A 113,538-nucleotide genomic window follows, 5' to 3' on the forward strand; every position below is an offset into this window, starting at 1 on the left:
CTTGAAACGAATGGTGGGTGATGACGGGATCGAACCGCCGACATTCTGCTTGTAAGGCAGACGCTCTCCCAGCTGAGCTAATCACCCTTCGCTTCGTTACGGGACGCATTATGCCACAAGTTTTCGTAAAGTGTTGATTTAATTGAAGTTTTTTCAAATAAATCCGAAAACCGGTGAAACGACACATTCCGCATGTACAACTCGAGGCAGAAAAAAAACCCGCCTTGGCGGGTTCTTCCGTGGTGACCTGGCGTTCAGTGTTCCAGGTTACCGAATATGGCGCAGCGGACGGGACTCGAACCCGCGACCCCCGGCGTGACAGGCCGGTATTCTAACCGACTGAACTACCGCTGCGCTAAACACTTGAAACGAATGGTGGGTGATGACGGGATCGAACCGCCGACATTCTGCTTGTAAGGCAGACGCTCTCCCAGCTGAGCTAATCACCCTTCGCTTCGGTGTGGCGCGCATTCTACGGAGCGACCCAACCTCTGGCAAGCACTTTTTTAAATAATTTTCTCAGGCCTTCCAAAGGCTTAGAGAAGGGTTGGCCTATGACCCGGCGAAGACAATAATGCCCCCCTTTGTATAAAGGAGAGACTCACCCCATGTGGTTCAAGAACCTGCTTATCTATCGCCTGACCCAAGACCTGCCTGTCGATGCCGAGGCGCTGGAAACTGCACTGGCCACCAAACTGGCGCGTCCATGTGCAAGCCAGGAGTTGACCACCTACGGTTTCGTCGCGCCGTTCGGCAAGGGCGAAGATGCGCCACTGGTGCACGTCAGCGGTGACTTCCTGCTGATCTCCGCCCGTAAGGAAGAACGCATTCTGCCAGGCAGCGTCGTGCGTGACGCCGTAAAGGAAAAGGTCGAAGAGATCGAAGCCGAGCAGATGCGCAAGGTCTATAAGAAGGAACGCGATCAGATCAAGGATGAAATCATCCAGGCGTTCCTGCCGCGCGCCTTTATCCGCCGCTCGTCGACCTTCGCCGCCATCGCGCCGAAACAGGGCCTGATCCTGGTCAACTCGGCCAGCCCGAAACGCGCCGAAGACCTGCTCTCCACCCTGCGCGAAGTGATCGGCACCCTGCCGGTTCGCCCGCTGACCGTGAAAACCGCGCCGACCGCCGTGATGACCGAATGGGTCACCACCCAGCAAGCCGCTCCGGACTTCTTCGTGCTGGACGAGTGCGAACTGCGCGACACCCACGAAGACGGCGGCATCGTGCGTTGCAAGCGTCAGGACCTGACCAGCGAAGAAATCCAGCTGCACCTGAGCACCGGCAAAGTGGTGACTCAACTGTCGCTGGCCTGGCAGGACAAACTGTCGTTCATGCTCGACGACAAGATGACCGTCAAACGCCTGAAGTTCGAAGACCTGCTGCAGGATCAGGCGGAACAGGACGGCGGCGATGAAGCCCTCGGCCAACTCGACGCCAGCTTCACCCTGATGATGCTGACGTTCGGCGACTTCCTGCCGGCGCTGGTTGAAGCACTGGGCGGTGAAGAGACGCCGCAGGGGATCTAAGCCTCTGCGCAGTCTTTGAGTTATCTTCAAACGCCACCGCTTCGGTGGCGTTTTCACATAATAAGGAACAGGCCATGCGCGCACTGGCTGCACTGAGTCGTTTTGTCGGCAACACCTTCGCTTACTGGGTTCTGATTTTCGCCGTGGTCGCCTTTCTGCAACCGGCGTGGTTCCTCAACCTGAAAGGCGCAATCGTGCCGCTGCTCGGGCTGGTGATGTTCGGCATGGGCCTGACCCTCAAACTCGACGACTTCGCCGCCGTCGCCCGCCATCCATGGCGCGTGGCCCTGGGTGTGGTTGCACATTTCGTGATCATGCCGGGGATGGCGTGGTTGCTTTGCCAGATATTTCATCTGCCGCCGGAAATCGCCGTCGGGGTGATTCTGGTCGGTTGCTGCCCGAGCGGCACGTCCTCGAACGTCATGACCTGGCTGGCCCGGGGCGATCTGGCGCTGTCGGTGGCCATCGCCGCCGTCACCACCCTCCTCGCCCCGCTGCTGACGCCGGCGCTGATCTGGCTGCTGGCCTCGGCCTGGTTGCCGGTTTCGTTCATGGAGTTGTTCTGGTCGATTCTGCAAGTGGTGCTGCTGCCGATCGTGCTCGGTGTCGTCGCGCAACGCTTGCTCGGTGACAGGGTTCGTCACGCAGTGGAGGTTTTGCCGCTGGTGTCCGTGGTCAGCATCGTGATCATCGTCGCCGCCGTGGTGGCTGCCAGTCAGGCGAAAATCGCCGAATCCGGCCTGCTGATCATGGCGGTGGTGATGCTGCACAACAGCTTCGGCTACTTGCTGGGTTACTTCACCGGGCGCCTGTTCGGCTTGCCGCTGGCTCAGCGCAAGTCCCTGGCGCTGGAGGTCGGGATGCAGAACTCGGGACTGGGTGCCGCGCTGGCCAGTGCGCACTTTTCGCCATTGGCGGCGGTTCCGAGTGCGCTGTTCAGTGTGTGGCACAACATTTCCGGGGCGCTGCTATCGACCTGGTTCCGGCGCATGAGCGAGAAGGAAGATCGTGAGGCTTTGGCTCAGCAGACTGCCGACTGACTGATCCCCATTGATCCCCGGCGCACATTTTTAGGTAGTATGTGCGCCACGCGGGGACGACCCTGCGGCTCAATCGAGTTTTCAATCAGGGGACGGCCCCGTCAATCGATGGAGGTCTTTCATGTCCTGGATCATTCTGTTTTTCGCCGGTCTGTTCGAAGTCGGCTGGGCCGTCGGCCTGAAATACACCGATGGCTTCACCCGTCCACTTCCGACCGTTCTCACCGTCGCCGCCATGGCGGTCAGTCTTGGCCTGCTGGGGCTGGCGATGAAGGAACTGCCGCTGGGCACGGCTTACGCGATCTGGACCGGCGTCGGTGCCGTGGGCACGGTGATTGCCGGGATCATTCTGTTTGGTGAGTCGATGGCTTTGATTCGGCTGGCCAGCGTTGCACTGATCATCACCGGATTGATCGGGCTCAAGGTCAGCGCCTGAGCCGTTGCCGCCATCCGTCAGGGATGGCGGCTTTCTAAACAACTACCTGACAGTCCCGCGCAACTCCCCGACCAACGCTTGCAACTCGGCAGGCTGCGCCGCCTCGACCGCCACCGGCGACCCCGCCACCAGCGTCACCCGCGACCACATGCGGTGAAACAGCCCCTTATTGGGATCGCGGCTGAAGAAACTCCCCCACAACCCCTGCAACGCCAGCGGAATCACCGGCACCGGTGTCTCTTCGAGAACCCGCGTCAGCCCGCCCTTGAACTCGTTGATCTCACCGTCAGCGGTCAACTTGCCTTCGGGGAAGATGCACACCAGTTCACCGTCCTTCAGATACTGGGCAATCCGGGTGAAGGCCTTTTCGTAGATCTGGATGTCTTCCTGGCGTCCGGCGATAGGAATGGTCCCCGCCGTGCGGAAGATAAAATTCAGCACCGGCAAGTTGTAGATCTTGTAGTACATGACAAAGCGAATCGGCCGACGCACCGCGCCGCCAATCAGCAAGGCATCGACGAACGATACGTGGTTGCACACCAGCAACGCCGCGCCCTCATCGGGAATCGCTTCCAGGTTGCGATGCTCGACGCGGTACATGGAATGGCTGAGCAGCCAGATCATGAAACGCATGCTGAACTCGGGGACGATCTTGAAGATGTAGGCGTTGACGCCGATATTCAGCAGCGATACCGCCAGGAACAACTGCGGAATCGACAGCTTGACCACGCTCAGCAACACGATGGAGACGATGGCCGATATCACCATGAACAGCGCGTTGAGAATGTTGTTGGCCGCGATCACCCGCGCCCGCTCGTTCTCGGCGGTGCGCGACTGGATCAATGCATACAGCGGCACGATGTAGAAACCGCCAAAGATGCCAAGGCCGAGGATGTCGACCAGCACCGCCCAGGCGTGACCGTAACCGAGGACTTCAGTCCAGCTATGGCCAGCGGCGCTCTCTGGGATTCCACCGGAATGCCACCACAGCAACAGCCCGAAGACCGTCAGGCCGAACGAGCCGAACGGCACCAGACCGATCTCGACCTTGCGCCCGGAAAGCTTCTCGCAAAGCATCGAACCGAGGGCGATGCCGACCGAAAACACCGTGAGAATCAGGGTCACCACGGTTTCGTCACCGTGCATCCATTCCTTGGCATAAGCCGGGATCTGCGTCAGATAAATCGCCCCGACAAACCAGAACCACGAGTTGCCGACAATCGAGCGCGACACCGCCGGGGTCTGCCCCAGACCGAGTTTCAGCGTGGCCCAGGACTGGCTGAAAATGTTCCAGTTCAGGCGCATTTCCGGCGATGCTGCTGCCGCCCGGGGAATGCTGCGGCTGGCGAGGTAACCGAGTACGGCGATGCCGACAATCGCGGTCGACACCAGCGGTGCATAGTGCGACGAGGACATGATGACCCCGGCGCCGATGGTGCCGGCGAGGATCGCGAGAAACGTGCCCATTTCCACCAGACCGTTGCCGCCGACCAGCTCATCCTCGTGCAAGGCCTGCGGCAGGATCGAGTACTTCACCGGCCCGAACAGCGCCGAATGTGTGCCCATGGCGAACAGTGCCACCAGCATCAGCGACAGGTGATCGAACAGGAAGCCGACGGATCCCACGGCCATGATGGCGATTTCCGCCAGTTTGATCAGACGGATCAGCGCATCCTTGGCAAACTTTTCGCCGAACTGCCCGGCCAACGCCGAAAACAGGAAGAACGGCAGAATAAACAGCAACGCACACAGGTTGACCCAGATCGAGCGGTCACCTTCGATGGTCAGCCGATAGAGAATGGCGAGGATCAGCGATTGCTTGAACACGTTGTCGTTGAACGCGCCCAGCGACTGGGTGATGAAGAACGGCAGGAAGCGCCGGGTACGCAGCAGGTTGAACTGTGAGGGGTGACTCATCTTCCGTGTGTCCCTGATGTTGGGTAACGAGTGGCCTGGATACGTTTATTGGAATGTCGATCCGCGATCCAGGCCACACCTTACCTAAACTTTTCAGGTTATTTCTTCAAACCTGCAATGCACGGTGAAACAAACAGCTCGCCGCGCCAGGCGCCTTGCAATGTGCGCTTGCCGACGATCAGCCACATCACCGCCAGCAATGTCACCAGCCCACAACCGGCCACGCTGAAGAACGTCAGGTTCAAGGTGCTGCCGAGTTTCAGGGTCGCCAGCGAATACACACCCAACGGGAAGGTAAAACCCCACCAGCCAAGGTTGAACGGGATGCCGTCGCGCAGGTAGCGCACGGTGATCAGCAGTGCCATCAACATCCACCACAGACCAAAGCCCCACAGCGTGATCCCGGCCACCAGGCCCAGGCCCGAAGCGATTTCACCGATCCCCGGCAGGCCGTTGGCCGCGAAGATCGCTGGCGCATCGCCGCCCAGCAGCAACATGCCCAGGGCACCGGTGCCGATCGGCCCCAAAGCGAGCCAGCTCGAAGCGGCCATGTTTTCGTGAGGCAGTTTGTGCAGGGCCATGCGCAACAGCAGGATGGTCAGAATGCTGAACGCCACCGGCAGGGAAAAGGCCCAGAGCACGTAGCTGGTCGTCAGCACTACCAGTTGCGAGTGCGCGTCGGCGAGATGCGGCGCGAGCAATCCACCGCTGGCCGCCGCCACTTCCGCCGCCACCACCGGCAACAACCAGACGGCGGTCATCTGATCGATGCTGTGTTCCTGGCGAGTAAACATCATGTAGGGAATCAGCACACCACAGGCCAGCGACATCGCCACGTCCAGCCACCACAGCACTTCAGCCAGATGAATGACGCCCTCGCCCCAGCGCGGCAGTCCGAACAACAGAAAACCGTTGATGATGGTCGCCAGGCCCATGGGAATGGTGCCGAAGAACATCGAAACCGTGGAGTGGCCGAAGATCCGCCGCGCCTCGTCGAAAAACAGAATCCAGCGCGCGGCATAGGCAGCGGTAAACAGCACGAACAACAGAATGTTGAACATCCACAGCCCTTCGGCCACGGCGTGCAGTCCCGGGATGGCGACGGGCAGTTGCGCCAGCGCCAACGCCAGTACACCGGTCCCCATGGTCGCGGCGAACCAGTTCGGGGTGAATTGACGGATCACTTCACGCGGATGCTGAAGCTGACTGAAAGGCTTGATACCGGGTTTGGCACTGTTGGGGCAAATCATCATGAACTCCTGTCCTCAGGTGAGGTTGAGCCCATGGTAGAATCGAATCGAATATCTATATAACGGGTAATTTCTCTAACTGTTATCTGTTTTGCAGATATAGGCCTAAACGCTGCCCTCAGTCTCGATCACCAGAATCCGCGCGGCGCCTTGCGGGTGGGCAACATGCTCGGTGCCGACGGACGCGTAGAAGATGTCACCGACATCAAGCTGCACCTGCTTTTCTTCGCCCTCCTCGCGGTAGTGCATGAGCACCTGACCGTCGAGCACCACGAACACTTCCTCGCCGTCGTTGACGTGCCATTTGTAAGGCTGGTCGGTCCAGTGCAAGCGCGTGGTGATGCCGTTCATGTTGGCAATGTCGAGCGCGCCCCAGGCACGCTCGGCGGTGAAGGACTTGCTGCGGATAATCTTCATGAATCGATCCGTGAGAAGAATGGGCTGGCCAAGGCTAACCGAATCCGCAGGCTTATGGCGCGCTGCAGGTCTTGGCCGCTTGCGGACGAAAACTCATCAACAGCGCACCGACCGCCAGTACGATCAGTACCGCGCCATACACATCGGTGGTCGCCGGCAGGCCGAGGCTGTGGGTGAAGTGCCCGGCCAGCAACGCCGGCAGACAGAACGCCAGGTAACTCAGTACATAGAATGCCGACATCAACCCTGCGCGCTCATGGGGCAACGCCAGCGGCACCAGACTGCGCACCGCCCCCAGAAACCCGGAGCCGAATCCACACCCGGCGACCAGCGTACCGAAGAAGAACAACGACAGACTGGCGCTGTGCACGCCCAGCAGCATCAGCACGATGCCGGTCGGCAACAGGCTTGCGCCAAGTTGCAGTGCCCGGGAGGCTGGACGATTGCGCAATGTGAAAATCATCAGCGCGCCGGTGACGGTCAACGCCGCCACGGTTGCGCCGCCGATCAGATTGGAGGTCGAACCGGTCGCCGTGCGTACCAGCGACGGAGCGAGCGAGGCATAGAAACCGCCGAGCGCCCAGGTCGCAGTATTCAATGGCAAGACGCGCCACAGTGTGGAACGCGCCTGAACCGGCACATGCAGGGTCGGCCGCAGCGAGGCCCATGCTCCAGCTTGAGGCGAGACACTTTCCGGCAAGCGCCAGACATAAACGCCCTGCAACACAAACAGCACGAGCAGCAGCCAATAGGTCAGTTGCAGTGGTGCAGGCGCGAATTCCACCAGCAAACCGCAGCCCATCGAACCGAGCGCCATGCCAAGCAATGGTGCCACGCTGTTGATCAGCGGCCCTTGTTGACGGTCAGTGTCCAGCAGCGTCGCGCTCAACACGGCGGTAGCCATGCCGGTGGCAAATCCCTGCAGCACTCGCGCGCCGATCAGCCAGCCGACGCTGTCGGCGTAGATAAAAAGCAGCATCGCCAGGGCATTCAGGACAACCGCGGTGAAAATCACCGGCTTGCGCCCTAAATGATCCGACAGCGAACCGACCGTCAGCAACGCGGCCAGCAGACTCAGCGCGTAAACGCCGAAAATCAGGGTCAGCACCGCTGCCGAAAAATGCAGGTGGTCCTGATACAGGTGATACAACGGCGTCGGCGCGGTGGAAGCGGCGAGAAAACTGAGTAAGGTGATCGCCAGAAACCACAGGCTGGAACGGTTGGAAGCAAGGCCGGTCATGAGCACACTCCTTAAAAGCTATTTTTTTGCTTTTGCGGAGTGTGCGCCCGACTTGCGCTTAAAGCAAATTCTTTGTGTTAAGGTCTGACACATGCCTATTAAAGAAAGTAGCCGTCCCGGCGGCCGAAGCGCCCGGGTACAGGAATCGATTCACGGCGCCGTGCGCGCACTCCTCGAAGAACAGGAGCGCTCCAGTGTGACCGTCCCGCAGATTGCCGCGCGGGCCGGGGTCACGCCCTCGACCATTTATCGACGCTGGGGCGATCTGGCGGCGCTGCTCGCCGACGTCGCCCTCGCCCGCCTGCGCCCTGAAAGCGATCCTCTGGAAACCGGCAGCCTGCGCGGCGATATCCGCGCCTGGGCCGAGCAGTATCTGGATGAGATGAGTTCCGAGCCGGGGCGCAATGTCATGCGCGATGTGCAGGCCAGCGCCACACCGGGATTCTGCGTCGCGATCATTGCCGATCAGTTGCAGACCATTGTCGATCGCTTCCCGGATCAGTCGCCACCAAGCGTGGATCACCTGATCAACCTGGTGGTTTCGCCGACGGTGTTCCGCATTCTGTTTGCCGTGGAACCGCTGGAAGTCGAAGAACTGCACCGACTGATCGACATCGCGCTGCGTCAGGACTGACAGCGCAGAACCGCCCGGTTCTGCGCCTGCGACACCCCGCCACGCCACGACCTTGGTCGACACTGACTAACCGCCGCGCACATGCGAGACTGTCTGGCCGGGCGCGAGTCCGGTCGTATTTTGTCGGGAGTGCTCCATGTCGTTGTCCACCGGGCTGATCGCCGCCGTCGCCCTGGCCTATATGGCCATCATGTTCGCCATCGCCTTCTACGGCGACCGTCGCAGCGCGCCTTTGCCGCCACGGATGCGTGCGTGGGTGTACAGCCTGTCACTGGCGGTCTATTGCACCAGCTGGACATTCTTCGGCGCGGTCGGTCAGGCGGCCGAACAACTGTGGTCATTCCTGCCGATTTATCTCGGGCCGATCCTGCTGTTGCTGGGCGCGCCGTGGGTCCTGCAAAAAATGGTGATGATCAGCAAGCAGGAGAACATCACCTCCATCGCCGACTTCATCGCCGCCCGTTATGGCAAATCCCAATCGCTGGCGGTGGTGGTTGCGCTGATCTGTCTGGTCGGCGTTCTGCCTTATATAGCCTTGCAACTCAAAGGCATTGTCCTCGGCGTAAACCTGTTGATCGGTGCCGGTGCCGACGCCATGGGCACCCGCGCCCAGGACACGGCACTGATCGTGTCACTGGTGCTGGCGCTGTTCACCATCGTTTTCGGCACGCGCAACCTCGACGCCACCGAGCACCACCGGGGCATGGTGCTGGCGATTGCGTTCGAGTCGCTGGTGAAACTGTTCGCCTTCCTCGCCGTCGGCGCCTTCGTCACCTATGGCCTGTATGACGGCTTCGACGACCTGTTCAATCAGGCGATGCTCGCCCCGCGCCTTGAGGAATACTGGAAAGAGACCATCAACTGGCCGTCGATGGTGGTGCAGACCGGTGTGGCAATGATGGCGATCATCTGCCTGCCCCGTCAGTTCCACGTCACCGTGGTGGAAAACATCGACCCGCAGGATCTTCGTCTGGCCAAGTGGGTGTTTCCGACTTATCTCGCGTTGGCGGCACTGTTTGTAGTCCCGATTGCGCTGGCCGGTCAGATGATGCTGCCCAGCTCCGTCCTCCCGGATTCTTTCGTCATCAGCTTGCCGCTGGCCCAGGCCCACCCGGCGCTGGCGATGCTGGCGTTCATTGGCGGCGCGTCGGCGGCCACCGGCATGGTGATTGTGGCGAGTGTGGCGCTGTCGACCATGGTCTCCAACGACATGCTGTTGCCGTGGCTGTTGCGGCGCAACAATGCCGAGCGGCCGTTCGAAGTGTTCCGTCAGTGGATGCTCTCGGTACGCCGGGTCAGCATCGTGGTCATTCTGTTGCTGGCTTACGTCAGCTACCGCCTGCTCGGTTCCACCGCGAGCCTGGCGACTATCGGCCAGATCGCCTTCGCCGCCGTGACCCAACTGGCACCGGCCATGCTCGGTGCGCTGTACTGGAAACAGGCCAACCGCCGTGGCGTGTTCGCCGGTCTCGCCGCCGGCACGTTCCTGTGGTTCTACACCTTGATCCTGCCGATTGCCGCTCGCAGCCTCGGCGTGCCGCTGGAGACATTCCCGGGACTTGCCTGGCTGCACAGCAACCCGCTGAACCTGCCGATCACCCCGCTGACCCAAGGCGTGGTGCTGTCGCTGGCGGGTAACTTCACCCTGTTCGCCTGGGTCTCGGTACTGTCGCGGACCCGGGTGTCGGAACACTGGCAGGCCGGGCGCTTTATTGGTCAAGAAATCAGCGCCCGGCCGAGCGCACGTTCGATGCTGGCAGTGCAGATCGACGACTTGCTGCAACTGGCGGCACGGTTTGTCGGTGAAGAGCGTGCGCGGCAGAGCTTCATCCGCTTTGCCTACCGTCAGGGCAAAGGCTTCAACCCGAACCAGAACGCCGACGGTGAATGGATCGCCCACACCGAGCGCTTGCTGGCCGGTGTCCTCGGTGCTTCTTCGACACGGGCTGTAGTAAAAGCCGCCATTGAAGGTCGGGAAATGCAGCTGGAGGACGTCGTCCGGATCGCCGACGAAGCCTCGGAAGTGTTGCAGTTCAACCGCGCGCTGCTGCAAGGCGCCATCGAAAATATCACCCAGGGCATCAGCGTGGTCGACCAGTCGCTGAAACTGGTGGCCTGGAACCGGCGCTACCTGGAGCTGTTCAACTACCCGGACGGTTTGATCAGCGTTGGCCGACCGATCGCCGACATCATCCGCTACAACGCCGAACGCGGCTTGTGCGGCCCCGGAGAAGCGGAAGTCCACGTCGCCCGGCGCCTGCACTGGATGCGTCAGGGCCGCGCCCACACCTCCGAACGACTGTTCCCCAACGGCCGAGTGATCGAGCTGATCGGCAACCCGATGCCCGGTGGCGGTTTCGTCATGAGCTTCACCGACATCACCGCGTTCCGCGAAGCCGAACAGGCACTGACCGAGGCCAACGAAGGGCTGGAGCAACGGGTCAGCGAACGGACTCAGGAACTGTCGCAACTCAACGTCGCGCTGACGGAAGCCAAGGGCAACGCCGAGGCGGCCAACCAGTCGAAAACCCGCTTCCTCGCGGCGGTCAGCCACGACTTGATGCAACCCTTGAACGCCGCACGGCTGTTCTCCGCCGCCCTCTCCCATCAGGACGATGGCTTGAGCGGCGAGGCACAGAAACTGGTACAGCATCTGGACAGTTCGCTGCGTTCGGCCGAAGACCTGATCAGCGACCTTCTTGACATTTCCCGCCTGGAAAACGGCAAAATCAACCCGGATCGCAAGCCGTTCGCGGTCAATGAGCTGTTCGACACCCTCGGTGCCGAATTCAAGGTTCTGGCGCAGGAGCAGGGTTTGAACTTCCGGGTGCGCGGCAGTCACTTGCGCATCGACAGCGACATAAAGCTGCTGCGACGGATCCTGCAAAACTTCCTGACCAATGCCTTCCGCTACGCCAAAGGCCCGGTCTTGCTGGGCGTGCGTCGGCGACAGGGCGAGGTTTGCCTGGAGGTCTGGGATTGCGGGCCGGGGATTCCGGAAGACAAGCAGCAAGTGATTTTCGAAGAGTTCAAACGCCTCGACAGCCACCAGACCCGCGCCGAAAAAGGCCTGGGCCTGGGTCTGGCGATTGCCGACGGCTTGTGCCGGGTGCTCGGGCATACCTTGCGCGTACGCTCATGGCCGGGGCGCGGCAGTGTGTTCAGCGTGCGGGTGCCGCTGGCAAAGACACAAACTGCACAGCCGAACGCGGTAGCCGAACTCAACGGCAAGCTGCACAGCGGCGCGCAGGTGCTGTGCATCGACAACGAAGACAGCATCCTGATCGGCATGAACAGCTTGCTCACGCGTTGGGGTTGTCAGGTGTGGACGGCGCGCAACCGAGAGGAATGTGCAGCGCTGCTTAACGATGGCGTGCGGCCGCAACTGGCGCTGGTGGATTTCCACCTCGATCACGGCGAGACCGGTACCGATCTGATGGCCTGGTTGCGTACGAGCCTGGGCGAACCGGTGCCCGGCGTGGTGATCAGCGCCGACGGGCATCCGGAGACCGTGGCGCAGGTGCACGCGGCGGGGCTGGATTATCTGGCCAAACCGGTGAAACCGGCGGCGTTGCGGGCGTTGTTGAGTCGCTATTTGCCGCTCTAGAAGAGTGGCTTATTCAGGCAGTTCGACCAACCCGTCGGCGTCGGTCATTGCGCGCTCCAGCAGGTCTGCCGGCAGGCTCTTGCTGGCTCGTGCGCCGAGCAGTTTGAGCTGCTCGCTGCGGCTGACCAGGTTGCCGCGCCCTTCTGTCAGTTTGTTTCGCGCTGCGCTGTAGGCTTTGTCCAGTTGCTGCAGACGATTGCCGACTTCATCCAGATCCTGAATGAACAGCACGAACTTGTCGTACAGCCATCCGGCACGCTCGGCGATTTCCCGGGCGTTCTGGCTCTGGCGCTCCTGTTTCCACAGACTGTCGATGACCCGCAGGGTGGCGAGCAGCGTGGTCGGGCTGACGATCACGATATTGCGGTCGAAGGCCTCCTGAAACAGCGTCGGCTCGGCTTGCAGCGCCGCGGAAAACGCCGCTTCGATGGGCACGAACAGCAAGACGAAATCAAGGCTGTGCAGGCCTTCCAGACGTTTGTAGTCCTTGCCGGCCAGGCCTTTGACGTGACTGCGCAACGACAGCACGTGCTGCTTCATGGCGATCTGGCCAATCGCATCGTCGTCGGCCGCCACGTATTGCTGGTACGCCGTGAGGCTGACCTTGGAGTCGACCACCACCTGCTTGTCGCCCGGCAGGTAAATGATCACGTCCGGCTGGAAGCGCTCGCCGTCCGGCCCCTTGAGGTTGACCTGGGTCTGGTACTCGCGACCCTTCTCCAGCCCTGCATGTTCCAGCACTCGCTCGAGGATCAGTTCGCCCCAGTTGCCCTGGGTCTTCTGGCCTTTCAGGGCGCGGGTCAGGTTGGTGGCTTCATCGCTCAGGCGCAGGTTCAGTTGCTGAAGACGCTCCAGTTCCTTGGCCAGAGAGAAGCGCTCACGGGCTTCGGCTTGATAGCTTTCCTCGACCCGTTTTTCGAAGGACTGGATGCGTTCTTTAAGAGGATCAAGTAATTGGCCGAGGCGCTGCTGGCTGGTTTCGGCGAAACGCTGTTCACGCTCGTCGAAGATCTTGCCCGCCAGTTCGGCAAACTGGGCCCGCAACTCGTCGCGGGAGCCTTGCAGGTCATCGAGACGTTGTTGATGGCTTTCCTGCTGCTCGCGCAACTCGGCATTCAATGAAGCCGCCTGAGCGTCCAGGCGCCGCAGTTCGGCTTCCTTGCTGGCGCGCTCGAGGTTCCAGGCATGGGCGGCATCACGGGCGTCGTCACGCTCGATCTGCAACAGTTCGACTTCCCGGCGCACGGCCGCGAGATCGGCTTGTTTGGCGGCATTGGCCTGGCCGAGGTCGGCGATTTCGTCGCGACAGGCTTCGAGCTGGGCGTTGAGGCCATCCTGGGCCATCTGCGCCATGGCCAGTCGCTCTTCGAGCAACGCAACTTCGGACTCGCCATGACTGGCCCGGCGCTGCAGTTGCCAGGCCAGCGCCAGCAGCGGTAACGCCGCGCCTGCCAAGCCGAGCAAGATGCTGGTCAAGTCCATCGCCATAGTGATTCCCGCCGATCCGATAAAGCCTGAAGGTTAACCAAGGCGTCAGGTCTTGGACAGCTCAGTCTTCGATCAGGCCGAGTTCCTGTTGCGCACGTCGATCACCCGCACGGGCAGCCTGACGCAGCAGGTCCTGGCCGATACGACGATCCCTGGCGTTGCCGCACTCACGGCACATCAACTGACCGAGGCGACTTTGCGCCGCGACCACGCCTTCCCGGGCCGGTTGCTTGAGCAGGCGGCCGGCGAGGTGTTTGGCGTTCTGGCTGTCGCCCAGGCGCGGGCTGTCGAGCAGCCATTCGGCCACGCGCACGGAAAATCGCTTGGGAGCGGTAACACGAGGGGGTTGGGAAGTAACAGAATCTGGAGATGAACGAAACTTCATAAAGCACTGTGGGACAGATCGAAGGGCGCGCCACTCTACTCTTTTTTTCGCACAGGTAAAGTCGAAAAAAACCCGGCACGCCCGTGCTAGAGCAAGCGCTCGGGACAATCCACAGAAGCTGTGGATAACTCAGTGGACAACCGCCCCCGACTCGCCGCAAAGCCTTGTGGAATGGGGCCCGCAGTCAAACTGACGATTTTTTCACCAGTAAAAAAAAGCGATGTTTTTCATTGACTTAAACTTTCGTTACAGGCAGCCACCGGGGTCAGGTTCGATGTGACAGCGTCGTTACCGTCCGCGCAACTAATGTGCACAAGTACCTGTTACGCGGTTATATCGGTGCGCTTTTTCGGGTCGTTTTGCCAGCCGGGCTGGGGATAAGCCCTGGCGCTGTGCTTGTCAGGCTTGCCCACCGCGACGACCGACGGTCGGAATGTGAGCCAAATCAGGGCGGAGCCGGGGCTCAAGGAACAGTCCGCCTGTTCTTTTTAAAAATCAGGTTTGCCTTCCTCAACGTGTTCCGTTAGTATCCGCGGCGTTAGTACCAAGCTGAAAGTCAATTCCGGTCGAACAAACCCCACGGTCAGCCTTCTTTCAAAGAAGCCTCCACCGACAAAGCGGGACCGACCCCTCGATGGTTTCCAGGTAAATCTTGCGACGACACAGCCTTTGAATCGAATCAAAGGATGTTGCAAAGACCTCTTACTCTGACCGAACCAACCTGCAAATTGATCAGGATCTTCACCCCGGGCCCAGAACCTCTGCCCTCGATGTGTTGCCTGTCCTCCTAAGTACCTACCTGCCAGCCCAAGCGCGCCAACTTATCAGCGCTTCAAACTGGCTGCTTTGTTCCAGTCGGGTTCTTCGTTCGACCAATGGTGGTCTGCGTTACTGGAACGTTTTAACGTTGCACGGTTCTTATCCGTGTCATTTGTAGGAACACCTAATAACTATGTCTACTCAAATCCAGACTCAGGATGCCATTCGCACCCTAACCAACGCTTTTGCTCCAATGAACTGCCTGATCATGGCCGCTCGCAAAGGCTGCTTCAGCTTCACCGTGGTCAATGAACACGGGATCGCCCGCCACAGCGAGCGTCTGTACCCTGATCAATACTCCAGCGCCGAACCGCTGCAGGCCGTGATTGATCGCACCCGTCAGGCATTGATCGCCTGAGAGGCCGAAATGGCTGCAAAAGCAAAAGCCCCGCCTGAAACGCGGGGCTTTTTATTGCCCGATGTTTCTCTTTTTACCCTTCGCGGTTAAGCACCAACCGATATAACGGTTATAACTGCCTGCCGGAAATATTTTAAAAACAGGCCTTTACGTCGCGAATATGACACTACACTTCAACTCAAGCGGCGTGATCCGCTTCCGGCGGGCCTGATTCGATCCACAGCTGCCAAGCTCCCCTTCAGGTCTCGCCGCCCAATAACAAGATCCGAGGGTTATATGGGTATCGCTGCCAGCGAACTGTGCCGCTATGTGATCCGCCCCACGCTGATTTATCTGGGACGTCACTGCGCCACCGCCGAATCCCTGCTGCTGGGCATCGCCGCCAGCCAGTCCGCCCTGGGTTCAGCCCTGCATGACCGCCGTGGCCACGGCCTGTACCGGATTGCCGAGCACCGCCACCAGGCGCTTTGGGACCATTACCTGGCGCTCGATCCGGAGCGCGCCAGCCTGGTTCGCGGCCTTGCCAGCCAGCATGCCTTTCTCAGCAGCCCGCACCTCGAACTGACCGTCAACCTGCGTTACGCCACTGCCATTGCCTGGCTGCTGGTGGAAGAACAGACCCCCACCCTCCCCGACCCGGACGACCTGCTCGCAATGGCCCGTATCTGGCGTCAGACCTTTCAACCCCAGGGTCGTCTGCGTGACTTCACCTGTGCATGGCAGACCTGTGTTTCACCGCTGAATCAGGTCGCGTGCTGACTCACCGGTTTCGCAAGATCGGCCAACGGGTCGCGAATCTGGTCGGATTGTCCTACAAAACCGCTCTAACTCAAGCCATACGGACTATAGCGCTGGGACGAAAATGTTGGTAATTTTCGCCCCGGTGATCACCAGGAGTTCTAATAATGAAAAAAGTAATGCTCAAAACCACCATCAGCCTCGCCGTTTCCCTGGCATCCACGCAGATTTTCGCCGCTGGCTTTGCCATCAACGAACACAGCATCAGCGGGATGGGGACCGGGTACGCCGGGCGATCTTCTTCTGCCGACGACGCAAGCACTGTTTACGGCAACCCAGCCGGCATGTCGCGCCTCACTCGCGAACAAGTCACCGGTGGCGTTGCATTCCTCGATGCCAAGACCGATATCAGCGACGCCAGCTCCAGCCCCAACGGCGGCAGCAACAAAGGCGACATGGTGCCCTTCACCTCAGTTCCTATGGGTTTCTACGTCAAGCCGATCGATGAGCATTGGGCATTCGGCCTGGGTGTGTACGTACCCTTCGGCCTGATTACCGACTATGAAAAAGGCTTTGCCGGCCGCTACTTCGGCAGCAAGTCCGAAGTACAGGTCATTACTTTCCAGCCAACCGTCAGCTACAAGTTCAACGACGTGGTGTCGATCGGTTTCGGTCCGACCATCAACCGTATCGACGGCACCCTGGAATCCAACCTGTCGATCACCCAGGCCCTGCCGGACGGCAAGGTCAAGATCAAGGGTGATGACACCGCGCTGGGTTACAACATCGGTGTACTGGTACAAGCGACCGACACCACTCGCCTGGGCCTGACCTACCACTCGAAAGTCGACTACAAGCTCGAAGGCAACACCAAGGTCAACTACGGCGCACTGGCCGCAGTCGGCCTGGGCGCCAGCCAGAAGTACGACGCTTCGCTGAAGATCACTACCCCTGAGTCCGTGGACTTCTCGGTAACCCAGGCGATCAACGACCGCTGGAACGTCTACGCCGGTACCACCTGGACCCGCTGGAGCCAGCTGGAAAAGATCACCGTCAAGAACTCCGGTGTACAGCCTCTGCTGGCCGGTCAGTTCGGCGAGATCACCGAAGAGCAGAACTGGCATGACAGCTGGGCTTACGCCGTCGGTACTTCCTACCAGCTGAACAAGGAATGGGTACTGCGTACCGGTCTGACCTTCGACCAGTCGCCGACCAACAACGTCGACCGTTCGCCGCGCATCCCTACCGGCGACCGGACCATCTTCAGCATCGGTGCCGGCTGGAGCCCGACTGACGACCTGACCATCGACGTCGCCTACTCGTACCTGAAGGAAGAAGCCGTCAAGATCCGCAACGAAAACGATCGTGGCCAGACCTACGATGCCAAGTATGAAAACTCGGCAAACGGTTTCGGTGTCGGTGCGACCTACCGCTTCTGATGCTGCACGGCGAGGCTGAGCTCTTTACCATTTGAGGCCTCGCCCACTAAAAAGCCCCGCTCTCTTTGCAGAGGCGGGGCTTTTTAGTGGGCGTCGATCAGGGTTTCAGCGGTTTCGACGCAATGGCCTTCTCGATGGCCGCGAGAAACTCCGGATCATCCGGCTTGGTCAGGCTGGAGAAATTGGCGATCACCTTGCCCTGTCGATCGACCACGTATTTATAGAAATTCCATTTCGGCGCGCTGCTTTGCGCGGCCAGCACCTGGAACAGATGGGTGGCACCGTCACCACGGACTTTCTGCGGCTCGGTCATGGTGAAGGTCACGCCGTAGTTGGCGTAGCAGACCTTGGCGGTCTCGGCGCTGTCCTTGGACTCTTGCTTGAAGTCATTGGAGGGTACGCCGAGCATTTCCAGCCCTTGCGCCTTGTAGCGCTGGTTGAGCGCTTCGAGACCTTCGAACTGCGGGGCGAAACCACAGAAGCTGGCGGTGTTGATCACCACCAGCGGCTTGTCGGCGTAGCGCTGGCACAGGTCGATGGATTCCTTGGCCCGCAATTTGGGCAGCGAACCTTGCAGCAATTCCGGACAGTCCGCAGCCTGGGCCAATCCGGTCAACGCCATCAGCAACGCGGGAACAGCACACCAGCGCTTGAGCATGTCGGGCATCCTTGAGCAGTCGTCAGAACCCGACGTTACTCGCCCTCAGAGCCTACAGGCAAGCGCCCATGCCCAACTGCATCAGCGCCAGGCCGCCCTGATGCCAGCCCCACCACACCAGCGCCAGCAAGACAGCGCCGAGTGCGGTGATGGCGATTCGTGGCCAGATTCGCTTCATGCCGCGCTCGTACGGGCCTGCAGACGCTCGACCGGACGCTCGCGCACCGGCCAGTTCAGCGCGGCCGCCAACAGGCTCAAGAGAATCGCCACTTGCCAGATCAAGTCATAACTCCCGGTTCGGTCATACACCACCCCGCCCAGCCAGCCGCCGAGGAATGAGCCGAGCTGGTGGAAAAGGAACACGATCCCGCCGAGCATGGACAGGTTTCGCACGCCAAACAAGGTCGCCACCGTACCGTTGGTCAACGGCACCGTCGACAGCCACAGGAAACCCATAGCCATACCGAACAGATACGCCGTAGTCGTCGTCACCGGCAGCCACAGAAACAGCACGATCACTACCGCCCGCAGCAGGTACAGCCCGGTCAGCAAACGCGGCTTGGACATGCGCCCGCCGAGCCAGCCGGCGGTGTAGGTGCCGAAGATGTTGAACAGCCCGATCAACGCCAGCACGGTAGTGCCGACGGTAGCCGGCAGATGCTGGTCGACGAGATACGCCGGCAGGTGCACACCGATGAACACCACCTGGAACCCACAGACGAAGAAACCGAACGCCAGTAACCAGAACCCGGAGTGCGAGCAAGCTTCGCGCAGCGCTTCGGACAGGGTTTGTTCATGGCCGAGCACAGGCAGCGGCTTGTCCTTGAGCATGCTCACCAGTGGCACGATCAGCGCCACCAGCAGCCCCAGCACCAGCAACGCGGCTGACCAGCCCAACCAGCCAATCAGTCCGAGGGTGCCCGGCAGCATCACGAATTGGCCGAAAGAACCAGCGGCGCTGGCGATCCCCATGCCCATGCTGCGTTTTTCCGGCGGAACGGCACGACCGACCACACCGAGGATCACCGAGAAAGAAGTGCCGGACAGGCCGATACCGATCAGCAAACCGGCACTCAGGGACAGACCCAAAGCGGTCTCCGACAGCCCCATGAACACCAGGCCCAAGGCGTAAAGCACGCCGCCGATCAGCACCACTTTCGCCGCGCCGAAGCGGTCGGCCAGTGCGCCGGTGAAGGGTTGCGCCAGACCCCAGATCAGGTTCTGCAGGGCGATAGCGAAGGCGAACACCTCGCGCCCCCAACCGAACTGGATACTCATCGGCGACAGGAACAAGCCGAAGCCGTGCCGCACGCCCAATGACAACGCCAGAATCAGCGCACTCCCCAGCAACACCCAACCGCACGTACGCCATATCGAACTCATTGTTATTCTCCAGTCGCGGGTATATACCCGCTTAAATTCGGAAAAAACCGGCCCTCAAGCCAGTTCATCCAACAGCCGCAGCAAGGTTTCACGCTTCTCGGCACCCAGTCGGTCGATCAACCGCTGCTGCGCCGCTTCCCAGGCCGGCAGAGCCGCTGCCAGACGCTGTGCGCCGGTTTCAGTCAGCCGGACGATGCGGTTGCGCATGTCTTCGCCCTCCGCCAGCGCCACCAGCCCTTCGCCTTCCAGCACCCGCAGATTGCGCCCGAGGGTGCTGCGATCCAGCCCCATGGCTTCGGCCAGTTCGGAAATGCTCGGTTGATCCAGGCGCTGCAGATTGCACAGCAGAGAATACTGGGCAACGTTGATCCCGAAGCCGTCGAGAGCGCCGTCGTAATGCCTGCTGACGCCACGGGCGGCGCGACGCAGGTTGGTGCACAAACACTGAGAAGGAAGCATGATGCGTGTATATACCCGCGACTGTGTTAAATCAAGTTACAGATCAAAGTTACTTATCAAAACAAGGCCAGCCCGACCAGCACTGACATCTCCAATAATTCCAGCAACGCACCGGCCGTATCACCGGTGGTTCCGCCCAGTCGCCGCACCATCAAATGCCGCAGCCAGATGAATACGATGACCGCCAGCAGCAACGCCACGACAGCGTTGAACCCGGCGATCAGCACGCACACCACTGAACTCACCACCAGCACCTGCCAACCCGTCTTGCGCGGCAGATGATCGGCCAGCGCCTGCCCCAACCCGCCGGCCCGCACATAGGTCGTGGTGAGGAACAATCCGAGCAGCGCTGCCCGACCAATCAGCGGCACGATGATCAACGCCATTCCTTGGTGCTTTTCGATCAAAGCCAACAACGCGGCATATTTGAGCAGCAACACCAGCACCAGCGTCACCACCGCGATCGGCCCGCTGCGCGGATCCTTCATGATCGTCAGCGTGCGCTCACGATCACCGAAACCACCGAGCCACGCATCGGCGCTGTCCGCCAGCCCATCGAGGTGCAGCGCGCCGCTGAGCAGCACCCACACCGTCAGCAGCAACGCGGCATGCAGCAGCAATGGCGCGCCGGCCAGAGCACTGTTCAGCGCCCAGAGAATCACGCCGAACAGCAAACCCACCAGCGGATAAAACAGCAGCGAGCGCCCGAGTTCTTCAGGCGCCGGCATGCCCGGCAGACGAATCGGCAGGCTGCTGAGAAATTGCAGGGCGATCCACAGGGGCAGCATGTCAGCACACTTCCTTGAGCGAACCATCGGCCTCGACGATCAGCGAAAACAGCGCGCCGTGAGCGACTTCGACATTGAGCAATTGTTCACGAGGCAAACCACGGGCCCGCGCCAGCAACAGACGCATGACGCCACCATGACTGACCAGCAACACCCGCTCCCCCGCATGTGCCGCGTGCAAACGCATGACCGCCGCCAGCACCCGCGCTGAAAACTCGGTCACCGGCTCACCTTGCGGCGGCGTGAACCCATAAGGATTTGCCCAGAACAGTCCAAGCGCTTCGGCGTCGGTCTCCATCAACGCCGAAGCGCTCCGCCCTTCCCAGGCACCGAAATGCAGCTCTTGCAGATCCTTGTCCAGAGACACCGACAGATCCCGTTGCGCGCCCAATTCATCAGTAAACCTTGCACAACGCTGCAACGGCGAACTGACCAGCCGATCCCACGGCCCCTGCCCGATCACCGCCTCACGCATCTGCGCCCAGCCCTTTTCGGTCAGCGCATCGTCGAGACTGCCGCGCAGGCCGCCGCCCAGTTCGGTTTCACCGTGTCGCAGCAGGTCCAGACGCAGCGTCATGCCGGGCGATCCGCCACCGCTGCTTCGGCGAAGGTCGCCATCTGCCCGTGCAGGTCGCAGGCCAGGCGCAGCAACGGCACCGCCAGCGCCGCACCGCTGCCCTCGCCCAGACGCAGGCCCAGTTCCAGCAGCGGTTCGGCGCCAAGGGTTTCCAGCACGTGACGATGACCCGGCTCAGCGCCGCGATGGCCGAACAGCAGCCATTCACGACAGGCCGGATTCAGCCGCACCGCCACCAGCGCCGCAACGGTGCAGATAAAACCGTCCACCAGCACCGCCACACCTTCCTGAGCACACGCCAGATACGCGCCGACCAAAGCCGCAATCTCGAACCCGCCGAGATTGAACAGGGTCTGCAACGCATCCCCATGTTGCGCCGCGTGCAGCGCCAGCGCCCGCTCGATCACCTGCGCCTTGTGGCTGACGCCTTCGGCATTCAGCCCGGTGCCGGGACCGGTCAGGTGCGCCACCGGGCAATCGAGCAGCGCACAGGCCAGCGCACTGGCAGCCGTGGTGTTGCCGATGCCCATTTCGCCGCCGATGAACAATTGCGCACCCGCCGCCTTCGCGCGCAGCACGCTGTCGCGCCCGCCCTGCAAGGCCAGCTCGCCCTGAGCCTGAGTCATCGCCGCACCCTTGGCGAAATTCGCCGTGCCCGGGCCGATGCTCAGGTGACGCACACCCGGCAGGTTCAGCGACGGGGTCACGGTGCCCAGATCCACGACCTCAAGCTGCGCACCGAGTTGCCGCGCCAGCACGCTGATCGCCGCGCCACCGCTGACGAAATTCAGCAGCATCTGCCCGGTGACTTCCTGCGGGAACGCGGAAACGCCTTCGGCGACAACGCCGTGGTCGCCGGCAAAAATCGCGATCCAGACCTGATCGAGTTTTGGCTTGATCTGCCCCTGTAATCCGGCCAGTTGCACTGCTACAGATTCCAGTCGCCCGAGGGAGCCGGCAGGTTTGGTCAATTGCTGCTGACGCGCTGCCGCGTTTTCAACGGCGTCCGTATCCACCGGTTTGCACGGGTTCAGCCACCAGGCTTGGGTCATAACGCAGGTCCTTTCAGAGTCAGGGGCAGGCCGGCGACGGTCAGGACGACTCGCTGACAACGCTCGGCCAGAGCTTGATGCAGCCAACCGGCTTCATCGACGTAGCGGCGAGTCAATTCGCCCAGCGGCACGACACCCATTCCGGTCTCGTTGCTGACAAAAATGATTTCACCCGGCAGCGACGCCAGGCATTCAAGCAGGGATTCGCGTTCGGCGGCGAGACGTTCGGCGTCTTCGAGCATCAGCAGATTGGTCAGCCACAGCGTCAGGCAATCCACCAGCAGGCAACGCTCGGCGCTGGCGGTTTCGCGCAGCACCCGGGACAGTTCCAGCGGCTCTTCGATCAATGCCCATTCGGCAGGACGTCGCGCCCGGTGATGGGCGACGCGTTCATTCATCTCGCCATCCAGCGGCTGGCTGGTGGCGATGTACGTCACGGCCAGCGCGCTGTCAGTGGCGAGTTTTTCGGCCAGGCGACTTTTGCCGGAGCGGGCGCCGCCGAGGATCAACTGGAGCATGGGGACATTCCACAGAGTTCACGTAACAGCCCGGTATCCAGGTGCTTCTCCACCAGATCCGCCAGCCGCTCGATATCGCGCTCGCGCAAGCCGTGGTAATCCACCTCCTGCACATCGTTCAAACCGGCCCAGCGCAGCAACGCCACACTGGCCGCCGGCGATTCAAACAGACCGTGCAGGTAGGTGCCGAATATCTGGCCGTCAGAGCTTTGGGCGCCGTCGCAACGGCCATCGTCCAGATGGACAGCGGCGTTTTCCAGCGCAGATCCGGTCGTCACACCCGCATGAATTTCATAACCGCTGACCTCGGCATCTTCCAGCGCCAGACGCCCGCGCACATTGCGCAATTGCTTCTCGGCTTCGAGCTGTGTTTCGAATGCCAGCAGGCCCAGACCGGCGCTGGAGCCCGGCGCGCCTTCCAGGCCGAGCGGATCATGCACCTGCTCGCCGAGCATTTGCAGACCGCCGCAGATTCCCAGCAGCTTGCCGCCATAACGCAGGTGACGATTGATGGCGGTTTCCCAGCCATTGGCGCGCAGATAAGCCAGATCGCTACGGACGCTTTTCGAGCCCGGCAGAATGATCAGATCGGCTGGCGGAATCGCTTGCCCCGGGCCGATGAATTGCAGGTCAACCTGAGGATGCAGCCGCAGCGGATCGAAATCGGTGTGGTTGCTGATGCGCGGCAGCACCGGCACCACCACTTTCAAGACTTGCTCGGCCTTGTCGGTCTGGCGCTGGTCGATGCCGTCCTCGGCCTCCAGATGCAGATCCATGACGTACGGCAACACGCCCAACACGGGTTTGCCGGTGCGCTGCTCCAGCCAGTCGAGACCCGGTTGCAGCAAGGCGATATCACCGCGAAAACGGTTGATGATGAAGCCTTTGACCCTTGCCTGTTCGCTCGGTGATAGCAGTTCCAGCGTGCCCACCAGATGAGCAAACACGCCGCCTCGATTGATGTCCGCAATCAACAGCACCGGACAGTCCACCGCTTCGGCGAAACCCATGTTGGCGATGTCACCGGCGCGCAGATTGATTTCCGCCGGCGAACCCGCGCCCTCGACCATTACCAGCGGATACGCGGCGCTCAAGCGCTCGTGAGAGGCGAGCACGGCCTGCATGGCGATGGCTTTGTAGTCGTGATAGGCAACGGCGTTCATGCTGGTGACCGCACGGCCATGAATGATGACCTGGGCACCGGTGTCGCTGTTGGGCTTGAGCAGCACCGGGTTCATGTCGGTGTGCGGTTCAAGATGCGAGGCCTGCGCCTGCACCGCTTGCGCCCGGCCGATTTCGCCGCCGTCGGCAGTCACCGCGCTGTTGAGCGCCATGTTCTGCGGTTTGAACGGCACCACGGCGACACCCTGACGGGTCGCCCAGCGGCACAGCGCCGTCACCAGCGTACTTTTGCCGGCATCGGAGGTGGTGCCTTGCACCATTAACGTAGTCATGCGGGTTTCTTGTCCATAGAGCGGTCCACGGCGAACGCTTGCAGGGCCTGCTCAAGACGCGCCTCGTCGGCGGCATTGGCCGGCAGACCAAAACGCAGGCTGCTGTTGTGCGCAAAGAGACGCAGGAGGATGCCGCGACGGGCCATGAATTCGTGAAGTGCGTGAGCATGCTCGGTGATCAGCCACTGGAACAGCGCGCAACCACCCTGAGGCTTGAAGCCATGGCGTTCGAGCAACGCAGCCAGACGTTCGCTGGCTTCGTCGCTGCGGATCCGCTGACGAGTGTGGCCTTCGGTGTCTTGCAGGCAGGCTTGTCCCAATACTCGGGTCGGCCCGCTGACAGCCCAGGGCCCCACCTGCTCGGCCAGTAAACGGAGCAACTTGCGCTCGGCCAGCACGAACCCGAGTCGAACACCGGCCAGACCGAAAAACTTGCCGAACGAACGCAACACGATCAGTCCGACCTGATGGGTATGCGGCGCCAGGCTCAATTGCGGGGTGTTGTCCATGAACGCTTCATCGACCACCAGCCAGCCGCCGCGCTGGGCCAGTCGCGCGTGCCAGTCGAGCAATTTCGCCGGAGTAAGGCTCAGGCCAGTGGGATTGTTCGGATTGACCACCACCAGCACGTCGAGGCTGTCGAGGAAGAAATCGACTTCCTGCTCCAGCACTTCGCGGACGATGTAACCGCTGCGCCGCCAGGCCTCGGCATGCTCGGCATAACACGGCGACAGCACACCGACCTTGCCGGCCCGGCGCAGGCGCGGCAGCAACTGAATGGCCATCTGCGAACCGGCCACCGGCAGCACCTGCGCGGCACCGTAGTAGTCGCAGGCCGCCTGTTCCAAGCCGTCATCGGTTTCCGGCAGACGCGCCCAGGCCCGCAGCGGGATCTCCGGGACCGGAAACGGCCACGGCGCCAGCCCCGTGGACAGGTCGAGCCAGTCTTCTTCGGCGATGCCATACTCCAGCGCCGCCCTGCGCAGCCGGCCACCGTGCTCAAGCATAGAATTCAGCCCCCACGCAGAGAATCAGCAGCCATAACCATACCCCGCGTTGGACCAATTGCCAGCCGCGATCGATGGAATCGGCATCCGCCGGCGCACCCTCGCCCAGTTGCGGACGCTCGTGCAGCTCGCCGTGATAGATCGCCGGCCCGCCCAGCTCGACGCCCAGCGCGCCCGCGCCGGCAGCCATTACCGGCCCCGCGTTCGGGCTGTCCCATTTCGGCGCCTGGGTGCGCCAGCATTTCAGCGCGAGTCGGGTCTTGCCCAGCAGCGCGTAGGTCAACGCCACCAGACGTGCAGGAATGTAGTTGAGGACGTCGTCGATTTTCGCCGCCGCCCAGCCGAAACGCTCGAAGCGTTCGTTGCGATAACCCCACATCGCGTCGAGCGTATTGCTCAGGCGATAGAGCACCACGCCCGGCGCACCGGCCACGACAAACCAGAAGATCGCGGCGAACACTGCATCGCTGCCGTTCTCCAGCACCGATTCGGTGGCGGCGCGGGCGACGGCGGTGCTGTCCAGTTCACTGGTCTGGCGGCTGACCAGATACCCCACGCGTTTGCGCGCCTCCTCCAGATCATCGCTGCGCAGGGCCTTGGCCACCGGCTCGACGTGCTCGCCGAGACTGCGCATGCCGAGGGCGCAATACAGCGCGACGATCTCGACGATCCAGCCCACATAAGGCGCCCAGGACAATGCCGTGGCAAGCAGGGTCAGTGGCAGCACCGCGATCACCCACGCGGTGACACCATGGCTGCGCCAGCCGCGCCCGCCGGTGTTGAATCGTTGCTCGATGCGCGCGGCAAAATTGCCGAACGCCACCAGCGGATGCCAGCGTTTCGGTTCACCCAGCAGCGCGTCCAGCGCAACCGCGGCGACACTCAGCAACGCCACACTCATTGACTCACTCCCCAGAAATTTTCATACAGCAGCTCATTGAGCGGACGCGCCTGCGCCCACCCTTCGAGTACCAGCATCGGCGCCGGATAGAATTCCTTGACCGGCCCCAGACAAAGAACCGCCAGCGGCTTGGCCCCGGCCGGCAGTTGCAGCAGATCGGCCAGCGCCTGCGGTTCGAACAGCGACACCCAGCCCATGCCCAGACCTTCGGCGCGCGCCGCCAGCCACAGGTTCTGGATCGCGCAGGACAATGAGGCCATGTCCATTTCCGGCAGCGTGCGGCGGCCGAAAATGTGCCGCTCGCGATCGTCCATCAAGGCTGCAACCAGCACTTCCGCGCAGTCATTGATGCCTTCGACCTTGAGCTTCATGAACTCGTCGCTGCGTTCGCCGAGGGCTTCGGCGGTGCGTACGCGCTCTTCTTCCACAAGATTCTGGATCTGTCCGCGCAAGGTGCGGTCGCTGATGCGGATGAAGCGCCACGGCTGCATCAGGCCGACGCTCGGTGCCTGATGGGCGGCTTCAAGCAATCGGCGCAGCAATTCAGGGTCGACCGTGCCGCCACTGAAGTGGCGCATGTCGCGGCGTTCGGCGATGGCGCGGTAGACCGCTGCGCGCTCGGTTTCAGTGAAGGCGTTGTCGGTCATGGCACCAACAGTGCGGCAATCGCCGACGGGTTCGACGGAAAATAAAAGTGCACGTACGAGGCAGTCATCCGCCCTTCCCGATACACCGCTTCTGCACCGCGCCCGCCATTGGGGCTGTGGCCTCGGGCAATCGGCGTCAGTTCGGTGGTGGTCAGGGAGTGGTGATAGGTGTGGCCACGCAGCAAGCCTTCCGGCAATTCGACGGATTGCAGGGCCAGGGCTGCCAGACGCTTCTGCATCACCGCATCACCTTTGAGCAACCCGACCAGTTCGGCGCGGGTGCCTTCGACATCGGTCAGCGAATCCAGCAGATAGAGCATGCCGCCACATTCGGCGAGCAGCGGTTTACCGGCGGCGTGATGCGCGCGGATCGCTTTGAGCATGTCGGCATTCTGCGACAAGGCAACGTGGTGCAATTCCGGATAGCCGCCGGGCAGGTACAAGCTGTCGGCTTCGGGCAATTGCGTATCGCGGATCGGCGAGAAGAAACTCAATTCCGCACCCATCGCCCTTAGAAGGTCGAGACTGGCGCCGTAGGTGAAGGCGAAGGCTTCGTCACGGGCGACGGCAATCCGCACGCCTTCGAGCAGTCTTTCGGTCTTCACGACTTCAGGTGCAGCGAACTCCACGGCCGGTGGCAGCGCTACCTCGCAAGTGCCGGCCAGCGCTTCGGCGGCGGCGTCGAGACGTACATCGAGATCATTGAGTTCACTGGCCTGCACCAGGCCGAGATGGCGGCTTGGCAGTTCGATCCCGGTTTCCCGGGACAACGCGCCGTACCAGCGCAAACCTTCGGTGAGACTGCCTTCGAGTAATTGCGCGTGACGCACCGTGCCGACGCGGTTGGCCAGCACGCCGGCGAACGGCAAGTCCGGCTGATAACGCGCCAGGCCCAGCGCCAAGGCACCGAAAGTCTGGGCCATGGCCGTGCCGTCGATCACGCCGAGTACCGGCACGCCGAAATGCCGCGCCAGATCGGCGCTCGACGGCGTGCCATCAAACAGGCCCATCACGCCTTCGATCAGGATCAGATCGGCTTCGGCAGCGGCTTCCCACAACAGACGACGGCTTTCCTGCTCGCCAACCATCCACATGTCCAGTTGGTAGACCGGCGCACCGCTGGCGCGCTCAAGGATCATCGGGTCGAGAAAGTCCGGGCCGCACTTGAACACGCGGACCTTGCGGCCCTGATTGCGGTGCAAACGGGCCAGCGCGGCGGTGACGGTGGTCTTGCCCTGGCCGGAGGCCGGCGCGGCGATCAGTACCGCCGGGCAGTGACGTGGTTGATTCAAAGTTCGACGCCTTTCTGCGCTTTGATACCGGCCTGGAAGGCGTGCTTGATCATGCCCATTTCGGTGACGGTGTCGCCCATCTCGATCATTTCCGGCTTGGCAGCGCGACCAGTGACGATCACATGCTGCATCGGCGGACGGGCCTGCAGATCGCTGAGCACCTGATCCAGATCGAGGTAACCGTGCTTGAGGGCGATGTTCAGCTCATCGAGCACCACCAGACCGATCGACGGATCACGCAGCAGCTCGCGGGAGACTTCCCATGCAGCCTCGGCGGCGGCGATGTCGCGCTGGCGGTCCTGGGTTTCCCAAGTGAAGCCTTCACCCATCACATGAAAACGCACCTGCTCCGGGAAACGGCGGAAAAACAATTCTTCGCCGGTGCTGTTACGGCCCTTGATGAACTGCACCACGCCGCACTGCATGCCATGGCCCATGGCGCGGGCGAGCATGCCGAACGCCGAGCTGCTTTTGCCTTTGCCGTTGCCGGTCAGCACCAGCACCAGGCCGCATTCGTCGGGCGAATTGGCGATGCGCTCGTCGATCACGGCTTTTTTGCGCTGCATGCGCGCCAGGTGGCGCTCGTCGCGTTCGGGGGAATCAGTCATGGGGGAGCTCTCCGTTGAGGCTGGATAACGGCGGGCAGGCACAAGAATAGACGGCAACAAGCCTGGCATCGCCCACCGTGATGCCGCTGGATGGATCAGGCCGGTCTCCGGGCTCATGAGCGGCGTTCGCCTGGCTGCGCGCCTTCCCGCTTTGCAGCAGTGGCATTAGGCGCAGCTTTTACTCATTTACCGTTGCGGGGGCAGCGCCGGGATCGTGATGGTTCTTCGCTTGAAGACAATCCTCACCGGCTTCCCTGTTTCACTCTGTCGACAGCGGTCACAGAGCACCTGAAACAAGCCGCGAAGGTTAGAGGGTTGGGGGTGGAGCGTCAAATGAAGAGGGGGTCGTGCGGCAAATAACTGCCGCCGATCAATTATCTGACGCCAATCTTGTGCCACACTGTCAGCAGTGATATCAAAGAGCCATGCTTTTTGACTGCAGAGAGCACATCACAATAACAAGGGAGAGCACCATGCAAGGCATGATCATCAGCAATCCGCGGCTGGAATTCCTGCGCCCGGTGCTGGAACGATGGTTTGACTGTATCGACCGCTACAACGCCGTGCGCGGCGACAACGACACACCCTACTGGCACGACGAAAAAGCCAACCTCGGCCTGCTGTCCGCCGCCGCATGGATGGCCGAACTGGTGACCCTGCGCGACACCGCCACGCGCAAACAGAACGAGGAAGGCGAGCGCAATGCCCGGGCCGACCTGTTCCTGGCCGGCGCCGAAGATCGCGCCTACATCCAGGCAACCCAGCGCTGGCCGCGCGTCACCAGCCTGAATCTGACTCAGGCCCTGGCCGATATCACCAGCGATGCCAAGCGCATCAGCTACGCCAGCGATCTCAAACTCGGCTGCCTGTTCGTCGCCCCACAGAAAGCCCAGCACAGCGCCAGCCCGGAAGAACTGCAGGACATGGTCGACGACCTGCAAAAGGAACACACCTGCGCCGTCGCCTGGTACTTCCCGTACGCCTATCGCAAATTGCGCAGCGAGGCCGGCAACTATCACCCCGGCATTGCCGTGCTGTTCAAGGAGGCACGCGGCTGAGGGGTTGAACCATCGGGCTGGTGTGCTTCTCTATGATTAGGAATGCATTCATAGGGAAGATCAGTAATGCGCAAGCCCCACCTCGTTTTCGTCATCGCACTCGCCGGAGGGCTCACCGCCTGTGGTGAATCCTCCAGCCTGCAAGTCTCGGACGGCACCGGCCCGTCCCCCAAGCTGCCCGAACCGAACAAGACCCTGATCCCGACGGTGAACATCGCCCCGGCGATCGGCTGGCCGGCCGGCGCGAAACCGACGCCAGCGGCAGGCACTCAGGTGGCGGCGTTTGCCGAGAATCTCGATCACCCGCGCTGGCTCTACGTGCTGCCCAACGGCGATGTGCTGGTGGCGGAAACCAATGCCCCGGCAAAACCGGACGACGGCAAAGGCATACGCGGCTGGGTGATGAAAAAAGTCATGGGCCGCGCCGGTGCCGGCGTACCGAGCCCGAACCGCATCACCCTGCTGCGTGATGCCGATCACGACGGCGTGGCCGAGACGCGCACGGTGTTTCTGCAGAACCTGAATTCGCCGTTCGGCATGACCCTGGTCGGCAACGATCTTTACGTCGCCGACACCGACCGCCTGCTGCGCTTTCACTACGAACCCGGCACGACCGAGATCAAGAGCCAACCGATCAAGGTCGTGGACCTGCCGGGCGGCCCGCTCAACCATCACTGGACCAAGAACGTCATTGCCAGCAAGGATGGCAGCAAGCTGTACGTCACCGTCGGTTCGAACAGCAACGTCGGCGAAAACGGCCTGGATCAGGAAGAAGGTCGCGCGGCGATCTGGGAGGTGGATCGAGCGACCGGCAATCACCGGATCTTCGCTTCGGGCATCCGCAACCCCAACGGCCTGGCCTGGGAGCCGAAAAGCGGCGCGCTGTGGACAGCGGTAAACGAGCGGGACGAGATCGGCAGCGATCTGGTGCCGGACTACATCACCTCGGTCAAGGATGGCGGTTTCTATGGCTGGCCGTTCAGCTATTACGGCCAGCACGTCGATGTCCGCGTCGAGCCACAAAACCTGGACCTGGTGGCCAAGGCCATCGCTCCGGATTACGCCGTCGGCCCGCACACTGCCTCACTGGGCCTGACCTTCGCCGAGGGCAACACGCTGCCGGCGCAATTCAAGGAAGGCGCCTTCATCGGCCAGCACGGCTCGTGGAACCGCAAGCCGCACAGTGGCTACAAGGTGATCTTCGTGCCGTTTGCCGCCGGCAAGCCGAGCGGAACGCCGGTGGATGTGCTGACCGGTTTCCTCGACAAGGACGAAAACGCTTTGGGTCGCCCGGTTGGCGTGGTGATTGATCAGCAAGGCGGATTGCTGGTAGCCGATGACGTGGGGAACAAGGTGTGGCGGGTGTCGGCGGCCAAATAGCCCAAGCCCTGAAACAAAAAAACCGTGGGAGCCAATGTGCTCCCACGGTTTTTTATTGATTCGCAGCTTTACGGGTTGTGCGCCAGGTGCTCCGGCTGCAGAACGCGCTTGGCACTCAGATAGGCTTTCTGCCAATACGCTTTCGAAAGGCTGTCCAGCTTCACCGTACCGCCGGTGGCCGGGGCGTGAACGAAGCGCCCTTCCCCGACGTAGATCCCCGCATGACTGACCTGAGAGCCGCCGTTGGTGGCGAAGAAGATCAGGTCGCCGGTCTGCAGCCCTTCCTTGCCGACATTCGGCGCCTGCATGACGATCATCTCGCGGGTCGAGCGCGGCAGGCTGATGCCCGCAGCGTCGCGGTAAACGAAACCGATCAGACCACTGCAATCGAAGCCCGAGTCCGGCGTGTTGCCGCCCCAGCGATAAGGCGTACCCACCAGCCCGAGCGCGCGGAACAGCACGTCTTCGGCAGCGGGAGAGAAAGCCTGGGAGGATCCGAACACAATCGGCGCGCGAACCACGGGGGCTGGCGGCGGAGTGCGGCTGGCGCAAGCGCTGAGCAGCGCTGCGAAGAACATCAGGGCAAGGCGGGCCGTCATCGTCATAAGCAGAACATCCTGATCTGGCTGCGGCTTTTACTGCCGATTCGACAGAAAACAAAACCGCCTGCGTTGGGACGCAGGCGGTTTGCCATCAATATAGATCAGGATTCTAGCGGCTACGCGGCAAACTTCAAGTAAGACTTTAACTTCACCTTGTAAAGTTTAAGTCTATTGCCTCTGAAGGACCGCCTGTCGCCACGAGCGTGGCGACAAAAGCGTGATTACTTGCGAGCGGTAACCACGGTTGGAGCGTTCGCCAAAGCGCGCTTCGCTTCGATGAAGGTCTTGCTCCAGTAGCTGTCACCCAGGCTGTCGATACGGACACCGCCGCTGCGACGACTGCTGGAGTGAATGAACTGATTGTCGCCCAGGTAGATCCCGGCGTGGCTGACACGACCGCGACGACCATTGGTGGCGAAGAACAGCAGATCGCCCGGCTCGAGGTTGCCGCGCGATACCAGCGGAGCATCCACGTTGATCATTTCGCGGGTGGAGCGCGGCAGGTTCATGCCGGCTTCTTCGCGGAACAGGTAGCCGATGAAACCGCTGCAATCGAACCCGGCTTCAGAGGTGCCGCCAAAACGGTAACGGGTACCGATCAGAGACATGCCGCGTTCAAGAATGCTGTCGGCCAGAACCGGAAGCTGGTAAGGCTTCTTGCCGTTGAAAGCGGCCAGTTCCTTTTCGGTGTCCAGCTCTTCCTGGTAAATAACGGAAGACTGGGCGGTGGCAGAATTTTTAGCCTGTTGTTGCTGCTCTTGAACAGGTGAATGAGCAGCGCAACCGAACAACAGGGTGACGAGTGCGAGAGGCACGAGGGGTGCGAAGCGCTTTAGCATGGGCACGACCGTGGCTGATAGTTGTAAAGAAGCCGAGACTATGCCCGCTATCAGCCTCATTTGCAAATTCAATCGATCTTTTTGTGACTTCCCGGTTTCTCGTTTACATCTAAGCGCTTAAGCCTATTTGAATCGAGACGCGGCCTGCGCAATGCACAGGAAAGCGGATTTTCTGGCGCCTGAAATATGCCGAAACCCGCTGAAAGCCCCGGTTTTACCAGCCCAGGGTTTCTTTCAGGAAGGGAATGGTCAGCTTGCGTTGAGCCTGCAAAGAGGCCTGATCGAGCTGTTCGAGCAGGTCAAAAAGCGCGCTCATGCTGCGGGTGCCGCGAGTCAAAATAAAATGCCCGACTTCGTCGGTCAGATGCAGACCACGACGGGATGCGCGCAATTGCAGGGCACGCAATTTGTCTTCATCGGAGAGAGGACGCATCTGGAAAATCAGCGCAAGGGTCAGGCGCGATTTCAAGTCAGCCAGTTTTACCGGCAATTCACGCGGCGAGGTGGAGGCGGCGATCAGCAATCGACGACCACTGTCGCGCAGACGGTTGAACAGGTGAAACATCGCCTCTTCCCAGTCGGGCTTGCCGGCGATCACCTGCAAGTCGTCCAGGCAGACCAGTTCGTACTGTTCGAGGTTGTCGAGGATTTCGATGCCGCGATCCATCAATTCGGCGAGCGGCAGGTACACCGCCGGTTCGCCCATCTGTTCGAAACGCAGGCACGCGGCCTGCAACAGATGCGTACGCCCTACCCCGTGCTTGCCCCACAGATAGATCAGGCTTTCGGTCCAGCCGGCGTCGGCTTCGCATAGACGCTCGACATAGCCGAGTGCAGCGGCATTGGCGCCTGGGTAGTAGTTGATGAAGGTGGCGTCGTCACGCAGACGCACACCTAGGGGCAGCTGAATCGGTTTCATGCTGACTGAACAGTTCCCAAGGAACCGTTAGTGGCCTCTGTGTAAAGTGTGCGAAGTTTATACCCGTGAAGCGGAGCGCACAATGCGACAGACCCCAAGCAAAATCAAAGGTTTGCGTTAACACACTGGTTTTATGACAGTTTCTTTGGCGCACAGGCGCCAGCATTGCCTGCACGAGACGGGCCAACCCGGCAATCCACCGGGCAGCCCTCCATCGCATCAGAGCTTCGGATCATCGACTCCGCTATACATTTCGGAGTCCTTGTACAAGTCATGGACGTGGCGCACCAACACCATGATCACCGCCGCCACCGGCAAGGCCAGCAGCACACCGGTGAAGCCGAACAGCTCACCACCGGCAAGGATCGCAAAGATCACTGCCACCGGATGCAGACCGATTCGGTCACCCACCAGCAACGGCGTCAGCACCATGCCTTCCAGGGCCTGACCGACCATGAACACTGCAACGATCCCGATCATCGGGTACAGGTCACCGCCAAACTGGAACAGCCCGGCAATCAGCGCCGCGCCGATCCCGATCACAAACCCCATATAAGGCACGATGGCCGCCAGACCGGCGATCAGACCAATCAACAGGCCCAGCTCCAGACCGACAATCATCAGCCCCGCCGCATAGATCACGCCCAGCGCCAGCATCACCAGCAGCTGCCCGCGCACGAAAGCGCCGAGCACTTCGTGACATTCGCCCGCCAGCGCCACCACACGCTCTTCACGATCACGCGGCAACAGGCTGCGGATCTTGGCCATCATCACGTCCCAGTCGCGCAGCAAGTAGAAACTCACCACCGGGATCAGCACCAGATTCGCCAGCCAGCCGATCAGCGCCAGACTGGAAGCGGTGGCCTGGCTCAGCACCACGCCGACGATGTCGGTGGTCTGCCCCATGTGTTCGGTGATCGCGGCCTTGACCTTGTCGAACTTCCAGAAACCATCCGACAACCCCAGCTTCGACTGCGCCCATGGCAACGCCGTGTGCTGCAGCCAGTCGAGCATCTGCGGTGCCAGTTCGTACAGACGCAGCAACTGTTTGGCGAGCATCGGCACCAGCACCAGCAGCAACGTGGTGAAGATCAGGGTGAACAAGGCGAACACCGCAATCACGCCCCAGGTGCGGGACAAGCCGAGCCGCTCAAGACGATCCACCAAAGGGTCGAACAGATAAGCGAGCAACAGCGCCACCAGAAACGGCGTGAGGATCGGATGCAGCAACCAGACAAACGCGCAAAGCAGGAGCACCCCACCGAGCCAGAACCAACGCCGCGTATCGGCCATGTAACACTCCATTGCTTCTATATATGAAAGAAAAACCTACCAGCGGAATCGCAACGACGGTGCCGCAGGTGCCGGTGCCGGCGCAACGACAGGCGCACCGCCTGGCACTGCAGGCTGCGGAGCCACCGGAGCCGGCGCCTCGGCCGGCATTTCCTGCAACTTCGCCAGCGACAACTGCGCCCGCAACTGATCGGCACTGCCATTGACCCGATACACAATGCGATCGGCATCGACACTCTGCAGCCGCACGCCAAAAGGTTCGAGCATCCGCAGCAACGTCGCGTAATGCTCCAGATTCATGCCCTGAACTTCCAGCGTCTGCTGCCCCGAAGCGCCAGGCTTGGCAACAAAGCGCGGCGCCAGCCGCTCGGCCACCGCCAGCATCACGGCATCGGCGACAGCGGCCTGATCAGCCCCCTGCACACTTCCCGCTTCCTTTTGATCACCCAGCCACAAATGCCATTTGGCTTGCCACTGACCACCCTCTTCGCGGGCATGCACAGCAAGCAACGCGTCAGCGTTGTAACGTTCAGACGCTGCATGAAGCGGAGCTGGATCGGTGCCTTCGAGCGTCGGCGCGGTTGCGACCAGTTGCTCACTCAGATCCGCCAGCGGCAGGCGCAACGGCAACCCTCGGTGCTGGGCGGCACGTCGCAAGGGCGCCGCACTGGCCTGACCGTCGCCCACCAGGCTCGAGCCTTCGGTGGAGTCGTTCAGCCACCAGCTCAGAATCGACGGCCGACTCGCGCCCCACAGCGACAACCCGGCACGGCGCAGCGCCTGCTCAGTGGTGGCCGGATCGAAGTCGACCTTCAATACCTCCGGCGGCCCGGCATCGAAACCAAACTGGCTGATGATTTGTTGCGGATCCTTGCGAATCGGCGCCAACCCGGGATTCTGCGGTGCCTTCGGATCCCCCGTGAGACGCAGCACCAGCGTATCCAGCGCCGCTTGCGTGGCACGATCACGCTCCTCCGGTGACTGGCCGTTGACCGGTTCGCGCACCTGATAAAGCCCTTTGACGTTTTCGGCCTGGCTCGCCAGGCTGACCAGAGACAAGCAGCCCACTAACAGCAATTTACACAAACGCATGGAGAATTCCCGTCGACAAGAGCGGCTGGAACAGGCCGCGTGAACCGGATTGAGCAAGCCTGTGACCACTGGCCGTTGCAAAACATTCACACGCTGGCGATAAGTTTTTGCATAGCCCTAACGATAGACGGTTCCTTATACAGGCACCCGTGATGTCACCCACAGCTTCATTTGCAAAAAATTTCGGCCGATATGCCCCTGCCCGTCGGCGTGAGGATGGCCGCTGCCCCTCAAGCCTGATAAAATCGCGCGCCTTCGCAGACCGGCAACAGCCGGGCACCTCGAAACTCGCGTGAGGCCATCGCCCCCTCGATTTCGAAGTTCCCGCTGAACTCGGTCGTTACCCCTGAATCCCCTCCCCTAAAGGCCTGGATCATGAGCAAGCAACCCTCCCTGAGCTACAAGGACGCCGGTGTAGACATCGACGCCGGTGAAGCATTGGTCGAACGCATCAAGAGCGTCGCCAAGCGCACTGCGCGCCCGGAAGTCATGGGCGGCCTGGGCGGTTTCGGCGCCCTCTGCGAAATCCCGGCCGGCTACAAGCAGCCAGTACTGGTTTCCGGCACCGACGGCGTCGGCACCAAGCTGCGTCTGGCGCTGAACCTGAACAAGCACGACAGCATCGGCCAGGACCTGGTCGCCATGTGCGTCAACGATCTGGTGGTGTGCGGCGCCGAGCCACTGTTCTTCCTTGACTACTACGCCACCGGCAAGCTGAACGTCGACGTTGCCGCCACTGTCGTCACCGGTATCGGTGCAGGCTGCGAACTGGCTGGCTGCTCGCTGGTCGGCGGCGAAACCGCTGAAATGCCTGGCATGTACGAAGGCGAAGACTACGATCTGGCCGGTTTCTGCGTCGGCGTCGTGGAAAAAGCGGAAATCATCGACGGCTCGAAAGTCGCCACCGGTGACGCCCTGATCGCCCTGCCATCGTCCGGCCCGCACTCCAACGGCTACTCGCTGATCCGCAAGATCATCGAAGTGTCCGGCGCCGACATCGAAACCGTTCAGCTCGACGGCAAGCCGCTGACCGATCTGCTGATGGCCCCGACCCGCATCTACGTCAAGCCGCTGCTCAAGCTGATCAAGGACACCGGCGCCGTCAAGGCCATGGCCCACATCACCGGTGGCGGCCTGCTGGACAACATCCCGCGCGTTCTGCCAAAAGGCGCTCAAGCCGTGGTTGACGTGGCCAGCTGGAATCGCCCGGCCGTCTTCGACTGGCTGCAAGAGAAAGGCAACGTCGACGAGACCGAAATGCACCGCGTACTAAACTGCGGCGTGGGCATGGTGATCTGCGTGGCTCAGGAGCACGTTGAAACTGCCCTGAACACCCTGCGTGAAGCCGGCGAACAGCCTTGGGTCATCGGCCAGATCGGTGTCGCCGCCGAAGGCGCTGCCCAGGTCGAGCTGAAAAACCTCAAGGCTCACTAATGCCTAATACCTGTGATGTCGTGGTGCTGCTGTCCGGCACCGGCAGTAACTTGCAGGCCCTGATCGACAGCACGCGGACCGGCGACAGCCCGGTCCGCATCGCTGCGGTGATTTCCAACCGCGCCGACGCCTACGGCCTGCAACGCGCCAGTGACGCGGGTATCGCCACCCGCTCGCTGGATCACAAGGGTTTCGAAGGTCGCGAGGCCTTCGACGCCGCCCTGATCGAACTGATCGACGAATTCAATCCGAAACTCGTGGTACTGGCCGGCTTCATGCGCATTCTCAGCGCTGACTTCGTCCGGCACTATCAGGGTCGCCTGCTCAATATCCATCCGTCGCTGCTGCCCAAATACAAAGGGTTACACACTCATCAGCGTGCGCTGGAAGCCGGCGACGCCGAACACGGCTGCTCCGTGCACTTCGTCACCGAGGAACTCGATGGCGGACCACTGGTCGTACAGGCAGTAATACCGGTAGAGTTGCACGATTCGCCGCAGAGTCTGGCGCAACGGGTTCACGTTCAGGAACACCTGATCTACCCGATGGCCGTACGCTGGTTTGCCGAAGGACGGCTGACCCTCGGCGAGCAAGGTGCTTTACTGGATGGCCAGATACTCGGGGCCAGCGGTCACTTGATTCGAAACTAGGAGATTTTATGCGTCGCGCCCTGCTCTTCGCTTGCGCTCTGCTCGCCCTGCCTTTCGCCCAGGCGGCAGACCTTCAACCGTTCTCCGCCAGCTACACCGCCGACTGGAAACAGTTGCCCATGAGCGGTACCGCCGAACGCAGCCTGACCAAGGAAGCCAACGGCGTCTGGAAGCTCAGCTTCAAGGCTTCGATGATGATCGCCAGCCTGTCCGAGGAAAGCACCCTGACCCTGGACAAGGACACCCTGCTTCCACAGTCTTACCACTTCGAACGTGGTGGCCTGGGCAAGGCGAAAAAGGCTGATCTGGACTTCGACTGGAACAACAAACTGGTGACCGGCACCGACCGTGGCGACGCGGTCAAAGTCCCGCTGAACCGTGGCATGGTCGACAAGTCCACCTACCAGCTGGCGCTGCAGCATGATGTCGCCTCCGGCAAAAAGACCATGAGCTATCAGGTGGTCGATGGCGGCGATGTCGATACCTATGACTTCCGCGTCCTGGGTACCGAGAAAGTAGAGACCAAGGCCGGCAAGATCGACGCGATCAAGGTCGAGCGCGTGCGTGATCCGACACAAAGCAAGCGCACCACTGTCATGTGGTTCGCCAAAGACTGGGATTACCTGCTGGTCCGTCTGCAACAGGTCGAGACCGACGGCAAGGAATACAACATCATGCTCCAGGACGGCACGGTCAACGGCAAGACAGTCAAAGGCAGTTGATTCAACGAAAAGCCCCGCAAACGCGGGGCTTTTTTTCGCCTTCGATTCGAGGCTCAGCGCACCAGAAAGCCCAGGATCACTTCGGTGACGTGGGACAGACGCTCATTGAGCGCCTTGGGCGTCACCAGATCGCGACCATGAATGGTCGACAGCGTGTGCTGATTGGCCAGATAGAAATAGGTCAGCCCGACCAGGGTGAAATACAGCTGAACCGGATCGACCCCTCCGCGAAAAACACCCTCGACACGCCCCTGCTCCAGAATCCGCCCGAGATTGTCCACCAGCGGAGACGCCAGCTCCGGCAAACGACTCGACCCCGCCAGGTGCCGCGCCCGGTGCAGGTTTTCATTGTTTACCAGCGCCATGAATTCCGGATGGTCGTTGTAGAAACGCCACGAGAACTCGATCAACCGGCGAATCGCATCCATCGGCGGCAACGCCTCCAGATCGAGTTCACGCTCGGCCTGACGCAACTGCAGATAACCTTCCTCCAGCACACACAGGAACAGCTCTTCCTTGTTGGCGTAGTAGTAATAGATCAGTCGCTTGTCGACGCCGGCACGCTCGGCGATCTCCTCAAAACGCGCGCCCTCCAGCCCCTGCTCGGCAAATACGCCACGGGCAGCCTCGAGGATTGTTTGCTGGGAGCGCTTGGCATTGCGTGAACGCTTGGTTTGCGTCACTTCATTGATAGAGTCGGTCATGGGCGAGTCGGTGGCCGAAATCCTGTGGAGTGAAGCCTTGGAGAATACCCGAAGTCCGCAGCGGCGGTGGAGGCCAAATCCCTGGCCACCCCCTCACAGCCCGGACGGGCCTCAGTCAACGCCTTCCAGAAACACACCCCGTGGTTTCACTTGTGGCTCGTCGCGCGGCGTGTCTCGCCCCAGGTCTTGCATGTCCACATCAAAGGTTTCCCTGGCGCTCCATGTCGCCAGAGCCGCAATTGCACAGGCCAGTAACGTCAGACAGGCCGCCGGCAGCCAGGGACGATGGATCGAGGTCATGAACGCCGCCGCGATGATCGGAGCGAACCCCGACAATGCAAAACCGACCTGAGTGCCGATCGCCATGCCCGACAGCCGCACGCGGGTACTGAACATCTCACCGAAGAACGCCGGCCAGATGCCGTTCGCCGCACTGAAGCAGATCCCGGACATCAGAACGCCAAGCACAAACATCAGCGGCAAATTGTGCTGCTCGATCGACCACAGGTAAGGAAACATCAGCAAACCGCTGGCCAGCACTCCGAACAGATAGACCGGCCGGCGCCCGATCAGGTCGGCAAGCATTGCCCACAGCGGAATGGCGAACAGAGCCACGATATTGGTCATGATCGTCAACCAGAGCATGGTGCTGCGCTCGACACCCGCAATGTTCACCGCATACGACAGGGAAAAGATCCCGAACACGGTACTGACCGTGGACACCATGGCTGCCAGCGCCACCCGCACCACATCACTGCGATAGTCGGCAAACAGGGTTTTCAAGGGCATCCGGGCTGTCTGATTGCGCTCACGCTCCTCCTGAAACACTGGCGTTTCCTCGATGTTGCGACGGATCAGAAAACCCACGACCAACACCACCACGCTCAACCAGAATGGTATGCGCCAGCCCCAGGACAGCAACTGCTCCTCCGGCATCGCCGAAATCGGCAGAAACACCAGGGTCGCCAGGATCAGCCCGGCCTGGGTGCCGCTCAAGGTGAAGCTGGTGAAGAACGCCCGTTGTCGCGACGGTGCATGTTCGAGGGTCATCGAGTTGGCCCCCGCCTGCTCCCCTGATGCCGAGAAGCCCTGACACAGGCGCAGGATCACCAGCATGATCGGCGCCGCGATCCCGATACTGTCGTAGCTTGGCAGGCACCCGACCAGAAAGGTCGAAATACCCATCAACAGCAGGGTCAGCACCAGCACCCGCTTGCGTCCGAAGCGGTCGCCCAGATGCCCCAGAAACAAGGCACCCACCGGGCGCGCGATGTAACCCACGCCAAAGGTGGCCAAGGCCAGAAGAACGCCGGTGGCCGGCTCCGACGCCGGGAAGAAAACCTTGCCGAACACCAGCGCCGCCGCCGTGCCGTAGATGAAAAAGTCGTAGTACTCCATCGCACTGCCAATCCAGCCCGCCAATGCTGCCTTGCCCGGCGTTTTTTTGGTTTTTGTTGCCTGGGTATTCATTGCTACCTCCGCTACCGCTTTATCGACTGCCCGACGGCTGCCGGGAAAAACCGGCGCCGTGGATGCCTTGTTGTTTTTGTTGTTGAGTCTGGTGCGAGCCCGCAAGGCGCACCTGTGCGTCGATCGTCAGGTCAGTGGATGAAACCCTCCCCTTATGATCCGGCGTCTGGTCGTGATCGCGTACATCAGTGACAAACGGCGGGTGCCTCATCCAGATCACCCCAGGCGTCCAGCTCCAGGCTGACGAGCAGTGCCCGCGTCTTCTCCAGCATTCGCCTGGCTCGTTCCACTGCCGGCCATTGAGCGGCGAGACTGCGCATGGGCACCTCCAGGCTCAGCGGGATCTGACGCGGCATCGCCCTGAGCAGACGTTGCAGGTCCAGACCGCCATCCCCAGGCATCAACCGCTCGGCCCGCGCCTGATGCAGCAAGGTGTTCAGATCGACCGGACGCTGTGCCGGCGCGTCGCAAAGCTGCATCAACCGAAAGTACTGCGGTGGCAGCTCGGCAAGCGCCTCGACGCGGTCGCCGGCCCGGTCGAAGTGGATCGGATCGATCAGAATCCCCGCATTGGCACAATCCGCCGCCTCGATCAGACGCGCCGCCGCCGCCACACTGCCGACCGCCACCCAGGGTGTCGGCTCCAGGTTTGCGCTGATGCCATAGCCAGCCGCCATTTCGCAAAAACCGCCGAACAGATCGGTCATTTGCGAAAAATCCGCGACTTGCCCGGACACCACGGCATTTCGCGCACCGAGCAGCGCTCCGGTTTCCAGAGCTGCACGAAACGTCTTGAGATCCGTGGTCGGCTGCAGGCGGAACAGCTCGATGTCCGACACCACGATCCCGGTGTCGCGCAACCGGCGCGCGGTATCCCGGATCAACGCTGTATCGCCGACTGAATCCCACTGGGGTTCCTGATCCGTCGCCGGGATCAGGCGCAGCCCGACGCAGTCGTAACCGGCCACCGCCGCGCACTCGACCATTTCCACCGGCGACAGCTCGAGGTGCGACAGCGGCGCCAGGCCGATCAGGCGCCCCATGATGTCCCTCCTTCCAGGCGTACGACGGCACCGGTGCGAGCGGCGGCATGCACAGCGAGCGTCGCTTCAAGGGTGCGGAAGCCATCCTCGGCGGAGCAAACCGGGCGCTCGTTGCCGGCGATGACCGCACAAAAGTGGCGCATCTGTTCGGCATACGGGCAGCCGATATGTGGAACGGAGCGCTCCATGGTGATCGCGTCATGCCAGCCCTTTTGGCCGTGATAGCGCCACAGTTCCAGTCGCGGCAAGGTGAGCGACCCTTCGGTGCCCGAGAAGAAGTGCGAATTGACGTCATCCTGACGCGGGAAACGCTCGGCTTCGCCCGCCGACAGATCCCAGTTCCATGGCGCCGCCGTGGCATCGGAGACCGATACGGTGCCCAGCGCGCCGTTGCGAAAACGCAGCAGCACCGCCGCAGTGTCCTCTACCTCGAAGCGCCGGACTTTGCTGGACGTGATGGCTTGCAGGCTCTCGATCTCGCCGAACAGAAAGCGCAGCAGGTCGATGTCATGAATCAGGTTGATCAGCACCGGCCCGCCACCGGCCTGCCGGCGCCACGCAGTCTCGAAGTAGTCGTCCGGCTTGAGCCAGGTGCACAACGCCGTCACGCTGACCGGTCGCCCCAGCAACCCGGCATCCACGATCGATTTGGCATGCCGCATGATCGGGTTGTAGCGCCGCTGATGGCCGACCAGTGCGGGTACGCCGTGGGCGGCGGAGGCCGCGCAGATGCGCCGGGCGTTTACCAGTGTGTCGGCGATCGGTTTCTCGACCAGCACCGCCACCTTTCGCTCAAGGCAATCAACCGCCACATCGGCATGGGTGACGTTGGGCGTCGCCACCACTACGCCACGCGGTTTTGCCACTTGCAGCATGGCGTCGTAATGCTCGAACCACGGCACGCCAAGAGAAGCTGCCAGTGTCTGTGCGGCAGGTGTGGGATCGGCAATGCCGACCAGCTCCACGTTTTCCTGGGCCATGGCACGTTCGATGTGGGTCTTGCCAATCAAGCCTGCGCCAATGACGCCGATCGGGATCTTGTTCACGTTGTTTCCTTCATCGGGGAATGTCATATGCCGCTTTATTCACCAATACGTGAAATAAAGCTGATAACTCATCAACAATTGACGAGAAATGACAGACTATTTCCCTCAAAAAGGAATTTCAAATAATTATCTAGCCAGTTAAAAAATGAAAAAATGGAGTATTTTCAGCAATTTGCTGATTTTTTATTCCTATAACTTATTGATTAATTATTTTATAAAATAAAATCGAATAATTTAATTCACAATAAGGTGAAAAAACACGATCTGTCATTCGAAATGAAAAACGCCCGATGCAAGCATCGGGCGTCTGGTCAGACAGGCATGAAATCCACAGAAATCGAGCAACGGTCAGACCGAAAACTTGGCCACCATGTTGTTCAGATCCACCGCCAGCCGTGACAATTCCTGACTCGCGGCACTGGTCTGATTGGCCCCCGCCGAGGTCTGCATCGCCAGATCGCGGATGTTCATCAGGTTGCGATCCACTTCCCGCGCCACGGCAGCCTGCTCTTCCGAAGCGCTGGCGATCACCAGATTGCGTTCGTTGATCAAGGTGAATGCGGAAGCGATTTCCTCCAGCGCCACGCCCGCCGCTTTCGCCAGCTCCAGCGTCGAGCGCGCACGAACATTACTTTGCTGCATCGAACTGACCGCCGAATCGGTGCCCTGCTGTATGCCGCCGATCATCTGCTCGATTTCCTGGGTCGACTGCTGGGTACGGTGGGCCAATGCCCGCACCTCGTCGGCCACCACCGCGAAGCCGCGCCCGGCATCACCGGCGCGGGCCGCTTCGATCGCCGCGTTCAACGCAAGGAGATTCGTCTGCTCGGCAATCGAACGGATCACTTCCAGCACTTTGCTGATGCTGTAGACCTTCTGCGCCAGATCCTCAACCTGCGTGGCGTTGGCGGTAACGTCATCCGCCAACAACTCGATGGACGACACGGTCTGCTGCACTTGCTCACGGCCATGCTGGGCAATGCGGTCCGACTCCCGTGATGCCTCGGAAGTCGCCACGGCGTTGCTGGCGACCTCTTCAACGGCGGCGGTCATCTGATTGACCGCGGTGGCGGCCTGCTCGATTTCCAGGCTCTGCTGATGCAACCCGCGCGTCGCATCTTCGGTGACGCAGCTCAGCTCTTCCGAGGCCGAGGCCAATTGGCTGGACGATTCCGAAATCTGCCGGATGGTGTCGCGCAGGCTGTGTTGCATGCTCTTGAGCGCATGCAGCAGCCGCGCCGGCTCATCTTTGCCGATGATGCTGATATCACCGGTCAGATCGCCGCCGGCCACCACTTCGGCGACCCCCAGCGATTGCGAGAGCGGTACCACGATGCTGCGGGTCAGCAGTAGCGCCAGGCCAATGGTGATCAGCGCCGTGATGCCGATCATTACCCCGACCCAGACCCGCGAATTGATGAACACCAGTCGTGCGGCCTCGGTGGCGAGGTTGGCATTGTGTTTGTTCAACTCGACCAGTTCTTTGAGGGTCGCGGCGATGTCGTCGGCCAACGGGTTCATCTGGGTATTGAGAATACTTGCCGCGTCTTCCACCTTCCCCTGGGCAGACAACGTCATCACCTGAGCCTGCAACTCCAGATACTTGTGCTCCGCGACTTTGAAGCGATCAAACAACGCTCGCTCTTCGGGCAGCACGATCAATATGTCGTAACGTTGCTGAGCTTCGCTCAACACACTGCGCAGCTCATTGAGCTTGGGGACATTCTGATCGAGAGCCTGCGGATCGCGATTGAGCAACAGACGCATGGTCAGGGCGCGCAGACGCAGCATGTCCTGACTCATTTCGCCTACCGCCATCACGCTGGGTAGCCAGTTCTTGTCGACCTCGTCGGACTGGGCCCGCATGTTCGACATCTGCAGCAGGGCGAATGCCCCGAGGGCAAACACCATCAGCGCCAACAGACCGAAGCCCAGCCCGGCACGGGGGGCAATATTGAGACTGCGGATACTCATTGCTCTGGTTCCTTCCAAAAGCGCTGCATCAACCCTGCAGCTGGCTGCTTTAGAAGGTATCGGCCCGGCGAAAATTTGCGTAAGACCAAAAGGTGATATCAAAAGGCCTTAATACTTCAAACCCTCGGCATTAACGATTCAGCGACGCTTTTGCCGGACTTGAGCGCTGTTCGCCGCAAGATCAACGGCAAGTTACCTGAAAACCTTGAAGCAGGTCGGCAGACGAAACACCAGCACAAGTATTCCTCAACTCACCGGCATAACCTGACGCCCTGCCGCACGCCGGCAAGAAAGTGGAACGCGCCCTTGCGGGAATGCTCTATACCTGCAAGGTCTTATTTGATCGAATGACTTTTCCTACTGCTTGCGAGGTTCACATGACCGTTACCGTCAATACCGTGTCCGCCGAAGGTTTCCGTCACACCGTACAGATCGATGAGCACGAACTGTTTACCGATGTCCCGACCACGGCTGGCGGCGAAGGCTCCGCGCCTGAACCCCACGATTATTTCGACGCCGCCCTCGGCGCCTGCAAGGCCCTGACCCTGAAGCTGTATGCCAAGAAAAAAGACATCCCGCTCACGGGCGTCGGCGTAGAGGTGAAACGCGACAACAGCCAGGAACAGAAAGGCAAATACGCCCTGCACGTCACCCTGACACTCAAAGGCGTGCTCACCGATGCCCAGCGTGAAGAACTGCTGCGTGTCGCCGACCGCTGCCCGATTCACAAACTGATGACCACCAGCGAAGTCACCATCGAAACCCACGCCCCACAAGGCTTCGATAGCCAGTAATCACCACGATGACACCGGCGGGTTATGCTCCACGCATCACCCGCCCAGCCTGGAATGGACCATGGACACCCAACCCCTGATCATCCGCCCGCGTGCCGAAGACGTCGAAGGCCAGCCGATCCTGCGTCCGCTGCCGTCAGCCAAATGCCGCAGCGTCGGGCCTTTCGTGTTTTTCGATCACATGCTTGAAACGCTTTATCCCGCAGGCAAAGGGATGAACATCCGACAGCATCCGCACATCGGTCTGTCGACGCTGACCTATCTGTTTGAAGGACAGATCCAGCACAAGGACAGCCTCGGCTCGGATCAGGTGGTCAATGCTGGCGATGTCAGCTGGATGACCGCGGGCACGGCAATCGCTCACGTCGAGCGCACCCCCGAACCGCTTTGGGAACAAAGCTTCAAGATGCACGGGCTGCAGATCTGGCTTGCCTCGCCCAAGGATCACGAGCAAGGTCCGGGACATTACAGCCATCACCCGGCATCGACGCTGCCGGTCAGCGATAACCTCGGCGTGCAGATCCGCATGATTGCCGGGTCAGGCTTTTGCCTGGAATCGCCGGTGCCGGTACTTTCTCCGACGCTGTATGCCGAACTGAAGATGCAGACTGCAACCACCCTGCTGATCCCCACCGAACATGAGGAGCGGGCGCTGTATGTGTTGAGTGGTGATGTGCAATTGAATGGGGAAACCGTGGAGCCCCACGATCTGGTGGTGTTGCCGGCCGGGGAAGAGATGAGCCTGTTCGCCGAAAGCGACAGTCATGCCGTGCTGTTTGGTGGCGCGCCACTGGATGGGCCACGGCGGATCAACTGGAATTTCGTCGCGAGCGATCCGGCGGCTATCGATGAGGCCCGGCGCAAATGGGCGGCCGGGGAATGGCCGACGGTGCCGGGGGAAGTCGAACGGATTGAATTGCCGAAATCCCGTAGCGAGCCGACACCGCTGTAAACGAACACTCCCACGCCAGGCGTGGGAGTGCTTTCAACCGAATCAGCCTTTGAACACTTCTTCCAGCAAGTCATGCATCGACTTGAACGCCCGCGCAGCGGTCTTCGCGTCGTACATCATCTTGCCCGGCACATTGGCGTGCGGATCGGTGAACGAGTGCACCGCGCCGCCGTAGCTCAGCAACTGCCAGTCCACGCCAGCCGCGTTCATTTCGTCTTCGAATGCCGGCAGTTGCTCTTTCGGCACCAGCGGATCGGAAGCGCCGTGCAGCACCAGCACCGAGCCCTTGATGTTCTTCGCGTCCGCCGGGTTCGGCGAATCCAGTGTGCCGTGGAACGACACGGCAGCCTTGACCGCTGCACCGGTACGGGCCAGATCCAGCGCACAGCAACCGCCGAAGCAGAAACCGAACACCGCCAGTTTCGAGGTATCGACGGCGGCTTCGCCCTGCTTCTGCAATTGTTCGAACGCAGCCTGCATACGCTTGCGCAACAGTGCACGGTCATTCTTCAGCGGCATCATCGCCGCCCCCGCCTGATCGCCATTCTGCGGACGCACGGCTTGCCCGTACACGTCGGCGATCAACACCACATAACCCTTGGCCGCCACGGATTTGGCGATCTCTTCCGCGCCAGCGCTGACGCCCATCCAGTTCGGTGCCATCAACAGGCCCGGACGCGCACTTTTGTGCTCGGCGTCGAACGCCAGACGACCTTCATAAGGCTGGCCGTCAATCTGATAGACCACGGAACGTACAGTGACTTGGCTCATTTCTGACTCCTGATGGGTTGAATACCAGAATGAAAAAACCCGCCGAAGCGGGTTTTTCTACATTTCGATCAAGCCGACAGCTCAACCAGCAGCTTGTTCAGACGGCTCACGTATGCGGCCGGATCTTTCAAGCTGTCGCCAGCCGCCAGAGCGGCCTGGTCGAAGAGGATGTGCGACAGGTCGCCAAAACGCTCTTCGCTGGTCTCGTTGTCGAGCTTCGCGATCAACGGGTGGCTCGGGTTGAATTCGAAGATCGGCTTCGAATCCGGCACCTTCTGCCCGCTGGCCTCGAGGATCTGACGCATTTGCAGACCCAGGTCCTGCTCGCCGATGGCCAGAATGGCCGGCGAATCGGTCAGGCGATGGGAAACGCGGACTTCGGCAACGGACTCGCCCAGCGCGGTTTTCAGGCGCTCGACCAGACCTTCCTTCGACTTGGCGACTTCTTCTGCGGCCTTCTTGTCCTCTTCCGAATCCAGGTTGCCCAAGTCCAGGTCACCGCGCGCGACGTCGACAAAGCTCTTGCCGTCGAACTCGCTCAGGTAGCTCATCAGCCACTCGTCGATGCGGTCGGTCAGCAGCAGCACTTCGATGCCTTTCTTGCGGAAGACTTCCAGGTGCGGGCTGTTCTTGACCTGCGCGTAGGTTTCGCCGGTGAGGTAGTAGATCTTGTCCTGACCTTCCTTGGCGCGAGCCAGGTAGTCGGCCAGACCGACGATCTGCTCGCCGTCGCCTTCGGTGGTCGATGCGAAACGCAGCAGACCGGCAATTTTTTCCTTGTTGGCGAAATCTTCTGCCGGGCCTTCTTTCATGACCTGACCGAAGTTTTTCCAGAAGCCCTTGTATTGCTCAGGCTCGTTTTTCGCCAGTTTTTCCAGCATGTCCAGCACGCGCTTGGTCAGCGCCGACTTCATCGAGTCGATGATCGGGTCTTTCTGCAGGATTTCCCGCGACACGTTCAGCGACAGGTCGTTGGAATCGACCACGCCCTTGATGAAGCGCAGGTACAGCGGCAGGAACGATTCGGCCTGATCCATCACGAACACGCGCTGCACGTACAGCTTCAGGCCTTTTGGCGCTTCACGCTGGTACAGATCGAACGGGGCACGGGCCGGTACGTACAGCAGCGAGCTGTACTCGAGCTTGCCTTCGACCTTGTTGTGGCTCCACGACAGCGGATTTTCGAAGTCATGGGCGATGTGTTTGTAGAACTCCTGGTATTCCTCATCCTTCACTTCGGTGCGAGGACGGGTCCACAGGGCGCTGGCGCGGTTGACGGTTTCCCATTCAACCTCTGGCTTCTCTTCGCCTTCGGCAGCGGCCACTTCTTTCGGCAGCTCGATCGGCAGCGCGATGTGGTCGGAGTACTTTTTGATGATGTTACGCAGACGCCAGCCATCGGCGAACTCGTCTTCACCGGATTTCAGGTGCAGGACGATACGGGTGCCGCGCTCCGGTTTGTCGATGGTGGCGACTTCGAACTCGCCCTCGCCTTTCGAAGACCAGTGCACGCCTTCGCTGGCAGGGGAGCCGGCGCGACGGCTGTACACGTCAACCTGATCGGCAACGATGAAAGCGGAATAGAAACCCACGCCGAACTGACCGATCAGGTGCGAGTCCTTCTTCTGGTCGCCCGACAGGTTTTTCATGAAGTCGGCGGTGCCGGATTTGGCGATGGTACCCAGGTGGGTGATCACATCGTCACGGTTCATGCCGATGCCGTTGTCTTCGAGGGTGACGGTCTTGGCGTCCTTGTCGAAGCTCACACGGATTTTCAGTTCAGCGCCACCTTCGAGCAACTCAGGCTTGGCCAGGGCTTCGAAGCGCAATTTGTCGACGGCGTCGGAGGCGTTCGAGATCAATTCGCGAAGGAAGATTTCCTTGTTGGAATACAGCGAATGGATCATGAGGTGCAGCAGTTGCTTCACCTCGGTCTGGAAGCCCAGGGTTTCCTTTTGAGTTTCCACACTCATGGTCATCAAACTCCAATCAGATGGCATTGGCCGCGACCCAGGTGGTCTGCGGCGGGTTGTTCACTGAGTTGGGGGCGGTGTTCAGGATTTCAAGGGCTCGTCGATTTTGAAGTGGGCGCGGGCAGTGGCAATCGGTTCACTTTCGGTGCTTTGCCAGGCCGTGACCGCGACGTTGGCCACCCGCCGTCCCTGGCGGCAGACCTGACACCGGGCCCAGGTATCGCGGAACTGCCCGGCCCGCAGGTAATCGAGGGAGAAATCGATGATCTTCGGCACACCGGGCGCACCGGTGAAAATCAGCAGGTGTAGCGCAGCGGACAGCTCCATGAACCCGGCAATCACCCCGCCGTGGATCGCCGGCAATAAAGGGTTACCAATGTTGTCCTTGTTCGCCGGCAGCTTGAACAGCAGGTCATCCCCGACTCGAGCGCATTCGACTCCGATCAGCCCGGCATAGGGAATCAACGCCAGCAGCGGCGCGTAGTCACCCTTCTCATGGGCTTCTTGCAGTTGCTGCTTGAAGTCATCGCTCATGGGTTTTCTCCCTTGATCGCGCCACCAAAGCCCTTGGTACCTTTGAGCCCCTTGCCCATGCGCATGAATGTTCCGACGACATGGGCAATGGGATGTTCGGGATCGTCCTGATAGGCGAAGCCACGGGCGAAGATAACGTCGGTGGTGACCCGGTAGCACTGGGCGAAACCGTAGACGTCCTTGTGCGGTTCGGCGGCGTGCATATAGTCGATGCGTAAATCCAGGGTCGGGCAGACTTCGAATTCCGGTAAAACACACAAGGTGGCCATGCCGCACGCGGTGTCCATCAGCGACGTGATCGCCCCGCCGTGGACCACGCCGGTCAGCGGGTTGCCAACGATTTGTGCGCTGTACGGCAAGACCACCGTCAGGCCTTCGCTGCTGGCGCTGTGCACTTTCAAACCCAGCACCTGACAGTGGCGCAGGGCCGAGAGAAAGCGGGTCGCACGCTCAAAAACAGGGTTTTCGGCCATTTGATCATTACTCTTGTTAGTCACTGTTCCCGGTAGTGGAAAGAACAGCAAAAGTTCCATTGCAAAACAAACTTATATATCTGTGAGAAATGAGGAACTTAAACCTTGGGGCTGCGCTCTTAAGGCCAGTAGTTATTTTCCATAAGGAGAAACACCCCATGCGTAAGACTTTAGCTATTGCCTTGATGTTGACCGCTTCCCTCGGTCTCGCTGCCTGCGATAAAAAATCCGAGGACAAAGCTCAAGATGCCAATCAACATGCTGAACAAGCTCAGCAGAAAATGAATGAAGCTCAGGATAAAGTGAACGACGCGGCGAAAGAAAACGCCGAAGCCGCCAAAGATCAGGCCGAATCGAACGCTGCAGCGCAAGAAGAAGCTGCCAAGAAGCAATAAGCCGCTTCTCGATGCCCAAAAAGAAAACCCGCCAAGTGCGGGTTTTCTTTTGCCTGTCATTTTTTGGTAATTCCTTGTTAGAGCAATGCGGTTTTAAAAGTCGGACTAATCATCAGCAACAATGAACACACTAATCCGACCAGCCACACCAGACTGCGCAGCTTGGGAATATCGGCCAGGTAGAACCAAAGATAGAGAATCCGTGCGATCACAAAGATGATCGCCAACGTATCGATCAACCATCCCGCCGTTTGCGTGGTATGCGCCATCAGCACACCCACGGCAAACAGGATGAATGCTTCAATGCTGTTCTGATGTGCCGCCAGTGCCCGGGCGCCGTAACCGGTGAGTTGCGCCTGTTGCTGACGCGGCAGGTGATTGTTGTAACCGCCCTGCTCTTTCATGGCCTTGCCCACGGGCATGCGCGCCACGTAAATCAACAACGCACTGATAAACACACACCAGAACGGAATACTCATCAAGCAGCCTCTTTGATCGTTTCGGGCAACGGCGCCTCTGTAGGGGTATAGACCATTACATCGAGCACGTCGGAATGAAACTCGCGGCGATACAACACCAGCACCACCCCCGCACTCATCAGCATGAACAGCCACGGGCTGACGAACCACGCCAGCATGCTCATGCCGAAGTAATAGGAGCGCAGACCGAAGTTGAACTGGTTGGCCGCCATCGAAATCACCCGCGCCGCCCGGGACGCGAACGCCTTGCGCTCCTGCTCGGACACCTGACGCTCACCGATCATCGGCGCCGAGCCCACCAGAACCGCCGCAAAGTTGTACTGACGCATGCACCAACTGAACGTGAAGAACGCATAGACAAACACCAGCGCCAGGCACAGCAACTTGATCTCCGACATGCCCTGAGAGGCCTGCTGCACCATCGGAATGTCCGCCAGCAACGATACCGCACGCTCCGAAGCACCGAGCACAGTCAGGATGCCGGCCAGGATGATCAGTGTGCTGGAAGCGAAGAACGAGGCGTTGCGCTCGAGGTTGCCGATCACGCTGGCATCGGCGATGCGGTTGTCACGCAGCAGCATGCGGCGCATCCAGTCTTCGCGGTACAGGTGCAACACGCTGGCCAGGCACGCCGTGTCACGGGCCTTCCAGGTGGCATAACGGGTGTAACCGCCCCAGCAGATGACGAACCAGAGCGCGGCAAGCAAGTGGATCAGGTTGGCTTGGATGAACGACATGCAAATTCCTGTGTGGAAGATTTCGGCTCCCCTTCGACGTTAGCCGAAAGGAAAAGACACTGCCTGACGCCCATAAAAAATGCCCCGTATCGATTGATACGGGGCATTTCTGTTTAATCGCTCAAGCCCGCTTGTGACGGGCCGGCAATCTTAAGCCAGGGCTTCGGCGCGCTTGCCCAGCAGGCGGTCACAAACCACTGCGACCACCAGGGTCATCACGCATGGCACCAGCCACGCCAGGCCTTGCTCGCTCAGCGGCAGGTGGGACAGTTGCGATGGCATCCAGTCAGCCAGACCGGCACCTTTCAACGCATCGATGGTGCCGAACACGAACGACACCAGCATCACCGGGCCCATGATGCGGCTCTGCTCATGCCAGAACGCGGCACAGAAGCTCAGGGCCACCAGCACGATGCACGGCGGGTAGATCGCGGTCAGCACCGGGATCGAGAACGCGATCAGCTTGGTCAGGCCCAGGTTGGACACCAGCAGCGAAAACGCCGCGAGGATGATGACCAGCGTCTTGTAGGACAGCGGCACGATACGGCTGAAGTATTCGGCGCAGGCACAGGTCAGGCCGACCGCCGTCACCAGACACGCCAGAGAAATCAGCACCGCAAGGAAACCGCTGCCCAGCGAACCGAAGGTATGTTGCACGTAAGCGTGCAGCACCGCTGCGCCGTTGGTTGCCCCTGCGGCCACTTCATGGCTGCCGGACCCCAGACGGAACAGGCTGACATATACCAGCGCCAGACCGACGCCGGCGATCAGCCCGGCGATGATCGCGTAACGGGTGATCAGCGCCGGCGATTCAACGCCACGGGAACGGATCGCGTTGACGATGACGATGCCGAACACCAGGGCGCCCAGGGTATCCATGGTCAGGTAACCATTGATGAACCCCTGGGAGAACGGTGCAGCGACGTATTCCGGAGTGGCCACGCCGATGTCACCGGCCGGCAGCGCGAATGCAGCGATACCGAGCACCGCCAGGGCGATGATCTTCAGCGGCGCGAGGAAACGCCCTACGGTATCCAGCAGACGGCCCGGATAAAGCGAGATGAAGAACACCAGCAGGAAATACACCGAGCTGTAGAGGAACAGCGCCAGCGGGCTTTCGCCGGTCAGCGGCGCCAGACCCACTTCAAAGGACACGGTCGCGGTACGCGGCGTGGCGAACAACGGGCCGACCGCCAGATAGCACGCGGCTGCCAGCACACCACCGGCAATCTTGCCGATCGGCGTGCTCAGCGCATCCATCGCTCCGCCGACCTTTGCCAGCGCGACAACGGTGATCACTGGCAGACCGACCGCCGTGATCAGGAAGCCCAGCGCCGCCATCCAGACGTTGGGTCCGGACTGCAAACCGACGATAGGCGGGAAGATGATGTTGCCGGCCCCGACGAACAGGGCGAATGTCATAAAGCCAAGTGCCAGGATGTCCTGACCTTTCAAAACTTTCATTAAGGAAATACCACACTACTGAATCGGAATTTAGAGGGGGATTTCCCTGTGGGGTTAGGGAAATGCTGTCAATCCGTATAAGACTGACCCGTTTAGCGCGTTGCATGCCTTGTGGGCGGCAGACGCAAAAATGGCTGCTAGCCTAACGAATTTGTCTGACAAACGCACTGTTTGAGGGCGAACTATCCGATACGCGACGTGTCTGTGTCGCGTTTTTGCATGTAATTGGGCAGGTGCCTATAAATCGCCATCGTCAAACCGAACATCAGAAACGACAAAGGCCACCCGAAGGTGGCCTTTGTTGCTGGAGCTGAAAAGTCAGCCGAAGCTTACTTCTTCACTTCCCAGCCAGTCAGCTCGGCCAGGGCCTTGCCGATGTCTGCCAGCGAACGCACGGTTTTCACGCCTGCGTCTTGCAGAGCAGCGAATTTCTCGTCTGCAGTGCCTTTGCCGCCGGAGATGATTGCGCCAGCATGGCCCATGCGCTTGCCCGGAGGAGCAGTCACACCAGCGATGTAGGAAACAACCGGCTTGGTCACGTTGGCCTTGATGTAAGCAGCCGCTTCTTCTTCAGCCGAACCGCCGATCTCGCCGATCATTACGATCGCTTCGGTCTTCGGGTCTTCCTGGAACAGCTTCAAGATGTCGATGAAGTTCGAACCCGGGATCGGGTCACCGCCGATGCCGACGCAAGTCGACTGACCGAAACCGGCGTCAGTGGTCTGCTTCACAGCTTCGTAGGTCAGGGTGCCGGAACGGGAAACGATACCGACCTTGCCTGGCAAGTGGATGTGACCTGGCATGATGCCGATCTTGCACTCGCCCGGAGTGATCACGCCTGGGCAGTTAGGGCCGATCAGGGTAACACCCAGCTCGTCGCACTTAACTTTCGCGTCCAGCATGTCCAGGGTAGGAATGCCTTCGGTGATGCAGACGATCAGCTTGATGCCGCCGAATGCTGCTTCCAGGATCGAGTCCTTGCAGAAAGGAGCCGGAACGTAGATCACGCTGGCGGTGGCGCCAGTGGCTTCTACAGCTTCTTTCACGGTGTTGAACACAGGCAGGTTCAGGTGAGTGGTGCCACCTTTGCCTGGAGTCACGCCGCCAACCATTTTGGTGCCGTAGGCAATGGCTTGTTCGGAGTGGAAAGTACCCTGCGCGCCGGTGAAGCCCTGGCAGATTACTTTGGTGTCTTTATTGATCAGGACGCTCATTACTTGCCCTCCGCAGCTTTAACGACTTGTTGAGCAGCGTCGGTCAGGCTGGTAGCAGCGATGATGTTCAAACCGCTTTCTGCCAGTACTTTAGCGCCCAGTTCAGCGTTGTTGCCTTCAAGACGAACAACAACCGGGATTTTCACGCCGACTTCTTTCACTGCACCGATGATGCCTTCGGCAATCATGTCGCAACGAACGATGCCGCCGAAGATGTTAACCAGTACTGCAGCGACATTGCTGTCGGACAGAATGATCTTGAAAGCTTCGGTAACGCGTTCTTTGGTAGCACCACCACCTACGTCGAGGAAGTTGGCTGGCTTGCCGCCGTGCAGGTTGACGATGTCCATGGTACCCATGGCCAGGCCGGCACCGTTCACCATGCAGCCGATGTTGCCTTCCAGCGCTACGTAGTTCAGTTCGAACTTGGCAGCGTGCGCTTCGCGCGGATCGTCCTGGGACGGATCGTGGAAAGTCTTCAGCTTAGGCTGACGGTACATTGCGTTGGCGTCGATGTTGATCTTGGCGTCCAGGCAGTGCAGATCGCCGTCAGCCTTGATCACCAGCGGGTTCACTTCCAGCAGAGCCAGGTCGTGATCCTTGAACAGCTTGGCCAGACCTACGAAGATCTTGGCGAACTGAGCAACCTGCTTGCCTTCCAGACCCAGCTGGAATGCCAGCTCGCGACCCTGGAACGGCTGAGCGCCAACCAGTGGATCGATAGTGGCTTTCAGAATTTTTTCTGGAGTGTCGTGAGCGATTTTCTCGATGTCCACGCCACCTTCGGTGGAGGCCATGAACACGATGCGACGGCTCGAACGGTCAACGACAGCGCCCAGGTACAGCTCTTTAGCGATATCAGTGCACGATTCAACCAGGATCTTGGTGACTGGCTGGCCATTGGCATCAGTCTGGTAAGTCACCAGACGCTTGCCCAGCCACTGCTGTGCGAAGGCTTTGGCGTCTTCTTTGCTGCGAACCAGCTTGACGCCGCCCGCTTTACCGCGACCACCGGCGTGAACCTGGGCTTTGACAACCCACTCGTTGCCGCCGATTTTGTCGCAAGCTTCTGCTGCTGCTTCCGGGGTGTCTACTGCGAAACCAGTGGAAACTGGCAGGCCGTATTCAGCGAACAGCTGCTTACCCTGATACTCGTGAAGATTCATGCTTTTTACCGTCTTCGTTAGGTACTGCGCATTCGGCGCTGCGCTCTTGATGAGTGCCGCGCCACCTGTGACTGCTGCTTGCGTAGCCTTTCCGGATACCCGGTGCAGCTACGCAAGGCTGCGTCCAGCGGACATTCCGCGGTGAGTCTTGCACGCAAGGCTCACGACGGGCCGTACCGCCGTGGTTTCTTATTGTGTCTTAACGCTTCTTGCGGTTGGCAATGTGGATGGCGCCGCCATTCACTGCCAGAGCTGCTTCGTGCAAGGCTTCGGACAGGGTCGGATGGGAGAAAACCATCATGCCCAGGTCTTCAGCGCTGGTGCCGAATTCCATACCGATCGCGCCCTGCTGAACCAGTTCTGCAGCGCTCGGGCCAATCACGTGCACGCCCAATACGCGGTCAGTCTTGGCATCGGCGATGACCTTGACGAAACCACCGGTATCGTTGGCGGCCATGGCACGGCCGGATGCTGCGAACGGGAAGGTGCCGACGTTAACTTCAACGCCTTCAGCTTTCAAGGCCTGCTCGGTTTTACCAACCCATGCGATTTCCGGGTGAGTATAAATAACCGAAGGGATCAGGTCATAGTTCATCTGGGCCTTGTGGCCCTTGATGCGCTCGACAACCATGATGCCCTCTTCCGAGGCTTTGTGAGCCAGCATCATGCCGCGAACCACGTCACCGATGGCGTAAACGCCCGGTACGGTGGTGGCGCAGTGATCGTCAACGTGCACGAAACCGCGCTCGTCCAGGGTCACGCCGCTGTCGGCAGCCAGCAGATCAGTGGTCACCGGACGGCGACCAACGGCTACGATCAGCTTGTCGAAAGTGATGGTCTGTTCGCCGTTGGCATCGGTGTAGTTCACAACGACTTCGTCGCCGTTCACTTTCGAACCGGTTACGCGAGCGCCCAGCTTGATGTCCAGACCCTGTTTGGTCAGGGTTTTCAGCGCTTCCTTGGAAACAGCGGTGTCCGCTGCCATCAGGAAGGTGTCCAGGGCTTCCAGGACAGTCACTTCTGCACCCAGACGCGACCATACCGAACCCAGTTCCAGACCGATCACGCCAGCGCCGATCACGCCCAGACGCTTAGGTACGGATTGGAATTCCAGAGCGCCAGTCGAATCGACGATGACTTTCTGATCGACCGGAGCCGGTGGAATGTCGATCGGACGCGAACCTGGAGCCAGGATCACGTTTTCGGCTTCGATGACTTCAACCGAGCCGTCCGGCTTGGTGACTTCGACTTTCTTGCCGGCCAGCAGTTTGCCGTGGCCCTGGATCGAAGTAACGCCGTTGGCCTTGAACAGGGTGGCAACGCCGCCGGTCAGGTTCTTGACGATGCCGGCCTTGCGGCCAACCATCGCAGCGACGTCCATTTTGACTTCGCCGGTCGAGATACCGTGAACGTTGAAGCTTTCTTTGGCTTCCTTGTATTTCCAGGAGCTGTCCAGCAGCGCCTTGGACGGAATGCAGCCTACGTTCAGGCAGGTGCCGCCCAGGGCTTGCTTGCCTTCAGCATCGGTGTACTTCTCGATGCAGGCAGTGCTCAGACCGAGTTGCGCGGCCTTGATGGCAGCTACGTAGCCGCCAGGGCCGGCACCGATCACTACTACGTCAAATTTCTGCGACATTCAAAAAATCCTCTTTAGCGAAAAGCTTCAAGCCGCAAGCTGCAAGCCAGACTGCCGTCTCCGGCAGCCTGAAACCTGCAGCTCATGGCTGCTTCTATCAGATATCCAGCAACAGACGAGCCGGATCTTCCAGCAGGTTCTTGATGGTCACCAGGAAAGTCACAGCTTCTTTGCCATCAATCAGACGGTGATCGTAGGACAGTGCCAGGTACATCATCGGACGGATAACGACCTGACCGTTGATGGCCATCGGACGCTGGATGATGTTGTGCATGCCCAGAATCGCTGCCTGCGGCGGGTTGACGATCGGGGTCGACATCATCGAACCGAAGGTACCACCGTTGGTGATGGTGAAGGTACCGCCGGTCATCTCGTCCATCGACAGTTTGCCGTCACGGGCCTTCTTGCCGAAGGTGGCGATGCCGCCTTCGATTTCAGCCAGGCTCATGTGTTCGGCGTTACGCAGAACCGGAACTACCAGGCCACGGTCGCTGGAAACAGCAACGCCGATGTCGGCATAACCGTGGTAAACGATGTCGTTGCCGTCGATCGAAGCGTTGACCGCCGGGAAGCGTTTCAGCGCTTCGGTGGCAGCCTTCACGAAGAACGACATGAAGCCCAGGCGTACGCCGTTGTGGGACTTCTCGAACAGGTCCTTGTACTTCGAACGCAGGGCCATGACTTCGGTCATGTCGACTTCGTTGAAAGTAGTCAGCATTGCCATGTTCGACTGGGCTTCAACCAGACGCTTGGCAACGGTGGCACGAACGCGGGTCATCGGAACGCGCTTCTCGATGCGGTCGCCAGCGGCGAACACAGGAGCGGCAGCGGCCGGAGCAGCAGCTTTCGGTGCAGCAGCCGGAGCGGATTTCTTCGCTTCAACAGCGGCAACCACGTCTTCCTTGGTCACACGGCCGTCTTTGCCGGTGCCTTTTACGGAAGCCAGGTTGATGCCGTTTTCTTCGGCCAGCTTGCGAGCGGCCGGAGCAGCGATCGCATCTTCGTCAGCGCCGGCAGCAGCCGGGGCAGCGGCAGCAGCGGCCGGAGCAGCAGCGGCAGCCGGAGCAGCGGCAGCAGCGCCGCCTTCAACGATGGAGCCCAGCACTTCGTCGGACAGGACGGTGTCGCCCTCGCCCTTGACGATTGCGCCCAGCACGCCGTCGGCGGTGGCCAGCACTTCCAGAACGACCTTGTCGGTTTCGATGTCGACGATCAGTTCGTCACGCTTGACGGCGTCGCCCGGTTGTTTGTGCCAGGTGGCAACGGTGCCATCGGCAACCGATTCCGGGAAAGTGGGGGCTTTGATCTCGATAGCCATTGTCTGTGGTTCCTTAAATTCGGTTTCAGGTGCGCGAAGGCGTTAAACGGTAAACGCGTCTTGCAGCAGTTTTTCCTGCTGCTCGGCGTGCATCGATGCGTAACCACATGCAGGTGCAGCAGAAGCCTCACGGCCCGCGTACTCGAGTACGAGAGATTTGTTGAGGTTGCTGATGCTGCGACGCAGGTGGTGCTGGCTGCAGTACCAGGCGCCCTGGTTCATCGGCTCTTCCTGGCACCAGACAGCCGCTTTGGCGTTGGTGTAAGGAGCCAGGACTTCTTTCAAGTCGTCCTCAGGGAATGGGTACAGCTGCTCGATACGCACGATGGCGATATCTTCGCGGCCTTCGGCACGGCGTTTTTCCAGCAGGTCGTAGTAGACCTTGCCGCTGCACAGAACCACGCGCTCGACCTTTTTCGGGTCCAGTGCATCGATTTCCGGGATAACGGTCTGGAACGAACCTTCGGCCAGATCTTCCAGCGTCGAGATTGCCAGTTTGTGACGCAGCAGCGACTTCGGAGTCAGGACTACCAGCGGCTTGCGCAGCGGGCGGATCACCTGACGACGCAGCAAGTGGTAGATCTGCGCCGGAGTCGTCGGCATGCACACCTGAATGTTGTGCTCGGCGCACAGCTGCAGGTAACGTTCAAGACGTGCCGAGCTGTGCTCAGGGCCCTGGCCTTCGTAGCCGTGCGGCAGCAGCATGGTCAGACCGCAGAGACGGCCCCACTTGTGCTCGCCGCTGGTGATGAACTGGTCGATCACGACCTGTGCACCGTTGGCGAAGTCGCCGAACTGGGCTTCCCAGATCACCAGCGCGTTCGGCGTGGTGGTCGAGTAACCGTATTCGAACGCCAGAACCGCTTCTTCCGACAGGAACGAGTCGTACAGGTCGAAGCGTGGCTGACCTTCGTACAGGTGTTTCAGCGGAATGTAGGTGCCGGCATCTTTCTGGTTGTGCAGAACAGCGTGACGGTGCGAGAACGTACCGCGGCCGATGTCCTGACCAGTCATGCGGATCGGGTGACCTTCGAACGCCAGGGTCGCGTACGCCATGGTTTCGGCGTAACCCCAGTTGATCGGCAGGCCGCCGGCTTGCATCTTCTGACGGTCTTCGTAGATCTTCGCGACCTGACGCTGAACCACGAAGCCTTCCGGAATTTCCAGCAGCTTGGCGGACAGTTCCTGCAGGGTCTTCAGATCGAAGCGAGTGTCGTGACGCGCAGTCCAGGCGTGGCCCAGATACGGACGCCAGTCCACGAACAGCTCTTTGTTCGGCTCTTTGACCAGCGATTTCACTACGTGCAGACCGTTGTCCAGCGCGTTGCGGTATTCATCGACTTTCGCCTGAACACGCTCTGCATCCAGCACACCGCCCTGGGTCAGACGATCAGCGTACAGCTCACGGGTGGTGCGCTGCTTGGTGATCTGCTGATACATCAACGGCTGGGTGCCGCTTGGCTCGTCGGCCTCGTTGTGGCCGCGACGACGGTAGCAGACCAGATCGATCACCACGTCACGCTTGAACTGCATGCGGTAGTCGATGGCCAGTTGGGTCACGAACAGTACGGCTTCCGGATCATCGCCATTCACATGGAGGATCGGCGCCTGGATCATCTTCGCAACGTCGGTGGCGTACTCGGTGGAACGCGAGTCCAGCGGGTTGCTGATGGTGAAACCGACCTGGTTGTTGATCACGATGTGCACGGTACCGCCGGTCTTGAAACCGCGGGTCTGCGACATCTGGAAGGTTTCCATCACCACGCCCTGACCTGCGAATGCAGCGTCACCGTGGATGGAGATCGGCAATACCTTCTCGCCGGTCGCGTCGTTGCGACGGTCCTGACGGGCACGTACCGAACCTTCGACCACCGGGGAAACGATTTCCAGGTGGGACGGGTTGAACGCCATGGCCAGGTGAACTTCACCGCCGGCGGTCATCACGTTGGACGAGAAGCCCTGGTGGTATTTAACGTCACCGGAACCCAGCTCGACCTTCTTCTTGCCTTCGAACTCGTCGAACAACTCGCGCGGGTTCTTGCCGAAGGTGTTGACCAGCACGTTCAGACGGCCACGGTGGGCCATGCCGATGACGACTTCCTTGGTACCGTAGGAACCGGAACGCTGGATCAGTTCGTCGAGCATCGGAATCAGGCTTTCGCCGCCTTCCAGACCGAAACGCTTGGTGCCCGGGTATTTGGTGCCCAGGTATTTTTCCAGACCTTCACCGGCCGTCACGCGCTCGAGCAGGTGGCTCTTGATGTCGGCGGAGTATTCCGGACGGCCGCGTACGCTTTCCAGACGCTGCTGGAACCACTGGCGCTGCTCGGAATCGGTGATGTGCGTAAATTCAGCGCCGATGGTGCGGCAATATGTCTGCTGCAACGCTTCGTGAATTTCGCGTAGGCTCGCTTCCTCTTTGCCGATGAACAGGTCGCCGGCACGGAAGGTCGTATCAAGATCGGCATTGGTCAAGCCGTAATGATTGATCGACAGGTCTGCAGGTGCAGGACGCTGCCACAGCCCCAGCGGGTCAAGCTGGGCTGCCTGGTGGCCACGCATACGGTAGGCCTGGATCAATCGCAGCACTTCAACTTGCTTCTTCTCGTGCTCACTGCTCACGCTGCCGGCGGAAACCGGTTGGGCGCGGCGCTGGTTCTTCGCCAGCAGCACGAAATGATCGCGAATTGTGGAGTGCGAAACATCGGTGGCAGAGCCGCCGTCGGCGGGCAGCTTCTGAAAGTAGGTGCGCCACTCTTCTGGCACAGCGTTAGGGTCGTGCAGGTAGAGCTCATAAAGCTCTTCCACATAGGCAGCGTTTCCACCTGAAAGGTAGGCGCTGTTCCACATGCGCTGCATCACGCTTTCTTGCATGCTTGGTCACCCTCGGTTAGGGGAACACCATCGGTGTCGACACCGAGCAAACTTGCAGAAGTCCGAATGCAGCGACCAAAACAAGCCACTTAGGATCACACTGATAGTCCGGGTACCAGCCCGGATGCCCCTGCTTGTCTCATTTCTTCAAAATAAGAGCCGCAGCTTATGGCTGTTGCTCTGGTTATAGCCAGGGCGCGGGTTGAAGCCCGCGCCTTGACCTGTACGGTGCAGCGATGCCGCTTTTTACAGCGGCAGTTACAGCTTCTGAATCACACGCCGCTCGAAAGCAGCATGTTACGGATGTGACCGATGGCCTTAGTCGGGTTCAGGCCTTTCGGACATACGTTGACGCAGTTCATGATGCCCCGGCAGCGGAAGACGCTGAACGGGTCATCGAGGGACGCCAGACGCTCGGACGTCTTGGTGTCACGGCTGTCTGCCAGGAAGCGGTACGCTTGCAGCAGGGCAGCCGGACCCAGGAATTTGTCCGGGTTCCACCAGAAGGACGGGCAAGAGGTCGAGCAGCAGGCGCACAGGATGCACTCGTACAGACCGTCGAGCTTTTCACGCTCTTCAGGGGACTGCAGACGCTCGATGGCCGGAGCCGGCGTGTCGTTCTGCAGGAATGGCTTAACCTTCTCGTATTGCTTGTAGAAGATGCTCATATCGACGACCAGGTCACGGATAACCGGCAAACCTGGCAGAGGACGGATGACCAGCTTGTTACCTTTGACGACAGCGGACAGCGGCGTGATGCACGCCAGGCCGTTCTTGCCGTTGATGTTCATGCCGTCGGAGCCGCAAACACCTTCACGGCAGGAGCGACGATAGGAGAAACCTTCGTCCTGCTCTTTGATCAGGGCCAGCACGTCCAGCACCATCAGGTCTTTACCACCGGTATCGACCTGGAATTCCTGCATGAACGGCGCAGCGTCCTGATCAGGGTTGTAACGATAAACACTGACTTTCAACATGGCGGTCACCCTTAATAAGTCCGGACTTTTGGTTCGAAAGTCGGAACAGTCTTCGGCGAGAAGTTCACGGCACGCTTGGCGACACGTTTCTCACCCGGGAAGTACAGGGTGTGGCACAGCCAGTTTTCGTCGTCACGGTCTTCGAAGTCTTCACGGGCGTGAGCACCGCGGGACTCTTTACGTACTTCGGCAGCAATGGCGGTAGCTTCAGCCACTTCCAGCAGGTTTTGCAGTTCCAGCGCTTCGATACGTGCAGTGTTGAACGCCTGCGACTTATCGTTGATCTTCACGTTGGCGATGCGCTTGCGCAGATCGGCCAGCTGGGCAATACCCTTCTGCATGTATTCGCCGGTACGGAATACACCGAAGTAGTTCTGCATGCAGCTTTGCAGCTCGCGACGCAGGGTAGCGACGTCTTCGCCGTCGGTACGGTTGTTCAGCGCGCTCAGGCGTGCTAGGGCAGCCTCGATGTTGGCTTCGGTGGCGTCATCGTATTCGATGCCGTCAGTCAGAGCTTTTTCGAGGTGCAGGCCGGCAGCGCGACCGAAGACCACCAGGTCGAGCAGCGAGTTGCCGCCCAGACGGTTGGCGCCGTGAACCGATACGCAAGCCACTTCACCTACGGCGAACAGACCAGGAATGATCTGATCCACGCCTTCGGCGTTCTGGGTGATCGCCTGGCCGTGAATGTTGGTGGCAACGCCGCCCATCATGTAGTGGCAGGTCGGAACAACCGGAACCGGAGCAACCACCGGGTCAACGTGTGCGAAAGTCTTCGACAGTTCGCAGATGCCTGGCAGACGGCTGTGCAGCACTTCCTCGCCCAGGTGGTCGAGTTTGAGCATTACGTGGTCGCCATTCGGACCGCAACCGTTGCCGGCGATGATTTCCTTAACCATCGAGCGGGCAACCACGTCACGACCGGCAAGGTCTTTGGCGTTCGGAGCATAACGCTCCATGAAACGCTCGCCGTGCTTGTTGATCAGGTAACCACCTTCACCACGGCAACCTTCGGTAACCAGTACACCGGCGCCGGCGATGCCGGTCGGGTGGAACTGCCACATTTCAATGTCTTGTACCGGTACGCCAGCACGCAGAGCCATGCCGACGCCGTCACCGGTGTTGATCAGGGCGTTGGTGGTGGACGCGTAGATACGACCTGCACCGCCGGTCGCCAGCACGGTAGCCTTGGCGCGGATGTAGGTGGTTTCACCGGTTTCGATGCAGATGGCGATCACACCGACGAAGTCGCCTGCGTCGTTCTTGACCAGATCGACAGCGTAGTACTCGTTCAGGAACGTGGTACCGGCTTTCAGGTTGCCCTGATAAAGGGTGTGCAGCAGCGCGTGACCGGTACGGTCGGAAGCGGCGCAGGTACGGGCAGCCTGCCCGCCTTTACCGTAATCCTTCGACTGACCGCCGAACGGACGCTGGTAGATACGGCCGGTTTCGGTACGCGAGAACGGCAGACCCATGTGGTCCAGCTCGAAAACGGCAGCCGGGCCTTCCTGACACATGTATTCGATAGCGTCCTGGTCACCGATGTAGTCGGAACCCTTGACGGTATCGTACATGTGCCAGCGCCAGTCATCGTTCGGGTCGGCCGACGCGATGGCGCAGGTGATGCCGCCCTGGGCGGATACAGTGTGCGAACGGGTCGGGAAGACCTTGGTGATCACGGCAGTCTTGTGACCACCCTGTGCCAGCTGCAGCGCAGCGCGCATGCCGGCACCGCCGCCACCAATGATGATGGCGTCGAAAGAAATCGTTGGAATGTTAGCCATGAATCAGATACCCCAGAGAATCTGCACACCCCAGACGAAGTAAGCGAACATCGCGACGCCGCATACTGCCTGGAAAAGGAAACGTACTGCAGTCGCGGACTTGCCCAGCGCCATCGGCGTCAGGTAGTCGGTCGCGATGGTCCACATGCCGACCCAGGCGTGAGCGCCCAGGGCAACCAGTGCCAGCAGACTGAAGATACGCATTCCGTTGTGGGCGAACAGGCCATGCCATTGTTCATAGCCGATGCCCGGGTGAGCGGCGAGGTAGCCGATCAGGAAAATGAAATAAGCCGCGAGAACGACCGCAGACACGCGCTGTGCCATCCAGTCATAGAGGCCCGAACGCGAAAGGTTTGTAACGCTGGTTACCATATCCAAACTCCTGCCAGAACGATCAGCACCACGGAAACGGCGATGATCAGTTTCGAGCCCAGGCGGCCGCCTTCCAGCGTCTCACCGATGCCCATGTCCATGATCAAGTGGCGCACACCGGCAACCAAGTGATACAGCAGAGCGGACAGGAGGCCCCATGCTACGAACTTGGCCAGCGGGCTGGTCAAGCATGCCTTCACCTCGACATAACCTTCCTCGGAACCCAGGGATTTGCCCAATGCATAAAGCATGATGCCAAGGCCCAGGAAGAGGATGATGCCGGAAACACGGTGAAGAAACGACGTAACGCCGGTGATGGGGAGTTTGATGGTCCTTAGGTCTAGGTTTACAGGTCGTTGGCTTTTCACGGCTTTTTTTTCACACTGAAGAGCCCCTAACAATCAGGGCAAAGTTGTTGGGGAGTGCACTGGTCAGGTAACCACCACCCAGGGATGCGACCCCCAATGAAAGCAAGCCCAAAAGCCCTTGGCGGTCGGTCGCCGAGTATAGACAGTTAGGCTACTAATGACAACGCAATCGCCTACCCCCAATAGCTGATTGCACAAGTTGTATAAAAGGCGTAAATGGCAGGCAATTTCGAGGAAAAAGTGCGGTTAAAGCCTTCTGGAGCAAGACTTTAGGCAAATTGACATTCGAATTTATCTCACTATAGTGGTGCGGGCCCTGCGTGGGGGGTCTGTCTGATGATTTCAAGCATAAATAGGAGGCCACATGGCTGACAAAAAAGCGCAGTTGATCATCGAGGGCGCAGCCCCCGTCGAGCTGCCCATTTTAACCGGCACCGTTGGTCCCGATGTAATCGATGTTCGGGGCCTGACGGCCACGGGCCGCTTCACTTTCGACCCCGGTTTCATGTCGACCGCTTCCTGCGAATCGAAGATCACCTATATCGACGGCGACAACGGCATCCTGCTGCACCGCGGCTACCCGATCGAACAGCTGGCTGAAAAGTCGGACTACCTGGAAACCTGCTACCTGCTGCTGAACGGCGAACTGCCGACTGCAGAGCAAAAGGCCCAGTTCGTCGGCACCGTGAAGAACCACACCATGGTTCACGAGCAGCTGAAAACCTTCTTCAACGGCTTCCGCCGTGACGCCCACCCGATGGCCGTCATGTGCGGCGTAGTCGGCGCCCTCTCGGCCTTCTACCACGACTCCCTCGACATCAATAACCCGCAGCATCGCGAAATCTCCGCGATCCGCCTGGTTGCCAAGATGCCGACCCTGGCCGCGATGGTTTACAAGTACTCCATGGGCCAACCCATGATGTACCCGCGCAACGACCTGTCGTACGCGGAAAACTTCCTGCACATGATGTTCAACACCCCGTGCGAGATCAAACCGATCAGCCCGGTACTCGCCAAGGCCATGGACCGGATCTTCATCCTCCACGCCGACCACGAGCAGAACGCTTCGACCTCCACCGTGCGTCTGGCGGGCTCTTCGGGTGCCAACCCGTTCGCCTGCATCGCCGCCGGTATCGCCGCACTGTGGGGCCCTGCCCACGGCGGTGCGAACGAAGCCGTGCTGACCATGCTCGATGAAATCGGCGATGTCTCGAACATCGACAAGTTCATTGCCAAGGCCAAGGACAAGAACGATCCGTTCAAGCTGATGGGCTTCGGTCACCGCGTCTACAAGAACCGCGACCCACGTGCGACCGTGATGAAGCAGACCTGCGACGAAGTGTTGAAGGAACTGGGCATCCAGAACGATCCGCAACTCGAACTGGCCATGCGCCTGGAAGAGATCGCCCTGACCGACCCGTACTTCATCGAACGCTCGCTGTACCCGAACGTCGACTTCTACTCGGGGATCATCCTCAAGGCGATCGGCATTCCGACCAGCATGTTCACTGTGATCTTCGCCCTGGCACGTACTGTCGGCTGGATTTCGCACTGGAAGGAAATGCTCTCCAGCCCGTACAAGATTGGCCGTCCGCGCCAGCTGTACACTGGTTATGAGTCGCGGGATATCACCAAGCTGGAAGACCGCAAATAAGACCAGTCTTGCGATAACGTCTTAAGTTGTAACGGGAACGGCCTCCATGTGAATGGGGGCCGTTTTTGTTTGTTTCATCTCAGCGGCCTTCGGGCCGACTGTTTTTTGTAGATTGGGTACATATCCGTTTCTTCGGGTGCTGCCGCTGGCGGTTTCGCTCTTACAGCGACTCACTTTTCCAAACGCCGGAATGCCGGCCCAGCGAAAAGTAAGCAAAAGGCTTTGCCCCGGCGTACGGCACTTCGCTTAGGCTCAGTGTTCCCTCGCTACGGCGTCCATCAGGGGGCATCGCCTACGGTTTGCTTCGCTGCACCTCCTCTCGATGTATGCGGCTACGCCGCACGGCGCTGCGCGCCTACCCCCTGATGAACACCTCCGCTCGGCCTGCCGAAGGGGCAAAAAATCAAAAGCCACATCAAAAGCCAGATCAAGAGCATCCCCCTACTCAACACTCAACACGATGAGCGTTAGCTCAAGTACCGCTTTTGATCTTCGGGCGACGTCGGAAGGCTGAGTGGAGGGATTTATCCGGGGGTGGGAGCGCAGCGACCGTTTGGCGAAGCCAAACACATCGAGAGGAGGTGCAGCGAAGCAAACCGTAGGCGATGCCCCCCGGATGAATTCCGGAGCGAAGGAACCCCGAGCCCCAGCGAGCGGGCCGGACGTAGGAGCAAGCGTTTTTGGTTACTTTTGAGGCGTTTGTCAAAAGTGACCCGCCGTAAGGGCGGAACCCTAAGAAGCCGTTACCGCAGCAACGGATATACACCCAATCCCAAGAACATCCGATAACCGCCCACAAAAAACGCCCCAATCTCTCGACCAGGGCATTTTCCATTCAACTCAACCTACACAAAAAGCCTCAGTGCGAAACCGCCCCACTAGCCCCCAACCCCGTCTGCGAACGCACAAACTGCGGGAAGAACAGCGCACGCTCGTTCTCTGCCGCCGCCGACTTGTCGGTGATCGAGAAGAACCAGATCCCGATAAATGCAATGATCATCGAAAACAGCGCCGGATACTCGTAAGGGAAGATCGCCTTCTCATGATGCAGAATCTGCACCCAGATGGTCGGGCCAAGAATCATCAGGCCCACCGCACTTACCAGACCCAGCCAGCCGCCAATCATGGCGCCACGGGTGGTCAGTTTCTTCCAGTACATCGAAAGCAGCAGGACCGGGAAGTTGCAGCTGGCCGCGATGGAGAACGCCAGGCCGACCATGAACGCAATGTTCTGGCTTTCGAACAGGATGCCCAGGCCGATGGCCAGCACGCCCAGTGCGACGGTGGTGATCTTCGAAACGCGGATCTCATCCTTCTCGTTGGCCTTGCCCTTCTTGATCACGCTGGCGTACAGGTCATGAGACACCGCCGAAGCACCGGCCAGGGTCAAACCGGCCACTACCGCCAGGATGGTCGCGAACGCCACCGCCGAGATGAAGCCGAGGAAGATACTGCCGCCCACGGCGTTGGCCAGGTGCACCGCCGCCATGTTGTTGCCGCCGAGCAGAGCGCCCGCTGCATCTTTGAAGGCCGGGTTGGTGCTGACCAGCAGGATCGCGCCGAAGCCGATGATGAAGGTCAGGATGTAGAAGTAGCCGATGAAACCGGTCGCATACAGCACGCTCTTGCGGGCTTCTTTCGCGTCGCTCACGGTGAAGAAGCGCATCAGGATGTGCGGCAGGCCGGCGGTACCGAACATCAGTGCCAGGCCGAGGGAGAACGCCGAGATCGGGTCTTTCACCAGACCGCCGGGGCTCATGATCGCTTCGCCCTTGGCGTGAACCTTGATGGATTCGGAGAACAGGGTGTTGAAATCGAAGTTGACGTGCTTCATCACCATCAGCGCCATGAACGAGGCACCGGACAGCAACAGCACGGCCTTGATGATTTGCACCCAGGTGGTCGCCAGCATGCCGCCGAACAGTACGTACAGGCACATCAGGATACCGACCAGAATCACCGCGACGTGGTAGTCGAGGCCGAACAGCAGCTGGATCAGCTTGCCGGCACCGACCATTTGCGCGATCAGGTAGAACGCCACCACCACCAGCGAACCGCAGGCCGACAGCGTGCGGATCTGGGTTTGCCCGAGGCGGTAGGACGCCACGTCGGCAAAGGTGTATTTGCCGAGGTTGCGCAGACGCTCGGCGATCAGGAACAGAATGATCGGCCAGCCCACCAGGAAGCCGATCGAGTAGATCAGGCCGTCGTAGCCGGAGGTGAACACCAGCGCGGAAATCCCCAGGAAGGACGCCGCCGACATGTAGTCACCGGCAATCGCCAGACCGTTCTGGAAACCGGTGATCTTGCCGCCCGCCGCATAGTAGTCGGCGGCCGACTTGTTGCGTTTGGAGGCCCAGTAGGTGATGCACAGGGTCGCGCCGACGAACACCACGAACATGACGATCGCGGAGACGTTGAGCGGTTGTTTGTGGACTTCGCCGGTCAGGGCGTCAGCGGCCCAGGCGGCTGGAGCGAACGCTGCGATGCTCAAAAGAGCCAGTAGACGCCGGATCATTGCTGAGCCTCCTTGAGAATCGCATTGTTCAGGTCGTCGAACTCGCCATTGGCGCGGCGCACGTAGATACCGGTCAGGATGAAGGCCGAGACAATCAGCCCGACACCGATGGGGATGCCCCAGGTGATCGATGAACCGGCACTGATCTTGGTCCCGAGCACTTGCGGCCCGTACGCGATCAGCAGGATGAATCCGGAGTAGAGCCCTAGCATGATCGCCGAGAGTATCCAGGCGAATCTTTCCCTTTTTTTCACCAGCTCCTTGAAGCGCGGGCTGTTCTGAATAGAGAGGTAAATGCTGTCGTTCATTGTTTTTATCCTCGCAGCACAGATTTTTATTTTTGGAACATATCCACTGTATGCGGCTGCGAGCCGGCTTCCAGACGACCTTAGTAGTAGAACGCCATGGCGTTTTTGCCAATTTCCAGACGGCCCGAAAAAGGTGCGCATCCGCCATTAAAGGAAGGGCCATAAAAAAGGCCGTCCGACGTGAATGCCGGGCGGCCCTGGGAAGCGCAGACTAGACGCTTCGACTTATATTACTTGGTCCATTCAGCCACGCGGTCCGGGTGTTTGGCGACCCAGTCCTTGGCAGCGGCTTCAGGTTTGGCACCGTCCTGAATCGCCAGCATCACCTGACCGATTTCATCTTTGGAGGCCCACTGGAAGTTCTTCAGGAACTTCGCCACTTCCGGCGCCTTGGCATCCAGCTCTTTGCTGCCGATGCTGTTCACGGTTTCAGCCGCGCCATACACGCCTTTCGGGTCGTCGAGGAAGCGCAGCTTCCACTTGGCGAACATCCAGTGCGGCACCCAGCCGGTCACGGCGATGGATTCGTTCTTTTTCTCGGCGCGGGTCAGCTCGGCGATCATGCCGGCGCCGGAACTGGCCTTGAGGGTGTAACCGGTCAGGCCGTAATCCTTGATCGCCTGGTCGGTCTTGAGCATCACGCCCGAGCCGGCGTCGATGCCGACGATGCGATTCTTGAAGCTGTCGTCGGTTTTCAGGTCTTCGATGGATTTGGCTTTGACGTACTCGGGCACGATCAGGCCGATTTTCGCGTCCTTGAAGTTCGGGCCGTAATCGACGACCAGATCCTTGTTCTTCGCCCAGTATTCGCCGTGGGTCACGGGCAGCCAGGCCGACAGCATGGCGTCGAGTTTGCCGGTGGCAACGCCCTGCCACATGATCCCGGTAGCGACGGCCTGGAGTTTCACGTCGTAGCCGAGTTTCTGTTTGATGACTTCGGCCGCCACGTGGGTGGTCGCGACGCTGTCGGACCAGCCGTCAACGTAACCGATGTTCAGGGTCTGTTTTTCAGCGCTGGCGAAAGTTGAGCTCATCGCAAGCACCAGAGCGGCACCTGCGCCTAAAAGTCGTCGCATCTTCATCGTTACTTCCCCGAAATGCTGCGCCCGACGGATGCCGGGCATCGTCAACGTATTGTTATGGTGCACAGCGCCCCCATCACGCCTGACCGCAAACTCGTTCGAACATCAGCGGAGTACTGATGGCTTTGATCATCAACCTGACGCACACAGCGACCTGCTCTGCCAGCGACCTCGAAGCAACGAGAAACGACATCAGAAAGCCATTAACTGCGTCTGAATATTTGACGCCAGACAATCCGCCCGAACTTTGCATGTCAAAAACATGCAGGCCACCAACCCCTCTATAAATGCAGGTAACATGCGTCGCTTTGCAGCCACTCGGCCTGACCATGTCCGCATCCTCCCGCTTCCCTTTTCTTCCTTATCTGTTCGCCTGCCTGCTCGGCCTGTTTGCGCTTTGCGGCTTCTGGTACGGCCTCGGCAAACCGGTGATCCTGCCGGATGTCGCCACCCCGACCCACAAGTTGCAGTGCGCCTCCTACACGCCGTTCGACAAGGATCAGTCGCCGTTCGACGTGCCGTTCAAACTGCGCCCGGAGCGCATGGACGCCGACCTCGCCCTGCTCGCCACCCGCTTCGAATGCATCCGCACCTATTCCATGACCGGCCTCGAAGCCCTGCCGGAGCTGGCGCGCAAGCATGGTTTGAAGCTGATGATCGGCGCCTGGGTCAACAGCAACCCGGTGGACACCGAGAAAGAAGTCGATCTGCTGATCGCCTCGGCCAACGCCAACCCGGACGTGGTCAGCGCGGTGATCGTCGGCAACGAAGCCCTGCTGCGCAAGGAAGTCACCGGTGCGCAACTGGCGAAGCTGATCAACAAGGTCAAAAGCCATATCAAGCAACCGGTGACCTACGCCGATGTCTGGGAGTTCTGGCTCAAGCACCCGGAAGTCGCGCCGGCGGTGGACTTCCTGACCATTCATTTGCTGCCGTACTGGGAAGATGATCCTTCGAACATCGACGCTGCCCTGCAACACGTGGCCGATGTGCGCCAGGTGTTCGGCAACAAGTTCGCCCCCAAGGACGTGATGATTGGCGAAACCGGCTGGCCGAGCGAAGGCCGTCAGCGGGAGACCGCGTTGCCGAGCCGGGTCAACGAAGCGAAGTTCATTCGCGGTTTTGTCACCCTCGCCGAACAGCAGGGCTGGCATTACAACCTGATCGAAGCCTTCGACCAGCCGTGGAAGCGCGGCAGCGAAGGCGCGGTTGGTGGTTACTGGGGACTGTTCGATGCGGATCGCCAGGACAAAGGCGTGCTGGCCGGGCCAGTGTCGAACGTCCCTGACTGGTCGCGCTGGCTGGCGCTCGGTGGTTTGATCTTTGTCGGCACTTTGATGCTTGGCGGCCGGGTTCGCACAACGCGTTCAGCGCTGGTGCTGCCATTGCTCGGCGCCCTCGCCGCTTGCTCGATCGGTGCCTGGGGCAATCTGGCATGGCTGACCACGCGCTTCGCCAGCGAATGGGTATGGGTCGGCCTGCTGACCGTGTTGAATCTGCTGGTGCTGGCGCACGCCGCGCTGACCTTGAGCGCCCGCAGCGGCTGGCGTGAACGCACCTTCAATGCGTTCGAACGACAAGCCTCCTGGCTGGTTGCAGCGGCCGGTTTTGCGGCAGCGGTAATGGTGCTGGAGATGGTGTTCGATCCACGCTATCGCAGCTTCGCGAGTGCGGCGTTCATTCTGCCGGCACTGGTTTACCTGTGCCGCCCGGTGCCGGTGGCCCGCCGGGAAATTGCCCTGCTGACCTTCATCATCAGTGCCTGCATTGCGCCGCAGCTGTTCCGTGAAGGCCTGCAGAATCAGCAGGCCTGGGGCTGGGCGCTGGTCAGCGGGTTGATGGTGGCCGCGTTGTGGCGCTGCCTGCGAGTTCGCAACCGCTGATCTTCAGAGGCTGAACCGGCCTCTTCGCTGGCAAGCCAGCTCCCACAGTGACCGAGTCAAGCTCGGGTTTTGTGTGCGCCACGCACCCCTGTGGGAGCGGGCTTGCCCGCGATGACTGACTGTCAGACGCTGCGCGATTCCCGCACCAACCGCAACCCCGCAATCACCACCGCAAACACCGCCAGCGTGGTGTTGTACAACGCCAGCGCCGGAAACCCGAACACCAGCGCCAGCACCGCCAGCCACCACCCTGCCCGTCCCGGCACGACAAAACCGATCACGGCAGCCGCGACCGCTGCCCAGCCGAGCATCTGGAAATGAATCATCAGGCCCAGGTTCGAGCGCACCGAGCATTCCCAGCGGCTCGCCTCGTCAACGCAGATGCCCACCCATTGCGCGTCCTCCATGAAGCCATAACGCGCGCCATAACTGGCGGCCAGCCATAACGGCAACAGAACGAGCAGCAGAATCACGGGCAAGCGGCGGGACATGGAACACTCCAAACGAGGAAATCGGCGGCCAGCTTAATCGCCTGCCAGCCGTGTGCAAGAACTAACAACTCTTAACTGGTCTTTCGATCCGCGCAAAGTGTATCGTCCGGCTACTATTACCCCGAATTCCGTCTGATTGGTGCCGATGCATGGCACTTTGGCGCTAACCCAGTGGTCATAGCCTGCGAACCTCATTCGGCACCTTCCTTTAAGGGATTCACTCATGCTCCGATCCTTGCGCTTCGCCGCCCTGTTTGGCGGCCTTATCCTGAGTGCGTCCGCGCTGGCGGTGGATATCGACGCCGCCAGTTACGGCTATCCGCTGACCAACCCGTTTGAAGCGACCATCGCCACCACGCCGCCGGACCTGCGTCCGGAGTTGCCGTCGGACGACGACATCAATCAGACCGACCGCAGCGTCACCCTGCGTCCGGAACGCGAGTTCATCCTGCCGGACAACTTCTGGGCAGTGAAAAAACTCACCTATCGCATCGCCACCCAGGACAAGGCAGCCCCGCTGATTTTCCTGATTGCCGGCACCGGCGCGCGGTATGACAGCAGCCTCAACGAATACCTGAAAAAGCTCTACTACAAGGCCGGCTACCACGTAGTGCAGCTGTCCTCCCCTACCAGTTTCGACTTCATGAGCGCCGCCTCGCGTTTCGCCACTCCCGGCGTGACCAAGGAAGACGCCGAAGACATGTACCGGGTGATGCAGGCCGTGCGTGCGCAAAACCCGAAAGTGCCGGTCACCGACTATTACCTCAGCGGTTACAGCCTCGGTGCGCTGGACGCAGCGTTCGTCGCCCACCTGGACGAAACCCGCCGCAGTTTCAACTTCAAGAAAGTCCTGCTGCTGAATCCGCCGGTCAACCTGTACACCTCGATCACCAACCTCGACAAGCTGGTGCAGACCGAGGTCAAGGGCATCAACAACAGCACCACGTTCTATGAACTGGTGCTGGCCAAGCTGACCCGCTACTTCCAGCAAAAAGGCTACATCGACCTCAACGACGCGCTGCTCTACGACTTCCAGCAGTCCAAGCAGCACCTGAGCAACGAGCAGATGGCGATGCTGATCGGCACCTCGTTCCGCTTCTCGGCGGCGGACATCGCCTTCACTTCGGACCTGATCAACCGTCGCGGCCTGATCACCCCGCCGAAATTCCCGATCACCGAAGGCACCAGCCTCACGCCGTTCCTCAAGCGTGCGCTGCAATGCGACTTCGACTGCTACCTGACCGAGCAGGTGATCCCGATGTGGCGCGCCCGCACCGACGGCGGCAGCCTGCTGCAACTGATCGATCAGGTCAGCCTGTACGCCCTCAAGGATTACCTGCACGACAGCCCGAAAATCGCCGTGATGCACAACGCCGACGACGTGATCCTCGGCCCTGGCGACCTCGGGTTCCTGCGCAAGACCTTCGGCGATCGCCTGACGGTTTACCCACTGGGCGGCCATTGCGGCAACCTTAATTACCGCGTCAACAGCGACGCCATGCTGGAGTTCTTCCGTGGCTAAATATCTCCTGCTGTTTGCAGCGTTACTCTGTGCAGGCGTGGCCCAGGCCGACAACAGCAAAGCCAACGCACCCGTGGTAGTCGACAGTGACGGCTTCAAGGAGCCGCTGTCCAAACTCAAGTTCAACCCGGGGCTGGACCAGCGCGAATTCGAGCGCTCGACGCTCAACGCGCTGAACGTGTATGACCCGCTGGAATCGTGGAACCGCCGGGTCTACCACTTCAACTACCGCTTCGACCAATGGGTGTTCCTGCCGGTGGTCGATGGCTATCGCTACGTCACGCCCGGTTTCGTGCGCTCCGGTGTGAGCAACTTCTTCAACAACCTTGGCGACGTGCCGAACCTGGTCAACAGCCTGCTGCAGTTCAAGGGCAAGCGTTCGATGGAAACCACCGCGCGCCTGCTGCTCAACACCACCATCGGCATCGCCGGCCTGTGGGACCCGGCCACCGCCATGGGCCTGCCACGTCAGAACGAAGACTTCGGCCAGACCCTGGGCTTCTACGGTGTACCGGGCGGCGCCTACTTCGTACTGCCGATCCTCGGCCCGTCGAACATCCGCGACACCGCCGGCCTGGCCGTGGACTACACCGCCGAATCGGCGATCAATTACCTGAATGTGTCGAAAGTCAGCGAAAACCACCCGGAAATCTGGGCGCTGCGGGCAGTCGACAAGCGTTATCAGACCCGCTTCCGCTACGGCCAGATGAACTCGCCGTTCGAATACGAGAAAGTGCGCTACGTGTACACCGAATCGCGCAAGCTGCAGATCGCCGAGTAACACCGGCAGCCACAAAAAAAGGCCATTCGATGCAAATCGAATGGCCTTTTTTATTGAGCCGTAAATCAGCCCTTCAGGGCTTTCCAGAGCTTGCCGACGACCGACACAACAGCCAGCACCACCGCCCCCGCCACAACACCCGCCACGCCATTGAGCAGCACGGGTACTGCAAACCCTGCACTGCCCGCCGCTGCGGCAACGCCCTCGATCCAGTGATGCACCACCGGTACACCGTGAGTCAGGATGCCGCCGCCAACCAGGAACATCGCCGCCGTGCCGATCACCGACAGGCCTTTCATCATGTATGGCGCGGCGCGCAGGATGGCGTTGCCGATGCGTTTCGCCGCAGCGCCGGGCTTCTGGGTCAGCCACAGGCCGAGGTCATCGAGTTTGACGATGCCGGCCACCAGGCCGTAGACGCCCACGGTCATGACGACGGCGATGCCCGACATCACGATCACTTGCTGGGTCAGCGAAGCCTCAGCCACGGTGCCGAGGGTGATGGCGATGATTTCCGCCGAAAGGATGAAGTCGGTGCGGATCGCGCCTTTGATCTTGTCCTTCTCGTAGGCCACCAGATCGGTCGCAGGATCGGCCACGGCCTCGGTCAGCTGCGCATGTTCGGCCTGATCTTCGTCCTTGCCATGCAGGAGCGGATGGGCGAGTTTCTCGAAACCCTCGAAGCATAGATAGGCGCCGCCGACCATCAACAGCGGCGTCACCAGCCACGGCACGAACGCACTGATCGCCAGCGCCGACGGCACCAGGATCAGCTTGTTGACGAACGAGCCCTTGGCCACCGCCCACACCACGGGAATTTCCCGCTCGGCGCGCACGCCCGAGACTTGCTGGGCATTGAGCGCCAGGTCATCGCCGAGCACCCCGGCGGTCTTCTTGGCGGCCATTTTGCTCATCAACGCCACATCATCCAGAACGGTGGCGATGTCGTCGATCAGCACCAGCAAACTGCTTCCTGCCATGGGTCAGGCTTCCCTGTGTAAAAAAGTGCGCGCAGCATACCGTGCGCCACTCAAGGGAGCGAGAGGCTACGGCACCTGCCAGCCACCGCCCAGGCTCTGGAACAGCGCGACACTGCCCTGACTGAGCAAACCCTGGGTATCACGCAGGTTCTGCTCGGCCTGCAACAACACCAATTGTTGGGTCAGCACCGCTTGCTGGCTGACCGTCCCCGCCCGTTGCTGCGCCTGCTGACTGCCGAACAATTGCTGGTTGCGCTGGAACATCTGATCAAAGGCCTGCGCCTGAATGTGCAGGTGATTGATCGCCGACAGATTGTCTTCGACGTTCTGCAACGCTCCGAGCACCGTACCGCGATACGTGGCCACGTCCTGATCGTAAGTGGCCTCGGCTTCCTGCTTGGCTGCCTCGCGGGCGCCGCCGTCGAAAATGGTTTCGGCCAGTGCCGGCCCAAGGGTCCAGATGCGGTTGGGCACAGAGAACAGGCCGCCCAGCGCCGAACCCCGGAAGCCACCTTCGGCCGTCAGGCTCAGAGTCGGAAAGAATGCCGCTTCGGCAACGCCGATCCGCGCGTTGGCCGCCGCTGCCAGACGCTCGGCGGACACCACATCAGGTCGACGCAGCAACAGATTCGAAGGCAGTACCGGCGGCGGCATCGGCGTCGTGAAGCGATAGTCGGCGGCCCTGGGAAGATCGAACTGCGCCGGCGCCACGCCCACCAGCACCGCCAGCGCATGCTCGGCCTGCTCCCGCGAACGCTGCGCGGTTTGCAACGCCGTGATCACGGTACTGAGCTGATCCTGCGCCACCAGCAATTGATCGTTGGTCGCCGTGCCCTGAACGGTTTGCGCCTGAATCATCGTCAGCAGCTGCTGATTGATGGCCTGCTGTTGCTGCAACAGGTCGATGTCGATATCCAGCTGCCGCAGCCCCAGATAATTGGTCGCCACACTGGCGCCGATGGACAGCCGTACGCCCGCCAGCAATGCGTCAGAGGATTGCAGCGAAGCCTGGCTCGACTCGATACCGCGCCGCACCTGCCCCCACAGATCCGGCTCCCAACTGGCCGTCAGGGTGGCGCTGACCGTTTGTTCGACGGTGCTGCCGCTGCTACCGGTCAAACCGCTGGTGGTGCTGCCGCTGGCGCCGCCGCCGACACCGCGAGCGCCGGACAATCCCACGCCCACGGTCGGCCACAACCCGGCGCGGCTCGACGCCACTTGCGCCTGCGCCAGCCGATACGCCGCCTCGGCGCCGATGATCGATTGATTGGCCTTGGCCGAGCGCTCGATCAAATCGTTGAGCACAGGATCCTGATAGTCCCGCCACCATTGGCTGTCCAATGCACCTTGCGGATTGGCCTGCGCACGCTGCCATTGCGTGCCTTCCTTGAACGAAGTCGGCAGCTCAATCGCAGGTTTGTGGTAGTCCGGGCCGACCATGCAACCGCTCAAGAGCAGGCTCAGCAAAAGGCTTGCGCCCACCGACAACAGGCGACGTTTCATTTATCGCTCCTTACGCTTCAGGCGCTGCGACGCCCGGTCCAGCCAAAGGTAGATCACCGGCGTGGTGTACAGCGTCAGCAACTGGCTGAACAGCAACCCGCCAATGATCGAAATCCCCAACGGCCGGCGCAGTTCCGAGCCGTAGCCGCTGCCGAGCACCAGCGGCAGTGCGCCGAGGATCGCCGCCAGCGTGGTCATCATGATTGGTCGGAAGCGGATCAGGCAGGCGCGACGGATCGCGTCCTTGGCGCTCAGGCCGAATTCGCGACGTTCGGTGATGGCGAAGTCGATCATCATGATCGCGTTCTTCTTCACGATGCCGATCAGCAGAATCACCCCCACCAGCGCGATGATCGACAGTTCGGTGCCGGTCAGCAGCAAGGCAATCAGCGCGCCGACACCGGCCGACGGCAACGTTGAAAGGATCGTCAGCGGATGCACCAGACTCTCGTAGAGCATGCCCAGCACCACGTACACCGACAGCAGCGCCGCGACGATCAACAACGGCTCGCTGGCCACCGACGACTGGAACACCTGCGCCGTCCCGGCAAACTGGCCGACCACACTGGCGGGCATGCGCAACTGTTTCACGGCGTTGTCCACCAGCGCCGTTGCCTGGCCGATGGAGACGCCCGGCGCGAGGTTGAACGAAGCGGTCACCGCCGGAAAAGTCCCTTGATGACTGATCGAAATCGCCGTGCGCCCCACGGAATAATCCGCCAGCGCCGACAGCGGCACCAACGTCTGCGAGACCTTGGCATTCAGGTTCGGTGCCGCCGCAGCGCCCTTGGACGTGACAGCAGCGGTGCCCACCGGCACGTAGATGTTTTTCAGGGTCGCCGGGGACGCCCAGTACGCCGGCGCCACTTCCATCACCACGTGATACTGGTTGGCGGAACGGTAAATGGTCGAAACCTGGCGCTGACCGAAGGCGTCGTAAAGCGTCTGGTCGATGGCCGACATGCTGACCCCGAGCCGGGCGGCGGCATCGCGATTGACCGTCACGCTGGACATCAGACTGTTGTCCTGCTGATCGGTGTTCACATCGGTCAATTGCGGCAAGCCGTGCAGCACCGCGACGACTTTCGGCACCCATTCGTCGAGGGTGCTCTGGTCGTCGGCAGTCATCGTGTATTGGTACTGCGCCCCGCTCTGCCGGCCGCCGACCGTGATGTCCTGCGCCGATTGCAGATACAGGCGCGTGCCGGGCATGTCGCCGAGGGTGTGGCGAATCTGGCCGATGACCTGATCGGCGCTGTCCTTGCGATCCGCCAGCGGCTTGAGGGTGATGAACAGCTGCGCACTGTTGACCGCCCCGCCGATCCCGCCACCGCCGCCGACAAACCCGCCGACGGTCGCCACGTTCGGATTGCTCAAGACCTTTTTATTGATCTCGCTGAAGTTCGACTGGATCGCCCCGAAGGAAATGCTCTGCGCCGCAATAATGCTGCCGGACATGCGCCCGGTGTCTTCCTGCGGAAAGAAACCCTTGGGCACCAGCACATAGAGCACGCACGCCAGCACAATCACCAACAGCGTCAGCAGGCCCATCAGGAACGAATGCTCGACGACCCAACCCAGCGTGCGGTCGTAGAACCGGTGAAAGTACGAATCCGGATGATCGTCGCCGTTGCCGCTCTGCTGTTGAGTGCGCAGCAGTACGCTGGCGAGCATCGGCGTCACCGTCAGTGACACCAGCATCGAAATCACGATGGCCACCGACAGCGAAATCGAAAACTCGCGAAACAGCCGCCCGACCACCCCGCCCATCAGCAGCAACGGAATGAACACCGCCACCAGCGACACACTGATGGTCATCACCGTGAAACCTACCTCCCGCGCTCCGGCCAGCGCGGCTTGCACACGGCTTTCACCTTTCTCCAGGTGCCGCATGATGTTCTCGACCACCACGATCGCATCGTCCACCACAAACCCGGTGGAAATGGTCAGCGCCATCAGCGACAGGTTGTTGAGGCTGTAGCCGAGAAAATACATCGCCCCGAAAGTGCCCAGCAGCGACAGCGGCACGACGATGGCCGGGATCAGCGTGCTGCGCCAGTCGCGGAAAAAGCCGAAGGTCACCAGCGTCACCAGCGCGATCGAAATCAGCAGGGTCACTTCCACGTCGTGCAGCGAGGCGCGAATGGTGGTGGTGCGGTCCATCAGGATGTTGATCTTGATCGCCGAGGGGATCGAACTCTGCAGGAACGGCAGGTCGGCCTTCACCGCATCCACCGTATCGATCACATTGGCCCCGGGCTGTTTGAACACCACCAGCAACACCGCCGGTTTGCCGTTGGACAGGCCGAAGTTGCGCAGGTCTTCGACGTCTTCGCTGACGTCGCCCAGATCGGAGATACGCACCAGATCGCCGTTGCGCTGCTTGACCACCAACGGTCCGTAATCGCTGCCCTGATACAGCATGTCGTTGGCCTTCAGGCCATAGGACTGATCGCCGACCGACACCGTGCCTTTGGGCAGATTCACGTTGGACGCCTGAATCACCTGTCGAACCTGTTCCAGGCTGACGCCGTAGCGGTTGAGCCGATCCGGATTGAGCTCGATGCGCACCGCCGGCAATGCCGCGCCGCCCACCGTGACATCGCCTACACCCGTGGTCTGCAACAGCCGCTGTTCGAGCAGGGTCGAGGCCACGTCGTACATCTGGCCACGGGTCGCCGAATCGGAGGTCAGGCTGAGAATCAGGATCGGCGAGTCGGCCGGATTGACCTTGCGGTAGGTCGGGTTACCGGACAGGTCACTCGGCAGGCTGCTGCGCGCTGCGTTGATCGCTGCCTGCACGTCCCGCGCCGCGCCGTCGATGTCGCGATTGAGGTCGAACTGCAAAGTGATGCGGGTCGCCCCCAGCGAACTGGACGAGGTCATCTCGGTGACCCCGGCGATCTGCCCGAACTGACGTTCCAGCGGCGTCGCCACCGATGACGCCACGGTGCTCGGGTCGGCACCGGGCAACGAGGCACGCACGCTGATCGTCGGGAAATCCACCTCCGGCAACGGCGCCACCGGCAGCAGGTTGAACGCCAGCACACCGAACAGCGCCAGCCCGACCGCCAGCAATGTGGTGGCGATGGGGCGCTGGATGAACGGCGCGCTAAGGTTCATCGCGCAAGGCCTCGGCCGCCGCTGGACGACGCCGGGTGAAGCGCTGCTCCAGGCCATGCATGGCGAGGAAAATCACCGGGGTCGAAAACAGCGTCAGCAACTGGCTCAGCAACAGCCCGCCGATGATCGCGATCCCCAGCGGATGACGCAGCTCCGAGCCGATCCCGGTGCCCAGCGCCAACGGCACCGCGCCGAACAGCGAGGCCATGCTGGTCATCAAAATCGGGCGGAATCGCAGCTCGGCAGCCTGACGGATCGCCGCCACCGGATCGAGCCCGCCCTTGCGCTCCAGCTCCAGGGCGAAGTCGACCATCATGATGCCGTTCTTCATCACGATGCCGATCAGCAGCACGATGCCGATCAAGCCGATGATGTCGAACTGCGTGCCGGTGATCAGCAATGCCAGCAAGGCGCCGAGCGCGGCGGACAACAGGGTCGAGAGAATCGTCACCGGATGCACGAAGCTCTCGTAGAGAATCCCCAGCATCAGGTACACCACGATGATCGCCGCCAGCACCAGATACACCTGATTGGACAACGACGCCTCGAACGTCGCCGCCGCCCCTTCCAGATTGGCCTGCACCGACAGCGGCAGGCCGGCCCGGGTTTCGATGTCCTTGAGCCGCGTCACCGCCGCGCCAAGGGTCTGGCCGGGGGCGAGGTTGAACGAGACATCGGCGTAGGGAAACTGCCCCAGACGATTGATCGTTACCGGCGAGCGAATCACCTGCATCGTCGCCATGCTCGACAGCGGCGCCACCCCGCCGCCGGGAATGTCGACGTAGAGCCCGGTCAACAGATCCGCCAGATTGTGCGGCGGATGGTCGGTGGCAATCACCACGTGATACTGGTTGAGCTGGGTGTAGATGGTCGACACCTGACGCTGGCCGAAGGCGTCGTACAACACGTCGTCGATGGCTTGCGGAGTGATGCCCAGACGCGACGCCGTGGCGCGGTCGAAGTTGAGCTGGATCTGATTGCCGAACTGCATCGCCTGGCTTTGCACGTCGGTGAACATCGGGTCCTGCTTGATCGCTGCGAGCAGTTTGTTGGTCCAGGTTTCCAGTTCGCCCGGGTCGGTGGCTTGCAGGCCGAGGCGATAACTGGTGGTCGAGACCGTGGCGTCCAGCGTCAGGTCCTGCACGCTGTGCAGGTACAGGCGAATCCCGGCGTCGTCGGCATTGGCGTCGGAGAGCCGGCGAATCACCGCTGCGCTGCTGTCACGGTCGCCGTGGGGCTTGAGGTTGATCAGCAGGTTGCCCTGATTGATCGTCGGGTTGGTCTGGTCGATGCCGACGAACGAAGACAGGCTCGCCACCGCCGGGTCCTTGAGAATCCGCGCGGCCAGCCGCTGTTGCTCGCTCTGCATCTGCTGGAAGGAAATGCCCGGCGAGGCCTGGGAAATGCCCTGGATCAGCCCGGTGTCCTGCTCGGGGAAAAAGCCCTTGGGCATGATCACGATGATCAACAGCGTCAGCAACCCGGTGAGTACCACCGAGATCAACGTCAGCCCGCGATGCAGCAGCACCCAGTCGAGGCCTTTGACGTAATAGCCGTTGACCCGGTCGAAGAAATCGACCCGGCGTTCCTCGTGTTTGTGCTTGAGCATGCGCGAACACATCATCGGCGTCAGGGTCAGGGTGATCAGCGCCGAGATGACGATGGTTACCGCCACGGTCATGGCGAATTCGCGAAACAGCCGGCCCACTACATCGCCCATGAACAGCAGCGGAATCATCACCGCGATCAGCGCCACCGACAGCGAAATGATGGTGAAGCCGATCTGCTCCGCGCCCTTGAGCGCGGCCTGCATCGGCGAGTCGCCGGCCTCGATGTAGCGGGTGATGTTTTCGATCATGACGATGGCGTCATCGACCACGAAACCGATGGCGATAGTCAGCGCCATCAGCGTCAGGTTGTTCAGCGAAAACCCCACCGCGTAGGCCACCGCCAGGGTGCCGACCAGCGTCAGCGGCACGGTCACCGCCGGGATGATCGTCGCCGCCACGTTGCGCAGGAACAGGAAGATCACAATCACCACCAGCAACACTGCCACCGCCAGTTCGTATTGCACGTCGGTGACCGAGGCGCGGATGGTTTGCGTGCGGTCGGTGAGCACGTTGACCTTCAGCGTCGCCGGCAGGCTGGCACGCAGCTTGGGCAGCAGTTGTTGCACGCGGTCGACCACATCAATCACGTTGGCCCCGGGCTGGCGCTGGATATTCAGGACAATCGACGGCGTGCTGTCGGTCCACGCCGCTTGCCGTGGGTTCTCCGGGCCCTGGGTCGACGAAGCGATCTGCGACAGGCGAATCGGCGCGCCGTTCTTGTAGGCGATCACCAGATCGCGGTACTCCTCGGCGGACTGCAACTGGTCGTTGGTGCCGATCGAATACGCCTGATATTTGCCGTCGATATTGCCCTTGGCCTGATTGACGTTGGCCGTGCCCAGCGAGGTGCGCAGGTCATCGAGGGACAGCCCCAGACTGTTCAGCGCCGAGGTGTTGGCCTCGACCCGCACCGCCGGGCGCTGACCGCCGCTGAGGGTGACCAGACCGACGCCGGTGATCTGCGAAATCTTTTGCGCCAGCCGCGTGTCGGCGAGGTCTTCAACCTTGGTCAGCGGCAACACGTCGGAGGTCAGCGACAGCGTCAGCACCGGCGCATCGGCCGGGTTGACCTTGCTGTAGACCGGCGGGTACGGCAGGTTCGCCGGCAGGAAGGTGCCGGCGGCGTTGATCGCAGCCTGCACTTCCTGCTCGGCGACATCCAGCGACAGCGACAGATCGAGTTGCAGGGTCACCACCGAGGCGCCGTTGGAGCTGGTGGAGTTCATCGACTTGAGCCCCGGCATCTCGCCGAGCTGGCGTTCCAGCGGCGCAGTGATCGACGAACTGATGACCTCGGGACTGGCGCCGGGGTATTGGGTGAACACCTGAATGGTCGGGTAATCCACCTCCGGCAACGCCGACACCGAGAGCAAGTGATAACCGAGCAGACCGAGCAACAGTACGGCGACCATCAGCAGCGTGGTGGCCACCGGGCGTTCGATGAAGGGGCGCGAGACGTTCATGGGCTACGCCTCCTACGGCGCGACGACTTTCACCGCCGAGCCATCGTCGAGTTTGTCGGCGCCCTCGGTGACGACCTGCTCGCCCTCCTTCACCCCGTTGTCGAGTACCGCCGAAACATCGCCAGTCGCCGGCCCGGTCTTGATGTTACGCAGGCTGACCTTGTTGCCGGGATCGACCACGACGAAGACGAAATCGCCCTTGCTGCCGTGCTGGATCGCCCGGGTCGGCACCACGGGGTTCTGACTCAGAGTGTCAGCCTTGAGCCGGGCGTTGACGAACTGATTGGGAAACAGCGCCTTGGCCGAATCGTCGAACTGCGCCTTGACCTTGATCGTGCCGGTGCTGGTATCGACCTGGTTATCCAGCGCCAGCAGATTGCCGGTGGCCAGCAGGTTGTGTTTGTTGCGGTCGTAGGCCAGCACCGTGACTACGCCTTTGGCCATCGCCTGATTGATCGCCCCCAGATCGTCCTCGGGCACGGCGAACACCACGGTGGCCGGGGTCATCTGGGTGATCACGGCAATCCCGGTGGTGCTGGTGGTGGTCACATAGTTGCCGGGATCGACCTGGCGCAAACCGACCACGCCATCCACCGGTGAAGTGATCGTGCAGTAGCTCAACTGGACTTCGAGGTTTTGCACGCTGCCCTGATCCGAAGCAACCGTGCCTTGCAGTTGCTGCACCAGCGAGGCCTGGGTATCGAGGGTTTGCTGGGTGGTGGAGCCGACCTTGATCAGTTCGCGATAACGCGCCAGATCGCGCACGGCGTTGGCGAGCAGCGCCTGATCATGCATCAGCGTGCCTTTGGCCACCGCCAGTTGCGCCTTCAGTGCGCGGTCGTCGATGCGGGCGATGACCTGGCCTTTGGCGACGTGCTGGCCTTCCTTGAACTCGACCGAGCTGAGAATGCCGTTGACCTGGGTCACCACGGTCACGCTGCGGGTCGGGGTCACCGTGCCCAAGGCATCAATGTAGACAGGCACATCTTGAAGCTTGACGGCGACCGTTGCGACCGGCTCGGCGGCCGGCGGGGGTTTGACCCGATGCTGACCGGCGCTCAGGTAGAACCACAGGGCAAGCCCCAGCAACAGCACAATGCCGATGATCAACAGGACTTTGCCGCGCCTGCGTTTCGCCATGACCGCCCGCCTCTTGCCCCCGCGTCTGCCTTGACTCTAGCAGCGTCCCGACAGCCATCGCGGGGCATGGCGAATTTGTTCAGGCAGGCGACAGACTGACGCGACGAGCGCCACCGACGGGCATTGTTGAGCGGCGCGCGAGGCCGGTGCTACCATGCGCAACCGCCAGAACAGGCAAGGAACCACCGGGTTTATGAGCACAATCCGCGAGCGCAACAAAGAACTGATCCTGCGTGCCGCCAGTGAAGAGTTTGCCGACAAGGGCTTCGCTGCGACCAAAACCAGCGACATCGCCGCCAAGGCGGGATTGCCCAAGCCCAACGTCTACTACTACTTCAAGTCCAAGGAAAACCTCTACCGCGAGGTTCTGGAAAGCATCATCGTGCCGATCCTGCAGGCCTCGACCCCGTTCAACCCGGACGGCGTGCCGAGCGAAGTGCTGAGCGGCTACATCCGCTCGAAGATCCGCATCTCCCGCGACCTTCCGTTTGCCTCGAAGGTGTTCGCCAGCGAAATCATGCACGGCGCCCCGCACCTGAGCGCCGACCTCGTCGAGCAACTGAACAGCCAGGCCAAGCACAACATCGACTGCATCCAGAGCTGGATCGACCGCGGCCAGATCGCCCCGATCGACCCCAACCACCTGATGTTCAGCATCTGGGCCGCGACCCAGACCTACGCCGACTTCGACTGGCAGATCTCCGCCGTGACCGGCAAGGAAAAGCTCGACGAAGCCGATTATGAGTCCGCGGCACAAACCATCATCCGGTTGGTGCTCAAGGGCTGCGAGCCGGACTGACAGCGCTACACACACGCAAAAAAACGCAGGCCTGGCCAAAGCGTCCTGAAGACGTGGCCCGACCTGCTTTTTTTTTGTTTCAGGCGTCGCTACCCATCAACCAGCGCAGCGCTTGCGGCAAGGAGGTGCTCCAGTCGTCCGGGAAGGAATGCCCGCCTTCATGGGTACGGGATTTGACTTCGTTGCCGTCACTGAACAGCTTGCGGAAGTCAGTGGCCATCTGCTGATTGCCCGCGCCCTCCATCTTGCCGTTGATCACAAACACTCTTTTGCCATGCGCCTTGCTCACCGTCGGTGTCGGCTGCCGGCCGCCAGGTGACAGCAACAGAGCACCCGCGTAGTCATCCGGATGTTGCGCCAGCAAGGCGCCCGCGTGTTGTGAACCTTGAGAGAAGCCCATCAGGTAGACGTGCTTGCGATCGATGCATTGCTGCGCCGCCAATTGCTTCAAGCCGTTCTGCACCGCTTGATGGGTGCCTTCGAAGCCTGGGCCGATCCAGCGGAAGCTGTCGACCGCATTGATCATCTCTGTACCGTTGATGCCAAGAATAATGGCCCCGGTATCAGCGAGTGGTTGGTAGCTTTCGTCGAGCTCACCATTGATGCCGTAGCCGTGCAGCCAGACCACCACCGGACGGCACGCCTTGGGCGCGGGAATATCCGCCGACGGATTGAGCACTGAAATGGCGCCAACCTTGCCGGGAGCGATGGTCTTGTAGCGCTGCTGCGCGTTGGCCAATACGGTTTTGTAGGTGGCTGTCTCGCGCAGATCGGAAAAATCTTCGTCGCCGGCCAGCAATGGGCCGAACCACATACCACGATCATCAGCCTCTTGCAGGAAGCGCAGGGCCAGTTTGTCGTCGCCACGGCGGGCAAACAGCGCAGCGACCTGATAAGGCGCGAGCATCTGTTCGGGATCTTCACGAGTGGCCGCCAGATAAACCGCAATGGCCTGCAAGGTGTCGGTGTCTTCGAGCTTCTCGGCTCGCGCCATCAACTCCGGAACATCGTCGGCATTGATCAATGCGGTGACCACCGGGCTCAGCGCCTGGAACGCGATGTCTTCGGCGTCCAGCGGTTCGGCGGCGTGCAGAATGGGAGTGATGAGGGTCATGGCCGTGGCCAGAGAAAAGCCAAGTAGCGTCTTCACGCTGATCTTCCTTGATACAAAAACGGGGCGGCAGTCTATCGACGCCACCCCGATTCGTCATCACCCCAAACCCAACCGGGGTGATTCAGTTCCCGTCAGGCCGCCCCCCCCGCATCCGCCCGCAGGTCCAAAGCCTCCACAGCCTTGATCGCCACTTGCTCATCGACATCCGACAGATCGCCGCTGATGCCGATCGCTCCCAGCACGTTGCCCGCCTGATCGCGAATCAACACGCCGCCCGGTGCCGGCACGACGCTGCCCTGCCCCATGCTGTTGAGCGCGGCGATGAACGCCGGGCGTTGTTGTGCGTCCAGCGCCAGCAGGCGTGAGCCCTTGCCCAGGGCGATGGCGCCCCAGGCTTTGCCGATGGCGATGTTCGGGCGCAGCAGGCTGGCGCCGTCTTCGCGTTGCAAGGTGACCAGGTGGCCGCCGGTATCCAGTACTGCAATGGTCAGCGGCGCAGCGGAGATGGCGCGCCCTGCGCTGATGGCTTCGTTGACCAGGTTGACTGCGACTTTCAAGGTTAAAGCGCTCATGGTGCCGTCCTCATTTTGTTATTGGGAAAGCCGTTGGACTGCGCGTTTGTGCCGCAGCCCGATGCAACAAATAGAACACAATGAATTATTTTTTTGTATACAATAATTCTCGAAAAGCGCCCCATGCGACGAAAAGCCACAGTAGAAACGGCTTCCGACGAATGAAACAGACGCTTGAGAAAATGGATTGACCTGCGCCGTCCGCCGTGAATACACTCTGCGCAAAGCCACTTGTATACAATTACAAAACGTAAAGAGGCACAAAACCATGAGCAAAATGAGAGCAATCGAAGCCGCCGTTCTGGTGATGCGCCGTGAAGGGGTTGATACCGCTTTTGGCATTCCGGGTGCTGCGATCAACCCGCTGTATTCCGCCCTGAAGAAAGTCGGTGGCATCGATCACGTCCTTGCTCGCCACGTTGAAGGCGCCTCGCACATGGCCGAGGGCTACACCCGCACCAAGGCCGGCAACATCGGCGTGTGCATCGGTACTTCCGGCCCTGCCGGTACCGACATGGTCACCGGTCTGTACAGCGCCTCCGCAGACTCGATCCCGATCCTCTGCATCACCGGCCAGGCGCCACGTGCCCGTATGCACAAGGAAGACTTCCAGGCCGTCGACATCACCAGCATCGTCAAGCCAGTGACCAAGTGGGCAACTACCGTTCTGGAGCCGGGCCAGGTGCCTTACGCGTTCCAGAAAGCCTTCTATGAAATGCGCTCCGGCCGTCCGGGCCCGGTGCTGATCGACCTGCCGTTCGACGTGCAGATGGCCGAAATCGAATTCGACATCGACGCCTACCAGCCACTGCCGCTGGCCAAGCCGAGCGCAACTCGCGTGCAGGTTGAAAAGGCTCTGGCGCTGCTCGATCAGGCTGAACGTCCATTGCTGGTGGCCGGTGGCGGCATCATCAACGCCGACGCCAGCGATCTGCTGGTGGAATTCGCCGAGCTGACCGGCATCCCGGTCATCCCGACCCTGATGGGCTGGGGCACCATTCCGGACGATCACCCGCTGATGGTCGGCATGGTCGGTCTGCAGACTTCGCACCGTTATGGCAACGCCACGATGCTGAAATCCGACGTGGTACTGGGTATCGGTAACCGCTGGGCCAACCGTCACACCGGTTCGGTCGACGTGTACACCGAAGGTCGCAAGTTCATTCACGTCGACATCGAAGGCACCCAGATCGGTCGCGTGTTCACCCCGGACCTGGGCATCGTGTCCGACGCCGCCGCCGCGCTGACCGTGTTCATCGAAGTCGCCCGTGAATGGCAAGCCGTCGGCAAACTGAAAAACCGCAGTGCATGGCTGCAGGACTGCCAGCAGCGCAAGTCCAGCCTGCAACGCAAGACCCACTTCGACAACGTGCCGGTCAAGCCGCAGCGCGTTTACGAAGAAATGAACCAGGTGTTCGGCAAGGACACGTGCTACGTCAGCACCATCGGTCTGTCGCAGATTGCCGGCGCGCAGTTCCTGCACGTCTACAAGCCGCGTCACTGGATCAACTGCGGCCAGGCAGGCCCGTTGGGCTGGACCATTCCGGCAGCGCTGGGCGTGGTGAAGGCCGATCCGAATCGGAAAGTCGTGGCCCTGTCGGGGGACTATGACTTCCAGTTCATGATCGAGGAACTGGCGGTCGGCGCCCAGTTCAATCTGCCGTACATCCACGTCGTGGTGAACAACTCGTACCTGGGTCTGATCCGTCAGGCACAGCGCGGGTTCGAAATGGACTACTGCGTGCAGCTGTCCTTCGATAACCTGAACGCGCCGGAACTCAACGGTTACGGTGTCGACCACGTCGCAGTCGCCGAAGGCCTGGGCTGCAAGGCGCTGCGTGTGTTCGAACCGGCTGACATCGCCCCTGCCCTGCGCAAGGCCGAAGAGCTGATCGAAGAGTTCAAGGTGCCGGTGATCGTCGAGATCATTCTGGAGCGTGTGACCAACATCTCCATGGGTACCGAGATCAACGCCGTCAACGAATTCGAAGACCTGGCGCTGGTCGGCAACGATGCGCCTACCGCGATTTCGCTGCTCGATTAAAACTGCTTGCCGTTCGTTCCCGCGCCGGGCGCGGGAACGATCACTCTAACGGGAGACCACCATGCCGCGTTTCGCAGCCAACCTGTCCATGCTGTTCACCGAACAGGATTTCCTTGCCCGTTTCGACGCCGCCGCCGAGGCGGGCTTCAGCGGTGTCGAGTACCTGTTCCCGTACGATTTCAGCTCCGCCGAAATCAAGGCCAAACTCGACGCCAACGGTCTGACCCAAGTGCTGTTCAACCTGCCGGCCGGTGACTGGGCCAAGGGCGAACGCGGTATCGCGTGCCTGCCGGACCGGGTCGAAGAGTTCCGCGCCGGTGTCGATCTGGCCATCGCCTACGCACAGGTGCTGGGCAACACCCAGGTCAACTGCCTGGCCGGTATCCGTCCGCAAGGCGTGGACGATGCCACCGTTGAAAAGACCTTCGTCGCCAACCTCAAGTACGCCGCCGACAAGCTGCAAGCCGTCGGCATCAAACTGGTGATGGAAGCGATCAACACCCGCGACATCCCGGGCTTCTACTTGAACAACACGGCGCAGGCCCTGTCGATTCGCGAGCAGGTCGGCAGCGCCAACCTGTTCCTGCAATACGACATCTATCACATGCAAATCATGGAAGGCGATCTGGCCCGCACCCTGCAATCGCACCTGGCCGAGATCAACCATGTGCAGCTGGCCGACAACCCGGGCCGCAACGAGCCGGGTACTGGCGAGATCAACTACCGCTTCCTGTTCGAACACCTGGATCGCATCGGTTATCAGGGCTGGGTCGGCTGCGAGTACAAACCGCTGACCACCACTGAAGCGGGCCTCGGCTGGCTGAAGACCCATAACGCAATTTAAGAACAATGCAAAAAACCTGTGGGAGCGAGCCTGCTCGCGATGAGATCACCTCGGTACATCTGATGTACCGCAGCGCCTGAATCGCGAGCAGGCTCGCTCCCACAACAGCCCCTATTTGCTTGAGCAAGACAAAAACAAGAGGAATTTCTCATGGCTAAAATCGGATTTATCGGCACCGGCATCATGGGCCACCCAATGGCTTCGAACCTGCAGAAAGCCGGTCACAGCCTGTTCCTGTCGGCACACCACGACGCCGCCCCTGCCGACCTGGTCGCCGCTGGCGCCGTGGCCCTGGCCAACCCGAAAGAAGTGGCCCAGGAAGCTGAATTCATCATCGTCATGGTGCCGGATACCCCGCAGGTCGATGACGTGCTGTTCCGCGCCGACGGCGTTGCTGCCGGCATCGGCAAAGGCAAAGTCGTGATCGACATGAGCTCGATCTCGCCGACCGCCACCAAGGCTTTCGCGGCGAAGATCAACGAAAAAGGCGCGCAGTACCTCGACGCTCCGGTGTCCGGTGGTGAAGTCGGTGCCAAGGCTGCCACCCTGAGCATCATGGTCGGTGGCGATGCCGATGCCTTCGAACGCGCACTGCCGCTGTTCCAGGCCATGGGCAAGAACATCACCCTGGTCGGCGGCAATGGCGACGGTCAGACCGCCAAGGTGGCGAACCAGATCATCGTTGCCCTGAACATTCAGGCCGTCGCCGAAGCCCTGCTGTTCGCTTCGAAAAACGGTGCCGATCCGGCCAAGGTGCGTGAAGCGCTGATGGGTGGTTTCGCTTCCTCAAAGATCCTCGAAGTACACGGCGAGCGCATGATCAAGGGCACCTTCGATCCGGGCTTCCGCATCAGCCTGCACCAGAAGGACCTGAACCTGGCCCTGCAAGGCGCCAAGGAGCTGAACATCAATCTGCCGAACACCGCCAACGCCCAGCAAGTGTTCAGCACCTGCGCGGCCATCGGTGGCAGCAACTGGGACCACTCGGCGCTGATCAAGGGCCTGGAACACATGGCCAACTTCTCGATTCGCGACAAGAAGTAAGCCCTGCCCCGCCCCCAGTGTGGAAGCAGCCCTGCTTCCACACTGGACCGAGTTGCCCTTCCAATAACAAGAATTCCGGGAGCCCGCCATGTCGGTCGATCCGCAACAACTGCTGCGCGAGCTGTTTGCCACAGCCATCGACGCGGCCCATCCGAACCAGGTCCTCGAAGCCCATTTGCCGGCCGATCGCACAGGTCGCGTGATCGTCATCGGCGCCGGCAAGGCTGCCGCTGCCATGGCGCAAGTGGTCGAGCGCTGCTGGGAAGGTGAAGTCTCGGGCCTTGTGGTGACCCGCTACGGTCACGGCGCCCCGTGCGAAAAAATCGAAGTGGTCGAAGCCGCGCACCCGGTGCCGGACGCTGCCGGTCTGGCCGTGGCCAAACGCGTGCTGGAACTGGTCAGCAATCTGACCGAAGACGACCGCGTGATCTTCCTGCTGTCCGGCGGCGGTTCTGCCCTGCTGGCGCTGCCGGCCGAAGGCATAACCCTGGCCGACAAACAGTCGATCAACAAAGCCCTGCTCAAATCCGGCGCGACCATCGGCGAGATGAACTGCGTGCGCAAGCACCTCTCGGCGATCAAGGGCGGACGCCTGGGCAAGGCCTGCTGGCCGGCAACTGTTTATACCTACGCGATTTCCGATGTACCGGGCGACCTCGCCACGGTCATCGCCTCCGGCCCGACCGTGGCCGACCCGAGCACCAGCGCCGAAGCACTGGCGATCATCAAGCGCTACGGCATCGAGATCCCGGCCTCCGTGCGCACCTGGCTGCAAAGCCCGGAATCGGAAACCGTCAAACCCGGCGATCCGAGCCTGGCCCGCAGTCACTTCCAGTTGATCGCCCGTCCTCAGCAATCGCTGGATGCGGCAGCAGTGAAATGCCGTCAGGCCGGTTTCAGCACGCTGATCCTCGGTGACCTGGAAGGCGAATCCCGCGAAGTGGCGAAAGTCCACGCCGGCATTGCGCGCCAGATCATTCATCACGGCCAGCCACTGGCGGCACCGTGCGTGATTCTCTCCGGCGGCGAAACCACCGTGACCGTGCGCGGCAATGGTCGTGGCGGACGCAACGCCGAATTCCTCCTCAGCCTCACCGACAGCCTCAAGGGCCAGCCCGGCGTGTATGCGCTGGCCGGTGACACCGACGGTATCGACGGCTCGGAAGACAATGCCGGCGCGATCATGACCCCGGACAGCTACGCCCGCGCCGCCGCCCTCGGCCTGAGCGCCAGCGACGAGCTGGATAACAACAACGGTTACGGCTACTTCGCGGCGCTCGATGCGCTGATAGTCACCGAGCCGACCCGCACCAACGTCAACGACTTCCGCGCCATCCTGATCCTCGAGAGCTCTAAATCATGACGCCTGATAAAAAGGTCAAAATCCTCGCCACCCTCGGGCCTGCCGTCGACGGCATCGAAGACATCCGCGAGCTGGTCGAGGCCGGGGTCAATATCTTCCGCCTCAACTTCAGCCACGGCGATCACGCCGACCACGCCAAGCGCTATCAGTGGATCCGCGAAGTCGAGCGCCAGCTCAACTACCCGCTCGGGATCCTGATGGACCTGCAAGGGCCGAAACTGCGGGTCGGCAAGTTCGCTGACGGCAAGGTTCAGTTGCATCGCGGTCAGGCCTTCCGCCTTGATCTGGACGCGACGCCGGGCGACGAACGCCGGGTGAACCTGCCGCATCCGGAGATCATCGCCGCGCTGGAAGCCGGGATGGATCTGCTGCTCGACGACGGCAAACTGCGTGTGCGGGTCGTCACCAAATACTCCGACGCCATCGACACTACCGTGCTCAACGGTGGCGAACTGTCGGATCGCAAAGGCGTGAACGTTCCGCAAGCGGTGCTCGATCTGAGCCCGCTGACCACCAAGGATCGCCGCGACCTGAGCTTCGGTCTCGAACTGGGTGTGGACTGGGTCGCGCTGTCGTTCGTACAGCGTCCGCAAGACATCATCGAAGCCCGCGAGCTGATCGGCGACAAGGCGTTCCTGATGGCGAAAATCGAGAAGCCGTCGGCCGTCGAGCAACTGCGCGAAATCGCCGAGCTGAGCGACGCGATCATGGTGGCTCGTGGTGATCTGGGCGTGGAAGTGCCGGCCGAAAGCGTGCCGCAGATCCAGAAAAACATCATCACCACCTGCCGCCAGCTCGGCAAACCGGTGGTGGTGGCGACACAGATGCTCGAGTCGATGCGCTTCTCGCCGGCGCCGACCCGCGCCGAAGTCACTGACGTGGCCAACGCCGTGGCCGAAGGCGCCGATGCGGTGATGCTGTCGGCGGAAACCGCGTCCGGCGAATACCCGCTGGAAGCCGTGCAGATGATGAGCAAGATCATCCGCCAGGTGGAGAACGGTCCGGACTACCAGACCCAACTCGACGTCAGCCGGCCGAAAGCCGAAGCGACCGTGTCCGATGCCATCAGCTGTGCGATCCGTCGCATCAGCAACGTGCTGCCAGTGGCGGTGCTGGTCAACTACAGCGAGTCCGGCGCATCGAGTCTGCGTGCGGCGCGGGAGCGGCCGAAAGCGCCGATCCTCAACCTGACGCCGAACCTGCAGACCGCCCGCCGCTTGAGTGTGGCGTGGGGCATTCACTCGGTGGTCAATGATCGGCTGCGTCAGGTGGATGAAGTGTGCTCGACCGCGCTGGAAATCGCTCAGGCTCAAGGAATGGCCGAGCGTGGCGATACGTTGCTGATCACCGCGGGTGTGCCGTTTGGCCAGCCGGGATCGACTAATTCGCTGCGGATCGAAACATTGATTTAAGCAACACCTGTGTGGCGAGGGAGCGTGCTCCCGTCGCTCGGCATGACGGTTTCCACAAGAGACACCGCATTCACCGGGCATGAGCTCCCTCGCCACAGTTTCAAGCAAGACCTTTTGATTGTCCTACTGCCCAGATTGTCCAGACATGCCTGCCAACCATTTCAACACCCACTGCCCCGACTGGGCCGAAGCCTTGCTCAACGGTTTCAGTCAGATCTTCCTCCAGCGCCACCCGTTGTGTGGCCTGCTGTGCCTTTTGGCCATTTTATTTACCGCGCCGGTGCTGTTTGCCGGGGCGCTGCTCGGCGCGGTCGCCGGGTTGCTCACCGCGCAACGACGCAACTACGCCAAGGCTGATCGCCAGGCCGGACTGTTCAGCTACAACGGCGTGCTGGTCGGCCTGTTGCTGAGCCTGTATTTCCCCTGGTCGCCGATGCTGCCACCGCTGATTCTGGCGGCCGGCGGCCTGAGCGCGATGATCACGCAGCAGTGGCTCAAACGCGCACGTCTCACCGAGTACCTGCCCGCCTACACCGCGCCGTTCGTGCTGCTGAGCTGGGTGTTCCTGTGTTTCGCCGAGCCTGCGACGCCGGCTCCGGCGCTTGAGCTGAACACCCTGAATCTGCTTGGTGCCGCCCTGAAAGGGCTGGGCCAGGTGATGTTCCTCGACCATCCGCTGGCCGGTGCATTGATCGCTGCCGGTCTGCTGATCGCCGATCGCCGGGCATTTGCCTGGGCAATGGCGGCCTCGGCGATTGGTCTGGGCTCCAGCCTGTTACATCACGACAGTCAGGTCGCGCTGCTCGGTCTGGGTGGCTACAACGCAGTGCTCGCCGCCCTCGCCTTCAGCGCCCAACGCCAGCAACCGTGGCTGCCGCTGTTCGGCATCGGCCTGGCGCTGCTGGTGACGCCGCTGTTCAGTGCCCTGGGTCTTGCGACGCTCACCGCACCGTTCATTCTTGCCTGCTGGCTGCTGCGCACCGGCATTCGCCTGATGCGCCAACCCGAGTTGAACGCGGCGCCTTGCGCTGACGGGGAGAATCAACCTAGGCTGCGCTGATTTATGGCCAGGGCGATTCGCATGAACGGCAACAACACGTGGCGTGATCGCCTGTACGTGATCATCTTTCAGACCGATACGGTGGCCGGCCGCCGTTTCGACAAGACCCTGCTGCTGATCATCCTGGCCAGTCTGGTGACGGTGATCCTCGACAGCATCGATGACGTCCACCAGAACTACGCCGATGTGCTGGCGTACATCGAGTGGGGCTTCACCGTCATCTTTCTCGGCGAGTACCTGCTGCGCCTGTATTGCTCGCCCAAACCGTTGCGCTACGCCTTCAGTTTCTACGGGCTGGTGGATTTGCTGGCGATCGTGCCCGGCATCCTCGCGTTGTATTACAGCGATGCCCAGTACCTGCTGATCATCCGGGTGATCCGGATGCTGCGGATCTTCCGTGTGCTCAAGCTCGGCCCGTACCTGAAGCAGGCGCATTACCTGCTCGACGCCCTGCGCGGCAGCAAGCAGAAGATCCTCGTGTTCCTGCTCAGCGTCTGCACCCTGGTCACGGTGTTCGGCACCCTGATGTACGTGGTCGAAGGCCCGGAACATGGCTTCACCAGCATTCCAAAAGGCATCTATTGGGCTATCGTGACCCTGACCACCGTGGGTTACGGCGACATCGTGCCGAGGACCATTCTGGGCCAGGTGATTTCGTCGCTGGTGATGATCACCGGTTATTCGATCATCGCCGTGCCCACCGGGATTTTCACCGCCGAACTGGCCACCGCCATGCGCGGCGGTCAGCTGCAGCACGATTGCCCGGTGTGCAAGAAAAACAGCCATGAACACGAAGCCTCGTTCTGCTCCCGTTGTGGCAACGCGTTGTTCAAGAAAATGGAATAAGCAAAGTTCTTTTTAATCTTTAAGCGACTATGCGCGCCCCGCTATAGTCGCTGGCAAATGGCCTCACCTTTGTAAAAACACCCCCACAGAACAAGGAATGCGCAGTGAAAAAACTCTTTGGCGCCTCACTTCTCGCCGTTGGTCTTGCCTTCGGCAGCGTGGCTCAGGCCGCACCGACCCTGCTTAACGTTTCCTACGACGTGATGCGCGATTTCTACAAGGACTACAACACTGCGTTCCAGAAACACTGGCAGGCCGAACACAACGAAAACATCACGGTGCAGATGTCTTTCGGCGGTTCGAGCAAGCAAGCCCGCTCGGTGATCGACGGTTTGCCGGCCGATGTCATCACCATGAACATGGCCACCGACATCAACGCCCTGGCCGACAACGGCAAACTGGTCCCGGAGAACTGGGTCACCCGCCTGCCGAACAACAGCGCGCCATTCACCTCGGCCACCGTGTTCATCGTGCGCAAGGGCAACCCGAAAGCCCTGAAAGACTGGCCAGACCTGCTCAAGGACGGCGTGCAAGTGATCGTGCCGAACCCGAAAACCTCGGGTAACGGCCGCTACACCTACCTGTCGGCCTGGGGCTACGTGCTGAAAAACGGTGGTGACGAGAACAAGGCGAAAGACTTCGTCGGCAAGCTGTTCAAGCAGGCGCCAGTGCTGGATACCGGTGGCCGCGCCGCCACCACCACGTTCATGACCAACCAGATCGGTGACGTGCTGGTGACCTTCGAGAACGAAGCTGAAATGATCGCCCGCGAGTTCGGCCGCGACCAGTTCGAAGTCATCTACCCAAGCGTCTCCGCCGAAGCCGAGCCGCCTGTATCGGTGGTCGATAAAGTCGTCGAGAAGAAAGGCTCCCGCGCCGCCGCCGAGGAATACCTGAAGTACCTGTGGTCGCCGGAAGGCCAGGAAATTGCGGCCGCCAACTACCTGCGTCCACGTGACCCGGCGGTACTGGCCAAATACACCGACCGTTTCCCGAAAGTTGACTTCCTGTCGGTCGAGAAAACCTTCGGTGACTGGCGCACCGTGCAGAAGACCCACTTCAACGACGGCGGGATCTTCGACCAGATCTACAACGGCCAGTAAGGCGTGAGCTGACATGAAAAAGGCGACCTGAAGAGGTCGCCTTTTTTGTGGGCAAAATCCCCTCTCCCTTTGGGAGAGGGTGAGGACTATTACATCGGTGGTTTCACACCATCCTTACCCGCCGAAATCGATTGCGCGGTCAATGTGCCGTCCGCGCTCTGGGTCACGAAGGTCACAATCTTCACGCCAACCTTGAGCAAGCTGCGATCCCCCGGCGTCAGGTTGACGATCGGCACGTCCTCCGGCACCAGGATCTTCTGCTGGCCGCCCTTGTAGTTGACGGTCAGCACCCGGCCGTTGCTCACCACCAGATCGCCGACGCTGCCATTGGTCATGCTGCTGCCCTTGGCCAGGTCGAACGGCCGGTGGCCATCGCCGCTGCCGGCCAGCTCCGGCGGGAAGACGTGAACCTCCAGCGCCTTGAGCGTGCCATCCTCCTGGGGAATGGCTGCCGAACCGATGTAACTGCCGGGCTTGATGTCTTCGATGTTGGCCAGGGTGACGGCGCGGACCTTGGTGTCCGGGGTCAACTGGACCATCACATTTTCGCCCGTGTTGACGTGCACCTTGAGGGAGTCGGAGCCGACTCCGGTGATTTCGCCGCGTATGCCCATGCGCATGCCCGGGGCTTCGCCGGCGTAGACGCTACCGGCACTCAGTACGCCGACCATCAAAAGAGTCGTGGTGTGGCGAAGCAGCTGACGAAACATCGCATTCCTCCCGTTGAGTGCACATGGAAATCCAGACGCAACATAAGCACGCTATCGAACAAGATGTAAGTGAATGTATCATCGCCCCTCTTCGGTCGGACGCAAGGTTCGCCGATGGACGACGGATTGTTCGACGCGATCTATTCCGCAACGGAATAACTGATATCGATCCAGGGCTTCTACCGCCCGCCCGTTTCGTCCCTTAGCCTCACCGCATTCCTTTTCGCTGGATCGAGAAACCCTATGACCGCCACAACTCACGCAATGACCCGAGGCATGGTGCTGCTGTTCGCTTTCTGCTGCGGCGCCATCGTTGCCAACATCTACTACGCCCAGCCGATCATCGGCCTGATCGCGCCGGACATCGGCCTGACCGACACCATGGCCAGCTTCATCGTGTCGCTGACCCAGATCGGTTATGCGCTGGGCCTGTTCTTCCTGGTGCCGCTGGCGGATCTGCTGGAAAACCGCCGTCTGATGATCATCACCACCGTGGTGGCGATTGCCAGTCTGCTGGGGGCGGCGTTTACCGATCAGCCCAATGTGTTCCTGTTGATTTCGCTGCTGGTGGGTTTCAGTTCGGTGTCGGTGCAGATCCTGATTCCGCTGGCGGCACATCTGGCGCCGGAGGAATCCCGTGGCCGGGTGGTCGGCGGGATCATGGGTGGTCTGCTGCTGGGCATTCTGCTGGCACGGCCGGTGTCGAGCGTCGTTGCCGACCATTTCGGCTGGCGGGCCATGTTCATGATCGCGGCGGCGTTGATGGCGGCGATCAGCATCGTGCTGGCCCTGACCGTGCCCAAGCGCCAACCGGATCACAGCGCTTCCTACGGTCAGTTGATCGGCTCGCTGTGGACGCTGCTGCGCCAGCAACCGGTGCTGCGTCAGCGGGCGTTCTACCAGGCCTGCATGTTCGCCACCTTCAGCCTGTTCTGGACCGCCGTGCCGCTGGAACTGGCTCGCAACCATGGCCTGTCACAGAGTGAAATCGCGATCTTCGCCCTGGTCGGCGCCATCGGTGCCATCGCCGCCCCGATCAGCGGACGCCTGGCCGACGCCGGCCACACCCGCGTCGCCTCGCTGTTGGCCATGCTGTTCGCCAGCCTGAGCTTCCTGCCCGCCTTCATCCACCCGGCCTACAGCGTGATCGGCCTGGCCGTTACCGGCGTGGTACTCGACTTCTGCGTGCAGATGAACATGGTGCTCGGCCAGCGTGCGGTCTACTCCCTCGACGCCAAAAGCCGTGGCCGCCTCAACGCGCTGTACATGACCAGCATCTTCATCGGCGGCGCCTTCGGCTCGTCGGTGGCCAGTGCGGTGTACGAGCATGGGGGCTGGTTGTGGATCGTGATTGTTGGCAGTGCGTTCCCGCTGCTGGCGCTGGTGCGGTTTTTGAGTGCTTCCCAGAAAGCAGTGATGGCGACTGCTTGAAAGGTGTGAGGCGCTGCCAACCGGCAGCGCCCGACGCTCAATGCCGGACCAGTTTTTCCATGGCAGCATCCGCCAGAAAGGATGAACGGCTTTTGACGTTGTGCTCGCGCACATAACGGTCGATCCGCTGGATGACATAACCGGGCAAGGTCACGTTGACCTTCTCGGTCTTGCCCATGTACGGCGAAATGTCCAGCTCCAGCATGCCCCAGCCCATGTCGGCAAATTCCGGGTTGTTGCGGTGGGTGGCCGCCGAGGTCGGCATCGGAATCGGATCACCATCCGCCGCGATCTCCTGCAGCATGATGTGGGCAATCTCGACGGCTGCGTTGTAGGCATCCTCAAACGTATCACCGGCCGTTACCGCGCCGGGAATATCGGGGATCTGAATACCGATGGCGGTGTTCTCGTCGCCCCACTCGATGCAGATTGGGTATTGCATTACGAATCTCCTGTGTCACTGGCTGGCGGGTTGTATAACCCGGCGCGCCTCCTGATGCTCTTGACCGTCCCGACCGGCAAATCCTTCTTCGGATGAGGAACGGGAATCGTGTAAGGGTTGTAACGGTGCGTGAAGATGTGATGACTGCCGGTAATCCGATCCAGCGTCCAGCCTGCTTCCTCCAGCTCCTTGATCAATAACCTGCTCTGCACCAACCGCCTCCTTGCTTCGGCCCAATAAAAGTAACTCTAGAGTTATCTTTACTCAAGCACAGAAATCCGCAGGACGACGTTCGGTTGTTTTGCAGCATGTGATTGATGCACTGTCCTCGGACCCGATTAAACTCGGCTGTCATGCTTGCTCCTCTCTATTCTCAAGGACCACCGATGGACCGCCTCGCCGCCATGGAAACCTTCGTTTACGTCGTGGAAACCGGCTCGTTTTCCGCCGCAGCCCGGCGACTGGATATCGGCCAGCCCGCCGTGTCGAAAACCATCGCCCAACTCGAAACCCGCCTCGGCGTGCGCCTGCTGTTGCGCTCGACCCGAGGCCTGACGCCGACCGAGGCCGGGCTGGCATTTTTCGAACGAGCCAGGCGTGCGCTCGAAGAAGCCGACGAGGCCGACAACGCTGCCCGTGGCGTAGCGGGCGGCCTGAGCGGAAATCTGCGGGTCAGCACTGCCGTGACCTTCGGTCGGATGCATGTGGTGCCTCATCTCGGGCCGTTCCTTGATCAGCACCCGCAACTCAATGTCGATCTGTTGCTCGATGACCAGAACATCAACCTCGTGGAGGAAGGCATCGACGTCGCCCTGCGCCTGGGCCCGCTCAGCGACTCAGGCCTGACCGTGCGCAAGATCGCCGAATGCCGGCGTGTCATCGTTGGCACCCCGGCCTACTTCGCCAGTCACGGTGAACCTGCCTGCCCTGCCGATCTGAGCCAACACCGCGCCGTCATCTACCACCGTGGCGGTGGTGCGACCTGGCACTTCAACAGGGATGGCGAAGAGCAGTCCGTGACCGTCAATGGCCGCCTGCGTGTCAGCGCCGCCGAAGGATTGCGTGAAGCGGTCCTCACTCATCAGGGTCTGGGACTCGGCTCGGAGTGGATGTTTGCACCGGAACTGGCCAGTGGCGCAGTGAAGGCTGTCATGGGCGACTGGGTGTTGCCGAAGCAGGAGCTGTGGGCGGTGTTTCCCACGGGCAGGATGGCCAGCGCCAAGGCGCGGGTGTTTGTTGAATATGTGCAGGGGTTGTTGGCGCGAGCGTTGTAAAAACCCACACAGCAAAACGGCGATCCAAAGATCGCCGTTTTTCATTACTCCCCGAACTGCTTGCCCAACCCCGCCGGTACGCCGTGGATATTGGTGTCTTCCCACGGTCCGTTCGGGCTGATCGAGCGGCTCCAGCCGTTGTTCCAGCGGTAGTAGGTGCGCTGGCGGTAGAAGGTGTTGGGCTGGTCATCCAGCACGTACACGCCCAGTTTCTGATCCCAGTGGCTGTTGCCGCCCGGTGGCGGGGCGAAGCTTGCCGAGGTGCGCGGGGCGGGTTTCGAGGGTTTGGCCGGGATGCCCGGTTTGCCCGGCGTCGGAGTGGTCGACGGGGTCGGGCTCGGCTGTGACGGCGGGATTGGCGGCAGCCGTGTCGTCGGCTCCGGCCGTTGCACCGCACATGCGCTCAAACCCAGGGCCAGTGTGAGGACTGTGATTCGGGCGATGGCGTTCATGGCGGTGCGTTCCTGATGGTTCCGGCTATTTGTCCGGGCTGTCGATGGTCAGTTTTTGTGGCGCGGTGGTGCTGCTGGCCAGAGGCCCGCTGCGGCCTACCCACTCACCGGCGGTCGGCTGACCGGCACGGGAGACGCGCGCAACCAGTTGGACTTCAGGAAAGTTCGACAGTTTCAACTGCGGCATCATCGCGTCGGCATCGCCCAGCTCGACGGTTACCGGCAGGTCAGCGACGGTCAGACGCTTGGCGGCCAACGGCGCTGGAGGACCGGAAACGGCGCGGGCGAAGATGAACACACTGTCACCCGGTTGCACCTTGCCCTTGAGTTCGCTGGCCAGATCGACGCTGACCTTCAGCAATGCAGTTTTCGCCACTGGCGCCTGAGCCACCTTGCCGCCGCTGGCTTCAAGTTTCTCGGTCGCTCGCGCGATACCGCCCTGCAGGGCTTCGCGGGATTTGTCATTCGCCGGCAGTTGCTCCAGCAAGCGGTTCCAGTAGTCGATAGCTTGCTGATAGCGCTCGCCTTCGAACGCGGCGATACCGAGCAGGCCGAGGCTGGTGACTTCTTTCGGATCAGCCTTCAGCGCTTCGTCGGTCAAGGCCTGGATCTTGTCCGACCACTTCTTGCCATCGGCGAAGTACTGCGCCTGCGCCCACTGGCCGAGCAGTTCTGGCTGACGACCGGCCAGGTTGGCGGCGCGCTCGAACATCTTCGCCGCGTCCGCCGGACGATCCTGAGCCATGTAGGTACGACCGAGGAAATACAGGCCTTCGGCGGAATCCGGTTGCGCGGCCACGGCGCGCTCCAGCCGCCGGGTCATCTCTTCCATCGACTGCGGTGCCTGAGCGAACTCGCGGGTCAGCTCGACTTTGTCGGCAGCACCGAAATGCAGGTACAGACCGAGGCCCAATACCGGCACCAGCAACGCTGCCAGCAACGGCAACGGCTTGCCCAGCTTCGAAACCCGGGTCGGCGCCACGCCTTCGGTATCGGCCAGCAGTTCGCGCGCGGCTTCGGCGCGGCCGCTGTCCATTTGCGCGGCATCAAGAACTCCTTCAGCCTGCTGCGATTGCAGTTCGGCGACGCGCTCCTGATACAGCGCAACGTTCAGGGCAGTCCGATCTTCTTCACGCTGGGCGCGACGCTCACGCAGAACGGGGATCAGCAGAAAACTCAGGGCGACCAGAAGCAACAGCCCTGCGGCAAGCCAGAAATCAATCATTCTTGGTTTTTATCCAACAGTTGGTCGAGGCGCTGACGCTCTTCGGGGGACAGCGATTGCGGAGTCTCGGCGCGTTGCCCGCGACGGCGACGGACGATTACGGCGATGACGGCAAAACCGCCGAGCAACAATCCCGCCGGGCCGAACCACAGCAGCGCGGTCTTGGCATTCAGCGCCGGTTTGTAGCGGACGAAATCACCGTAGCGGTCGACCATGAAGTCGATGATCTGCTGATTGTCCTTGCCCTCGCCGAGCATGCGGAAAATCTCTTTGCGCAGGTCGGCGGCAATCGGCGCGTTGGAGTCGGCAATGTCCTGGTTCTGGCACTTGGGGCAGCGCAGTTCCTTGGTCAGCTCGCGGAAACGCTCGCGATCGCCCTCTTTGGCGAACTCATAGGTATCGATGGCGGCATGGGCCACACCGGCCAGACTCAGCCCCAGTACCACGGCAGCAATAAAACGCTTCATGGCTTGGCCTCGTCGACCAGTGCCTGATACTTGGCCGCCAGTTTTTCGCGCCAGACCTGCTCGTCGATCACGCCGACGTACTTGTCGCGGATGATGCCCTTGGCGTCGATGAAGAAGGTTTCCGGCGCGCCGTAGACACCGAGGTTCAGGCCCAGGGAGCCTTCGTCATCGCGGATGTCCAGTTGATACGGGTTGTGGAATTCGGCCAGCCACTTCAACGCATCGGCGTTGGTGTCCTTGTAGTTGATGCCGTAGATCACCACGCCGCGCTCGGCGAGTTTGTTCAGCACCGGATGCTCGACCCGGCAGGAAATGCACCAGGTGCCCCAGACGTTGACCAGCGCCGGTTTGCCGAGGATGTCAGCCTTGGTCAGGGTCTTATCGCCCTGCACCGCCGGCAGTGAAAACTCCGGGAACGGTTTGCCGATCATCGCCGACGGCAGCTCCGCCGGATCCAGGTACAGACCGCGATAAAGAAATACTGCCACCAGCAGGAAAATCGCCAGCGGCACCAGCATCAACCAACGTCTCATGCAGCGGCTCCTTCCATGCCCAGCGCTTCACGCACCTTGGCTTTGACCTTGACCCGGTAACGCCGGTCCAGCGCTGCCAGCATCCCGCCCAGACCGGTCAGCAGACCGCCGAACCAGATCCAGCGCACAAACGGTTTCACATGCACCCGCACCGCCCAGGCGCCGTCGCCCAGTGGTTCACCCAGAGCAACGTAGAGGTCGCGAGTGAAACCGGCGTCGATGCCGGCTTCGGTCATCATCGAACTCTGCACGGTGTACAGGCGTTTTTCCGGGTGCAGCACGCTGACTTCGCGGCCATCACGGATCACCCGGATGGTGCCTTTGTCAGAGGTGAAATTCGGGCCTTCGAAGTGTTTGGCACCTTCGAACACGAACTGATAACCGGCCAGTTCCATCGACTCGCCCGGCGCCAGACGCAGGTCGCGCTCGGCACTGTTCTGACTCGACAACACCACGCCCAGCGCACACACGGCGATACCGATGTGGGCCAGTTGCATGCCCCAGTAGCTGCGGGTCAGGGTCGGCAGGCCTTTGATCAGGCCTTTGTGGCGGGTCTTGTCGAAGATGTCGCGCACACCGGCCAGCAACACCCATGCCGCCAGCAGGAAGGTCGCGATCACCGCCCAGTTGAAATCGCCGTAGGCGACACCGGCAACGACTGCCAGGGCGACGCTGCCCAGCAGCACCGGGGTCAGCATGTTGGCCAGCCATTTCACCGGCGTATCTTTCCAACGCACGATCACACCGACCGCCATCACCACCATCAGCAAGGCCATCAACGGAATGAACAACGCGTTGAAATACGGTGGACCGACCGACAGCTTGGCGCCGCTGATCGCATCGAGAATCAGCGGGTACAGCGTGCCGAGCAGGATCATCGACGCGGCCACCACCAGCACCAGGTTGTTGCCCAGCAGCAGGGTTTCCCGCGACCACAGGTTGAAACCGACCTGGCTCTTGACCACCGGGGCGCGCAAGGCAAACAGCGTCAGCGAACCGCCGACCACGAACAGCAGGAAGATCAGGATGAATACGCCGCGCTCAGGATCCGAGGCAAACGCGTGCACCGAGGTCAGCACACCGGAACGTACGAGGAAGGTGCCGAGCAGGCTCAGAGAGAACGCCGCAATCGCCAGCAACACCGTCCAGCTCTTGAACACGCCACGTTTTTCCGTGACCGCCAGCGAGTGGATTAGCGCCGTGCCCACCAGCCAAGGCATGAACGAGGCGTTTTCCACCGGGTCCCAGAACCACCAGCCGCCCCAGCCGAGTTCGTAGTAAGCCCACCACGAACCCAGGGTGATGCCGATGCCGAGGAAAGCCCAGGCAACGATGGTCCACGGACGCGACCAGCGCGCCCACGCGGCATCGAGTCGACCACCGAGCAGTGCGGCGATGGCAAACGCGAAGGCCACCGAGAAACCGACGTAGCCCATGTACAGCATCGGCGGATGCACGATCAGACCGATGTCCTGCAGCAACGGATTGAGGTCACGACCGTCGGCCGGGATCTGCGGCAGGATCCGCGAAAACGGGTTTGAAGTCAGGATCAGGAACAACAGGAAACCGGTGCTGATCATGCCCATCACCGCCAGCACGCGGGCGAGCATGACTTGCGGCAACTGCCGGGAGAACACCGACACCGCGAAAGTCCAGCCGCCGAGGATCAAAGCCCAAAGCAGCAGAGAACCTTCGTGGGCGCCCCACACGGCGCTGAACTTGTAGTACCACGGCAGCGCGCTGTTGGAGTTCATCGCGACGTAGGCCACGGAGAAATCGTCGGTCATGAACGCGTAGGTCAGGACGCCGAAGGCGAACAGCAGGAACGCGAACTGCCCCCACGCTGCCGGCTGGGCGAGGCCCATCCACAGACGGTCGCCGCGCCAGGCACCGAGCAACGGCACCACGGCCTGCACCAGCGCGAAACACAGCGCCAGAATCATCGCCAGATGGCCAAGCTCGGGAATGAAAATGGTGGACGTCATCGATCAACCCTCCTTCGCTTGGGTTGGCGCGGATTGACCGCTGTCCTTCAGGGCCTTGGTCACTTCCGGCGGCATGTATTTCTCGTCGTGCTTGGCCAGCACTTCATCGGCCACTACGACGCCGTCGGCGTTGAGCTTGCCCAGTGCGACGATGCCCTGCCCTTCGCGGAACAGGTCCGGCAGGATTCCACGATAGGTGATGGTCACGGATTTGTTGAAGTCAGTGACCACGAATTTCACGTCCAGGGAATCCGGGGAACGTTGCAGCGAACCTTTCTCGACCATGCCGCCCGCACGGATGCGGGTGTCCTGCGGCGCTTCGCCGTTGGCGATCTGGGTCGGGGTGTAAAACAGGTTGATGTTCTGCTGCAGGGCGCTCAGGGCCAGGCCGACGGCAGCGCCGACCCCGACCAGAATCGCCAGAATGATGATAAGACGCTTTTTGCGCAGCGGATTCACTTGCCGTTCTCCCGGCGCAGACGACGCGCCTCTTGTTGCAGATAACGCTTGCGGGCCGCAATCGGCGCCGCCACGTTGAGGATCAGTACCGCCAGACAGATGCCGTAGGCCGACCAGACGTACAGGCCGTGATGGCCCATGGCGAGGAAGTCGCCGAATGACGCGAAACTCATCGAGCGGCCTCCAGGCTGTTCTGCACTTCTTCTTTCACCCAACTGGCGCGGGCTTCGCGCTTGAGCACTTCAAGGCGCATGCGCAGCAACAGCACGGCGCCGAAGAAACAGTAGAAACCCAGCACGGTCAGCAGCAGCGGTAGCCACATTTCGGCGGGCATCGCCGGTTTTTCGGTGAGGGTGAAGGTCGCGCCCTGGTGCAGGGTGTTCCACCACTCCACCGAGTATTTGATGATCGGGATGTTGATCACGCCGACGATGGCCAGCACCGCGCAGGCCTTGGCGGCGCTGTCGCGGTTGCTGATGGCGTTGCCCAGGGCGATCACGCCGAAGTACAGGAACAGCAGAATCAGCATCGAGGTCAGCCGCGCGTCCCAGACCCACCACGAACCCCAGGTCGGCTTGCCCCAGATCGCCCCGGTGACCAGCGCCACGGCGGTCATCCACGCGCCGATCGGTGCGGCACATTGCAGGGCGACGTCGGCCAGTTTCATCTTCCACACCAGCCCGACCACACCGCACACCGCCAGCATCACGTAGATCGACTGGGCGAGCATCGCGGCGGGAACGTGGATGTAGATGATGCGAAAGCTGTTGCCTTGCTGATAGTCCGGCGGCGCGAAGGCCAGGCCCCAAACGACGCCGACAGCGATCAGCAGCAACGCTGCAATGCTCAGCCACGGCAGGAATTTGCTGCTGATGCCGTAGAACCACTTGGGCGAGCCGAGCTTGTGAAACCAGGTCCAGTTCATACTGTTTCCATCACGGGTGCCGCTCATCGGTGTGAGCAGTCTCAGGGTCTTTGCTGGTTAAATTTTAACCAGACCTCATTATTCGCCGACGCTGATCTTCAGGCCAGCAGCTATTGCAAAAGGTGTCAGGGTTATCGCCAGGGCGGTCAGGCTGCCAAGCCACAACAGATAACCCGTCGCCGGCATGCCCTGCAGCGCCGCCTGCAAGGCGCCACTGCCGAGGATCAACACCGGGATGTACAACGGCAGAATCAGCAGCGCCAGCAACAGGCCACCGCGTTTCAGACCGACCGTCAGCGCCGCGCCCACCGCGCCGAGCAAGCTCAGCACCGGTGTACCCAGCAACAACGAAAGCAGCAATACCGGCAGACACGCAGCCGGCAACCCGAGCATCAACGCCAGTAACGGCGAGAGCAAAACCAGTGCCAGCCCGGAAAAAAGCCAGTGTGCCAGCACCTTGGCCAACACCAGAAGTGGCAGGGGGTGCGGCGAAAGGACCCACTGTTCAAGGGACCCGTCTTCGAAATCACTGCGGAAAAGCCCGTCCAGCGAGAGCAGGACCGACAAAAGCGCCGCCACCCAGACTAACCCCGGGGACAAGTTTTGCAATACTTGAGTTTCCGGTCCGACGGCCAGCGGGAACAATGCGATGACGATGGCGAAGAAAATCAGCGGATTGGCCAGCTCCGCCGGGCGGCGGAACAGCAGTCGGGACTCACGGGCAACCAGCAGGCCGAACACACTCATACTGCCCAGTTCCCCAGATCGATGTCGCGATAACCGGCCGGCATCCGGCTCAGCGTGTGGTGAGTGGTCAACACCACCAGACCGCCCTGCTCGCAGTGTTTGGCCAGGTGTTCTTCGAGCTGCGCCACGCCTTGTTTGTCCAGCGCAGTGAAGGGTTCATCGAGAATCCACAGCGGCGGACTGTCCAGATACAACCGCGCCAGTGCCACGCGACGCTGCTGACCGGCGGACAGGCTATGACAGGGAACATCTTCAAAACCGCGCAATCCAACCGCCGCCAGTGCCTGCCAGATCGCCTCGCGTCCGGCGGGTTGATGCAGGGCGCAGAGCCAGGCGAGGTTTTCTTCCGGGGTGAGCAAGTCCTTGATCCCGGCAGCATGGCCGATCCACAGCAGGTTGCGCGCCAGCTCGCTGCGTTGCTCGGCCAGGGGTTGACCGTTGAGCAGCACCTGACCGTCGGTCGGTTGCATCAGGCCGGCCAGCAGGCGCAAGAGACTGGTCTTGCCGCTGCCGTTGGGACCGCTGATCTGCACCATATCGCCACTGGCCAGTCTCAATTCGAGATTCTCGAAGAGCAGTCTGAGATCGCGCTCACAGGCGAGGCCGACGGTTTGCAGGACAGGGCTGGTCAAGGGTTCACGGGCCTTATACGGTTCAAGTCGGCTCTGGGGCGGCCGTTAAAGAGTTGCAGCATAAATGCAATGACGGCTCAATCCAGAGAGCTGGGTCAAACAATTGCTATGTTTTTTTGAACGAACGGAAGGACGGGCGGCATTATACATGGCGTCCCCTGCTCTCCCGAGTGCATTTTCCTCAGGTTGTGTCCGCGTATGACAGGCGAAATGAACATCCTCCCGCTCCCGCCCACCACCCCGGCGACCGCTCGTCCGCAGGTGGGTGAGCTGCTCAAGTTGCTGACGCCGATGGACGGGCTGATTGCCGCCGGTCAGAGCGCCAAGGCCGAGGTGTTGTCGCTGAAACCGGCGGACCAGGCCTTTCAGGTACTGCTCAAGGTCACCCTCGACGGCGGCCGTCAGACCACCGTACAGGCGACCAGTCCCCTGCCGCTGCCGCAAGGCACCAACCTGGCGGTCACCCAGCCGTCGGCGGGCAATCTGGCGGTTACCGTGCAACAGGCCATCGCCACGGCTGTCGCCACCCTCACCCGCATCGATACCGCGCAATTGCCAGTCGGTACGCTGCTGCAAGGCAAGGTGCTGACCAATCAGGCGTTGCCGCAGGTGCCGGGGCAGCCGACGGTGTTCCGCTCGACGGTCAGCCTGCTCAACACGGTATTGAGCGGAAGTACCCTGAGCCTCGACAGCCCGCAGCCGTTGCGCATCGGCACCCTGCTGTCGGCGCTGGTGCAGGATTCCCAGACCCTGAAATTCCTGCCGCTGAGCAATCGCCAGGAACAACTGGCGGTCAGTCAGCAACTGGTCAGCCAGCAAAGCCGCCAGGGTTCGCTGGATGGCTTGCTGAAAATGCTCCAGAGCCTGCCGCCCGCCGACGATCAGACCTCCAGTGATCTGCGCGCGGCCGTGGACCGGCTGCTGGCGAACCTGCCGGACGTCGAGCAACTGAGTACACCCAAAGGCCTGGCCCAGGCCCTGCTCAACAGCGGCGCGTTTCTTGAAGCCAAATTGCTCGCCGGGCAAAACCCGACGCTGACCCCGGACATGAAAGGCGACCTGCTCAAGCTGATCGCGCAACTCACCCCCGGTCTGCCCGGCAATACCAATCTCAATGCGATCATCGCCGCCAACACCCTGGCCCAGGCGATGCCAAGCTTCGTGCGCAATGCCCTCGGCATGCTCGGCCAGGTCAGCGCCAAACCGGTGCCGAGCAGCTTCCCGCTGCCGGACCGGCTGCTGCAAAGCCTGGAAGGTGAAGGCGATCTGGAACACCTGCTGCGCCTGGCCGCCGCCGCTGTCTCGCGCCTGCAAAGCCATCAACTGTCGAGCCTGGAACAGACCGGCGTGACCGACGACGGGCGTCTGCTCAGCACCTGGCAACTGGAAATCCCGATGCGCAACCTGCAGGACATCGTGCCGTTGCAGGTCAAGTTCCAGCGCGAAGAAGCGCCGCAAGAAGAAAAACAGAACGACCGCCGTGACAGCGAGCGCGAAACCAAACAGCAACTGTGGCGCGTCGATCTGGCCTTCGACATGGAACCGCTGGGGCCGATGCAGGTTCAGGCGCAACTGATCAACGGCAGCCTGTCGAGCCAGCTATGGGCCGAACGGCCGTACACTGCCGACCTGATCGAAACCAATCTGGCCGCACTGCGCCAACGCCTGCTGGATCGCGGACTCAACGTCGGCGATCTCGACTGCCACCTCGGCACCCCGCCGCAAGGCATCCAAACCCGTCTCGAACACCGCTGGGTCGACGAAACCGCATGAACGATTCCACTGCACCACGCCAGGCCATCGCCCTCAAGTACGACGGCAGCCACGCCCCGACCCTCACCGCCAAGGGCGACGACGAACTGGCCGAGGAAATCCTGCGCATCGCCCGCGACTGTGAAGTGCCGATCTACGAGAACGCCGAACTGGTCAAGTTGCTGGCACGCATGGAGCTGGGCGACAGCATCCCGCAGGAGCTGTACCTGACGATTGCCGAGATCATCGCGTTTGCCTGGAACCTCAAGGGCAAGTTCCCGCAAGGACATGATCCGGATGCACCGATGGTCGAGAAGGACATCACCGAGCGCGGCGACGATTACTGAAGGCAAAAAAAATCGCAGTCATCGACTGCGATTTTTTTGTTCCGCTCGAAACTCTCAGCTGCTTCTGTGCAACTTGCGCATCAACTCCGCCTCAGCCTGGGTCAACCCGCAGGACTGAGTCAGCTCATCGACACTCGCGCCCATCCCCACCAGTTTCGCCGCCTGAGCGAATGACAAGCTGGAAGGATCGCGCTGTTCGAGCTGGGTGATCTTGTCCGGGATCGGACTGACGACCGCGCGCAGCTCGTGCAGGGCTTCGCCCATGCGCACGTTGCCGTTCTGGTAATCGTCGACACGCTTGGCCAGGTCCTTGATGCGCTGGTCACGCAGCGCATCGCCCTGGGCCTGTTGCGCAGCGATCACGCGCTGCGCCTTGATGTACGCCAGGAACATCGCCAGCGTGCCTGCCCAGAACAGGAACAGGACAATGACCGCTACCTCGAGAATCAATCAGATATTCTCCAGTTCCGACCATTCTTCTTCGCTCATCATCTTGTCCAGCTCGACCAGGATGAGCAACTCGTTGTTCTTGTTGCACACGCCCTGGATGAACTTGGCCGACTCTTCGTTACCGACGTTCGGTGCGGTCTCGATTTCCGACTGACGCAGGTAAACCACTTCAGCCACGCTGTCGACCATGATGCCGACCACTTGCTTGTCGGCTTCGATGATGACGATACGGGTGTTGTCGCTGATCTCGCCGCTCATCAGGCCGAAGCGCTGACGGGTGTCGATCACGGTCACCACGTTGCCGCGCAGGTTGATGATGCCCAGCACGTAGCTTGGTGCACCCGGAACCGGAGCGATCTCGGTGTAGCGCAGGACTTCCTGAACGCGCATCACGTTGATGCCGTAGGTTTCGTTGTCCAGCTTGAAGGTCACCCATTGCAGGATCGGATCTTCGGAACCCTTTGCCGCAGTAGCCTTGTCGTTCATACCCTAGCCCCTCGAAAAACCGCGCCTGGCGGTGTGTGTTCTGTGCGCCGCCATGCGTATGCCGGTGCTGTCTGTTATGTAAGTGTTATGTCGGTTTGTGGTTCGGCTTACTGCCGGACATGTGCTTTGCCCCACCGCTGGCGATCAGCTCGGCCAGTGCGGAAACATCGAGCAAGGCGCACATGTGTTCAATCACCGTGCCCGCGAGCCATGGCCGCTGACCCCGGTGACTTCTCCATTTGATTTCATTCGGGTCCAGGCGCAACGAGCGGCTGACCTGATGCACCGCCAGCCCCCACTCGTAACCTTGTACCGAAATCACGTATTGCAGGCCCTGACGGAAGTCATCGCGATAGCGATCCGGCATGACCCAGCGTGCGGTGTCCAGCACCTTCAGGTTGCCGGCCTGGCTTGGCAGGATGCCGAGGAACCATTCCGGCTGACCGAACAGCGGCGTCAGCTCATGGCCGGCCAGCGAATAGATCGAGCCGAGGCACACCAGCGGCACGGCCAGGGTCAACCCGGCCACGTCGAACAGCAGGCATTCGAAGGCTTCCGACGCCCAGGCCGGGCGACCGTCGGTTTCCACCGGTGGCGGCGTATTGCTCGGCGGCAGATGCACTTCGACCAGCGGCGCAACCAGAGTCGGCTCGACCGGGGCTGGAGCAGGCGCTTCAGGCTCGGGCGCTGGCGCCGCCGGAACCGGAGGCGTTTGCAGAAGTTGGGTTTGCAGCAGCGGTGCCAGCGTCGAGACCACGCGCACCGGCTCAGGCTCTTTGATCAAAGTTGCAGGTGCCTTTGCTACCACAGCGGCAGGCGCTGCAACCGGGGCGACCGGCCGGGCGGCTTGCTGCGCATCCCGGGCCTGCTCTTCAAGCACGGCGGCCTGGAATTCATCGAGTACGGCGGCGTTCTCGACCACCTCGACCGGCGCTGCGATTTCCTGCTCGACCTCGTCCGTCACTTCCTGCAGCAAGCCGTCCAGATAGGACTGCAGCGCCAGTTGCGGCTTCGATGTCAGCTTGATCGGCCGATTCATGCTCAGGCCACCTGCGGAACGAGTTGCTGCGCCAGCAGATGCTTGAGCAGCGCGCGGTAAGCCAGCACGCCACGGCTCTTGCCGTCGAATTGCGAAGGCGTGACACCGGCACGGCTGGCATCGCGCAGACGAGTATCGACCGGGATGTAACCCTGCCAGATCTCCTCGGGGAATTTGTCACGCAGCACGCGCAAGGTGCCCATCGACGCCTGGGTGCGGCGGTCGAACAGGGTCGGCACGATGCTGAACGGCAGCGCCTGTTTGCGCGAGCGGTTGATCATCGCCAGCGTATTGACCATGCGCTCCAGGCCTTTGACGGCCAGGTGTTCGGTCTGCACCGGGATCACCAGTTGCTGGCTCGCGGCCAGGGCGTTGACCATCAGCACGCCGAGCAACGGCGGGCTGTCGATGATCGCGTAATCGAAGTCCTGCCACAGCTGCGCCAGACTCTTGGCGATCACCAGGCCCAGGCCACTCTGCCCCGGCGACTGACGCTCAAGGGTGGCCAGCGCGGTGCTGGACGGCAACAGGGAAATGCGTTCATCGCTGGTGGACAGCAGCAACTGGCCCGGCAAGCCTTGCGGCACACTGCCCTTGTGCAGAAACAGGTCGTAGTTGCTGTGTTCCAGGCTGTCGGGGTCGTAGCCGAAATAGCTGGTCATCGAGCCGTGCGGGTCGAGATCGACCACGACCACGCGTTTGCCCGCCTCTGCCAGCAAACCGGCTAAAGCGATGGAAGAAGTGGTTTTACCAACACCACCCTTTTGATTGGCGA

107 protein-coding genes, 3 tRNA genes and 1 riboswitch (1 of these 111 only partly in view) are annotated in these 113,538 nt (G+C 61.0%); of the genes, 33 read left to right on the plus strand and 77 right to left on the minus strand.

Annotated elements, in window-relative coordinates:
* Nucleotides 1-11: 11 nt before the first annotated feature.
* The 3 genes from AC07NR_RS00005 to AC07NR_RS00015 form a co-directional block, all read right to left on the minus strand.
* A tRNA-Val gene (locus AC07NR_RS00005) sits at nt 12-87 on the minus strand.
* A gap of 190 nt (nt 88-277) precedes the next feature.
* A tRNA-Asp gene (locus AC07NR_RS00010) sits at nt 278-354 on the minus strand.
* A 19-nt stretch (nt 355-373) separates the two neighbouring features.
* Nucleotides 374-449, minus strand: a tRNA-Val gene (locus AC07NR_RS00015).
* A 159-nt stretch (nt 450-608) separates the two neighbouring features.
* Here AC07NR_RS00015 and rdgC point away from each other — a divergent pair.
* The 3 genes from rdgC (at nt 609) to sugE (ending at nt 3,005) form a co-directional block, all read left to right on the plus strand.
* Entirely contained in the window at nt 609-1,529 is a 921-nt protein-coding gene (rdgC, locus tag AC07NR_RS00020; RefSeq protein WP_007950430.1) for a recombination-associated protein RdgC, read from the plus strand.
* A gap of 74 nt (nt 1,530-1,603) precedes the next feature.
* Nucleotides 1,604-2,569 (plus strand): bile acid:sodium symporter family protein, encoded by a 966-nt coding sequence (locus AC07NR_RS00025; protein ID WP_495077555.1) that lies wholly within the window; start codon nt 1,604-1,606, stop codon nt 2,567-2,569.
* A 121-nt stretch (nt 2,570-2,690) separates the two neighbouring features.
* Nucleotides 2,691-3,005 carry a quaternary ammonium compound efflux SMR transporter SugE gene (gene sugE / locus AC07NR_RS00030; protein WP_085682912.1) on the plus strand — a complete coding sequence of 105 codons (315 nt, stop codon included), beginning with the start codon at nt 2,691-2,693 and terminating at the stop codon, nt 3,003-3,005.
* 42 nt (nt 3,006-3,047) lie between these two features.
* Here sugE and AC07NR_RS00035 read toward each other — a convergent pair whose 3' ends face one another.
* From AC07NR_RS00035 to AC07NR_RS00050, 4 genes are all read right to left on the minus strand, one after another.
* Nucleotides 3,048-4,922 (minus strand): MFS transporter, encoded by a 1,875-nt coding sequence (locus AC07NR_RS00035; RefSeq protein ID WP_495077556.1) that lies wholly within the window; start codon nt 4,920-4,922, stop codon nt 3,048-3,050.
* Nucleotides 4,923-5,020: 98 nt separating this feature from the next.
* Nucleotides 5,021-6,172: a TDT family transporter gene (locus AC07NR_RS00040; protein ID WP_495077557.1), complete on the minus strand. Its 1,152-nt coding sequence runs from the start codon at nt 6,170-6,172 to the stop codon at nt 5,021-5,023.
* A gap of 105 nt (nt 6,173-6,277) precedes the next feature.
* Nucleotides 6,278-6,589 (minus strand): cupin domain-containing protein, encoded by a 312-nt coding sequence (locus tag AC07NR_RS00045; RefSeq protein ID WP_085710604.1) that lies wholly within the window; start codon nt 6,587-6,589, stop codon nt 6,278-6,280.
* Nucleotides 6,590-6,641: 52 nt separating this feature from the next.
* Entirely contained in the window at nt 6,642-7,829 is a 1,188-nt protein-coding gene (locus AC07NR_RS00050) for an MFS transporter (RefSeq protein WP_248737897.1), read from the minus strand.
* 91 nt (nt 7,830-7,920) lie between these two features.
* Here AC07NR_RS00050 and AC07NR_RS00055 point away from each other — a divergent pair, with 91 nt between their 5' ends.
* Nucleotides 7,921-8,463, plus strand: coding sequence for a TetR/AcrR family transcriptional regulator (locus AC07NR_RS00055; RefSeq protein WP_248737898.1), 543 nt, complete (start codon nt 7,921-7,923; stop codon nt 8,461-8,463).
* A gap of 136 nt (nt 8,464-8,599) precedes the next feature.
* Nucleotides 8,600-12,070, plus strand: coding sequence for a hybrid sensor histidine kinase/response regulator (locus AC07NR_RS00060; RefSeq protein WP_495077558.1), 3,471 nt, complete (start codon nt 8,600-8,602; stop codon nt 12,068-12,070).
* Between the two features lie 9 nt (nt 12,071-12,079).
* Here the strand turns inward: AC07NR_RS00060 and AC07NR_RS00065 are convergent, their stop codons facing one another.
* Together AC07NR_RS00065 and AC07NR_RS00070 are read right to left on the minus strand one after the other, a co-directional pair.
* Complete coding sequence (locus AC07NR_RS00065; protein ID WP_170931591.1) at nt 12,080-13,444, minus strand: DNA recombination protein RmuC; 1,365 nt, start codon at nt 13,442-13,444, stop codon at nt 12,080-12,082.
* A 175-nt stretch (nt 13,445-13,619) separates the two neighbouring features.
* Nucleotides 13,620-13,943: an SEL1-like repeat protein gene (locus AC07NR_RS00070; protein ID WP_085710599.1), complete on the minus strand. Its 324-nt coding sequence runs from the start codon at nt 13,941-13,943 to the stop codon at nt 13,620-13,622.
* A gap of 952 nt (nt 13,944-14,895) precedes the next feature.
* Between AC07NR_RS00070 and AC07NR_RS00075 the strand changes: the two genes are divergently transcribed.
* From AC07NR_RS00075 to AC07NR_RS00085, 3 genes are all read left to right on the plus strand, one after another.
* Nucleotides 14,896-15,120, plus strand: coding sequence for a hypothetical protein (locus tag AC07NR_RS00075; RefSeq protein WP_007950419.1), 225 nt, complete (start codon nt 14,896-14,898; stop codon nt 15,118-15,120).
* 276 nt (nt 15,121-15,396) lie between these two features.
* Nucleotides 15,397-15,879, plus strand: coding sequence for a hypothetical protein (locus tag AC07NR_RS00080; protein ID WP_085710598.1), 483 nt, complete (start codon nt 15,397-15,399; stop codon nt 15,877-15,879).
* A 146-nt stretch (nt 15,880-16,025) separates the two neighbouring features.
* On the plus strand, nt 16,026-17,297 hold the full coding sequence (locus tag AC07NR_RS00085) for an OmpP1/FadL family transporter (RefSeq protein ID WP_085710597.1): 1,272 nt from the start codon (nt 16,026-16,028) through the stop codon (nt 17,295-17,297).
* A gap of 97 nt (nt 17,298-17,394) precedes the next feature.
* Here the strand turns inward: AC07NR_RS00085 and AC07NR_RS00090 are convergent, their stop codons facing one another.
* From AC07NR_RS00090 to cobO, 14 genes are read right to left on the minus strand one after another with little or no spacing between them, the layout of a single operon-like run.
* The gene (locus tag AC07NR_RS00090) at nt 17,395-17,955 is read right to left on the minus strand and encodes a glutathione peroxidase (protein WP_085710596.1); all 561 of its coding nucleotides are present in this window, start codon (nt 17,953-17,955) and stop codon (nt 17,395-17,397) included.
* A 52-nt stretch (nt 17,956-18,007) separates the two neighbouring features.
* Entirely contained in the window at nt 18,008-18,133 is a 126-nt protein-coding gene (locus tag AC07NR_RS00095; RefSeq protein WP_256576024.1) for a hypothetical protein, read from the minus strand.
* The gene (locus AC07NR_RS00100) at nt 18,130-19,338 is read right to left on the minus strand and encodes an MFS transporter (protein ID WP_495077559.1); all 1,209 of its coding nucleotides are present in this window, start codon (nt 19,336-19,338) and stop codon (nt 18,130-18,132) included. The genes AC07NR_RS00095 and AC07NR_RS00100 overlap by 4 nt, the downstream gene beginning before the upstream one ends.
* A 54-nt stretch (nt 19,339-19,392) precedes the next feature.
* Complete coding sequence (locus tag AC07NR_RS00105) at nt 19,393-19,797, minus strand: MarR family winged helix-turn-helix transcriptional regulator (protein WP_007950413.1); 405 nt, start codon at nt 19,795-19,797, stop codon at nt 19,393-19,395.
* A 56-nt stretch (nt 19,798-19,853) separates the two neighbouring features.
* Nucleotides 19,854-20,585 (minus strand): adenosylcobinamide-GDP ribazoletransferase, encoded by a 732-nt coding sequence (locus AC07NR_RS00110; protein WP_495077560.1) that lies wholly within the window; start codon nt 20,583-20,585, stop codon nt 19,854-19,856.
* A gap of 1 nt (nt 20,586) precedes the next feature.
* Nucleotides 20,587-21,162, minus strand: a complete 576-nt coding sequence (gene cobC / locus AC07NR_RS00115) for an alpha-ribazole phosphatase family protein (RefSeq protein ID WP_495077561.1) — start codon at nt 21,160-21,162, stop codon at nt 20,587-20,589.
* On the minus strand, nt 21,159-22,214 hold the full coding sequence (gene cobT, locus AC07NR_RS00120) for a nicotinate-nucleotide--dimethylbenzimidazole phosphoribosyltransferase (RefSeq protein ID WP_495077562.1): 1,056 nt from the start codon (nt 22,212-22,214) through the stop codon (nt 21,159-21,161). Before cobT ends, cobC begins: the two co-directional genes overlap by 4 nt.
* Complete coding sequence (cobU, locus tag AC07NR_RS00125) at nt 22,211-22,732, minus strand: bifunctional adenosylcobinamide kinase/adenosylcobinamide-phosphate guanylyltransferase (protein WP_248737905.1); 522 nt, start codon at nt 22,730-22,732, stop codon at nt 22,211-22,213. Before cobU ends, cobT begins: the two co-directional genes overlap by 4 nt.
* Entirely contained in the window at nt 22,720-24,186 is a 1,467-nt protein-coding gene (locus AC07NR_RS00130) for a cobyric acid synthase (protein ID WP_495077563.1), read from the minus strand. Before AC07NR_RS00130 ends, cobU begins: the two co-directional genes overlap by 13 nt.
* Nucleotides 24,183-25,193, minus strand: coding sequence for a threonine-phosphate decarboxylase CobD (gene cobD, locus AC07NR_RS00135; RefSeq protein WP_495077564.1), 1,011 nt, complete (start codon nt 25,191-25,193; stop codon nt 24,183-24,185). The genes AC07NR_RS00130 and cobD overlap by 4 nt, the downstream gene beginning before the upstream one ends.
* Nucleotides 25,186-26,094, minus strand: coding sequence for an adenosylcobinamide-phosphate synthase CbiB (gene cbiB / locus AC07NR_RS00140; protein WP_495077565.1), 909 nt, complete (start codon nt 26,092-26,094; stop codon nt 25,186-25,188). The genes cobD and cbiB overlap by 8 nt, the downstream gene beginning before the upstream one ends.
* Nucleotides 26,091-26,741, minus strand: a complete 651-nt coding sequence (gene bluB, locus AC07NR_RS00145; protein WP_495077566.1) for a 5,6-dimethylbenzimidazole synthase — start codon at nt 26,739-26,741, stop codon at nt 26,091-26,093. The genes cbiB and bluB overlap by 4 nt, the downstream gene beginning before the upstream one ends.
* Entirely contained in the window at nt 26,738-28,033 is a 1,296-nt protein-coding gene (locus AC07NR_RS00150) for a cobyrinic acid a,c-diamide synthase CobB (protein WP_495077567.1), read from the minus strand. The genes bluB and AC07NR_RS00150 overlap by 4 nt, the downstream gene beginning before the upstream one ends.
* On the minus strand, nt 28,030-28,641 hold the full coding sequence (cobO, locus tag AC07NR_RS00155; protein ID WP_007950401.1) for a cob(I)yrinic acid a,c-diamide adenosyltransferase: 612 nt from the start codon (nt 28,639-28,641) through the stop codon (nt 28,030-28,032). Before cobO ends, AC07NR_RS00150 begins: the two co-directional genes overlap by 4 nt.
* Before the next feature lie 81 nt (nt 28,642-28,722).
* A riboswitch (cobalamin riboswitch) is annotated at nt 28,723-28,948 on the minus strand.
* Nucleotides 28,949-29,114: 166 nt separating this feature from the next.
* Here cobO and AC07NR_RS00160 point away from each other — a divergent pair.
* Together AC07NR_RS00160 and AC07NR_RS00165 are read left to right on the plus strand one after the other, a co-directional pair.
* Complete coding sequence (locus tag AC07NR_RS00160) at nt 29,115-29,699, plus strand: hypothetical protein (RefSeq protein ID WP_114881952.1); 585 nt, start codon at nt 29,115-29,117, stop codon at nt 29,697-29,699.
* 66 nt (nt 29,700-29,765) lie between these two features.
* A complete protein-coding gene (locus AC07NR_RS00165) occupies nt 29,766-31,079 on the plus strand; it encodes a PQQ-dependent sugar dehydrogenase (protein WP_495077568.1) in 1,314 nt (437 codons plus the stop codon).
* Between the two features lie 68 nt (nt 31,080-31,147).
* Here the strand turns inward: AC07NR_RS00165 and AC07NR_RS00170 are convergent, their stop codons facing one another.
* From AC07NR_RS00170 to AC07NR_RS00190, 5 genes are all read right to left on the minus strand, one after another.
* Nucleotides 31,148-31,684, minus strand: coding sequence for a C40 family peptidase (locus tag AC07NR_RS00170; protein WP_085710577.1), 537 nt, complete (start codon nt 31,682-31,684; stop codon nt 31,148-31,150).
* 218 nt (nt 31,685-31,902) lie between these two features.
* Nucleotides 31,903-32,520 carry a C40 family peptidase gene (locus AC07NR_RS00175; protein WP_085710576.1) on the minus strand — a complete coding sequence of 206 codons (618 nt, stop codon included), beginning with the start codon at nt 32,518-32,520 and terminating at the stop codon, nt 31,903-31,905.
* A 214-nt stretch (nt 32,521-32,734) separates the two neighbouring features.
* Entirely contained in the window at nt 32,735-33,439 is a 705-nt protein-coding gene (gene hda / locus AC07NR_RS00180; protein ID WP_025111852.1) for a DnaA regulatory inactivator Hda, read from the minus strand.
* A 219-nt stretch (nt 33,440-33,658) separates the two neighbouring features.
* Nucleotides 33,659-34,732: an AI-2E family transporter gene (locus AC07NR_RS00185; RefSeq protein ID WP_085710575.1), complete on the minus strand. Its 1,074-nt coding sequence runs from the start codon at nt 34,730-34,732 to the stop codon at nt 33,659-33,661.
* 36 nt (nt 34,733-34,768) lie between these two features.
* A complete protein-coding gene (locus tag AC07NR_RS00190) occupies nt 34,769-35,824 on the minus strand; it encodes a DUF2066 domain-containing protein (RefSeq protein WP_495077569.1) in 1,056 nt (351 codons plus the stop codon).
* 375 nt (nt 35,825-36,199) lie between these two features.
* On the opposite strand from AC07NR_RS00190, the gene purM reads away from it, so the two are divergent.
* The 3 genes from purM to AC07NR_RS00205 are packed head-to-tail and all read left to right on the plus strand — an operon-like array spanning nt 36,200 to nt 38,630.
* Nucleotides 36,200-37,258, plus strand: a complete 1,059-nt coding sequence (purM, locus tag AC07NR_RS00195; RefSeq protein WP_134825926.1) for a phosphoribosylformylglycinamidine cyclo-ligase — start codon at nt 36,200-36,202, stop codon at nt 37,256-37,258.
* Nucleotides 37,258-37,908: a phosphoribosylglycinamide formyltransferase gene (gene purN, locus AC07NR_RS00200; RefSeq protein ID WP_495077570.1), complete on the plus strand. Its 651-nt coding sequence runs from the start codon at nt 37,258-37,260 to the stop codon at nt 37,906-37,908. Before purM ends, purN begins: the two co-directional genes overlap by 1 nt.
* 8 nt (nt 37,909-37,916) lie before the next feature.
* Nucleotides 37,917-38,630: a DUF3108 domain-containing protein gene (locus tag AC07NR_RS00205; protein ID WP_085710569.1), complete on the plus strand. Its 714-nt coding sequence runs from the start codon at nt 37,917-37,919 to the stop codon at nt 38,628-38,630.
* 53 nt (nt 38,631-38,683) lie between these two features.
* On the opposite strand, the gene AC07NR_RS00210 is transcribed toward AC07NR_RS00205, so the two are convergent.
* The 5 genes from AC07NR_RS00210 to AC07NR_RS00230 all read right to left on the minus strand — a co-directional run bounded on the left by AC07NR_RS00210 (nt 38,684) and on the right by AC07NR_RS00230 (nt 44,867).
* Complete coding sequence (locus tag AC07NR_RS00210; protein ID WP_114881947.1) at nt 38,684-39,334, minus strand: TetR/AcrR family transcriptional regulator; 651 nt, start codon at nt 39,332-39,334, stop codon at nt 38,684-38,686.
* Nucleotides 39,335-39,445: 111 nt separating this feature from the next.
* Nucleotides 39,446-40,804 carry an MFS transporter gene (locus AC07NR_RS00215; protein ID WP_495077571.1) on the minus strand — a complete coding sequence of 453 codons (1,359 nt, stop codon included), beginning with the start codon at nt 40,802-40,804 and terminating at the stop codon, nt 39,446-39,448.
* Nucleotides 40,805-40,989: 185 nt separating this feature from the next.
* The gene (locus tag AC07NR_RS00220; RefSeq protein WP_248737916.1) at nt 40,990-41,847 is read right to left on the minus strand and encodes a sugar phosphate isomerase/epimerase family protein; all 858 of its coding nucleotides are present in this window, start codon (nt 41,845-41,847) and stop codon (nt 40,990-40,992) included.
* Nucleotides 41,835-42,893: a Gfo/Idh/MocA family protein gene (locus AC07NR_RS00225; protein ID WP_248737917.1), complete on the minus strand. Its 1,059-nt coding sequence runs from the start codon at nt 42,891-42,893 to the stop codon at nt 41,835-41,837. The genes AC07NR_RS00220 and AC07NR_RS00225 overlap by 13 nt, the downstream gene beginning before the upstream one ends.
* A 348-nt stretch (nt 42,894-43,241) precedes the next feature.
* Nucleotides 43,242-44,867 carry a methyl-accepting chemotaxis protein gene (locus AC07NR_RS00230; protein WP_495077572.1) on the minus strand — a complete coding sequence of 542 codons (1,626 nt, stop codon included), beginning with the start codon at nt 44,865-44,867 and terminating at the stop codon, nt 43,242-43,244.
* Between the two features lie 377 nt (nt 44,868-45,244).
* Here AC07NR_RS00230 and AC07NR_RS00235 point away from each other — a divergent pair, with 377 nt between their 5' ends.
* Both AC07NR_RS00235 and AC07NR_RS00240 read left to right on the plus strand, forming a co-directional pair.
* Entirely contained in the window at nt 45,245-45,661 is a 417-nt protein-coding gene (locus AC07NR_RS00235; RefSeq protein ID WP_065260454.1) for an OsmC family protein, read from the plus strand.
* 61 nt (nt 45,662-45,722) lie between these two features.
* Entirely contained in the window at nt 45,723-46,613 is an 891-nt protein-coding gene (locus AC07NR_RS00240) for a pirin family protein (RefSeq protein WP_248737919.1), read from the plus strand.
* A gap of 42 nt (nt 46,614-46,655) precedes the next feature.
* Here AC07NR_RS00240 and AC07NR_RS00245 read toward each other — a convergent pair whose 3' ends face one another.
* The 4 genes from AC07NR_RS00245 to AC07NR_RS00260 all read right to left on the minus strand — a co-directional run bounded on the left by AC07NR_RS00245 (nt 46,656) and on the right by AC07NR_RS00260 (nt 50,364).
* Complete coding sequence (locus AC07NR_RS00245) at nt 46,656-47,384, minus strand: dienelactone hydrolase family protein (RefSeq protein WP_495077573.1); 729 nt, start codon at nt 47,382-47,384, stop codon at nt 46,656-46,658.
* Nucleotides 47,385-47,452: 68 nt separating this feature from the next.
* A complete protein-coding gene (htpG, locus tag AC07NR_RS00250) occupies nt 47,453-49,357 on the minus strand; it encodes a molecular chaperone HtpG (RefSeq protein WP_305834636.1) in 1,905 nt (634 codons plus the stop codon).
* 81 nt (nt 49,358-49,438) lie between these two features.
* Nucleotides 49,439-49,891: a PaaI family thioesterase gene (locus AC07NR_RS00255; protein ID WP_085710558.1), complete on the minus strand. Its 453-nt coding sequence runs from the start codon at nt 49,889-49,891 to the stop codon at nt 49,439-49,441.
* Entirely contained in the window at nt 49,888-50,364 is a 477-nt protein-coding gene (locus AC07NR_RS00260) for a PaaI family thioesterase (RefSeq protein ID WP_085732282.1), read from the minus strand. Before AC07NR_RS00260 ends, AC07NR_RS00255 begins: the two co-directional genes overlap by 4 nt.
* 158 nt (nt 50,365-50,522) lie before the next feature.
* Between AC07NR_RS00260 and AC07NR_RS00265 the strand changes: the two genes are divergently transcribed.
* Nucleotides 50,523-50,759, plus strand: a complete 237-nt coding sequence (locus AC07NR_RS00265; RefSeq protein ID WP_011333123.1) for a hypothetical protein — start codon at nt 50,523-50,525, stop codon at nt 50,757-50,759.
* 77 nt (nt 50,760-50,836) lie between these two features.
* Here the strand turns inward: AC07NR_RS00265 and AC07NR_RS00270 are convergent, their stop codons facing one another.
* The 12 genes from AC07NR_RS00270 to sdhC all read right to left on the minus strand — a co-directional run bounded on the left by AC07NR_RS00270 (nt 50,837) and on the right by sdhC (nt 65,148).
* Nucleotides 50,837-51,238, minus strand: coding sequence for an MAPEG family protein (locus tag AC07NR_RS00270; protein ID WP_248737923.1), 402 nt, complete (start codon nt 51,236-51,238; stop codon nt 50,837-50,839).
* Nucleotides 51,238-51,975: a DUF599 domain-containing protein gene (locus AC07NR_RS00275; RefSeq protein WP_085710553.1), complete on the minus strand. Its 738-nt coding sequence runs from the start codon at nt 51,973-51,975 to the stop codon at nt 51,238-51,240. The genes AC07NR_RS00270 and AC07NR_RS00275 overlap by 1 nt, the downstream gene beginning before the upstream one ends.
* Nucleotides 51,976-52,125: 150 nt before the next feature.
* Nucleotides 52,126-53,439, minus strand: a complete 1,314-nt coding sequence (brnQ, locus tag AC07NR_RS00280) for a branched-chain amino acid transport system II carrier protein (RefSeq protein ID WP_085710552.1) — start codon at nt 53,437-53,439, stop codon at nt 52,126-52,128.
* A 329-nt stretch (nt 53,440-53,768) separates the two neighbouring features.
* Entirely contained in the window at nt 53,769-54,653 is an 885-nt protein-coding gene (gene sucD, locus AC07NR_RS00285; protein WP_011333119.1) for a succinate--CoA ligase subunit alpha, read from the minus strand.
* Complete coding sequence (gene sucC / locus AC07NR_RS00290) at nt 54,653-55,819, minus strand: ADP-forming succinate--CoA ligase subunit beta (RefSeq protein WP_007959029.1); 1,167 nt, start codon at nt 55,817-55,819, stop codon at nt 54,653-54,655. The genes sucD and sucC overlap by 1 nt, the downstream gene beginning before the upstream one ends.
* A 199-nt stretch (nt 55,820-56,018) precedes the next feature.
* Nucleotides 56,019-57,455: a dihydrolipoyl dehydrogenase gene (lpdA, locus tag AC07NR_RS00295; RefSeq protein ID WP_011333117.1), complete on the minus strand. Its 1,437-nt coding sequence runs from the start codon at nt 57,453-57,455 to the stop codon at nt 56,019-56,021.
* 97 nt (nt 57,456-57,552) lie between these two features.
* Nucleotides 57,553-58,773: a 2-oxoglutarate dehydrogenase complex dihydrolipoyllysine-residue succinyltransferase gene (odhB, locus tag AC07NR_RS00300; protein ID WP_114881938.1), complete on the minus strand. Its 1,221-nt coding sequence runs from the start codon at nt 58,771-58,773 to the stop codon at nt 57,553-57,555.
* A 42-nt stretch (nt 58,774-58,815) separates the two neighbouring features.
* Complete coding sequence (locus AC07NR_RS00305; RefSeq protein WP_085710549.1) at nt 58,816-61,647, minus strand: 2-oxoglutarate dehydrogenase E1 component; 2,832 nt, start codon at nt 61,645-61,647, stop codon at nt 58,816-58,818.
* A 272-nt stretch (nt 61,648-61,919) separates the two neighbouring features.
* Complete coding sequence (locus AC07NR_RS00310; protein WP_065260469.1) at nt 61,920-62,624, minus strand: succinate dehydrogenase iron-sulfur subunit; 705 nt, start codon at nt 62,622-62,624, stop codon at nt 61,920-61,922.
* 11 nt (nt 62,625-62,635) lie between these two features.
* Nucleotides 62,636-64,408, minus strand: coding sequence for a succinate dehydrogenase flavoprotein subunit (gene sdhA, locus AC07NR_RS00315; RefSeq protein WP_085710547.1), 1,773 nt, complete (start codon nt 64,406-64,408; stop codon nt 62,636-62,638).
* Nucleotides 64,409-64,411: 3 nt separating this feature from the next.
* The gene (sdhD, locus tag AC07NR_RS00320) at nt 64,412-64,780 is read right to left on the minus strand and encodes a succinate dehydrogenase, hydrophobic membrane anchor protein (protein ID WP_085710546.1); all 369 of its coding nucleotides are present in this window, start codon (nt 64,778-64,780) and stop codon (nt 64,412-64,414) included.
* Nucleotides 64,774-65,148: a succinate dehydrogenase, cytochrome b556 subunit gene (gene sdhC, locus AC07NR_RS00325; protein ID WP_011333113.1), complete on the minus strand. Its 375-nt coding sequence runs from the start codon at nt 65,146-65,148 to the stop codon at nt 64,774-64,776. The genes sdhD and sdhC overlap by 7 nt, the downstream gene beginning before the upstream one ends.
* Nucleotides 65,149-65,512: 364 nt before the next feature.
* Between sdhC and gltA the strand changes: the two genes are divergently transcribed.
* Nucleotides 65,513-66,802 carry a citrate synthase gene (gltA, locus tag AC07NR_RS00330; protein WP_007959044.1) on the plus strand — a complete coding sequence of 430 codons (1,290 nt, stop codon included), beginning with the start codon at nt 65,513-65,515 and terminating at the stop codon, nt 66,800-66,802.
* Nucleotides 66,803-67,661: 859 nt separating this feature from the next.
* Here gltA and AC07NR_RS00335 read toward each other — a convergent pair.
* The 3 genes from AC07NR_RS00335 to AC07NR_RS00345 form a co-directional block, all read right to left on the minus strand.
* Nucleotides 67,662-69,320 (minus strand): cation acetate symporter, encoded by a 1,659-nt coding sequence (locus tag AC07NR_RS00335; RefSeq protein ID WP_085710542.1) that lies wholly within the window; start codon nt 69,318-69,320, stop codon nt 67,662-67,664.
* Nucleotides 69,317-69,628 carry a DUF485 domain-containing protein gene (locus AC07NR_RS00340; RefSeq protein ID WP_085710541.1) on the minus strand — a complete coding sequence of 104 codons (312 nt, stop codon included), beginning with the start codon at nt 69,626-69,628 and terminating at the stop codon, nt 69,317-69,319. Before AC07NR_RS00340 ends, AC07NR_RS00335 begins: the two co-directional genes overlap by 4 nt.
* 230 nt (nt 69,629-69,858) lie before the next feature.
* Nucleotides 69,859-70,710, minus strand: coding sequence for a glycine betaine ABC transporter substrate-binding protein (locus tag AC07NR_RS00345; RefSeq protein ID WP_085710539.1), 852 nt, complete (start codon nt 70,708-70,710; stop codon nt 69,859-69,861).
* 287 nt (nt 70,711-70,997) lie between these two features.
* Here AC07NR_RS00345 and AC07NR_RS00350 point away from each other — a divergent pair, with 287 nt between their 5' ends.
* The gene (locus AC07NR_RS00350) at nt 70,998-72,593 is read left to right on the plus strand and encodes a glycoside hydrolase family 17 protein (protein ID WP_495077574.1); all 1,596 of its coding nucleotides are present in this window, start codon (nt 70,998-71,000) and stop codon (nt 72,591-72,593) included.
* A 122-nt stretch (nt 72,594-72,715) separates the two neighbouring features.
* Here AC07NR_RS00350 and AC07NR_RS00355 read toward each other — a convergent pair whose 3' ends face one another.
* Nucleotides 72,716-73,084, minus strand: coding sequence for a hypothetical protein (locus tag AC07NR_RS00355; RefSeq protein WP_134825917.1), 369 nt, complete (start codon nt 73,082-73,084; stop codon nt 72,716-72,718).
* Nucleotides 73,085-73,307: 223 nt separating this feature from the next.
* Here AC07NR_RS00355 and AC07NR_RS00360 point away from each other — a divergent pair, with 223 nt between their 5' ends.
* Together AC07NR_RS00360 and AC07NR_RS00365 are read left to right on the plus strand one after the other, a co-directional pair.
* Nucleotides 73,308-74,606 carry a serine/threonine protein kinase gene (locus AC07NR_RS00360; protein ID WP_085710535.1) on the plus strand — a complete coding sequence of 433 codons (1,299 nt, stop codon included), beginning with the start codon at nt 73,308-73,310 and terminating at the stop codon, nt 74,604-74,606.
* A complete protein-coding gene (locus tag AC07NR_RS00365) occupies nt 74,599-75,387 on the plus strand; it encodes an MlaA family lipoprotein (RefSeq protein ID WP_085710534.1) in 789 nt (262 codons plus the stop codon). Before AC07NR_RS00360 ends, AC07NR_RS00365 begins: the two co-directional genes overlap by 8 nt.
* A 65-nt stretch (nt 75,388-75,452) precedes the next feature.
* On the opposite strand, the gene AC07NR_RS00370 is transcribed toward AC07NR_RS00365, so the two are convergent.
* The 5 genes from AC07NR_RS00370 to AC07NR_RS00390 form a co-directional block, all read right to left on the minus strand.
* The gene (locus AC07NR_RS00370; protein ID WP_495077575.1) at nt 75,453-76,367 is read right to left on the minus strand and encodes a DUF808 domain-containing protein; all 915 of its coding nucleotides are present in this window, start codon (nt 76,365-76,367) and stop codon (nt 75,453-75,455) included.
* 66 nt (nt 76,368-76,433) lie between these two features.
* Nucleotides 76,434-77,870, minus strand: a complete 1,437-nt coding sequence (locus AC07NR_RS00375) for an efflux transporter outer membrane subunit (RefSeq protein ID WP_495077576.1) — start codon at nt 77,868-77,870, stop codon at nt 76,434-76,436.
* Complete coding sequence (locus AC07NR_RS00380; RefSeq protein ID WP_495077577.1) at nt 77,871-80,993, minus strand: efflux RND transporter permease subunit; 3,123 nt, start codon at nt 80,991-80,993, stop codon at nt 77,871-77,873.
* The gene (locus AC07NR_RS00385; RefSeq protein WP_495077578.1) at nt 80,983-84,066 is read right to left on the minus strand and encodes an efflux RND transporter permease subunit; all 3,084 of its coding nucleotides are present in this window, start codon (nt 84,064-84,066) and stop codon (nt 80,983-80,985) included. Before AC07NR_RS00385 ends, AC07NR_RS00380 begins: the two co-directional genes overlap by 11 nt.
* A gap of 12 nt (nt 84,067-84,078) precedes the next feature.
* Complete coding sequence (locus AC07NR_RS00390) at nt 84,079-85,206, minus strand: efflux RND transporter periplasmic adaptor subunit (protein WP_495077579.1); 1,128 nt, start codon at nt 85,204-85,206, stop codon at nt 84,079-84,081.
* A 193-nt stretch (nt 85,207-85,399) separates the two neighbouring features.
* On the opposite strand from AC07NR_RS00390, the gene AC07NR_RS00395 reads away from it, so the two are divergent.
* The gene (locus tag AC07NR_RS00395; protein ID WP_085710525.1) at nt 85,400-86,005 is read left to right on the plus strand and encodes a TetR/AcrR family transcriptional regulator; all 606 of its coding nucleotides are present in this window, start codon (nt 85,400-85,402) and stop codon (nt 86,003-86,005) included.
* A 79-nt stretch (nt 86,006-86,084) separates the two neighbouring features.
* Here the strand turns inward: AC07NR_RS00395 and AC07NR_RS00400 are convergent, their stop codons facing one another.
* Together AC07NR_RS00400 and AC07NR_RS00405 are read right to left on the minus strand one after the other, a co-directional pair.
* A complete protein-coding gene (locus AC07NR_RS00400; RefSeq protein ID WP_248737931.1) occupies nt 86,085-87,155 on the minus strand; it encodes an alpha/beta hydrolase-fold protein in 1,071 nt (356 codons plus the stop codon).
* Nucleotides 87,156-87,250: 95 nt separating this feature from the next.
* A complete protein-coding gene (locus AC07NR_RS00405) occupies nt 87,251-87,691 on the minus strand; it encodes a GlcG/HbpS family heme-binding protein (RefSeq protein WP_495077580.1) in 441 nt (146 codons plus the stop codon).
* Nucleotides 87,692-87,959: 268 nt separating this feature from the next.
* On the opposite strand from AC07NR_RS00405, the gene gcl reads away from it, so the two are divergent.
* From gcl to AC07NR_RS00445, 8 genes are all read left to right on the plus strand, one after another.
* Complete coding sequence (gcl, locus tag AC07NR_RS00410) at nt 87,960-89,735, plus strand: glyoxylate carboligase (protein WP_495077581.1); 1,776 nt, start codon at nt 87,960-87,962, stop codon at nt 89,733-89,735.
* Between the two features lie 61 nt (nt 89,736-89,796).
* Nucleotides 89,797-90,579, plus strand: coding sequence for a hydroxypyruvate isomerase (hyi, locus tag AC07NR_RS00415; RefSeq protein WP_495077582.1), 783 nt, complete (start codon nt 89,797-89,799; stop codon nt 90,577-90,579).
* 150 nt (nt 90,580-90,729) lie between these two features.
* Nucleotides 90,730-91,623, plus strand: coding sequence for a 2-hydroxy-3-oxopropionate reductase (locus AC07NR_RS00420; RefSeq protein WP_085710522.1), 894 nt, complete (start codon nt 90,730-90,732; stop codon nt 91,621-91,623).
* A gap of 88 nt (nt 91,624-91,711) precedes the next feature.
* A complete protein-coding gene (locus AC07NR_RS00425; RefSeq protein WP_114881924.1) occupies nt 91,712-92,986 on the plus strand; it encodes a glycerate kinase type-2 family protein in 1,275 nt (424 codons plus the stop codon).
* Nucleotides 92,983-94,398: a pyruvate kinase gene (gene pyk / locus AC07NR_RS00430; RefSeq protein ID WP_495077583.1), complete on the plus strand. Its 1,416-nt coding sequence runs from the start codon at nt 92,983-92,985 to the stop codon at nt 94,396-94,398. Before AC07NR_RS00425 ends, pyk begins: the two co-directional genes overlap by 4 nt.
* Before the next feature lie 145 nt (nt 94,399-94,543).
* A complete protein-coding gene (locus tag AC07NR_RS00435) occupies nt 94,544-95,458 on the plus strand; it encodes an urea transporter (protein ID WP_495077584.1) in 915 nt (304 codons plus the stop codon).
* Between the two features lie 21 nt (nt 95,459-95,479).
* Nucleotides 95,480-96,304: an ion transporter gene (locus tag AC07NR_RS00440; protein WP_134825907.1), complete on the plus strand. Its 825-nt coding sequence runs from the start codon at nt 95,480-95,482 to the stop codon at nt 96,302-96,304.
* A 104-nt stretch (nt 96,305-96,408) separates the two neighbouring features.
* Nucleotides 96,409-97,407: a sulfate ABC transporter substrate-binding protein gene (locus tag AC07NR_RS00445; protein WP_495077585.1), complete on the plus strand. Its 999-nt coding sequence runs from the start codon at nt 96,409-96,411 to the stop codon at nt 97,405-97,407.
* Nucleotides 97,408-97,496: 89 nt separating this feature from the next.
* Here the strand turns inward: AC07NR_RS00445 and AC07NR_RS00450 are convergent, their stop codons facing one another.
* Nucleotides 97,497-98,117, minus strand: coding sequence for a hypothetical protein (locus AC07NR_RS00450; protein WP_495077586.1), 621 nt, complete (start codon nt 98,115-98,117; stop codon nt 97,497-97,499).
* A 243-nt stretch (nt 98,118-98,360) separates the two neighbouring features.
* Between AC07NR_RS00450 and AC07NR_RS00455 the strand changes: the two genes are divergently transcribed.
* Entirely contained in the window at nt 98,361-99,548 is a 1,188-nt protein-coding gene (locus AC07NR_RS00455) for an MFS transporter (RefSeq protein WP_248737937.1), read from the plus strand.
* A gap of 37 nt (nt 99,549-99,585) precedes the next feature.
* Here AC07NR_RS00455 and AC07NR_RS00460 read toward each other — a convergent pair whose 3' ends face one another.
* On the minus strand, nt 99,586-99,990 hold the full coding sequence (locus tag AC07NR_RS00460) for a type II toxin-antitoxin system HicB family antitoxin (protein ID WP_114881918.1): 405 nt from the start codon (nt 99,988-99,990) through the stop codon (nt 99,586-99,588).
* Nucleotides 99,990-100,202 (minus strand): type II toxin-antitoxin system HicA family toxin, encoded by a 213-nt coding sequence (locus AC07NR_RS00465; protein WP_065261097.1) that lies wholly within the window; start codon nt 100,200-100,202, stop codon nt 99,990-99,992. Before AC07NR_RS00465 ends, AC07NR_RS00460 begins: the two co-directional genes overlap by 1 nt.
* 174 nt (nt 100,203-100,376) lie before the next feature.
* Between AC07NR_RS00465 and AC07NR_RS00470 the strand changes: the two genes are divergently transcribed.
* Nucleotides 100,377-101,264 carry a LysR family transcriptional regulator gene (locus AC07NR_RS00470; RefSeq protein ID WP_495077587.1) on the plus strand — a complete coding sequence of 296 codons (888 nt, stop codon included), beginning with the start codon at nt 100,377-100,379 and terminating at the stop codon, nt 101,262-101,264.
* Nucleotides 101,265-101,308: 44 nt separating this feature from the next.
* Here the strand turns inward: AC07NR_RS00470 and AC07NR_RS00475 are convergent, their stop codons facing one another.
* The 10 genes from AC07NR_RS00475 to ccmA form a co-directional block, all read right to left on the minus strand.
* A complete protein-coding gene (locus tag AC07NR_RS00475; RefSeq protein ID WP_495077588.1) occupies nt 101,309-101,716 on the minus strand; it encodes a hypothetical protein in 408 nt (135 codons plus the stop codon).
* Between the two features lie 25 nt (nt 101,717-101,741).
* Entirely contained in the window at nt 101,742-102,941 is a 1,200-nt protein-coding gene (gene ccmI, locus AC07NR_RS00480) for a c-type cytochrome biogenesis protein CcmI (protein WP_495077589.1), read from the minus strand.
* Entirely contained in the window at nt 102,938-103,408 is a 471-nt protein-coding gene (locus tag AC07NR_RS00485; protein ID WP_495077590.1) for a cytochrome c-type biogenesis protein, read from the minus strand. The genes ccmI and AC07NR_RS00485 overlap by 4 nt, the downstream gene beginning before the upstream one ends.
* A complete protein-coding gene (locus AC07NR_RS00490) occupies nt 103,405-103,941 on the minus strand; it encodes a DsbE family thiol:disulfide interchange protein (RefSeq protein ID WP_011333088.1) in 537 nt (178 codons plus the stop codon). Before AC07NR_RS00490 ends, AC07NR_RS00485 begins: the two co-directional genes overlap by 4 nt.
* Nucleotides 103,938-105,926, minus strand: coding sequence for a heme lyase CcmF/NrfE family subunit (locus tag AC07NR_RS00495; RefSeq protein ID WP_085710503.1), 1,989 nt, complete (start codon nt 105,924-105,926; stop codon nt 103,938-103,940). The genes AC07NR_RS00490 and AC07NR_RS00495 overlap by 4 nt, the downstream gene beginning before the upstream one ends.
* Nucleotides 105,927-105,929: 3 nt before the next feature.
* Nucleotides 105,930-106,385 carry a cytochrome c maturation protein CcmE gene (gene ccmE / locus AC07NR_RS00500; RefSeq protein ID WP_065261104.1) on the minus strand — a complete coding sequence of 152 codons (456 nt, stop codon included), beginning with the start codon at nt 106,383-106,385 and terminating at the stop codon, nt 105,930-105,932.
* Nucleotides 106,382-106,558: a heme exporter protein CcmD gene (gene ccmD / locus AC07NR_RS00505; protein ID WP_011333085.1), complete on the minus strand. Its 177-nt coding sequence runs from the start codon at nt 106,556-106,558 to the stop codon at nt 106,382-106,384. The genes ccmE and ccmD overlap by 4 nt, the downstream gene beginning before the upstream one ends.
* Complete coding sequence (locus AC07NR_RS00510) at nt 106,555-107,310, minus strand: heme ABC transporter permease (protein ID WP_085733725.1); 756 nt, start codon at nt 107,308-107,310, stop codon at nt 106,555-106,557. The genes ccmD and AC07NR_RS00510 overlap by 4 nt, the downstream gene beginning before the upstream one ends.
* A 78-nt stretch (nt 107,311-107,388) precedes the next feature.
* Nucleotides 107,389-108,057, minus strand: coding sequence for a heme exporter protein CcmB (ccmB, locus tag AC07NR_RS00515; protein ID WP_085710502.1), 669 nt, complete (start codon nt 108,055-108,057; stop codon nt 107,389-107,391).
* Entirely contained in the window at nt 108,054-108,689 is a 636-nt protein-coding gene (gene ccmA / locus AC07NR_RS00520) for a cytochrome c biogenesis heme-transporting ATPase CcmA (protein WP_408987503.1), read from the minus strand. The genes ccmB and ccmA overlap by 4 nt, the downstream gene beginning before the upstream one ends.
* 198 nt (nt 108,690-108,887) lie before the next feature.
* Here ccmA and fliK point away from each other — a divergent pair, with 198 nt between their 5' ends.
* Nucleotides 108,888-110,462 carry a flagellar hook-length control protein FliK gene (gene fliK, locus AC07NR_RS00525; RefSeq protein WP_495077591.1) on the plus strand — a complete coding sequence of 525 codons (1,575 nt, stop codon included), beginning with the start codon at nt 108,888-108,890 and terminating at the stop codon, nt 110,460-110,462.
* A complete protein-coding gene (locus tag AC07NR_RS00530) occupies nt 110,459-110,788 on the plus strand; it encodes an EscU/YscU/HrcU family type III secretion system export apparatus switch protein (RefSeq protein WP_495077592.1) in 330 nt (109 codons plus the stop codon). The genes fliK and AC07NR_RS00530 overlap by 4 nt, the downstream gene beginning before the upstream one ends.
* A 54-nt stretch (nt 110,789-110,842) precedes the next feature.
* Here AC07NR_RS00530 and AC07NR_RS00535 read toward each other — a convergent pair whose 3' ends face one another.
* From AC07NR_RS00535 to AC07NR_RS00550, 4 genes are all read right to left on the minus strand, one after another.
* Entirely contained in the window at nt 110,843-111,238 is a 396-nt protein-coding gene (locus AC07NR_RS00535) for a DUF2802 domain-containing protein (protein ID WP_085710496.1), read from the minus strand.
* Nucleotides 111,239-111,724 (minus strand): chemotaxis protein CheW, encoded by a 486-nt coding sequence (locus AC07NR_RS00540; RefSeq protein ID WP_007959223.1) that lies wholly within the window; start codon nt 111,722-111,724, stop codon nt 111,239-111,241.
* An 85-nt stretch (nt 111,725-111,809) separates the two neighbouring features.
* On the minus strand, nt 111,810-112,763 hold the full coding sequence (locus tag AC07NR_RS00545; protein ID WP_495077593.1) for a CheW domain-containing protein: 954 nt from the start codon (nt 112,761-112,763) through the stop codon (nt 111,810-111,812).
* A 2-nt stretch (nt 112,764-112,765) separates the two neighbouring features.
* Nucleotides 112,766-113,538, minus strand: the 3' portion of a protein-coding gene (locus AC07NR_RS00550) for a ParA family protein (RefSeq protein ID WP_085710493.1). It continues 16 nt past the right edge of the window; the window shows 773 of its 789 coding nt (coding positions 17-789); its start codon lies beyond the right edge, outside the window; it ends in the stop codon at nt 112,766-112,768.

This window comes from Pseudomonas sp. GW821-FHT09C09, assembly GCF_059418105.1.

Excerpts from the sequence above, each read along its gene's own strand:
- rdgC (WP_007950430.1), top strand. The coding sequence starts at position 609 with ATGTGGTTCAAGAACCTGCTTATCTATCGCCTGACCCAAGACCTGCCT.
- AC07NR_RS00025 (WP_495077555.1), top strand. The coding sequence starts at position 1,604 with ATGCGCGCACTGGCTGCACTGAGTCGTTTTGTCGGCAACACCTTCGCT.
- sugE (WP_085682912.1), top strand. The coding sequence starts at position 2,691 with ATGTCCTGGATCATTCTGTTTTTCGCCGGTCTGTTCGAAGTCGGCTGG.
- AC07NR_RS00035 (WP_495077556.1), bottom strand. The coding sequence starts at position 4,922 with ATGAGTCACCCCTCACAGTTCAACCTGCTGCGTACCCGGCGCTTCCTG.
- AC07NR_RS00040 (WP_495077557.1), bottom strand. The coding sequence starts at position 6,172 with ATGATTTGCCCCAACAGTGCCAAACCCGGTATCAAGCCTTTCAGTCAG.
- AC07NR_RS00045 (WP_085710604.1), bottom strand. The coding sequence starts at position 6,589 with ATGAAGATTATCCGCAGCAAGTCCTTCACCGCCGAGCGTGCCTGGGGC.
- AC07NR_RS00050 (WP_248737897.1), bottom strand. The coding sequence starts at position 7,829 with ATGACCGGCCTTGCTTCCAACCGTTCCAGCCTGTGGTTTCTGGCGATC.
- AC07NR_RS00055 (WP_248737898.1), top strand. The coding sequence starts at position 7,921 with ATGCCTATTAAAGAAAGTAGCCGTCCCGGCGGCCGAAGCGCCCGGGTA.
- AC07NR_RS00060 (WP_495077558.1), top strand. The coding sequence starts at position 8,600 with ATGTCGTTGTCCACCGGGCTGATCGCCGCCGTCGCCCTGGCCTATATG.
- AC07NR_RS00070 (WP_085710599.1), bottom strand. The coding sequence starts at position 13,943 with ATGAAGTTTCGTTCATCTCCAGATTCTGTTACTTCCCAACCCCCTCGT.
- AC07NR_RS00075 (WP_007950419.1), top strand. The coding sequence starts at position 14,896 with ATGTCTACTCAAATCCAGACTCAGGATGCCATTCGCACCCTAACCAAC.
- AC07NR_RS00080 (WP_085710598.1), top strand. The coding sequence starts at position 15,397 with ATGGGTATCGCTGCCAGCGAACTGTGCCGCTATGTGATCCGCCCCACG.
- AC07NR_RS00085 (WP_085710597.1), top strand. The coding sequence starts at position 16,026 with ATGAAAAAAGTAATGCTCAAAACCACCATCAGCCTCGCCGTTTCCCTG.
- AC07NR_RS00090 (WP_085710596.1), bottom strand. The coding sequence starts at position 17,955 with ATGCTCAAGCGCTGGTGTGCTGTTCCCGCGTTGCTGATGGCGTTGACC.
- AC07NR_RS00095 (WP_256576024.1), bottom strand. The coding sequence starts at position 18,133 with ATGAAGCGAATCTGGCCACGAATCGCCATCACCGCACTCGGCGCTGTC.
- AC07NR_RS00100 (WP_495077559.1), bottom strand. The coding sequence starts at position 19,338 with ATGAGTTCGATATGGCGTACGTGCGGTTGGGTGTTGCTGGGGAGTGCG.
- AC07NR_RS00105 (WP_007950413.1), bottom strand. The coding sequence starts at position 19,797 with ATGCTTCCTTCTCAGTGTTTGTGCACCAACCTGCGTCGCGCCGCCCGT.
- AC07NR_RS00110 (WP_495077560.1), bottom strand. The coding sequence starts at position 20,585 with ATGCTGCCCCTGTGGATCGCCCTGCAATTTCTCAGCAGCCTGCCGATT.
- cobC (WP_495077561.1), bottom strand. The coding sequence starts at position 21,162 with ATGACGCTGCGTCTGGACCTGCTGCGACACGGTGAAACCGAACTGGGC.
- cobT (WP_495077562.1), bottom strand. The coding sequence starts at position 22,214 with ATGACCCAAGCCTGGTGGCTGAACCCGTGCAAACCGGTGGATACGGAC.
- cobU (WP_248737905.1), bottom strand. The coding sequence starts at position 22,732 with ATGCTCCAGTTGATCCTCGGCGGCGCCCGCTCCGGCAAAAGTCGCCTG.
- AC07NR_RS00130 (WP_495077563.1), bottom strand. The coding sequence starts at position 24,186 with ATGACTACGTTAATGGTGCAAGGCACCACCTCCGATGCCGGCAAAAGT.
- cobD (WP_495077564.1), bottom strand. The coding sequence starts at position 25,193 with ATGCTTGAGCACGGTGGCCGGCTGCGCAGGGCGGCGCTGGAGTATGGC.
- cbiB (WP_495077565.1), bottom strand. The coding sequence starts at position 26,094 with ATGAGTGTGGCGTTGCTGAGTGTCGCCGCGGTTGCGCTGGACGCGCTG.
- bluB (WP_495077566.1), bottom strand. The coding sequence starts at position 26,741 with ATGACCGACAACGCCTTCACTGAAACCGAGCGCGCAGCGGTCTACCGC.
- cobO (WP_007950401.1), bottom strand. The coding sequence starts at position 28,641 with ATGACTGATTCCCCCGAACGCGACGAGCGCCACCTGGCGCGCATGCAG.
- AC07NR_RS00160 (WP_114881952.1), top strand. The coding sequence starts at position 29,115 with ATGCAAGGCATGATCATCAGCAATCCGCGGCTGGAATTCCTGCGCCCG.
- AC07NR_RS00165 (WP_495077568.1), top strand. The coding sequence starts at position 29,766 with ATGCGCAAGCCCCACCTCGTTTTCGTCATCGCACTCGCCGGAGGGCTC.
- AC07NR_RS00170 (WP_085710577.1), bottom strand. The coding sequence starts at position 31,684 with ATGACGATGACGGCCCGCCTTGCCCTGATGTTCTTCGCAGCGCTGCTC.
- AC07NR_RS00175 (WP_085710576.1), bottom strand. The coding sequence starts at position 32,520 with ATGCTAAAGCGCTTCGCACCCCTCGTGCCTCTCGCACTCGTCACCCTG.
- hda (WP_025111852.1), bottom strand. The coding sequence starts at position 33,439 with ATGAAACCGATTCAGCTGCCCCTAGGTGTGCGTCTGCGTGACGACGCC.
- AC07NR_RS00185 (WP_085710575.1), bottom strand. The coding sequence starts at position 34,732 with ATGGCCGATACGCGGCGTTGGTTCTGGCTCGGTGGGGTGCTCCTGCTT.
- AC07NR_RS00190 (WP_495077569.1), bottom strand. The coding sequence starts at position 35,824 with ATGCGTTTGTGTAAATTGCTGTTAGTGGGCTGCTTGTCTCTGGTCAGC.
- purM (WP_134825926.1), top strand. The coding sequence starts at position 36,200 with ATGAGCAAGCAACCCTCCCTGAGCTACAAGGACGCCGGTGTAGACATC.
- purN (WP_495077570.1), top strand. The coding sequence starts at position 37,258 with ATGCCTAATACCTGTGATGTCGTGGTGCTGCTGTCCGGCACCGGCAGT.
- AC07NR_RS00205 (WP_085710569.1), top strand. The coding sequence starts at position 37,917 with ATGCGTCGCGCCCTGCTCTTCGCTTGCGCTCTGCTCGCCCTGCCTTTC.
- AC07NR_RS00210 (WP_114881947.1), bottom strand. The coding sequence starts at position 39,334 with ATGACCGACTCTATCAATGAAGTGACGCAAACCAAGCGTTCACGCAAT.
- AC07NR_RS00215 (WP_495077571.1), bottom strand. The coding sequence starts at position 40,804 with ATGAATACCCAGGCAACAAAAACCAAAAAAACGCCGGGCAAGGCAGCA.
- AC07NR_RS00220 (WP_248737916.1), bottom strand. The coding sequence starts at position 41,847 with ATGGGGCGCCTGATCGGCCTGGCGCCGCTGTCGCACCTCGAGCTGTCG.
- AC07NR_RS00230 (WP_495077572.1), bottom strand. The coding sequence starts at position 44,867 with ATGAGTATCCGCAGTCTCAATATTGCCCCCCGTGCCGGGCTGGGCTTC.
- AC07NR_RS00235 (WP_065260454.1), top strand. The coding sequence starts at position 45,245 with ATGACCGTTACCGTCAATACCGTGTCCGCCGAAGGTTTCCGTCACACC.
- AC07NR_RS00240 (WP_248737919.1), top strand. The coding sequence starts at position 45,723 with ATGGACACCCAACCCCTGATCATCCGCCCGCGTGCCGAAGACGTCGAA.
- AC07NR_RS00245 (WP_495077573.1), bottom strand. The coding sequence starts at position 47,384 with ATGAGCCAAGTCACTGTACGTTCCGTGGTCTATCAGATTGACGGCCAG.
- htpG (WP_305834636.1), bottom strand. The coding sequence starts at position 49,357 with ATGAGTGTGGAAACTCAAAAGGAAACCCTGGGCTTCCAGACCGAGGTG.
- AC07NR_RS00255 (WP_085710558.1), bottom strand. The coding sequence starts at position 49,891 with ATGAGCGATGACTTCAAGCAGCAACTGCAAGAAGCCCATGAGAAGGGT.
- AC07NR_RS00260 (WP_085732282.1), bottom strand. The coding sequence starts at position 50,364 with ATGGCCGAAAACCCTGTTTTTGAGCGTGCGACCCGCTTTCTCTCGGCC.
- AC07NR_RS00265 (WP_011333123.1), top strand. The coding sequence starts at position 50,523 with ATGCGTAAGACTTTAGCTATTGCCTTGATGTTGACCGCTTCCCTCGGT.
- AC07NR_RS00270 (WP_248737923.1), bottom strand. The coding sequence starts at position 51,238 with ATGAGTATTCCGTTCTGGTGTGTGTTTATCAGTGCGTTGTTGATTTAC.
- AC07NR_RS00275 (WP_085710553.1), bottom strand. The coding sequence starts at position 51,975 with ATGTCGTTCATCCAAGCCAACCTGATCCACTTGCTTGCCGCGCTCTGG.
- brnQ (WP_085710552.1), bottom strand. The coding sequence starts at position 53,439 with ATGAAAGTTTTGAAAGGTCAGGACATCCTGGCACTTGGCTTTATGACA.
- sucD (WP_011333119.1), bottom strand. The coding sequence starts at position 54,653 with ATGAGCGTCCTGATCAATAAAGACACCAAAGTAATCTGCCAGGGCTTC.
- sucC (WP_007959029.1), bottom strand. The coding sequence starts at position 55,819 with ATGAATCTTCACGAGTATCAGGGTAAGCAGCTGTTCGCTGAATACGGC.
- lpdA (WP_011333117.1), bottom strand. The coding sequence starts at position 57,455 with ATGTCGCAGAAATTTGACGTAGTAGTGATCGGTGCCGGCCCTGGCGGC.
- odhB (WP_114881938.1), bottom strand. The coding sequence starts at position 58,773 with ATGGCTATCGAGATCAAAGCCCCCACTTTCCCGGAATCGGTTGCCGAT.
- AC07NR_RS00305 (WP_085710549.1), bottom strand. The coding sequence starts at position 61,647 with ATGCAAGAAAGCGTGATGCAGCGCATGTGGAACAGCGCCTACCTTTCA.
- AC07NR_RS00310 (WP_065260469.1), bottom strand. The coding sequence starts at position 62,624 with ATGTTGAAAGTCAGTGTTTATCGTTACAACCCTGATCAGGACGCTGCG.
- sdhA (WP_085710547.1), bottom strand. The coding sequence starts at position 64,408 with ATGGCTAACATTCCAACGATTTCTTTCGACGCCATCATCATTGGTGGC.
- sdhD (WP_085710546.1), bottom strand. The coding sequence starts at position 64,780 with ATGGTAACCAGCGTTACAAACCTTTCGCGTTCGGGCCTCTATGACTGG.
- gltA (WP_007959044.1), top strand. The coding sequence starts at position 65,513 with ATGGCTGACAAAAAAGCGCAGTTGATCATCGAGGGCGCAGCCCCCGTC.
- AC07NR_RS00335 (WP_085710542.1), bottom strand. The coding sequence starts at position 69,320 with ATGATCCGGCGTCTACTGGCTCTTTTGAGCATCGCAGCGTTCGCTCCA.
- AC07NR_RS00340 (WP_085710541.1), bottom strand. The coding sequence starts at position 69,628 with ATGAACGACAGCATTTACCTCTCTATTCAGAACAGCCCGCGCTTCAAG.
- AC07NR_RS00345 (WP_085710539.1), bottom strand. The coding sequence starts at position 70,710 with ATGAAGATGCGACGACTTTTAGGCGCAGGTGCCGCTCTGGTGCTTGCG.
- AC07NR_RS00350 (WP_495077574.1), top strand. The coding sequence starts at position 70,998 with ATGCAGGTAACATGCGTCGCTTTGCAGCCACTCGGCCTGACCATGTCC.
- AC07NR_RS00355 (WP_134825917.1), bottom strand. The coding sequence starts at position 73,084 with ATGTCCCGCCGCTTGCCCGTGATTCTGCTGCTCGTTCTGTTGCCGTTA.
- AC07NR_RS00360 (WP_085710535.1), top strand. The coding sequence starts at position 73,308 with ATGCTCCGATCCTTGCGCTTCGCCGCCCTGTTTGGCGGCCTTATCCTG.
- AC07NR_RS00370 (WP_495077575.1), bottom strand. The coding sequence starts at position 76,367 with ATGGCAGGAAGCAGTTTGCTGGTGCTGATCGACGACATCGCCACCGTT.
- AC07NR_RS00375 (WP_495077576.1), bottom strand. The coding sequence starts at position 77,870 with ATGAAACGTCGCCTGTTGTCGGTGGGCGCAAGCCTTTTGCTGAGCCTG.
- AC07NR_RS00380 (WP_495077577.1), bottom strand. The coding sequence starts at position 80,993 with ATGAACCTTAGCGCGCCGTTCATCCAGCGCCCCATCGCCACCACATTG.
- AC07NR_RS00385 (WP_495077578.1), bottom strand. The coding sequence starts at position 84,066 with ATGAACGTCTCGCGCCCCTTCATCGAACGCCCGGTGGCCACCACGCTG.
- AC07NR_RS00390 (WP_495077579.1), bottom strand. The coding sequence starts at position 85,206 with ATGGCGAAACGCAGGCGCGGCAAAGTCCTGTTGATCATCGGCATTGTG.
- AC07NR_RS00395 (WP_085710525.1), top strand. The coding sequence starts at position 85,400 with ATGAGCACAATCCGCGAGCGCAACAAAGAACTGATCCTGCGTGCCGCC.
- AC07NR_RS00405 (WP_495077580.1), bottom strand. The coding sequence starts at position 87,691 with ATGAGCGCTTTAACCTTGAAAGTCGCAGTCAACCTGGTCAACGAAGCC.
- gcl (WP_495077581.1), top strand. The coding sequence starts at position 87,960 with ATGAGCAAAATGAGAGCAATCGAAGCCGCCGTTCTGGTGATGCGCCGT.
- hyi (WP_495077582.1), top strand. The coding sequence starts at position 89,797 with ATGCCGCGTTTCGCAGCCAACCTGTCCATGCTGTTCACCGAACAGGAT.
- AC07NR_RS00420 (WP_085710522.1), top strand. The coding sequence starts at position 90,730 with ATGGCTAAAATCGGATTTATCGGCACCGGCATCATGGGCCACCCAATG.
- AC07NR_RS00425 (WP_114881924.1), top strand. The coding sequence starts at position 91,712 with ATGTCGGTCGATCCGCAACAACTGCTGCGCGAGCTGTTTGCCACAGCC.
- pyk (WP_495077583.1), top strand. The coding sequence starts at position 92,983 with ATGACGCCTGATAAAAAGGTCAAAATCCTCGCCACCCTCGGGCCTGCC.
- AC07NR_RS00435 (WP_495077584.1), top strand. The coding sequence starts at position 94,544 with ATGCCTGCCAACCATTTCAACACCCACTGCCCCGACTGGGCCGAAGCC.
- AC07NR_RS00440 (WP_134825907.1), top strand. The coding sequence starts at position 95,480 with ATGAACGGCAACAACACGTGGCGTGATCGCCTGTACGTGATCATCTTT.
- AC07NR_RS00450 (WP_495077586.1), bottom strand. The coding sequence starts at position 98,117 with ATGTTTCGTCAGCTGCTTCGCCACACCACGACTCTTTTGATGGTCGGC.
- AC07NR_RS00455 (WP_248737937.1), top strand. The coding sequence starts at position 98,361 with ATGACCGCCACAACTCACGCAATGACCCGAGGCATGGTGCTGCTGTTC.
- AC07NR_RS00460 (WP_114881918.1), bottom strand. The coding sequence starts at position 99,990 with ATGCAATACCCAATCTGCATCGAGTGGGGCGACGAGAACACCGCCATC.
- AC07NR_RS00470 (WP_495077587.1), top strand. The coding sequence starts at position 100,377 with ATGGACCGCCTCGCCGCCATGGAAACCTTCGTTTACGTCGTGGAAACC.
- AC07NR_RS00475 (WP_495077588.1), bottom strand. The coding sequence starts at position 101,716 with ATGAACGCCATCGCCCGAATCACAGTCCTCACACTGGCCCTGGGTTTG.
- ccmI (WP_495077589.1), bottom strand. The coding sequence starts at position 102,941 with ATGATTGATTTCTGGCTTGCCGCAGGGCTGTTGCTTCTGGTCGCCCTG.
- AC07NR_RS00485 (WP_495077590.1), bottom strand. The coding sequence starts at position 103,408 with ATGAAGCGTTTTATTGCTGCCGTGGTACTGGGGCTGAGTCTGGCCGGT.
- AC07NR_RS00490 (WP_011333088.1), bottom strand. The coding sequence starts at position 103,941 with ATGAGACGTTGGTTGATGCTGGTGCCGCTGGCGATTTTCCTGCTGGTG.
- AC07NR_RS00495 (WP_085710503.1), bottom strand. The coding sequence starts at position 105,926 with ATGACGTCCACCATTTTCATTCCCGAGCTTGGCCATCTGGCGATGATT.
- ccmD (WP_011333085.1), bottom strand. The coding sequence starts at position 106,558 with ATGAGTTTCGCGTCATTCGGCGACTTCCTCGCCATGGGCCATCACGGC.
- AC07NR_RS00510 (WP_085733725.1), bottom strand. The coding sequence starts at position 107,310 with ATGAACTGGACCTGGTTTCACAAGCTCGGCTCGCCCAAGTGGTTCTAC.
- ccmB (WP_085710502.1), bottom strand. The coding sequence starts at position 108,057 with ATGAGTGTGTTCGGCCTGCTGGTTGCCCGTGAGTCCCGACTGCTGTTC.
- fliK (WP_495077591.1), top strand. The coding sequence starts at position 108,888 with ATGACAGGCGAAATGAACATCCTCCCGCTCCCGCCCACCACCCCGGCG.
- AC07NR_RS00530 (WP_495077592.1), top strand. The coding sequence starts at position 110,459 with ATGAACGATTCCACTGCACCACGCCAGGCCATCGCCCTCAAGTACGAC.
- AC07NR_RS00540 (WP_007959223.1), bottom strand. The coding sequence starts at position 111,724 with ATGAACGACAAGGCTACTGCGGCAAAGGGTTCCGAAGATCCGATCCTG.
- AC07NR_RS00545 (WP_495077593.1), bottom strand. The coding sequence starts at position 112,763 with ATGAATCGGCCGATCAAGCTGACATCGAAGCCGCAACTGGCGCTGCAG.